Origin of the sequence: Mesorhizobium sp. C268A (assembly GCF_040324475.1) — a bacterium.
In the GTDB taxonomy this organism is placed as follows: Bacteria; Pseudomonadota; Alphaproteobacteria; order Rhizobiales; family Rhizobiaceae; genus Mesorhizobium.
In genome coordinates this window covers 4,700,748-4,816,090 of the sequence record NZ_JAMYVX010000001.1, presented here as the reverse complement: position 1 = coordinate 4,816,090, position 115,343 = coordinate 4,700,748, and the positions used below count along the sequence as shown (strand labels likewise).

Genomic DNA, 115,343 nt, shown 5'->3' with positions numbered 1-115,343 from the left:
CCTTGCCGATCGCCGCCATCCTTATCTTCCAACGCTCTTTTCTGACGGTATCGCTCGGCTCGAGCCTCGCCGTGCTGATTGCCGGCATCGTGGCGTGCGTTGTGGCATCCGGGCGCGTTATTGGCGGCCCGCCGCGCTTCACCCACAAGGAGTTTTTTGCCCTCGGCGTGCCCCTCGTCATCATGGCGCTGGTCGGTTTCGGTCTCAACAGCGCTGAACGCGTCTTCCTCAAGCTCTACTACGATGCCGGCGCGGTGGCTGTCTTCGCAGCCGCCTACGCATTGGCTCGGCAGCCGATCGATATGGTCGCCAACGCAATCAACATGGGCGCATTTCCAGAAGTGGTCAGCCGCTTCGACGAAGAGGGATCCGAGGCGTCCGGGCGGTTGTTGTCGCAACTCATGGCCTTGATGATACGCCTTTGCCTGCCGGTCGCAGCAATGCTTATCGCGCTCAGCGGCGACATCACGCGACTCCTGCTGCCCGCGGAATATCATGGTCGCTTCGGTCTGCTGTTTCCGATCATCGCCTTCAGCGTTCTTTGTGCCAATCTCACAAGCTTCGTTTATGGCGTCGTGGTGCACGCACATAAGCGGCCGTGGTTGCTGATCATCGCCAATTCCTTCGGCTCGGTGGCAACGATTTCACTGTCTTTTCTGTTGATTCCCACCATGGCGGAGGTTGGCGCGGCGTTGGCGTTGGCGGGCGGATCGCTGGCAGGTCTTGCAGCCTGCATCGTCATCGCCGAGAGGCTCACGCCGGTGCCGGTGCCCTGGCGCGACATCGCTGTCTCGGTCATCATTTCTATCTGCACCGGATTGGCCGCCAGCCTTGCCGGCACTGCGCTGGGCTATATGCCGGCGATCTTTCCGCTCGCGGCGGGCGGCGTCGCCGGCGCTGCGGCTTTCCTGGGACTGACCTGGTTGTTTCACCCCGCGGCCGTGACGCATTTCATCGGCAAGCTAAGGGCACGGCTCCGGATCGCATAAATCCCGCGCTATGAGGCATGGTTGTCTGAAAGTCGCGAGCTTACGGATTGACGTTTCGGCGTCCCCGGCGAGACCAGAACTCACGCCACAGCAGCAGTGCATAGGCGGTGTTGGTATCGTAATAGCGGCGCCACAAGCGTCGCGGCTCCTGCGCCACGCGGAACAGCCACTCCAGGCCGGCCGCCTGAACCAGTTTCGGTGCCCGGGCGACCTTTCCACCATAGACGTCGAAGCTGCCGCCCACGCCCATGACGAAACTCGGAGCGAGTACGTCGCGATAGCGCTTGAGAAAGCGCTCCTTGCTCGGCGTCGGCATCGCCACAAACAGGCAGTCGGCACCTGAAGCGTTGATGGCCTCGACGATCGCGGCCTCTTCCTCCGCCTTGAAATACCCATTGCGCCGGCCGGCAATGGCCAGGCTCGGATGATCTCTGGCAAGTCGGCTTTCAACTGCGTCGAGAATGTGCTGTTCAGCGCCCAAAAGGTAGGGGCGATAGCCACGCTTGGCGCACAGCGCAAGCAGGTTGATCATGACGTCGACGCCGGTCACACGCTCCGGCAACTCGACGCCGCAGAGCCGCGCGCCCCAAAGCACGCCTTTGCCGTCGACATTGACCATATCCGCCCCGACGACATCCTCGCGCAGTTCGGCATTCTTGCGCATGTTCACAAGCTTGGCGACGTTCACGACAACATGATGAAGCGGTCGCCGCGTCGCCATCGCCTCGTCTGCGATGGCCAGCGTCTCGGCCATGGTCAGCGCATGGATGGTCGCACCGAGAAACTCGCGGCGGCGTGATGCCAATAGAGAGTGTTGCGCCCATGCCGGGTCATGCGAGTTCATGCCGCTTCTCCGGTGCGAGCGAGAGACTGCGAGCGTTCCATTTCGGATTTCTTGCCTTCGATGCGGGCGTCGGGCTTGCGCGCCTTGCGCCAGGTCCACAGGCCCCGTGTGTCGACGAGCTTCTTGTCCTTGAGCGCTTCGGGATCGATCAGATTGAATTGTCGATGGTCGACCAGCAGGACGACGATATCGGATTGGTCAATAGCGGAAAGTGCATCGGTGAACATGACGCCGCTGCCCTCGAGCTCGTGTGGCAACTGACGCGCATTGGGCTCGGCAGCGACGATCTTGATATTGGGAATCTTGGACAGAAGCTTAACAACCTCGACAGCCGGGCTCTCGCGCATATCGTCGATATTGGGTTTGAAGCTGAGGCCAAGACAGGCGATCGTCTGCTTGCGGGTCGGGTCGAGCAATGCCTCGATGTCCCTGACCACCGACAAGGGTCGCTCGGAATTGATGCGCCGTGCCGAACTGATCAGCCGCGTATTGTTCGGTGCGGCGTCGATGATAAAATACGGATCGATCGCAATGCAGTGGCCGCCCACGCCCGGGCTCGGCTGCAGGATGTTCACGCGAGGATGCCGGTTGGCGAGATCGATTACCTCCCAGACGTTGAGCGACAGATCCTGGCACACCGCCGCAAGCTCATTGGCGAAGGCGATATTGACATCGCGGAACGCATTTTCAGTCAGCTTAACCAGTTCCGCGCTTTCGGCCTGGGTTATGAACAGGTCGCCGGCGACGAAGCTTGAATAGAGTGCCGCTGTCCGCTCCGAAGACTTTCGGGACAGTCCGCCGATCGAGCGATCATTGTTGATCAGCTCGGTCAGCACCTTTCCCGGCAGCACGCGCTCGGGAGAGTAGGCGACCAGGACGTCAGCTTCCTCGCCATGCGCAACGGGAAATTTGAGATCGGGTCGCAGTTCCGCGAGCAGCGCTGTCATGACACGCGTCGTACCGACCGGCGATGTTGATTCCAGCACCACCAGGTCGTCCCGTTTTAGCACCGGAGCGATGCTTCGCGCTGCCGCAAGCACGTAGCTGACATCCGGCTTGCGGTCCGGGGTGATCGGAGTTGGAACGGCGATAATATAGGCATCGGCCGGCTGAGGCGTGCTGAATGCCTTGAGCTTGCCATTGGCGACGACTTTCTGGATCAAACCATCCAGGTCCGGTTCGATGATGTGGATTTCGCCGCGGTTGACCTTCGCGACCACCGCCTCGTTGATATCGACACCGATGACATCGAGTCCGCGGCTGGCAAAAATGGCACAGGTCGGCAGGCCGATATAGCCCATGCCGATAACGGAAACGGTTTTGATTTCAGCCATGATTCAGCAATTCCTCAACGATCCGGCTCGCAGCTTGGCCATTGCCGTATGGATTGTGCCTCTCCGCCATGCCGCGATAGACGCTCTCATCATCGAGCAGGCTATTGGCATTGGCCAGAATTTTTTCGATATCGGTGCCGACCAGCCGGGCAGTACCAGCGGCGATCCCTTCGGGTCGCTCCGTGTTTTCCCGCATCACCAGCACCGGCTTGCCGAGTGAAGGCGCCTCTTCCTGCACGCCGCCGCTGTCGGTCAACACCAGGTAGCTCTGTTTCTGCAGGTACAGGAACGGCAAATAGTCCTGCGGGTCGATCAGGTGGATGTTCGGCACCGTCCCGATTTCGGCCTCGACCACGGAGCGCACATTCGGGTTGGGATGGACCGGGTAGATGATCTGCACATCCCTGCGCGCCGACAATGCCTTCAGCGCGGTGCAGATTCTCTGGATGCCGCCATCGAAATTCTCACGGCGATGACCGGTGACGAGGATCATTTTCTTGGTCGGATCGATGAAGGGGAAACGAGCGGCGAGCTTGGCGTTCATCAACTTGTCGGCATCGATCTCGCTGGAGAAATGCAGCAGCGTGTCGATCACGGTATTGCCGGTTACGAAGATGGTGTTCGCAGCCTTTCCTTCGGCGATGAGATTGTCGCGCGCCTCGGTGGTCGGCGCAAAATGCCAGGTGGCGATGTTGCCGGCAATCTTGCGGTTCAGTTCCTCCGGAAAGGGAGAGTTGATGTTGTGGCTGCGTAATCCCGCCTCGATATGGGCAACCGGAATCCGCTTGTAGAAGGCAGCTAGAGCCGCGGTCATCGCGGTGGTTGTGTCGCCCTGGACGACGACGATGTCCGGCTTCGCCTTCTCCAGCACCCCCGCCATTCCGAGGAGCACGCGCGAGGTCACGTCGAACAACGTCTGACCTGGCTGCATGATGTTGAGATCGTAGTGCACCGGCAGGCCCGTCAGTTCAATGACCTGATTGACCATCTCGCGATGCTGGCCCGTCACACATATTTCCGTGGTGAAGCCTGGATGGGCGAGCGCGGCCCGCGCCACCGGAAAACATTTGAGCGCCTCCGGCCTCGTGCCGAACACGATCAGCAGTTTTCGCCTTGAGGGCAAGTTCGGATGTGAAACGGCGTTCATGGTTGACCCTGGTCACCGAAAGCGTGGGCGCCCGGCTGACATGTGCTTTCAGCCTAACAATAGCGCCCTGAACCGCCTTCGTATTCAAAAAAATTAACGTATGATTAACGCTAGAGTCCGCAGCCCCCCTTGGGCAACCCTTGCCAGGAACTGTGGGGAAAGATACCAGAGCAAAGCCATTTTTTGCTTTAACGAGAATAACTTGGGTTGACTAATATTTTAATCATCGGCCACGCCGTCGCATCCCGGCGCTGGGAAAATGAGCTTTTTAAGCGGTTGGATGCGGCAGGTTACGTGGTCTCGAGTTGCAACGCGCCGGCGGCGGCGCCAACCGCTCGGGGGCTGGACACTGTCTTGGCGATCGAGAGCCGGCGTTTCGGTCCCTCGCTGGCGGGCCGGTCCGAGCCGTTGCCGCCCATCGATCGCGGCCCTCCGGACCTCGTCATAGATCTCACTGCCAGCGCAACGGGGCAAGACGCGCCAGTCCTGAGGCTCGAATTTTGCGGTCGCAACAGCTTTCCAGCCGGCGTTGCCGCAATGTTGGCGAGCGGACAATTGCCTGAACTTGGCGCTCGCCTCGATGGCGTTGTCGTGGCCCAGGCTAGACCGATGCTGGCAGACAGGCTCTGGCTATCCCGAAGCTGCAACGACCTGCTCGCCGGCGCCATGTCGCTGATCATGCAAACCGTCGCCCGCTTCTTTGCGGGCAAGCTTGTGCCGGTAAGCGACAACCCGGTGCCGATCCTGAAGAACGACAGTTTTGTTCGACACTATGTGCCCTTTTTTGGCAGGGCTTTGATCGATCGCGCCGTGCAAAAAATCAGGCGGGGACGACGCCCCTTCTATTGGCAGGTTGCCTATCGGGTGATCGACGGACCAGGCATCGCCGAAACCGGGCAACTCGACGGCAAACCGTTCACAGTCCTGCCGGACGATGGCCAACGCTTCTATGCCGACCCGTTCGTCTTCGAGGCCGACCGCCGCCATCATCTGTTTGTCGAGGAATTCCCCTACGCGACGAGTCGCGGCGTGATTTCCGTCGCCGAGCTCGGTGACGATGGCACTTTCGGTGTTCCAAGGGTTGTATTGGAGGAAGCGCACCACCTGTCGTATCCGCAGGTGTTCGCACACGATGGCGAGATTTTCATGATCCCCGAAAGTGGTTCGGCTCGCGAACTTGTGCTCTATCGCGCCGCGCAGTTTCCCGACCGCTGGGTCCGCGACACGGTGCTGATGGCGGACAGGGATTTCAACGACGCGACGCTGCTCGAATCCGACGGTCGCTTCTGGCTGGTTGGAACGGAGCGGTTCGGCTACGGCAGCGCGTCGGACACGATGGCGGTCTATTGCGCGCCCTCGCTGCGCGGGCCATGGGTCGCCCATCCGCTCAATCCCATTGCCGTCGATCATTCGGCCACCCGGCCGGGCGGCGCCTTTATCCGCCAGGACGATGCCCTGGTGCTGCCGGTGCAGAACGGATCGAGGGCCTATGGCGGTGGTCTGGGGCTGATGCAGCTTGAGCGACTCGACGCGTCCGATGTCCGCTTCGCCTCGCCCCGGCCGATCGGCGCGGGTCCGGCATGGGCACGCACGGGCATTCATACGCTTAACCGCGCCGGCAATGTCGAGGTCGTGGACAGCGCGGGCTGACTGAAGCGCTGAAAGCCGTGACCGTCCCGTTGCTTGGCCTGCTTATTTGTTCTCCGTGGCAATATGAGGAAGCGGTGTGTTTCTCGTCTTCCTTTTGCCGTTCAGGGTCTGAAGAATCGGCTTCTCGATCATCTGGTAAATCACCAGACTGACGAGGCAGGCTGCCACGATGCTGACCACCGACACCAACAATACCGTTGTCGGATGCTCGTATCCGACGGTGCGTCTGGCCAGGTACGCCACAGCGCCGATCACGAAGATATGCGACAGATAAAGCGCGTAGGAAGCGTCGCCCAACTGCTCGAGAAGGCTCCAGTGCTTGAGTTTCGGCTCCAGAATGAGGCTGAGATGAAGTAGGCCCGCCGCCCACATTGCTTGTCCCGCGAAGCTGATCTGACCCAAGAGCGGCGTACCGTCATCGACGAATGAAAGCACCCCGCCCGCAGCGGTCATTACGCCGAATATCCAGGCATGGCGTATGTCGGAAGTGAAATCACCGTCCAAATAGCGCCGCCCTATCCACATACCGATGACGAATGCCACCGGAGAAGGGTTGAGATAGAACTGGATAACAGGGTTGGTGGGAGCCAGCCACAGCCCGGCTATCCACATCGCAATGAAAAAGACCGTCAGCACAAATACGCGCGAGGTCACGGACAGGAATGCGAACACCGCAAAAGCGATATAGAAAAATACCTCGTAATTGAGCGTCCAGCCGAGTGAGAGGATTGGACTGGCGCTATCCCGTCCAGGCGCTTCGTGAACAATGAAGAGGAGCGACTGAAGATAGTGGGGCCACGTAAAGACGGTCTTCTGGAAGAGACTTGGCGCGAGCGCCGCCAGAACCGCGGCGAGGCTGGTGAAAAGCCAGTAAAGGGGGATGATCCGGATTGCTCGGCGTTTCAGGAAGGTGGCAGCGGAAAACGGACCATCTCCCGTAATATGGACCATTATGAAACCGCTGATGACAAAGAACAGAACGACGCCCAGGCGGCCCGCCGTCACAATAATCAGATTGTCCACGCCAATCTGATAGGAAAAGGCGTGTGCGAACAGAACCAGCAAGGCGGCGCAGGCGCGAAGATACTGAATCGAATAGAACTTCTTCACCTTGATCTCCTGCGCTTTGCCGGTGCCTGATGCCATTGTGCCGTCCACAGGCAGCGCGTCGGGCGCCGTGCAAAGCATCGCCATCAATACGACCGGCCAATTAAGTGTGGGTTACCGAGTTCACGAATAGCGTAAATCCGGCTGCCGATGCATGTCGCGCAAGTGCATTGCGTGCATTCGTTCCCACGCGGCGCACTTTGGTGAGATTTCAATGAGCGGTGTCCGGCTTTTCGGCAAAGCTGACATGTGGCGGCCCATGCCCGGCATCGCCACTGTTAAGATCGGGTTATCCATATTCCTTTACGTTCGTGCAGGAAAATGTACCCGGGGGCGCGTTCGTCCCCTGCCATCTCAATCGCAAGCCGCAACGCTGGTCGGATAATCGTGAGTGTCACCCCCACAGAGCAACAGTTCGTGACCGCGCAGGCCAGCCGCCAAGACGCCCTCACACTCCTGTTCTTTCTCCTCGCGGCCTTCGCTTTCCTGCTCCGCTCGACCATCTCTCCGCAGTTGATGAATATGGTGATGTCCTATTCGACGGAGGGGGGGTCGTTTCCCGAAAAGCTGCATATCGGGACCTATGCCATCTTTCTGCTGCTTGTCGTCATCGCCACGACCCGGCCAATTCGGCTCGAAGGCGATGAAGTCAGGCTGTTCAAGGCGACATTGTTATATTCGCTGCTGCTGTTGTGGCTGGTGCCTTATCTCTTCGTGATAGGCCGTGCCGGCTCGGCCGGCTTCATAATCGATTCCTATCTGGTCTCTTGTGCCGCGGCGATGATCATGCTTGCCTTGGGTGACCATGTGCGCAGGGCGCTTGGCAATGTCATCGTCGGCATGATCGTCCTCAGCGCCATCATCGGAACGATCGAGGCCGTCACCCAGCATCGATTCCTGCCCTATCCCCTCGTTGAGCTGGACTTTCGGCCGATCGGACTGTCGGCCCATCCGCTGGCGCTGGGCGCGCTTTGCACCACCGCCATAGGTTTCGTTGCATTGACGCGGTGGCGTATCTGGGTGTGCGCGCTTTGCATCTTCATTCTCTTCATCGGCACGGCCGCTTCGGGCGCGCGCACCGCCCTGCTGCTCGCTTGCGGCGAGATCCTGTTCCTGCTCGTGTTCCTGCCTTGGCCGGACTTGTCACCCAGACATCAACGCCAGGCCAAACTCCTGGTGCTGATGCTGACGCTGGCCGGTGGCGCCATACTGATTGCGATACTCTTTTCGGCGGGGCTGCTGAACCGCTTCAGCAACACGCTCTTTGATCAAAATTACGACGCGCGCGTCAAGATCTACGATGTGTTCAAGTTCGTTGAATGGAGGGACATCCTGCTTGGCATGAATCCCAACGAGTTGTTGAAGATCGTCAACGAAAAGCTCAACCTCCCCTTCATCGAAAGCACGCCGGTCGTTCTTACGCTTTTGTTCGGCCTGCCGATCGCCCTGCTCTTCGCGTTTGCTTTCTTCCGGTTCCTTTTCAAGCTCCTGCGCAATACGCCTCGGGCCGCCCATATCGCAGCGGCCGCGTCCATCCTCGCGGCATTGTCAAACAATGCCCTTTCTTCGAAGGCGCCGGATATCATGCTGCTCGTCATCTTGTTGCTCGCTTATCGAAAGCCGGATGGGCGCCAAACCGGCACGCCCCTTCAAGGCCAACCAGCATCAACAGCGACATGACGCCAAGCCCGCTCCTTGCGGGTGCCCTCGCGACGACCTCTTGTATTTCCATTTGAAACGCCTGCACGCTTTGCCAGGCTACGACGGGCGTGGCAGAATACCGACCAAGGGTGGATAGATCGCTGTTCCGGAACGCGCCTGACACGCCTGGAAAATGAAATGTTAACGATGTTTCCGTAAAGCAGGCTGTGCGTATTGAATATTAAAGGGTTAGCATGATGTCCGCCGCTTCCGGTCCTCCTCCAGCCGCGGCCGCCGCCGGCATTAGCCCCTATGAACGGATCGAAAATGCGCGGCGCGCCAGCAGGCCAAAGCCGCAACAAACCGCGCCGATCATGGCACATGCGGCGGCACCCGCTGTAACGTCGGCCCCTGTAACGTCGGCCCCTGTAACGTCGGCCCCTGTGTCGCCTGCACCCGTGGCGCCGCCTGTAGCCGAGCCCGTCACGACGGTGACGCTCAACAAGATCGGAACCTTTCTCGAACTCGATTTCGGGCGTCTGTTTGTCTGGCTGCGCGCCGGCCTCGCTCTGGTATGCCTGCTGGCAATAGCCGGCGGGATCATCGGCGGTGCCTACGCTCTGCTGAGCAAGCAGCGCTACACCGTGACCACGGACATCCTCATCAATCCCGCCAATCTTCAGGTTGTTCCGAACGATCTTTACCCGCAATCGGCCCAGGTCGATGGACAGCTGCTCAGCGCGCGCAGCAAAGAGCGCATCTTGACCTCGGGCAGCGTGCTTTCACGTGTTGTAGACGATCTTCACCTGGCCAGTGACCCGGAGTTCTTCGACGCGGACCGTAGCCGCACAGGGACGGACGGCGCCAAACCCGATCCAAAGCTTACCGCCCTGAAGAACCTGGCGGAACGGGTTGGCAGCATCGCGGATGAAAAGTCGTTTGTCACGACCTTGATGGTATCGGCGGAAACCCCCGCCAAGGCGATCCTGATTTCGCAGGATATCGTCAAGACTTTCCAGGAAGAGCTGGCCAGCGCCGAGGCTTCCGGCGCCAGCCGTGCCGCGGCGGCGCTGGACGGGCGGCTGGGCCAGCTCAAGAGCGATGTGCAGGCGGCCGAAGAGAAGGTCGAAGCCTATAGGCGCAGCCACAATCTGGCCACCAGCAATGGGCAGCTTGTTTCCTCGCAAACCATGACCCAGCTCAACGGCCAGATCGTGGAGACGCAATCGCGCGTCATCGCCGCGCAGGCAAGTTACGACGCCCTGCTTGCCGCCGGCGCAAACGGCACCAATTCCGGTCCCGCCACGTCGGAGGCGCTTGTGGCGCTGCGCGCAACGGCCAACGGCCTGCGCCAGCAGATCGATTCGCAGTCGATGACCTTTGGCCCCCGTCATCCGTCGATCGTCAGGCTGAAGACGGAGTACAACACGGTCAGCGCGCAACTCAGCGCCGAATACGCGCGCACCCTGCGCCTGGCGAAGGTCAATCTCGATGCCGCCAAAACCTCGTCGGCCTCCCTCAATGCCAAGATGAATGACTTGAAGGGCAACGTGTTCTCGGATAGCGATTCCGAGGTCGCCTTGCGTGAGCTTGAACGTGACGCCGCGTCGAAGACGGCTATCTATGAGAGCTTCCTGTCGCGGGCACGCCAGATAACCGAGCGCGAACAGATCGACAGCACCAATGTGCAGGTGATTTCCACCGCAGTGCCGCCAAAGGGCCGTTCATGGCCCCCGCGCACCGTCGTGATGATCGGCCTGGGGGCCATTGGCGGCATGATCCTCGGCATGTTGCTCGCCATTACCCTGGGTATCGTGCGCGACATGCGGCTTCCGCCGAACCGCCCGGATGTCATTGCCAGCCGCGCCTGAAATGGCGAAGCGGATTGTCTTTCACATTGCCAGCCTCAGGGGCGGCGGCGCCGAGCGTGTGTTCGTCCTGATAGCGAACGAGCTGGCATCGCGCGGCCACAACGTCACGCTTTTTACCTGGAACGCGCAGGGGCCCAATGCCGCCCTGCTTTCGCCTGCCGTGCATCTGGTCGATTTCGGCCTCCCCATTCGCGGCGAGGGTTATGGCAAGTGGGCGACATTGAAAGGCATCGTGCGAAGCGCGGGCCTGCTTGGCCGCCTTTCTCCCGACGCGATCTACAGCGCCCCGGAATTCGCCAATCTGGTCGTGGCGCTGGCGCTTTCCCTCGCGCGAAGCAGGGCGCGGTTCTTCCCGAGTTTCCACGCCGCCGCCTCACTGCCTTCCGGCAGCCTTGGCGCGAAAATGGCGGTCTGGCTTTCGGCCCTGGTTGCGGCCCGCGCCACCAGGGCCATCGCGGTTTCTGAGGGTGTCGGCGGCGATCTTGTGGCCCGAGGCTTCCCGAAATCCAAGGTCGTGGTCATCAACAACCCGCTGCCGCCGGCTGCGGCATCCCAGCAACGCGCCTACGCCTGGCAGGCAGAGCTCGCGGCGATGGGCGACGGCCCCATCATCATCACCGCCGGACGCCTGGTGCCCGTTAAGGATCATTGGACGTTGCTGCGGGCCTTCGCTGTGCTGCGCGCCGGGCGCCGGGCCCGGCTTGTCATCTTCGGCGAGGGTCCGCTGGCCGACGAGTTGCGCGCCTATGCCGAAGAATCCGGTATCGGCGCAGACGTTCTGTTTGCGGGCTATGTCAATGATCCGGCGGCCTGCTACGCCGTAGCTGACTTGTTCGTCCTATCATCGACCAGCGAGGGCTTCGGCAATGTTCTGGTCGAGGCCATGGCAGCGGGGATTCCGGTGGTCTCCACGGACGCGCCGCACGGCCCGCGCGAAATACTTGATGACGGCCGCTTCGGCGCCCTGGTGCCGGTCGGCGATGCCGCGGCCCTGGCAGTGGCGATGGCCGGAATGCTCGACCAGCCGACAACCGCCGCGATCCTGAAAAGCAGGGCGGCGGATTTCGAAATTGAAAAGATCGGAGACCGGTACGAGGCGTTGCTCTGAATTAGCGCATGGATCGGCTTGCGGCGGCACAGGAATTCGCCATTGATGGGACAGGACGCCGCCAACATAGGCCGGTTACTCCCAATCCAATCATGATCTTTAACATCAATTTACCCGGAGTTGGTAACAACAGGGAACCCGCGTTTTATCCTCAGGATAGGGATTTTCCTTGCCGCAGCATCACAGCCTTCCTGCCGGCCGTGCAAACGATCGCAATTGGCCGCGATTGCACCGCTTCATGCGGGTTGAGCTGGAACTCGCGCCTGACGTCCTGGTGCCGCGAGCCGAAACGGAACTGCTTGGCCGGACGGCCGCGGCCATTCTTGGCGAACAGGCGCACGAAACGATCCTGATCGACATGTGCTGCGGCAGCGGCAATCTTGCCGTGGGCATCGTCAGCGAATGTCCTCGGGCTCGGGCATGGGCGGCGGACCTGACCGACAGCACGGTTTCGCTTGCCCGCCGCAATGTTGTGCGCCTCGCCCTGCAGGACAGGATCAAGGTCCGGCAAGGCGACCTATTTGCCGCGATCGAGGGTGACGGCCTCCGCGGCGCTGCCGACATGGTTGTGTGCAACCCGCCCTATATTTCCTCATCCCGTCTCGATAGCGAAAGCGCGCATCTGTTGGAGAACGAACCTCGGGAAGCTTTCGACGGCGGCCCCTACGGTATTTCGATCCTCCAAAGGCTGGTCCGGGATGCCGCAGCTTTCCTCAAGCCAGGCGGATGGCTGCTGTTTGAGTTCGGCGAAGGTCAGGATCGGCAGATAGCAACCCTTTTATCGAGAACGAAATCCTACGAAACCCCAACCTTTGCCGTGACGGCCGACGGCCAGCCCCGTGTCGCCATGGCGCGCAAACATGGTGGCCGGGTTCCCGGAACAGGGAGCCCGGCGTGAGCGTCGTCCGCGCCCTCGATCAGGCCGACCTTGCGGCCGTCGCGGGCATGTTTCAACGCATGCTGCGCAAGAAGCGGGGGCCAGCGCCGGCCTCCCTCGTCGATTACATGAGGCGGTTTTATCTGGACGCACCCGACTGGGGCAGCGGGCTCCGTTCGCTTGTCCATGTCAATGACGCCGGCCAGGTTTCCGGCTTCGTCGGCGTTCATGCGCTGCCGATGAAATTCAACGGCCGGCAGCTCTACGCTGCCATCTGCAGCTCGCTGATGGTCGAGGATCACGAGACCGATCCGATGGCCGGTGCCCGCCTGTTGAAGGCCTTCCTCGATGGTCCGCAGGACATCTCCTTCAGCGAAACCGCCAATGATACGTCCGTGAAACTGTGGACGCGGCTTCGCGGCGTTGTGCTGCCGCAATACAGCCTTGACTGGGTTCGCGTGATGCGGCCGGCGACCTTCGTGCTCAGCCTTTTTGCCAGTCACATGAAGCTTGCCTGGATGTTGAACCCGCTCGCCCGGATGGTCGACCGGCTCTACCTTCGCAAAATGGAGGGCGGTCAACGACGCTGGACCGGCGTCGTCGCCAACGCATCGAGCCGGGGGGCATTTCGGACCTCCGAGATCGACAGCGGCAGCTTTGCGGGGCTGCTGGAGCCGCTTTGCGCCCAGTTTCCGCTACGTCCGCAGTGGGCGGAAGGTCAGCTCGACCATATTCTGGGCGATGCGGCGCAAAAGCCGGATTTCGGAGAGCTTGTCTGCGTGTCGGTGGCATCGCCGAACGGCGCCAATGTCGGCGCTTTCGCCTACTACGCTCGACCGGACGGGATCGGCCGCGTGCTGCAGGTCCTCGCTCTTCCCGGCCAGGCCGGGCCGGTGATCGATTGCCTGGTCGAGCATGCCGCCCGGCGCGGTGTCTCCGGCTTGCGCGGCCGCGTCCAGCCCGCGCTTCTGGACGCCATGCTTGTAAGACGCATAGCCTTCATACCGGTCGCCTCGACCGTCGTGCATTCACGCGATCCCGAGCTTCTCGATGCCATGAAGAACGCGCAGGTCTTTCTGAACGGGCTTGCGGGCGAGCAGTGGAGCCAGTTGATCGGCGGCCGCTTCACCTGAAGCGTTCCGCCTAGAGCAATTCCAGGAAAGGGTGCGCGGTTTCCGTCCGGAATGGCATAATGCATCAGGTCAGGAGCCGACTTCGTCCACGCCGTCAACGAGTTGCGGGCGCAGGTGCAGATAGCGCGTCGCCTTTCGCTTGGCGGCGATGTCGGCCCAGACGCGTTCGATCTGTGAGGCGGCCAATCCCGCCGCTTGCCCTACCACCTCGGCGGACACGCCGTTGTTGAGGCCGTAGAGACACAGATCCATCCGATCGTAAGGCAGGGAGAAGTAGAATTCTTCCTGCGTCTGCGCCAGCGAGTAGGTGTCGGTGGTCGGCGGCCGGTTGCGGACCTCTTCCGGAATGCCGAGATAGGCGGCTAGCGCATAGACCTGCGTCTTGTAGAGATGCGCGATCGGCTTGACGTCGGCGGCGCCGTCGCCGTTCTTGACGAAGAACCCCTGGTCGTATTCCAGCCGGTTCGGTGTGCCGAGCACGGCGAAGTTCAGCCGGTCGGCATGATAATATTCGAGCTGCTTGCGGGTGCGCTGCTTCATGTTGGTGGCGGCAACGATGCCGAGATAGACTGCCACCGGCATCCGCAGTTTCGTCTGCTTGCCTTGCGGGTCCTGCACCACCAGCGACGAGATGTTGTAGCCCTCGCCTTCGAGCACGTTCGCGATCACGATCTTCGAGGCCCAGCCCTTGCCATAGTCCGGGACCAATTCGCGGATGAAGGCGTCGCGGCGTTCATAGCAGCCCATTGCCCGCAGGGTCGGCCCGATATCCTCCACAACGGCCTCGACGCCGAAAGTGTCGGCGACCAGATGGCCGAGCCGCAGGCTTTCGGGGTCGGAATCGCTTTCCGGCATGAGGACGCACAGCACATTCTGGTGGCCGACGGCCCGCGCGGCCAATGCAGCCGAAACGCTGGAATCTATACCGCCCGAAAGACCAAGCACGAGGCCGCGCTTGCGAATGCCGCGCAACTGCTCGCGCAGCGCCGCCACGATCCTGTCCGTTTCGGCGGCGGGATCGATGGCCAGGGCTTGCGTGAAGGCCGGCGCATCCTGGGTTGAGCCGATGTTCATTGCTCGGCCTCCATCATCTCAGCCGCGAGCCGGCGGCTGACCTTGCCCGACTCCGTCTTCGGCAATTCGCTGCGGAACTCTATGATTTTGGGGACCATGAAATCCTCCAGGTGGCGCGCGCAGTGACGAATGATGTCCTTTCCGCCAAGCGCCGGGTCGGACCGCACGACGAGCGCGCCGATCGCATGCCCCAGCACCGGATCCGGCACGCCGACGACCACCGCTTCCGCGATACCTGGATGGGCGTGGAGCACGGCCTCCACTTCCTTGGGGGCGACCTTCTCGCCACGCGTCTTGATGATGTCGTCCTTACGCCCGACAAAATAGAGAAAGCCGTCCTCGTCGGTCTGGAACAGGTCGCCCGTATAGAGCACCTTTTCCCAAGGGTTAGGCCCCGGCCGGAGCGCTCGTTCCGTCGCGGCCTGGTTGCGCCAATAGCCCTGCATGACGTGCGGACCGCGGATGACGAGCTCACCCGCCACGCCCGCCGGCACGCGTTGTCCAAGGTCGTCGACGACAAAGGCTTCCGTGTTGGGGATGGCTATGCCGACCGACCCTGGCCGGCGGTCAAGTTCCTCGGGTGGCAAATAGGTGCAGCGCTTGCATTCGGTCAGCCCATACATCGAATAGATCCGGACGCCGGGCAGCAGCGAGCGCAGGCGTTCTATGTGGGCTGGCGGCAAGGCGGCCGCGGTGTTGGAAATATAGCGGAGGCTGGGCAAGAAACCCGGCGCCAGATCACGCATCTGCAGGATCATCGCCGCCATGGTAGGCACCAGCGGAAGGCCGGTGACGCCCTCTTTGCGGATGCGTTCGAAGATCTCGTGCGGGAAGGCGAAGGACTTCTCGAGCACCAGCGTGGCCCCGAGCCTGACTGCCATCAGCAACTGGTAGAGGCCATAGTCGAAGGCAAGCGGGAGGACGTTCAGGATGATGTCGTCCGGCGCGTTGCGCAGATAGGTGGCGATCGACCCCGCGGCAGCGTCGCAATTGCGATGCGTCATCATCACACCCTTGGGCCGGCCGGTCGAACCTGACGTGTAGATCAGCATCGCAAGGTCGACGTCGATGCCGCGATGGTCTACCTCCGCGCCATCGAACGTCAGGCAGTCAGTCAGGGACGCGGCCCCTGCCGGGCATTGCCCATCGGCCCCAGGAGTGGAAGCCACGAAGATGCCGGTCTTGCCTTGCGATGCGCAGGCTTCGGTGACCACGGGCATCAGCTTCGCCTGCGTCAGGACCGCCCTGGCGTCGCAATCGGCGATGATGTAACCGAGCTTGTCGGCCTTTGTGGAGGGGTTGATCGGACTGAAGGTCGCACCTGCCTTGAGTGCGGCAAAGATCGATACGGCGGCCTCCCAGCAATTGTCCATGAAGATCAGGACGCGGTCGTCGCGCCTGATCCCATTCATGAAGAGAGCGGTGGCCAGCCGGCTCGAAAGGTCGTCGAGTTCTTCGTAGCTCAGCCTTTTGCCCCTGGTGACCAATGCCGTCTTGGCCGGGTGGGCAGCAGCCTTCGCCACCAGAAAATGCTCGATCCGCACGGGACGTTCCTCGCCGTTGGCGCTTACGCTGCCAGCGTTTGTGCTCTCGCCTCGATGAAGGACGAGATGCGGTCAAGCGAGTCCAGGTTGGCCGGAACGATGTCGGCGTCCACCATCGCGATGCCGAAATTGTCCTCGATGAAGGCCACCAGCTCAAGCACCGCAGTCGAGTCGATAATGTCGTTCTCGATCAGCGAGGCTGAATCCGACAGTTTGTAGGAGGTGTCGCCGAACAGGAAGTTGTCGACGATAAAGCTTCTGACCCTGTCCTTGATTGCCGTCATCATGTATTTCCTTTTCCTCGCCGTCTCAGGCCGCTCTTGCCGCGCCGACCGCTTGGCCGGCGAAATTCTTCTGCCACAGCTGCGTCGATAGAATGCCGACGAAGGCGGCGTTGTCGCGAAATCCGGTCGCGGTCTCCATGCGGCATTTCTCGTGGAGCTTGGCCACCGCCTTGGCGTTGAACAGGCCGCCGGCGGTAATGCTCGCCTCGCCCAGGCAGTCACGAATATAGTCTAGTTCCTCCGCCCCGACGAAGGAGCGGGCCTCCGGGGCGCGGTAAGGTTGCTTGGTGCGTTTGCCGATCGCCGCCGGAAGGTGGTGCCTGGCCACCTTGCGCAATATGTGCTTCTCCATCAAGCCTTTCAGTTTCATCTCCGGCGGAAGTCTTGCCGCGAACTGTACCACGCGATGATCCAGGAAAGGAAACCGCCCTTCGATGCCGTGCGCCATGGCCATCCGATCGCCTTGGCTGGAGAGGATGTAGCCGGGCAGGAGGAAGCGGGTTTCGAGATACTGCGCCTGATGCAGTGGATGCCATAAGGAAAACGCCTCGGGCAGGCGGCTGGTCAGCTCTTCAGCCGCGTCATAGCCCTTCAACGTCGCACGCAGATCGCCGGAAAAGAAGATTTTCGCCGCCGCCGTGGTCTTGAAGCGTGGCCGATGCGAGAACAGCGGATCGTCGAGGGCAGCGTTGCTGGTGCCGAAGAAGGCAGCCAGATACTCCACCGATTGCTGTTGCAGGCCCGGCAGATACGGGTAAAGCCGGCGGAACAGCTGCGGCCTTATGCGCGATGTGGGCTGCCGCCCGCAGAACCGGCGGACACGCGCCTCCTTGAAGACGTCGTAGCCGGCGAAGACCTCGTCGGCGCCTTCACCCGTCAGCACCACCTTCAGGCCGGCCTGGCGAACCAGGGCGGATAATTTGTAGAGTGGCGCTGGCGCCGTGCGGATGATCGGCCGCTCGGCAAAGCGGACGACCTCAGGAAAGACCCCGGCGATATCGCGGGCGCCGCATTCTATGGCGTGGTGGCGCGTGCCGAGCGCCGAGGCCATTTCGATCTGAAAGGCGCTTTCGTCATGCTCGGCGCTGTCGAAGGTTACGGAAAATGTCTCCAGTCTCCGAGGAGTCATGCCGGCGGCAAGCGCCGAAACGAGCGACGAATCGAGCCCTCCGGAAAGATAGGAACCGACCGGCACGTCGGCCCGCATGCGAAGCCTCACCGCATCGGTCAGAAGGGCTTGCAACTCCTCTGCCGCGTGGTCCTCGTTCGTGATCTTCGACGGCTCATCACGATGCGGATAGTCCAGGTGCCAGTACCGCTTGACCGTGACCTGCCCCTGCGTCGCAATCATCACACTTGCCGGTTCCAACTCGTGGATATTGCGGAACGCCGTGCGCGGAGCGATCGGCGCCCACAGCGTAAAGATCTGGTCCAGCGCAATCGGATCAATTTCAGCGGAGACGCCCGGGACCTTCAGCAGGGCTTTGATCTCCGAGGCAAAGTAAAGCACCCCGTCCTTGCTTGTGTAGAACAGCGGCCGGACACCCATCCGGTCTCGTGCAAGCACCATTCGTCGCTGCCGATTGTCCCATATCGCCAAGGCGAAATCACCGTTCAGGAGAGACAAGCAGTCTTCGCCCATCTCCTCATAGAGCTGAAGGATGACCTCTGTGTCGCTCGACGTCCGAAAGTGCCGGCCCTTGGCGATCAGCCCTTCGCGCAGTTCTATGTAGTTGAAAATCTCGCCGTTGAACGCAATCGTCAAATTGCCGGCCTCGTCGGACATCGGTTGCTGGCCATCGCCGATGCCGATCACCGACAGCCGCGCATGCCCGAGCCCGGCATCGGGTGCTACGAATTTCCCTTGCTCATCCGGCCCACGATGGGCAATTGCGGCTACCATGTGCGTGAGCAAAGCTTCCGCATCCCGGATTGACCCGAAATAACCCCCGAATCCACACATCCCTTGAACTCATATTGAACGCTAAGGTGCGGAACATAACCTCGATAGTGGCATCTGGGGTTAATCCGATAATTTCACCGAGCATGTGGTTAACAAGAAGTTTGCCACGATGTGGTCTTCGTGGCTAGGACGCGATGGCTCTCCATCACCTCGCGCTTGCGGCCGTAATAGCCGGAACGATAGCCCAGGCGCTCCGACGTGGCGAACCGCCTGGATACAAACGGACCGCGCGCAACGTGCTGGCGATCTTAAGGCAAATTCAACCGCAGGCTGCCGAGCTGACTATTATTGCGGTAGGTTTTTCAACGGTTGCAATGGCTTAGCGTTTTCCGACACGCCCTAGGCGCGAACGGACCAGAGCGTTTCCAAAAAAGTGTGACACGGTTTTCTCTGCAGAAGCGCGCGGCGCTTCTCAAGCAATTTGCCTCGAAATCAGGAGATGACGGGGGTTTCAACGTGTCTGTGGAACGGTTGATCGCTCTAGGCCTTTTGTCCGGGTTGGCATGGCCGGACACGGGCGGCTAAGGCTGGAAATGTGATTGCACGTCTTCGCTGCCGGGGGGCTGGCCGGAGGACGAGGAGGATGGCGCTGAATTTCGAATATATTGCCGGCCATCCGGCGCTGCACCGTCATGTCGAGGCGCAGTCGAAGGCGCTGCTGCATATCTATGAAACGAGCCCACGCCTGGCCGCCGTGTTCGCCACGCAACAGCGCTGGTTGCTGGCTCACACCGGCCTAGCCCTGCATTTCGCCCGCGACCCGCGCGATCCCCGCACGGAACTGACACTGGCCCGCTTCATCGATGCCGTGCTTCACTATTCCGTCGCTAGCCGCAACACGGCCGAAGCCTTCATCAAGGAGATGCTGCACTATCACATCATCGAATACCTGCCGCACACCGGTGACGGACGAGCCCATCCCTTTCAGGTGACGGCAGCGACGCTGAAGGAATTCGATGGCTGGGTGGTTGCGCATCTGCGCACGCTCGACGGTCTCGACGGCGGCGACCGCCTCGCCGCGTTTCTCAAGCAGCACGGCATGATTGCCAGGCTGCAGCCGCTGGTGGCGGAAGGCCTGCTCTCCTCCAACCCTGTGCGTGAGCCCAAGCAGACGTTTTCGCTGTTCATCTGGCTCAACAATGGCGGCATCGTCATGGATTGGCTGATGTCTGGCATCGATCCCGACAATGCCGGCCTCGACCGGATCCCGACCAGCGTGGTTTCGATCGGCGAATTCGCCAGTTGGCTAAAACTCTCGCGCACCCATCTTGCGCGCAAATTGCGCGACGCCGAAAAGCTCGGCAGCGTCGGCTGGCTGGGCCGGCGCGGGCATTCGGTGATGTGGGTGTCGAACAGCTTCTACCAGGAATACATGACCGTCCAGGCCGCCAAGCTTGCCGTTATCGATGCCGCGTTCGAAGCCTGCCGACCGGCGTCGCCGCACGCTGGCTGAACGTTCGGCGCAGACGCTGTTGCGCAGCCGATCGTGCCGACCGCGAGGACCCGTCCGGGCGCATGGCCGAGGTGGCCTTTCCGCCGTCGGGATACGGACATCTGGACAGCGGGGGCGAAGCCTGAAAGCGGAACGATCCGCGCGAGCGGCAGCGATCCGCCCGACGGGTTCGGGTGGATCAACTGGTCAAAAGCCGGGCGCAGCATCTCAATCGATGTCGAATGACACGCCCTGCGCCAGCGGCAGCGCCTTGGAATAGTTCACCGTGTTGGTGGCGCGGCGCATATAGGCCTTCCAGGCATCGGAGCCGCTCTCGCGGCCGCCGCCGGTTTCCTTCTCGCCGCCGAACGCGCCGCCGATCTCGGCGCCCGACGTGCCGATGTTGACGTTGGCGATGCCGCAATCCGAACCATCGACGCCGAGGAAGCGCTCGGATTCCTGCAGGTCGCGGGTGAAGATCGACGACGACAGTCCGGCGCCGACCGCATTGTGCTCGTCGAGCACGGCATCGAAATCGGAGTACTTCATTACATAGAGGATCGGCGCGAAGGTTTCTTCGGTAACGGGAGCCACCTGCTTCGGCATTTCGACTAGCGCCGGATGCACGTAATAGGCATCGGGATGGCCATTCTCGACCCGCGAACCGCCGGTCAGCTTGCCGCCGTGAGCGGTGGCTTCCTTGAGCGCCTTTTGCATGGCGTCGAACGCCGCCTTGTCGATCAGCGGCCCGACGAGCGAAGACGTCTCCAGCGGGTTGCCGACCGAGACGCTCTCATAGGCCTTCTTCAGCCGCGGCAGCAGCGTGTCATAGACGCTGTCATGCACGAACAGGCGCCGCAGCGTCGTGCAGCGCTGGCCCGCGGTGCCCATGGCGCCAAAGGCGATGGCGCGCAGCGCCATGTCGAGATCGGCGGTCGGGCAGACGATGCCGGCATTGTTGCCGCCGAGCTCGAGCACGGCGCGGGCAAAGCGCTTGGCCAGCCGCGGGCCGACATCCCGGCCCATGCGGGTCGAGCCGGTGGCCGAAACCAGCGCCACCTTCGGGTGGTCGACCAGGATCTCGCCGACGGAGCGGTCGCCAATCAGCACCGGTGCCAGGCCATGCGGCGCATCTGCGCCGAAGCGCTTGACCGCGCCGGCAAAAATCGCCTCGCAGGCGAGCGCCGTCAGCGGCGTCTTTTCCGAGGGCTTCCACACCACGGCGTCGCCGCAGACCAGCGCGAGCGCCGCGTTCCACGACCACACCGCGACCGGGAAGTTGAAGGCCGAAATGACGCCGACGACGCCGAGCGGATGCCAGGTCTCCATCATGCGATGTCCCGGACGCTCGGTGGCGATGGTTAGACCGTAGAGCTGGCGGGAAAGGCCGACGGCGAAATCGCAGATGTCGATCATTTCCTGAACTTCGCCGAGGCCTTCCGACGGGATCTTGCCGACCTCGATCGACACCAGCCGGCCAAGCTCGGTTTTGTGCGCGCGCAACTCCTCGCCGAGCAGCCGCACCAGTTCGCCGCGTCGGGGACCCGGCACCATCCGCCAGGCCTGGAACGCCGTGTGCGCGGCATCGATGGTCTTGGCCGCATCGGCCGGCGAAATCGTCTTCAGCGCCGCGATCTGTTCACCCGTCACCGGGCTGCGCACGACGAGGTCGCCGCCGGTCAGCGCGTCCTTGGCCACACCCAGTTTCGCCAGAAGTTCGGCCGTTTCCTTCGCTATCGTCATTTTTATCCCTTTCAGATCCGCTCGCCATCATAGGGCGGCGGTCGAGCCTTGGCGCCATTATCGCCCGCATGCCGCAGGCGCTGTCATGGCGTGCCATTACTCGTTTCAGGGGAAAATCGCCACCCCGGCATGGTCCAAGCCGGGATTGCACGATTGAGCCAGAGGAGGAACAGGCTTAGTGCGCTGTCTTCGCCGGCGCCTTCACGGCTCCGTCCCGCATCAGCCGGTCGATATGCATGCGGATATGGGCGGCTTCCGCTGCCGTGTTGGCCAACGCAATGGCGCGATCGAAGGCGACACGCGCCTCTTCGCCACGGCCGAGCTGCATCAACAGACCGCCCTTGAGGCCGAAGAAGTGGAAATAGCCGGACAGCCTCTCGCCAAGCGGCTCGATCATGGCAAGGGCAGCTTCCGGCCCGCGCACCTTGGCGACCGCAACCGCGCGGTTCAGCGTCACCACCGGCGAAGGTTGCATCGCCTCCAGCAGGCTGTAGAGCAGGTCGATCTCGGTCCAGTCGGTCTCCTCGGGGGTTGCCGCCCGCGCATGAAGGGCGGCGATCGCCGCCTGCACCTGGTAGGGTCCGGGCTTCTGGTGGCGCAGGGCCTTGTCGACCAGCGCCAGGCCTTCGTCGATCATCTTGCGGCTCCACAGCGTGCGGTCCTGGTCGTCGAGCAGCACGATCTCGCCATTCTCGTCGAAGCGGGCCGGCGCGCGCGCATGCTGCAGCAAAAGCAATGCCGTCAGGCCCATGATCTCCGGCTCGGTCTGGAACAGCCGCAGCAACAGGCGCGCCAGCCGGATCGCTTCCTCGCAAAGCGGCGCACGCGCCGGCGCCTCTCCGCTGTTGGTGGAATAACCTTCGTTGAAGATCAGATAGACCATGGCGGCAACGGCGGCGAGCCGCTCCGAGCGCTCGACCGCTCCGGGCGTCTCGAACGGCACGCCGGCATCGGCAATGCGCGCCTTGGCGCGCGTGATGCGCTGTTCCATGGCGCTTTCGCCGACCAGGAACGCACGCGCGATCTGCTTGACGGTGAGACCGGAGACGATGCGCAGCGCCACCGCGATCTGCTGCGTAGGCGGCAGATCCGGATGGCAGCAGATGAACAAGAGCCGCAATATGTCATCGCGGTAGTGCGCGCCGTCCAGCCGTTCGGCGATATCGCTCTCGGCATCTTCCAGGTCCGAGATCTGGTCCTCTTCCGGCATCGGCGCCTGCTTGGCGCGCTTGCGCACCGCGTCGATGCCGGTGTTGCGGCCGACAAAGATCAGCCAGGCCGCAGGATCGCGCGGCGGCCCGTTCTGCGGCCAGTTCTTGAGTGCCCTCAGGCACGCGTCCTGGAAAGCTTCCTCCGCCGTATCGAGATTGCGGAAATAGCGCAGCAGCGCACCCATAGCCTGCGGGCGGGCAGCGCTGATCGCCGAGCTTATCCAGGCGAGGTCTGTCATGTGGCTACTCTGGTTGGGTTGAAGACGGAAACCGGTCGGATCTCATAGGATCCGCCGCTGGGATTGACCTCGGAAAGCTCGCGCGCGAAGTCGACGGCTTCGTCGAGATCGGCGCATTCCAGCGTGTAGAAGCCGAGGAACTGTTCCTTGGTCTCGGCAAACGGGCCGTCGATGACGACCGATTCGCCCTTGACCTTGCGCAGCGTCGTCGCGGCGGTGGTGGGCAAAAGCCGCGCCACCGGCCCAAGCCGGCCGGCTTGAGCATATTTTTCCTGCACATGCATGAGCTTTGCCATGACCTCGTCATCCTGTGCCTTGCTCCAGGAGGAGACGACATCTTCGGAGGCATAGCAGAGGATAGCGTAGAGCATGGGACGTCCTTTTCTGTCTCAAAGGACGAAACAGTAGGGCCTGTGCCGACATGGCGTCGACAAAAAAGTTACGCCATTTTTGTCAGCCTTCGCTTGCCTTCAACCATCTCAGCACAAGAGCCTCTTCATCATCGAGACCGTCGATCGCTCGCTTGCGCTTGTTGGCCTCGGTCATTTCGCTAAGCAGCCGCCCTTCCACCCAGGCTTCGAAAACCTGTGGATGGATGTAGCATTTGCGGCAGACGGCGCGTGTGTTGCCGAGCCGCTCGGCCACCTTGTCGATGACCGCGTTCATCACACGCTTGGTCTGCGCCTGGCTTTCGGGAAGCTCCGTCCGCGCAAACAGCGACGCGGCATGGATGGTGCCGCCCCAGGTGCGAAAATGCTTGGAGCTGAAATTGGCGCCGATCGCGTCGCGGATATAGCGGTTGACATCGTCGGAGCGCACTCCATGCCTCTCGCCGTCCTCGTCGAGATATTGGAACAGTTGCTGCCCCGGAATATCCTGAGCGCCGCGCACGACCCGGGCGATGCGGCGGTCGACCAGCTTCAACTTCCATTCCTTGCCGGACTTGCCCTTGAAGGCAAAGCGCAGGCTGGATCCCTTGATGTCGACGTGGCGGTCGCGTAGCGTCGTCAGCCCAAAGCTCTTGTTGTCGCGGGCATAGGCGGCATTGCCGACCCGGATCATCGTGTTGTCGAGCAGCCAGACAATTGCCGCCACGACGCGCTCGGCCGGCAGGCCACGGCGGCGCAGATCGGCATCGATCCGGCGGCGCAGCTCCGGCAGGCTTTCGGCAAAGGCGACAAGGCTGGAGTATTTGGCGCCGTCGCGCTCGGCGGCCCACAGCGGATGGTAGCGGTACTGTTTGCGCCCGCGCTGGTCGCGGCCGGTCGCCTGGATGTGGCCGGCGGGATCGGGCGAGATCCACACATCCGTCCATGCCGGCGGAATGGCCAGCGCCTTGATGCGGGCAATGGCTGCCGCGCCGACGGCCTGTCCTTTCGCGCCCTTGTAGGAAAAGCCTTCGCCCGCCTTCAGGCGCCGGATCCCCGGCTCGCTGTCGCTGATATAGGTGAGCGAGACCTGTTCGGCAGCGGTCTGCGCGCCGTTCTTCGACGCTCCATCGTCCCCCTGTCCGGCAGCCGACCGGCCGGATGGCGTCCCAGATTTGTCAAGCATGCCCGCTCCACGAAATTTTTCTCGTAGATAAGCGCCAAGCCGACTGCTGGTTCCACCCCGTTGCTATGGAATGTGGTCGGGTCCACCAATGGTGGCACCAGCCGGCACGGCCATCCAGAGGCCGCCATCGTCGACGTGAGGCGGATGGTAGTCGCGCCCGGGCGGAATCTGTTCGAACACGGCCCCTGCCTCATCGGCAAGGTAGTCATAGCCCACATCCTGCAGGAGCCCCTTTGGATCAAGGTGGTGGTAGAGATTGCGGCGGGCGATCCGCCGCTTCGGCTCCATCATCTTTAAATGATAGAGGTTGAGCCCGCTGTTGCGGGCCTTGAAACCAAGATCGGGAGGATACCAGAGCCCGTGCAGGTCCTCTGGTCGGTACTTCGCCGGATCGTAGGCTCTGAACAGACGATACTGGAACTTTTCGGCCCACAGCCCGTCGACCCGGTACTCGGTCGGCGAATACAATTCGCGGAGCCGGAACCCCCAGGCCATGCGCCTGTAATCCCCCGTCAGCTGTCCGATCCGCTCCGCGGTACCGCGTTCCAGCCGCTCATCGGGATCAATAGCCAGGATCCAGTCGGCGGCAGCTTCATGCGCTGCGTCGAGCAAGATCCGCCGCCGCTGCGGCTCGCTGCTGAACACGCCGGTCGCCCCCGCGATCGTCATAGGCAATCCAGCCGTCAACGACCGGATCGATATTGGTGATCAGATCGGCAACCAGATGCGCGTCATAACGATAGCTGAAAACTGCGACCGTTCTCTGGCGCGTCCAGAACAGTCGGCTCCGTCGCCAGCGTCGAGGCTTGATTTGGCTCGTGATCATTTTCTTGTTGCCGCTTTCACGCGATTTCGCACGCCAATATAGACACCCACGGATTTGACCAGCAGGGCAAGCCAGACAATTGGCATCGACATCATCGCGAAAGTTCGATCCCGATCGGAAAGCCCGATCTTCGCCAGCTTGCGGGCATTCCGCCAATCGCGAAACGTGTCGCGAAAACACCGAAACGGAGTGTTCAGGGCGGACGCTGCGAGGTAATCGCCGCGGCGACAGCCGCGCCTGTACTGATCGGCAAGCAATCTGGACAGCCGGGTTTCGTTGCGATGAACGGTTTGCACCTTAGGCTCCCACACCGGCTGCAGTTCCTGCGGCAGCCGCCCCAGGAATTCGGTGTCTTCGGCAGCAGGCATGGTTTCATCGAACAAGCCAAATTCAACGAACAGCCGCCGATCGAACGACACGCCGTAACGCAGCGCACGATCCGACGGCAGACCGGGAAGCCGTCGCATGAACATGATCAGATGAGCCGCACAGGCGATCAGATTGCGCGGATGGCTATTCACCATCGCGCTCGCCACGGCGCGGTCGCCAGCCAGATGCCGCTGCATCCGTGCCTCGGCCCAGCCCGAACAGGCGAGGCAATCATCGGCAAGAAAGGCAACGAAAGGCGCTTTGGTGGCCGCAATGCCGAGATTGCGGGCTGCGCCTACAAACAGCCTTCGACCGACCTCGATCACTGGCACCTTGACCCCGGCGCCGGTCAGCAGCGCCAGGACCTCGCCTCCGCCCGAGTTGACCACCATGATCTCGAGCGGCTCATCCTGATCCAGCAGGGATGTCACCGCCTCGACGATTTGAGCCGGCGCGCGATAGCCGATGACAATGACGGCAAGCTGCGGCGGGGCTGATTCAGGCACGTTGCAACTGGACGCGCGGAGAGGAAAACCAGCGCCACAGCGCCAGCTTCAGCTGGTAGCGCCTGCAACGCCAGGTGTTCGACCGCACCTTCGGCGCCGCCGCCGCGATCCTCAGGAACCGCGCCGCCGTCTCCAGATCGCCGCACGCATAGTGAACCCGGGCGATCTTGAGGGCGACCAGCCCCTCCCTGGTCTTTAGCGACGACAGTGGGACCACAGTCAGTCAGCTCGCGCAGCGCCAGCCGCCAGTCGAGAAAGCGGCGCACCGGCCTGGTGATGAAGCGATCATCAGAACGCACTGCCGAAACGTGGTAGATCATGACGGGATGCACGATCAGGGCAAGCGACGCCCTGCCCATCAGCCTGGACCAGAACAGCGTGTCCTCGTCATAGGCAAGCCCGGTCGGGAAGCGCGTGTCGCCGACGACGCGCCGGGAAACCAGCGCACTGCCCACGGCGATCGAGCGAATGTGACCTTCCAGATAGGCCGAGGCATTGGCTATACCGTCTTCTATGTAGCCGGCTGGAAGCTTGAGGTTCCGGTTCTCGCCATCGGTGCGCCGACGGTAGGCGCCGATCACCATGTCGGCGGCCGGTTGCTCCCCCGCCCGGACCAGCATCGACCGCAGCCCGCCCTCCAGATGCATGTCGTCGGCGTCGATCAGGTAGATCCAGGAGCATTGCGCCTGCGCCAGCGCCACATTGCGGGAGCCGCCCGCGTCCCGGCAGCTGCTCTTGAGCACGCGCAACGGCAACGAGAATTGCGTGGCGGCATTCAGCGCGGCTTCTGCCGTCCCGTCCGAGGAGGAATCGTCGACCAGCAGCACCTCGCCGATAACCTCGGCTTCAGAACGAAGCGAGGCCAGTGTGGCCGCAATGGTTGCCGCCGCATTGTGCGCCGGGATGATGACACTGATTGCCGTCAATACCGAACTCCGCATCAGCATGCCTGCCGACCGATCCTCCCCGAAGTTTCGACCGAGCATAACGGGCATGGCCGTTGTTGAGAAGCTGTGCTTCGAGGCTGTCAGGCCTTCTCGAGCGCGACCGGGATGACGTCGACGGCCTGGTCGCCGACCTGGCCGCCGGTGGTTTTCAGCACGCCGACGATCGGAGCCACGTCGGAATAGTCGCGGCCATAGCCAACGGTGATGTGGTCGTTGCTGGCCCGCATGCCATTGGTCGGGTCGAATTCCTGCCAGCCGGCATCGCGCCCACACCACACCTTGACCCAGGCATGCATGGCATCGGCGCCTTCGAGCCGCGGCTTCCCTTTCGGGGGAATGGTGCGCAGGAAGCCGCTGACATAACCCGCAGGAATACCTAGCCCGCGCAGGCCGGCGATCATGATGTGGGAGAAGTCCTGGCACACGCCCCGCTTCAAACGGAAGGCATCGCTGGCCCCGGTACGCACCGTGGTCGCTTCCCCGTCATAGGTGAAGTCGCGGTGGATGCGGTTGCACAGATCGATGGCCATGCCGACCGTCGAGCCGCCGGCGCTGTCGCGGGCATAGGCGGTGATCGCCGCATCGATGCCGGCATGATCGCTGGCGGCGAGAAAGTGATGCGGTGCATCCGGCGCCAGTGACCGTACGGCGCCGAGTTCTTCCCGCAGGCGCTGCAGATCGGGCGACACGTCGAGCCCAGGCTCCGGCCGTGACACCGACACGCGCGCGCTCATTCTGATGTCGAGCCCGTCATGGACGTCGCGAAAGGCGATCGCGGTGACATTGTTGCCGAAGAAATCGGCAAAATCCGTGCGCTCCGATGGGGTCGGCACAAACGAAAGCGAGGCCGCGATCACGCGCTGCACGCCGGCAATGGTCGGCGGCAATACACGCACCTGATGCCGGCTGCCACCGGCCGCGGCGTCATAATCGTAGCTGAGATGAAGCCTGATATCGTACAGCATGTTAACCGAAATACGCTTTAGCCAGGCTGCTATAGAGGTTGCCGATCTCAGTTGCGAGATCGTCCAGCACCTCCGCCGACATCTCCGATGGCTCCATGACGGCAATTGCCGTGTTGAGCTGCAGGATTTCCTTGGCCGCGACCGACATATGCCCCTCCGGCCCAACCGATGGCAACAGGCCGATCTCCGCCTTCAGCCGTTCGAGCTGGAACAGGATCGAGCGCGGGTTGAGTGGGTCGAGCGCCAAGAGGTCGATCACCGTGCGCCGTCCGGCCCGCACCGGATATTGCCGGCGGTGGGTCATGACGCTGTCGCCGATCTCCAGCATCATGTCGAGCGAGCCGTCCGGCGCACCGGACCTTGTCAGTCGGGCTAGCGTACGGGCGATCTGGATGCCGCGCTCGATCCGCCGGCCGATCTCGAGGAAACGCCAGCCGGTGAAACGGTACATATTCTCGTGCAACAGGCCAGAGAAACCGGCGAGCTTGCGCAGCATGACCGTCATCGCCCGTGTCGCGTCGTCACCCGGCGCCACCGTGGTGGCGAACTGATGAATGGTCTTCGACAGGTCCTTCAGCGCCAGCCAGCCATCGGGCGAAAAGCGGTCGCGGATCTGTCCGGCGCTGTAGACGGCGCTGTCCAGCGTGCCGATCAATCCGGGCGGAATGGCCGCTTCGAGATCGATGCCGAAGGGTTCGAGATAGTCCCTGATATCGGCGAGCAGCAGCATGTCAGGATCGGACGTCTCGGCCAGCCGCACATGATAGGCGCGCAGGATACGCACCGTATCTTCCGAACGCTCGATATAGCGGCCGAGCCAAGTCAGGTTTTCCGCCGCGCGGCTGGGCAGGCTGCCCGGCATGGTGCGGACGAAGCTGTCATGCTCCTGCGGCAGCAGCGTCTCGCGCTCGACCGACCGGTCGCTGACCACCCAGACGTCGGCCGCCTGGCCGCCGCGCTGCATGGCGATGGCCGTCGGGTCGAGCGAAAGGCCGACACGGGCGAAACCGCCGGGCATTACCGTCCAGCCATCGGGCGTGCGCGCGAGATAAACGCGCAGGCTTGCCGGCCGTGGCTCCAGCCAGCCGCCGACATAGACCGGCGTCGTCGACAGCGTCACCGCTTCCTGGCCGACGAAACCGCTGCCATCGCTCTCGATGCGCGCGATCAGCGCGATGCGTTCCTCCGGCGTCAGTGCCGAACCGAGCCTGGTCTGGCCGTCATCCTCAAAGGCCAGCCGCGTCGACAGCGCCGGACCGATCACCATGCGATCGATATTGGCAAGCACATGGGCCCGTTCGGTTGCTTGCCCGCACCACCAGGTGGCCACGCTTGGCAACAGAAGCTCTTCGCCGCGCAACGCGCGCGAAATCTTCGGCAGGAAGGCGAGCAGCGCCCGGGTTTCCATCAAGCCCGACCCCAGCGCATTGACCGTAGACACGGTGCCGCGGCGGATCGCCTCGACCAGCCCCGGCGTGCCGATATGCGAGTCCGACCTCAGTTCCAGCGGATCGGCAAAGGCGGCATCGAGCCGTCGCCACAGCACGCTGATCGGCATCAGCCCGGAAACCGTGCGCACCATCAGCTTGCCGCCGGAGACGGTCAGATCCTCGCCCTCGAGCAGCATGATGCCGAGATAGCGGGCGATATAGGCGTGCTCATAATAGGTCTCGTTGAGCGGCCCCGGCGTCAGAATGGCGACGCGGCCGTCATTCTCCTTCGCCATGCCGATCAGAGCATCGCGAAAGCGACGGAAGAAACCGGCCAGGCGATGCACATGCATCTCGCCATAGATGTCGGACAAAGCCCGCGTCGTGGCGACGCGGTTTTCCAGCGCAAAGCCGGCGCCCGACGGCGCCTGCGTGCGGTCGCCTAGCACCCACCAGCTTCCATCCGGCCCACGGCCGAGCTCGAAGGCGCAAAAATGCAGGAAATGACCGCTGGCCGGCATGGTGTCGACGACGGGGCGCAAATATTCGGGGCTCGCCGCAATCAGGCCTGCCGGCAGGATTCCCTTCTCGATCAGCCGGTTCGGCCCGTAAATATCAGCGACTATCTCCTCGAAAAGCTCGGCGCGCTGGACGAGACCGGCGCTGATCCCGGCCCATTCCTTGTCTTCGATCAGCAGCGGGATATGCGCCAGCGGCCATTCGCGCTCATTGGCGCCGGCCTTGTCATAGACGCGGTAATAAACCCCGGCGTCGCGCAGATACTGGTCGGCGCGGGCAAAGCGCTGGCCGAGCTTTTCCGGGCCCAGCTCCTCCAGCGCCTCGATGAAGGGCGCCCAGGCCGGACGCGGACGGCCCGAAGCATCGACCATCTCGTCGACGACGCCGTCAATCGGCTGATAGTGCTCCAGCAGACTGTGCCTCAGCGGCTTGCCGCGGACCTTTTTCTGATTCCCCTTTGCCATCGCTGATCAGAGTCTTGCTGGCCGCCTGAGGTCAAGGGTCATGGGGAAGTCTTCAGAGGCTTCTTCATTGCGCAGCACATAGGCCGACGGCGTATGGCCGCGCGGCTCGAAGCGGGCGAGACGCCGCGCCTCAGCCTCATTGCCGTTGACCGGGAAGGTGTCGTAGCTGCGCCCACCTGGATGCGCGACATGGTAGACGCAGCCGCCCACCGCCCGCCCCGACCAACGGTCGTAGATATCGAAGACGAGCGGCGTGTTGACCGGCAGCGCCGGGTGCAGGCCCGACGAAGGCTGCCAGGCCTTGAAGCGCACACCGGCTACCGCGACCTCGCGATTGTCGGTGACCTTCATCGGCACGATTCGGCCATTGCAGACAATGGCATGACGTTCCGGGTTGAGGCCTTCGGTCCTGACCTGCAGCCGTTCGACCGAGGAGTCGACGAAACGCACAGTGCCGCCGATTGCGCCTTGCTCGCCCATGACATGCCACGGCTCCAGCGCCTGCCGCAGTTCCAGCTTGATGCCGGCATGCTGGACTTCGCCGCAGAACGGAAAGCGGAACTCCAGCTGGGCATCGAACCATTCCGGCCGGAATTCGAAACCGTTGAGCTTGAGGTCGTCGAGCATGTCGAGGAAATCCGCCCAGACATAATGCGGCAGCATGAAACGGTCATGGAGCGAGGTGCCCCAGCGCACGAAGCGGCCATCAAGCGGGTTGTTCCACGCACGGGCGATGATGGCGCGCACCAGCAATTGCTGCGCCAGCGACATGCGCGCATTGGGCGGCATCTCGAAACCGCGGAACTCAACAAGCCCAAGCCGGCCGGTCGGGCCATCGGGCGAAAACAGCTTGTCGATGCAGATTTCCGAGCGGTGCGTATTACCGGTGACGTCAGTCAACAGATTTCGGAACAGTCGGTCGATCAGCCAAGGCAGCGGTGGGTTGCCCTGGCCCGGATGCGGCACCTGCGCCAACGCGATCTCGAGTTCGTAAAGCGAATCGTGCCGCGCCTCGTCGAAGCGCGGCGCCTGGCTGGTCGGGCCGATGAACAGGCCGGAGAATAGATAGGACAGCGACGGGCGCCGCTGCCATTGCAGCACCAGGCTCTTCAACAGATCGGGCCGGCGCAGGAACGGGCTGTCATTGGGCGTCGCGCCGCCGACGACGACATGGTTGCCCCCGCCGGTACCGGTGTGGCGGCCGTCGATCATGAACTTGTCGGCGCCAAGCCGCGTCTGCCGTGCTTCCTCGTAGATCGCCGTCGTCGTCGCCACGCAGTCCTGCCAGTTGGCAGCCGGATGGATGTTGACCTCGATGACGCCGGGATCGGGTGCCACCCTGATGACGTTGAGGCGCGGATCGTGCGGCGGTCCATAGCCTTCGATATGCACGGGAAGGCGGATCGCCTTGGCCGCGTTTTCTGCGGCTGCGACGAGCTCGAGATAGTCTTCCAGCGCCTCGACCGGCGGCATGAAGACGCACAGCCTGCCGTCGCGCGGCTCGACCGAAAGTGCTGTACGCACCGCGCCGCCGATCTCGGTGATCTCCTGCTCGACCCGGTCTTGCTGACCGGTCGTCGCAGTGAACGATACCGCCTGCTGGCGCCGCGCCATCTCGTCGGCGCCTTCCAGTTCGGCCGGAGCCGGTTCTGGCAGTATGGCTTCCCGCGCCGGCAGCGATCCACGCGGCAGCGACGGATCGACCGGCACGATATAGGGGAACTGCGCCGGCGGCACATAGGGCAGCGTGCCCAGCGGCAGGCGGTAACCGACAGGGGAATCGCCCGGCACCAGGAACAGCCGCCCGCGCCGTGTCTTCCACTTCTCCGAGCGCCAGCGCGGGTCCGAAGCCTGGCTGTTCCAGCGCTGCACCGGCAGCACGTAGCCGGACGGCTTGGTCAGCCCGCGCTCGAACACTTTCGCCATGCGGCTGCGCTCTTCGGGGTCTTCCAGTTTGGAGTTGGACGGATCGACATTGTCGGGCAGCTTACCTTCCTTCAGCAGCCATTCGGCCGGGTCCTCATAGGCCTCGCTGACCATCGCCTGGTCGATGCCGAGTTCGCCGGCGATTGCCGTCAGCAGGCTTTTCGCCTGCTGCGGCCCGACCTTCGCATCGCTCTTTTCGTGTGCGATCAGCGACGGATCGCTCCACACCGGCTGGCCGTCGGTGCGCCAATACAGCGAGAAGGTCCAACGCGGCAGGCTCTCGCCCGGATACCATTTGCCCTGGCCGTAATGGAGGAAACCGCCCGGCGCGAAGCGCTCGCGCAGTTTCCGGATCAACGCATCGGCCTTTTCGCGCTTGGTCGGGCCGACGGCGGCGGTGTTCCACTCGGCGGACTCGAAATCGTCGATCGACACAAAGGTCGGCTCGCCGCCCATGGTCAGCCTGACATCACCCGCTTGAAGTGCGGCGTCGACCTTGTTGCCCAGCGCATCCAGCGCCTGCCAACTCTCATCCGAGAACGGCTTGGTGATGCGCGGATGTTCGGCAATGCGGTCGACACGCATGTCGAAGCCGAACTCGACATTGGCAAAGCTCGCCATGCCGGAAATGGGCGCGGCGTTGCGGAAATGCGGCGTGGCCGCCAGCGGCACATGGCTTTCGCCGGTGAGCAGGCCGGACGTCGGATCGAAGCCGATCCAGCCGGCGCCCGGCAGATAGACCTCGCACCAGGCGTGCAGGTCGGTGAAGTCGACGGCGGTTCCGGCTGGGCCATCGAGCGCGACCAGATCGGGCTTCAGCTGGATCAGATAGCCTGAGACGAAACGCGCGGCGAGGCCGAGATTCCTGAGGATTTGCACCAGCAGCCAGCTCGAATCCCGGCACGATCCCTTTTTCGCGGCCAGCGTTTCCTCCGGCGAGAACACGCCGGTTTCCATCCGCACGATATAGGCGATCTCCCGCTGCAGCCGCGCATTGAGGTCGACGACGAAATTGACGGTGTTGGTGGCGCTACGGTCGATGGTTGCGAGGAAAGCAGACAGCAGCGGCCCCGCCGGCTCCGGCGTGCGGTAGATGGCGAGATCGTCCCTGATGTCTTCGGGGTACTCGAACGGGAGGGTCTCGGCCGATGGCTCGACGAAGAAATCGAACGGATTGTAGACCGTCATGTCGGCGACGAGGTCGACCTCGATCTTCAATTCCGTCACCGGCTCCGGGAAGACAAAGCGGGCCAGGAAATTGCCGTAGGGGTCCTGCTGCAGATTGACGAAGTGGTTCGCCGGCCCGACCTTCAGCGAATGGCTGAGCACCTTGGTGCGGGAATGCGGTGCCGGCTGCAGCCTGATGACCTGGGGCCCGAGAACCACCGGCCGGTCATATTTGTAATGGGTCAGGTGGTAGACGGCTGCCAGTATTGCCATGGGGCCCCGGAGATCGGCGTTTCTTCAGCCGAACCCTGACACATCTATTGGCCATTCTCCAAGCAGAGATGTTGCGCTGCACCTAAATTAAGCAGCCGAAGCCGGCTACGCTGTGTCGAGATTCAGGTCAGGCCGAGTCGAAAATGGCTGATACCGAGAACCGGCGCAGAGCGTACTTTTCGTACGCGAGCACCGGAAGCGCGGACATCGGCCATTTGCAGGCCGGCCTCACCTGAACATCGGCACAGCTTTAGAAAAACGCCTGTATCCCCGTCTGAGCCCTGCCAAGGATCAGCGCATGCACGTCATGCGTGCCTTCATAGGTGTTGACCGTCTCCAGGTTCTGCGCGTGGCGCATGACGTGGTAGCCGATCTGGATGCCGTTGCCGCCATGCATGTCGCGGGCCTGGCGGGCGATGTCGAGCGCCTTGCCGCAATTGTTGCGCTTGACGATCGAGATCATCTCCGGTGCCATCTTGCCCTCGTCCATCAGCCTTCCGACCCGCAAGCTGGCCTGCAGGCCCAGCGCGATCTCGGTCTGCATGTCGGCGAGCTTTTTCTGGAACAGCTGCGTGCCGGCGAGCGGCTTGCCGAACTGCTTGCGGTCGAGTCCATACTGCCGGGCCCGGTGCCAGCAATCCTCGGCGGCGCCCATCGCGCCCCAGGAAATGCCGTAGCGGGCCCGGTTGAGGCAGCCGAATGGGCCGCCGAGGCCCCTGGCGTTGGGCAGCAGCGCGTCTTCGCCGACTTCGACGCCTTCCATCACCACCTCGCCGGTGATCGAGGCCCTAAGGCTGAGCTTGCCGCCGATCTTCGGCGCCGACAGCCCCTTCATGCCCTTCTCCAGCACGAAACCGCGGATTTCGTCCTTGCCGTTGTCGCCCTTCAGCTTCGCCCAGACCACGAACACGTCGGCGATCGGCGCGTTGGATATCCACATTTTCGAGCCGGAAATCTTGTAGCCGTTCGCCGTCTTCTCGGCCCGCGTCTTCATGCCGCCCGGATCGGAACCGGCATCCGGCTCGGTCAGGCCGAAACAGCCGATCCATTCGCCCGAAGCCAGCTTCGGCAGGTATCTCTTGCGCTGCTCTTCCGTGCCATAGGCATGGATGGGATACATCACCAGCGACGACTGCACGGACATCATCGACCGGTAGCCGGAATCGACCCGCTCGACCTCGCGCGCCACCAACCCGTAGGTGACGTAATTGGCGCCGAGCCCGCCATATTCTTCGGGAATGGTGATGCCGAGCAGGCCGGCCTCGCCCATCTCGCGAAAAATGCCGGCGTCGGTCTTTTCCTCGAGATAGGCCTCCTCGATGCGCGGCGCGAGCTTGTCGGCGGCAAAGGCGGCCGCGCCATCGCGCACCATGCGCTCATCCTCGGAAAGCTGGTTCTCGATCAGGAAGGGGTCTTCCCAGACGAACGCGTTCTTGTCGGCGGCCATGGCTTCGCTCTCTCCCAAAATCTTGAAGTGCTCGGGCTTATCCACCTCCGCTTCGGAAAAATCAAACAAAATTGCATCACAGATCAATGAGGTTTAGTAATGGATCATGAACGTCCAACGCCGGCTTTTACCCAGCACCAGCGCCCTTGCCGCCTTCGAGGCCGTGGCCCGCCTTGGCTCCTTCACCGCTGCCGCCCAGGAACTCGATTTGACCCAAGGGGCCGTCAGCCGCCAGATAGCACTTCTGGAGGAACAGTTCGGCCGCCGGCTGTTCGAGCGCGACAGCCGCAATGTTCGGCTGTCCACGGCGGGCGAAATCTATGCCGAAGCCGTGCGGGCGGCACTCGGGCAATTGCGCGACGCCGCGCTCGGATTGATGAGCAATCGGCATAGCGGCATGCTGAACCTCGCCATACTGCCGACCTTCGGCACGCGCTGGCTGATGCCGCTGATCCCGGATTTCGTCGCAGAAAACCCTGACATCACCATCAACTTCGTCACCCGCATCGGCCGCTTCGACTTCGCCCGCGAACGCCTCGACGCCGCTATCCATCATGGCCAGCCGGACTGGCCGGACGCCGATTCCACATTGTTGATGCGCGAAACCGTGATGCCGGTGGTTTCGCCCGACTTCCTTGCCAGCCGCGATATCACCACGGCGGCCGACATCAGCCGCCTGCCGCTGCTGCACATGGCGACGCGCCCTGGCGCCTGGGGCGAATGGTTCGAGGAACAGGGCTTGAGCGCACCGATCGGACCCGGCATGCAGTTCGAGCAATTCGGCACCGTTGCCCAAGCCTGCATGGCGGGGCTTGGCGTCGCGCTCCTGCCGCAAGTTCTTATCGCCGGCGAATTGCAGCGCGGTCAGCTCGTGCCGGCGCCGGGACAGCCGATGCAAAGCCGCAGCGCCTACTACCTCGTCGTCCCGAACGACAAGCGCGGCCACCCGCCCGTCGTCAGCTTTCGCGACTGGCTGCTGGGCCAGGTTGAGAAGGAACCGGCCGTTCTGGCCTGGTAGCTACTTCCGCTTCATCGGCTCGGTTTCCGGCTGGAAGCGCAGCGTTTTTGCGACTTGCGTTCGGCAACTTTCGCATCGAGCTTGCTTTTGATCCGGGCGAAAGCCTGGTCTCCATCGACCGAACTGCCACTCGCCATGCCCTCGTCCCAAAGACGCCCCAACTCTTGGACACTCACTTTCTCGAAACTTGCCATATCGCGCGTATCTCCACACAAGGATGGTAGATAACGCTCTAGCGATTGCAAGGAACCATTCGAGGCTACTTCCGCTTCAAGGCATCGGCCAGTGCTGCGCCAAACGCGCCTTGCTGTGCCGGTCGTTCCGGCTGACGCCGCGGCATCGGCGAAGGTTGCGCCGGCTTGCCGCCGCCATTGTCGCGCGGCCCCTTCGGCGTCCCGCCCTCGCCGCCGTCCTTGCGCATGGACAGCGCGATGCGCTTGCGCTTGATGTCGACATCGACGACCCGCACCTTCACCACGTCGCCGGCCTTCACCACCTCATGCGCGTCCTTGATGAAACGATCGGCCAGTTGCGAGACATGCACCAGCCCGTCCTGGTGCACGCCGATATCGACGAAGGCGCCGAAGGCAGCGACATTGGTAACGGTGCCTTCCAGAAGCATGCCGGGCTTCAGATCCTTGATGTCGTCGATGCCGTCGGCAAAGGTCGCGGTCTTGAAGCCGGGGCGCGGGTCGCGGCCGGGCTTTTCCAGTTCGGCAATGATGTCGCGCACCGTCGGCAGGCCGAAGCGTTCGTCGACGAAGACTCGCGGATCGAGCGCCTTGAGCGCTGCGCTGTCGCCCATCAGCGAGCGCACATCGCGACCGCAGGCGGCGACGATCTTCTTGGCCACGCCATAGGCTTCCGGATGGACCGACGAGGCGTCGAGCGGCTCGCTGCCATTGGCAATGCGCAGGAAGCCTGCGGACTGTTCGAACGCGCGCGGTCCGAGCCGCGCTACCTTGAGCAGCTCCTTGCGGCTGGCGAACGGCCCGGTCGCATCGCGATGCGCGACAATGGCGTCGGCAAGCGAAGCGCCCAGGCCTGACACGCGGGCCAAGAGCGGCGCCGAGGCGGTGTTGAGATCGACACCGACGGCATTGACCGCGTCCTCCACCACCGCTTCCAGCGAACGGCCGAGCCGATACTGGTCGACATCGTGCTGGTATTGGCCGACGCCGATGGATTTCGGCTCGATCTTGACCAGTTCGGCGAGCGGGTCCTGCAGGCGCCTGGCGATCGACACCGCACCGCGCAGCGACACGTCGAGCCCGGGAAACTCAGCCGCCGCTGTCGCCGAGGCCGAATAGACCGAGGCGCCGGCCTCGCTGACGATCACCTTGAGCGGCTTTGGCCCACCATCCGAAGGCATGTCGGACAGCATGTCGGCGACCAGCTTTTCAGTCTCGCGGCTGCCGGTGCCGTTGCCAATCGAGATCAGCTCGACCTTGTGCAGGCGGATGAGCTTGGCGAGTTCCGCCTGTGTGCCGCGCACATCGTTCCGCGGCGGAAATGGATAGACCGTCGTCGTCGCCAGCACCTTGCCGGTGCCATCTACCACCGCGACCTTGACGCCGGTGCGGATGCCGGGATCGAGTCCCATGGTCGGCCGCGAGCCGGCGGGTGCTGCCAGAAGCAAATCCTTGAGGTTGCGTGCAAAGACATGGATCGCCTCTTCCTCCGCCCGCTCGCGCAGATCGCGCATCAAATCGAGCGTCAGGTGCAGCGAAAGCTTGATCCGCCAGGTCCAGCCGGCGACTTCCATCAGCCAGCGGTCGCCCGGCAGGCTGCCGCCGATGGCGTAGGCATTGGCGATCATCCGCTCGACCGGCTTCACCGGCGAGGCATGGTCGGCATCGACCTCGATGTCGAGCGACAACACCTCTTCGTTGCGGCCGCGCAGCATGGCCAGCGCACGGTGGCTCGGAACATTGGCCCAGCGCTCGACATGGTCGAAATAGTCGGAGAATTTCGCCCCGGCCTCCTGCTTGCCGTCGACGACACGGGCACGCATGAAAGCGCGCTCCTTCATGTAGGTGCGAAGCTTGCCGACCAGATCTGCATTTTCCGCGAACTGTTCCGACAGGATGTCGCGTGCGCCTTCCAGTGCGGCCTTGGCGTCGGTCACATCCTCGGTCACATAAGCCAGCGCCGCCTCGGCGGGCACCAACGACCGGTTGGCCAAAATAGCCTCCGCCAATGGCCCCAGCCCGCGCTCCCGGGCGATCTCGGCCTTGGTGCGCCGCTTGGGCTTGTAGGGCAGGTAGATGTCTTCCAGTTCAGCCTTGGTGGCGGCAGCCACAATTTTGGCCTCAAGTTCTTCGGTCAGCTTGCCCTGCTCGCGGATCGAACCGAGAATGGTATCGCGGCGCGCATCGAGTTCGCGCAGATAGGCCAATCGCTCGGCAAGGTCGCGCAATTGGGTGTCGTCGAGCCCGCCGGTGACCTCCTTGCGGTAGCGCGCCACGAACGGCACCGTCGCGCCCTCATCGAGCAGCCCTATAGCTGCCGATGCCTGCTCCGGCCGCGCCCCGATCTCTGCCGCGATGATGGATGCGATGCGTTTGCTGTCTGCTGCCATGCTGGTCCCTGTCGCAAAGAGCGGCGACCATAGGCGCTGATGTCCGTCACGCCAACCGCAGTGTTCTCAAGCGTCAAAGAGGTCCACAGGAAAGCGCCTTGCTTTGGCTCGTCCTCAGACCATCCCGCTCAGCGCCTCGAAAAAGGCAACGATCTCGCGTTCGAGCGGATAATCTTCAGGCACCGGCTGCGACCCCATTTTTGCAATCACCACTTCCATCTTCGGATCGACGTAGAGCCATTGGCCGTGGATGCCGATGCCGCAGAAGGCGCCGTTTGCCGCCCCCGTCTGGTACCATTTGTTACGGTAACGGCCCTTCGGGAACAGATGCACCATCGTGCCGCGCTGCCAAGTCTCCGCGCTGCCGCCGGCAACGGTCGTATCCCGCACCCAGCCTTCCGGCACGATGCCGCGGCCATTGGCCGTGCCGCCCTGCCGCATCATCTCGCCGATACGCGCCAGGTCGCGCGGCGTCACCGAAATGCCGCCGGCGGTGCGCGCCGTACCTTCCATGTCGACGCCGATCGAAGCCTCGCTGACAGCACCCAGCGGTAGCCACAGTTTCTCGCGCATCAGGTCCGGGAAGCGCTGGCCGGAAGCTCGTTCGAGCAACAGGCCGAGCAGATCGGAATTGGGCGAACGGTAGCGGAAGGTTTTGCCGTGCGGTTCTTCGAGCCGCTGCAAGGTCAGAATGAATTCGCGCAAGCTTTCAGTGCCGCCGCCCGGATTCCACAGCGTAGCGCGACGGTAACGGGCAAAGGCGCTTTCGGGATCGAGATAGGCCTCCTCGAAGTCGAGGCTGACGCTCATGTCGAGCACATGCCGGCAGCTTGCATCGGCATAGGCCGAACCGACGGCTTCCGGAATGTACTGGGTCACCGGCGCTTCTGGGTCGAACACGCCCTCGCCTTCCAGTATTCCGGCGATGATCGAGGTGACCGATTTGCTGATCGAAAAGATGATGTGACGGGCGCCGAAATCCATATTGGGCGCGAACCAGTCGCCGATGACCTTGCCAGCCTTCATCACCGTCAGCGCGTCGCTGGTCGAACGTGTGAGGAATTCGGCCACCGTTTCCGGGGCGCTGGCGATCGAAACCTTTTCGCCGAGCAGGCCGCTCAGGTCCCGCACCGGCGCTTCGACGCTTCCCGGCGTCGCCGCCACGGGAGCGGTCGGCACCAGCTCGCCAAGGTTCTGGAACGACCAGCGGTTGAACGGGCTTTCGCGCCAGTTGGAGAGCAGCACCTCATTGCGGGCAAAGCCGTAGCGGGTCTCGAACGCAGTCTTGCCGGTCATGAACGTTTCCTCAGAGGGATGGTTTGTTGTGGGTCAACCAAGCGCCTTGGCGATGGCGTGCACCGCCTTCAGCGTTGCCACCGAATAGGCGACATTGCTGAAATCCGGATAGCTTGAAAGCTTGACCACGACCATGCCGGTGTCCCAGTCGATATGGATCATCTGCCCGAACACGCCTCGGCACATCAAAGCGCGCGTGCGCGGATTCTCGATCCAGAACTGGTTGCGATAGCTGCCCTCCGGCAGGCTCGGATTGAAGTCCGGCCCATGCTTGCCGTTGCGCGTCGCCTCGATCCAGTCGGCCGGCACGATGCCGCGGCCCTTGTCGAGGATCAGCTGGCCGAAGCGGGCGTAATCGCGCAGCGTCGCGTTGAAGCCGCCATCGGCCAGCGCATAGCCGGCGCTGTCGACCGTGAAGCAAGCGCTTTCGTCGGCGCCGAGCTTCTGCCACAGCTCCTCGGACACCAGCTGCGCCAGACGTTTACCGGTGACCCGCTCCATGATGAAGGCAAGCACGTCGGTCTCGATCGAGCGGTACTCGAACGCGGCGCCATGCGGCCGCACCTTGTCCTTCAGCTGCAGGATCAACTCGAACAGATGCGGCGGCCATTGGAAATCCGGATCGCTGTCCGGCGGCACCGGCTTCCAGCCCGTGGCGACATCAACCTGGCCGATGTCGGAGTAACGGTCGGTGTATTCCTCGGAAAACCGCACGCCGGTGGTCATATCCAGCACATGCTGCACGCTGGCGCCGTCCCAGCCGGTCGCGCCGAGCTCCGGCAGATAGGCGCTCACCGGTTTGGCCGGGTCGATCAAGCCGCGCCCAACCAGAATACCGAACACGGTGCCTGTTACCGACTTCGCCATCGACTGCGACAGATGCAGCGTGCGCTCGGCCATGCCGTTGAAATAGCGCTCATAGGCGACCTTGCCGTCTTTGAGCACCAGGAAGCCGTCCGTGTAGGTCTCGTCGAGCAGGCCAACGAGCGTCGTCGGACGGCCCTTGCTGTCTTCCACCGGCAGCGCGTCGAGATCGGTCTCTGCGCGCTCAAGACGATGGCGATGGCCATTACCGCGCCAGACCTCGATGGTCGGCAGGAATTCGCGGATGTGTTGGAAGGCCCAGCGATTCCATGGCGGCCGGTCCCAGTCGAGCTTCGGCAGCACCATTTGAGGCGGCGAGCCCTGCATGATCGACGGCCGCGGATCGCTGTTGCGATAGGAGTCCATGAAAGCCATTCCGGAAAAGAAAAGACCCGGCGGCGCATGCCGCCGGGTCTGTCAGACTGCGGTTATTTCTGCAGTTCGGTCCAGATCTTGGTGTAGATGTCCTGGATCTCAGGCGCGCACATCTTCTGGAATTCGCCTTGTGCCTTCGCAGCCTCCGGAATGACGACTTCCGGGGCATCCTTCATATCGGCCGGCATGTACTTGTCCGAGCCGGTAATGGCGTTTGCGTAGCGATGGAAGGCCGAGAGGCCGGCCGCGTTTTCCGGATCCATGATGAAGTTCTGGAACAGCTTGGCGTTCTCGACATTTTTGGCTTCCTTGAGAACGACGACGTTATCGCTCCACAGGCCGTAGCCTTCCTTCGGATAATTGTAATGGATGGCCGGATTGGCCAGCCGCTGACGCAGCGCCGAACCGTTCCAGTCGCTGGTCGCCTTGAAGTCGCCGGCGCCCATCTTTTCGATGGTGTTGTATTCCATGGCGATCCAGTTCGGCTTGGCCGCGACAAGCGTGTCGCGCACCTTCTTCAGCACCGTCTTGTCGTCGGTGCACTGCTGGCCGCCGACATATTTGATCGCCGCGAAGATAACGTCATTCATCTCGGGAACGACATTGGTCTTGCCCTTCAGCTCGTCCGGGGTGTTGAAGATGATGCCCCAGCTGTCGGCTGGTCCCTTGTAGGCATCGGTGTTGACGACGACGCCGACGGTGCCCAGCGCCCACGGCACGGAATATTTGCGGCCGGGGTCGAAGTCTGGATTGGCCCATTCCGGCGCCACGTTCTTGAAGTTCTCCATCTTGCCCGGATCGGTCTCCTGCACGAGGCCCTCCTTGATCCAGATCGGCACGTAGGTTTGCGACGGAACGGCGATGTCGAAGCCGGTGCCGCCCTGGCGTACCTTGGCGAGCGCCGTATCGTTGGAATCGTAATCGGTGATGGTCACCTTGACGTTGTATTTGGCTTCGAACTTTTTGATCACGTCGGGGCTGGTATAGTTGCCCCAATTGTAGATGTTCAGCTCGCCATCGGCGCTGGCCAGGCTCGTCGTTGCGAGCAGCGCCAACCCCATGGCGGCTGTCGTTGTTTTCCAGTTCATGGTTTTAGCTCCCATTTGTCGGTTCAGTCTCTTTTCCTGCTGACGAAGAAAAACAACGTGACGATCGCGACCGAAAGCAGCAGGAAGGCGGTCGATATCGCGTTGATCTCAGGCGTGATGCCGCGGCGGATCTGGCCGAGCATGTAGGTGGGCAGCGTATCCTGGCCGCCCGATTTGACAAACTCGGTGATGACGACGTCATCGAGCGAGATGACGAAGGCCAGCATCAGTCCGGCCAGTATGCCGGGCCACAAAAGCGGCAGCGTGATGCGGCGGAAGGTCTTCCAAGGCGTCGCGTACAGATCGGCGGCCGCGCGCTCCAGCGTCAGGTCCATGTTTTCCAGCCGCGCCCGGATCGGCAGATAGGCGAACGGGATGCAGAACGCCGTGTGCGCGGCGATCAGATAGCCAATGCCGGAATAGCCGGTGAAGATCTTGATGCGCGAGAAGAAGATCAGCAGCGCCACGCCCGTGACGATCTCGGGCACCATCAGCGGCTGGTTGATCGCCGCATATTTGAAGGTGAGGCCCGGATAGGACGCGGTGCGCGTGGTGGCGAGCGCGGCCATGGTGGCAAAGATTGTCGACAGCACCGCAGCGACGGCGCCGATCTGGAACGAGCGTAGCGTCGCGTCGATAACTTGCACGTTCTGCCAAGCCGACTGGAACCAGCGCATCGAAAAGCCGCCCCATTCGGACGTCGAGTTCGCCGCGTTGAAGGCATAGGCGACCAGCACGATGATCGGCAGATAGAGCACGATAAAACAGGTCGCAGCGATCACCGTGAAGCCGGTCTGGTGCTTGATGGAAAAGTTCTTAGCCATGCCGCGCCCCCGACTTGCCGGCATTGCGCACATAGGCAAGCAGCGCCACCATGACGATGATCATCACCGTGATCGACAGCGCCGAGCCGAGCGGCCAGTTGCGGCCTTGGCCGAACTGCAATTCGATCAGGTTGGACAGCATCATATTCTTGCCGCCGCCAAGCACGCTCGGCGTCACATAGGCGCCAAGGGCTGGAATGAAGACCAGGATGGAGCCGGCAATGACGCCGGGTTTGACCAGCGGGAAAATGATCTTCCGCAATACCTTGAATCGGGTCGCGTAGAGGTCGTAGCCCGCCTCGACGAGGCGAAAATCAAGCTTCTCCATGCTGGCATAGATCGGCAGCACCATCAGCGGCAGATAGACATAGGCCATGCCGATCAGAATCGCCGTGTCGGTGAAGAGGATCTGCACCGGCGCTGAGACGATACCAAGCTTGATAAGGATGGTGTTGATGATGCCTTCGTTGCGGATGATCTGCAGCACGGCGAAGGTGCGGATCAGAAGGTTGGTCCAGAACGGAATGGTGATCAGGAACAGCCAGAGATCCCTGGTTTTCTCGCTGCGCGTCGCCATGAAATAGGCGGTTGGAAACCCCAATGCCAAAGTGGCGATCGTCGTTATCACCGCCAGCTTGATCGAGCGCCAGAAGATGGTGACATGCGCTGCCGCAAGCGAAAGCGTATCGTCGAAAATGTCGCGTTCCATGAACACCGACAGCCAGGCATCGGGCGAAAACTGCCACTTCACATCGCCATAGGGGCCAGGCGTCAGGAACGAGTAGATCAGCACGATCAGCAAGGGGCCGGTCGCGGCGAGGAAGATCACCAGCAAGGCTGGCGCTGACAGCAGCCACCGGTCGCGCACATCGCGTCGCTCCGCTGCCTTGGCGACTTGTTCCGCGGTCGCCATGATCAGTCCTTCAGCACTTGCGCGGCGTCGTTGCCGATCATGATGCCGATCTGGCCGCCCTGCACGAAGCCGTCACCGGCGCCGCGGCTGTTCTGACGCCGCACGATGAACGGCTCGCCACCGGCAAGGCGCAGATGGAAGTGCGTGTCGGTGCCGAGATAGACGATGTTTTCGACGGTGCCGGACAGCGAAGCGCTCGGGCTGGCCGTGCCCAACTGCGCATGCTCTGGACGCACGACGATGGTGACCTTGCCGCTGGGGCTGAAGCCTTCCGGCAGCGAGGCTGGGATTTCCACACCAGACGGCAGCTTCACCGTCGCCCGGCCACCAGTCGCGCTAACCACATCCGCCTTGAGGAAGTTCGACTCGCCGATGAAGTCGGCGACGAAACGCTCGGCCGGCCGGTCGTAGATGTCGCGCGGCGAGCCGACCTGCAGGATTTTGCCCGACGACATCACCGCGATGCGGTCCGACATGGTCAGCGCTTCCTCCTGGTCGTGGGTGACGAAGATGAAGGTAATTCCGGTCTCGTGCTGCAGCCGCTTCAATTCGATCTGCATTTCCTTGCGCAGCTTGTAGTCGAGCGCCGAGAGCGGTTCGTCGAGCAGGAGCACCTTGGGCTGCGGCGCCAGCGCCCGGGCGAGCGCCACGCGCTGCTGCTGGCCGCCGGAGATCTGGCTGGTTCGGCGACCCGCCAGCGCCTCCATCTTCACCAGTTTCAGCATCTCGGCGACGCGCGCCTTGATCTCGGCCTTCGGCTTGCCCAGCATTTCCAGGCCAAAGCCGATATTGTCGGCGACCGTCATATGCGGGAACAGCGCGTAGGATTGGAAGACGGTGTTGACCGGCCGCTTGAAGGGCGGCAACGGCGCGATGTCCTGACCGTAGAGAAGGATTTCGCCGGCGGTTGGAAAGTCGAAGCCGGCAATCAGCCGCAGCAACGTGGTCTTGCCGCAGCCGGATGGTCCCAGCAGGGTGAAGAACTCATTCTCGCGGATGGATACCGAGACCGTATCGAGGGCAGCAACCTGCCCCTCACCCGATCCGAAAATTTTACTGACGTTTACGACTTCAATTGCATTCCGATCCGGTTTTTCCGGCACGATACGCCTCACTGTTGACCCCGCTCTTGCTGGCGGAGTTTTTCCCCTGTTCGATGTGACCACACGGCCGGTTGGTTGGCAAGTCCGGCATTGAACCACAGTTCAGTCGGTCATTTCGTCTTGCAAGCGGCAAGCTGTGCAAGCCGCATGCCATTGTCAGGCCTGGTAGGTTACCTTGCCACCGCAGACCGTCGTCACCGGTCGCAGCTTGTGCAGATCGGCCGGCGCCGTCTTCTCGATATCGGCCGACAAAACCACCAGATCCGCCATGTAGCCGGGTTTCAGAACGCCTTTGCGATGCTCGGCGAATTCGGCATAGGCGCCCTCGACCGTGTAGGCGGCAATCGCTTCCTGCAGCGAGAAACTCTGGTCAGGATCGCCTTCTGCCCATGGTTTGCGCTGCACTGCCGCCTGAATGCTCAGGATCGGGTCGATCGCTGCCACCGGCCAGTCCGAGGCGAACACGACATGGGCGCCGGCGCTTTTCAGGGTGCGCCAGGCATAGCTCAGCGGCCAGCGGGCCGGCCCGATGCGTGACACCGTCGGCTCCAGCGGAAAATCCATGGCGCCGGGCGGATGCGACGGCTGCATCGAGGCGATGACGCCGAGTTCGGCAAAACGCGGCACGTCGGCTGCTGTGGTGACCTCGATGTGCTCAACCCTGTGCCGGCTGTCGCGCTTGCCATTGACCTTCTGCGCCGCCTCGTAACCGTCGAGCACTGCGCGCACGGCGCCGTCACCGATCGAGTGCACGGCGATCTGCAGCCCGCGTTTGTCGATAGCCACGGCGAGATCGATAAATTGCTGCGGCGTGAACAGCGGCTCGCCGACCCAGTCGGGACGATCCGCATAGGGTTCGACCATAACCGCGGTCCAGGAATCGAGCACGCCGTCATAGAACACCTTGACCATGCCCGATGACAGCCACTCGCTGTCGTAGCGCTCGGCCATGACGGACGCCTTCTCGAGCATGTCGAGCGTCATGAAATTCTTGTAGTGGAACGGGATCTTGACGCGGCAGGGCAGGCCTTCCTCGGCCTCGATCTCGGAAAGCAATTCGAGTTGGTAGAGATTGCCGTCCATGTTCTGGATCGAGGTGATGCCGTGGCGCGCGCACCAGGCAAGTCCGCGCCGCATGATGTCACGGTCAGCGGCCCGCTCGGCGGCCGACGGCATTGGGTCCGGCTCGCCGCCGGTCGACAGCCCCAACCGCACCCGGCTTTCGCCGGCAAGGTCGAGCACCGGACCGAAGGCCTCGCCCTCGCGCAATTCGCCCGCGGCCAGGCCGTCGTCACCCATCACGATCTCGTTGCCCGGACCGAGCGTGCGTCCCTTCAGGATGCCGGCCATCTCCAACGCCTTGGTGTTGGCCCACATCGTATGGTGGTCGGGCGCCGCCATGCAGAAGGGGCGGTCGGGCAGGATGGCGTCGAGATGATGGCGTGTCACCCGCTCGCCGCCGAGCACGGTGTAGTCGACGCCCTGGCCCACAAGCATTTTCGCCTCGGGCCGCGTCGTTGCGTAGTCGCGGATGGCGCTTTGAAGCGCCTCGAAGCCATGGATACCGCCGAGTTGAAGATGCGCGAGCTCGGCCCCTCCCGAGAACAGATGCATGTGGGCTTCGATGAAACCGGGCAGGACCGAACCGCCCTTGGCGTCGATCACCTCTGTGGTCGTTCCCTTGAGTTTTTCGATGGCGGCGTGGTTGCCTATGGCGATGATGGCGCCGTCCTTGACGGCAATCGCCTCGGCGGCGGGATTGTCATCGTCCATGGTCCGCACGCGACCATTGATGACGATCAGATCAGCATTTTGACCCGCACCCGTGACAGACATCGCGACTCCGCGCTTTTGACGACTGGCTGAGACCGACAACCCTCTTGTCCGACAAGCTGCCACTCCGCTGGAGCGGCGTTATCGGACGAAAACTGATGCCAGTGCGCTGTTTCGAAATTCCCCTTGTGATCTCTCAAAACAGCGTGGATAAAAGAATGCGACTAATTATTCGCGTTTGTCAACGTGCCGAATTTCGAATGTATTGTGGACAACACACCACGCCAATGTTGAGACCGGGACCTGTGTTGAAACCGGCGGGGAACGAAGGCATCAATCCGTGAAGCGCAGTCTCAGCCGCGAAACCAGGATGGCGCTCGAACCGCGCAAGCAGCCGCGGCAGGAACGGTCGAGCAAGGTGGTCGACAGGATACTCGACGCTGCGCTGATCCTGACGCGGGAGCAGGGAACCAAGACGCCGACGACGCTCGCCATTGCCCGGCGCGCGGGCCTGTCGGTCGGTTCGGTCTACCAGTACTTTCCCAACAAGGAAGCCATTCTCCTCGACCTCGCCCGGCGCTGGCTGTCGTCGTTTCCCGAGGTGATCGCCAGGCGCATCGAGGTCACCCCACCCACCAACCGCGACGAGTTTCGGCAGGAGGTGCGCAAGCTCTTCATCGATACCTCCAGAATATATCTCGAAAACGCCACCCTGATGCCGGTGATCGAGGCGATATCCGGCAATGCCGACCTCAGGCCGATCCAGGACGAATATGACGAGCAGATCATCGCGCTTTACGCCGCGTGGCTGCAGCATGTGAACCCGGCCCTTGAAGACAAGATCGCCAGCCGGCTCGGCGTGCTGATGATGGATGTCGGGCACGCCTGCCGGCTTGTGGGGCTGAAGCGGGATCGCAAGACATACGACCTCATCGAGGACGATGTGGAAAGAATGTGGCTCGCTCTGGTCAGCCCCTATCTCAACCTTGACTGATTTCGCTATTTCGAGAGGAAATTCATGAAGACTGTCTATTCGCCGCTTCATGCCGGCCATGCCGGCCAGATGGAACTGGTGACATCAGCCATCGTGCCGGGTTTCGAAAAGCCATCGCGGGCCGAGTTCATCAAGGCGCGGGTCGAGAGCGAGAAACTGGGGCCGATCATCGGACCGGTCGAGCACGATCTCACAGCCGCCAAGCGCATCCACAAGGCCGACTATATCGACTTCCTGCCGACCGTCTGGCCGGCGTGGAAGGCCGCCGGCTTCGAGGGCACGGCGATGCCCTTCACCTGGCCGACGCGGGGCCTGCGCGGCGACGTGCCACCCAAGCGCGTCGACGCCTTGCTCGGCTATTACTCCTTCGACGCCGGCGCCACCTTCGTCGAAGGCACATGGACCGCGATCAAATCGTCCTATGACGTGGCGCTGACGGCGGCGGCCTTGGTCAAGGGTGGCGAGCGGTCGGCCTTCGCGCTTTGCCGCCCGCCCGGCCATCACGCCGGTGCCGGGTTCATGGGCGGCTACTGCTACATCAACAATGCCGCGGTCGCCGCGCAGTGGTTCCTCGACCAGGGCGCCGAACGCGTCTCGATCCTCGACGTCGACTACCACCACGGCAATGGCACGCAGGAAGTATTCTATGAACGCGCCGACGTGCAGGTTCTCAACCTGCATGGCGATCCCATGGTCGAGTATCCGTTCTTCCTCGGCCATGCCGACGAACGCGGCGCCGGCGCCGGCGAAGGTTTCAACGTCAATTATCCCATGCCCTTCGGCACCAATTGGGACGCCTGGAACGCCTCGCTGGAGGACGCTTGCGCCAAGCTCGCCGCCTACGCCCCCGATATCGTCATCGTGTCGCTCGGCGTCGACACCTTCGAGAAGGACCCGATCAGCCAGTTCAAGCTGAAAAGCCCGGACTATCCGAAGATCGGCCATCGCATCGCCAAGCTCGGCCTGCCGACGCTGTTCGTGATGGAAGGCGGCTACGCCGTCGAGGAGATCGGCATCAACGCCGTCGGCGTGCTCACCGGCTTCGAGGACAAATAGGAAGCAATTCCAGGATAAGTGTGAGGCGGTTTTCCGGCCGGAATTGCGCCAAGGAGATATGGGGCGGCTCCGACCGCCCCGACCATCTAGGCGGCCGCAGCCGGGTTGGGTGCAACCACGGGAACGGCTGGCCTTCGCAACCGGCCGATGCGGTAGACAATCACCGCCGCAATCACGCCTGTCGCCAGGATGGCCACCGCCAGCAACGGCCGGTACCAGAACCAGGCAATCGCAATCGTCACCGTGCCGACCAGGATCGCCAGGACGAAGGCGATAATGCCGGTACCCATCCGCGCCATGCTGCCGAGGAAGGGTATGACGTCGAGGATCACCCCGATCGGGCTGAGGAACAGCGCAAAGCCTATGGTCAGCAAAGCAAGCCGGCGCCGCGCAGCAGCCAGGTGATCAGCGTGTTGGCGCTGACGGCTTCGGCGAACATCTTTTCGGCCGGGACGTTGCCGGTATCCACCATCAGCAGCGCATCGCCGGCTTGCGTCTGATAAGGCTCGAAGCGGCTGCCGGCCTGGCGCGCGACGATGCTGACCACGCCAAGCGGCGCCAGTTCGTAGCCGATGCGATAGTCCCCCAGAGCGGGCGTCGTATTGTCATTGCCGAGAAAAATCTTGCCATCGACGATGCTGAGCGGTTTCGTTCCGGTATAGGCAGCTTTTATCGCCGCCGACTGGTCGGCTGACAGCGAATAGTCCTTGTCACCCTCGATGCGGTTCAGCACCGGCGTATCGAGATCGAAGGCGACAAGCTTGCCCTCAGGAATCTGGAAGGTCCGGCCGTGGATTTCCATCGGCGGATTCTGGTGGCCGTCCGGCTTCTTGAAGTCCGACGAGTCGATCTGGCTGTCGTCCCACACCTTGGAATAGCTGTAGGTGGTCACCGTCTCTTCGCCACCGCCGAGCTTCTTGGTCGTCTCCGACTTGGACTCTTCCTTCCACTGATACATCTCGACACTGCGCGACAGCCGCAGCCCTTGCGTGGCGATGCCGAAATCCGGATCCGCCAGGCCGCTGTCCGCCGTCACCAGTCCGCTGACATGAACCAGCTTGCCGTCATTGGCGGTATCGACGCTGTCGCCGCCGACCGAAACCACCGCTCCAGAACCTTCGGCCAGCGAGCGCGCCGTCTGCACGGCGCGGCCTTCGTTCCAGAACAGCCCGATCACCATCAGCACGATCAGGATAAGGCCGAAGATGACCCCGCCGACCGCGCGCTTGATCCGCCCGAACCACGAGACGGATGTGACTTCCCGAAATGAATCGCTCATCGTTTCCCCCGAAACAAAGTTATCCCAAAATTACAACGCGGCCGGCGGCTGCGCGTTTAGCCCGTCAATCGGCGTGGATCTGCGCGCCGCAGTCCCTATCGCCTGTACAGGAATGCACCGCCCGTGTCGTGCCGCCATCGCCGACCCGCCATGGCGATGCGGAGAGCGGCGCCTGGCGATTGCCCCCGAGAAGATCGAGCGCCCGCATCGCCGTCTCTTCACCAGCCTCGTCACGCTTGACGATCTCGACGTCCTTGAAACCGAGAGCGGCAAGCTGCGGCATCACCACATCGGGGTCGCCCGCCACCACGATCAGCGACGGATCGAGCGACGCCAGGGCCAGCGCCTGTTTCTGAACCGCATCGAGCGTCAGCTTTGTGCGCGCCGCCATGCGGGTTTGCTGGTCCTCCAGCGTCGATCCGCTGCCGACCGCGCCAATCAGCGAGGAGAACAGACCAGCCGACGTCTCGGTCGATCCAGCCAGCGCCCGGCGATAGACAGTCACTGTGCGGTCGACCTCGTCCTGCGCCACCGGCAAGGTGGTCAGGCCGGCAAATCCTTTCAGGATTTCGGTAATCGCCGGCCCGGTGTTGGCGCGCTCGACGGTGGTTGCCACGACCAATCCCGAGCCGGCCTTCATCGGGCTCATCAGATAGCTCGACACGCCATAGGAGTAGCCCTTCTCCTCGCGGATCACCGAATTCAGCCGGCTGGAGAAATCGGCGCCAAGCAGGTTGGAGACCGCGGTCGATTCGGCGCGCTCGCTCTCGTCGGTGCCGGGCGCCGGCCGCGCCACGAACAGCGCCGACTGGCTGGCGCCGGGTTCGGGCACCAGCAGCACTTTCTGTCCCCCGTTGAAATGCGCCGCCGGCGACGGCTCGACGGCATAGCCGGCGGTGCCGCTTGTCCACGCGCCGAATGCTTTTTCAAGGCTGGCGGCGACGGTCGCGACCGGCATCGGGCCGACGCTGTAGAAGGTCACCGCCTTCGGCGTGAACTCCGCCTTGAATGCGTCCCTCGCCTCGTCGAGCGAGATCGAGGCCAGCGCCTTTGCCGACCAGTCCACCGCTGCCTTGCCCGGCACCTGCGGGATCAGCGTCGCCTTTGCCATGCGGCCGGCAACGCCGGGCAGATCCGCCTCGCGGCCGTTTAGCCAGTCGACTGTCTGCGCCATCAGCACCGTCCATTCGGTCTTGTCGAAACGAGGCTTCAGCACCGCGTCGGCGAGCAGGCCAATACCCTGGTCGAGCTTTTCCGGCGGCACGCCAAGCGTCATCATCGTGGTCAGCGTTCCGGCCTGGTGGCCGACGCCGGCGCCGATGTCGCTGGCCACCTTGGCGAAATCAGCCGAGCCGCGATCGGCGGCCCCGCGTGTCGCCATGCTTGCTGCAAGCTCCAGCAATCCCTCCTTGCCTTCCGGCACGCTGTTCCAGCCGCCGGCGGCACTGGCCGCGACATACACCATCGGCGCTTCCGGCATTGTGTAGTGGACGAGTTTGATGCCATTCGAGAGCGTCGCCGTTTCCATGGCGGGCAGTGTTGCCGAAGGCGCTTGCCCGGCCGCATGCTTCGGAATGTCGATCGCCGGTCGCTCCGGCGCGGTGAACGGCTGCGGTGTGCCGGACGAGCCGATCAGTGCATCGGGATAGCCGCCGCGCGGGCCGGGCTTCAGCATCAGCACGCTGGCATCTTCCGGTTTCAACAGCCGCTTCATCGTTGCCTCGACATCCGCCACGCTGGCGTTCTTCACCCGCGGGTCGTCGACCAGCGCGCTCTGCGCATCGCCGAGCACGTCGGCATTGTAGGAGACGACGCCGGCGCGATCCTTCAATGCTTCGCTGCCGAGCCGCGCTGCCTGCAAGATGCCGGTGCGCGCACGCTCGACATCGACCGGATCGAGCGGGGTCTTCAGGAAATCCGCAAACGCCGTTTTCATCGCGCTTTCCAGCGCTTCCGGCGCCACATCTTCGGCGGCACCCGCCTCGAAGGTAAAGCGGCCACCGAGCAGACCGCCGGTCCAGCTCGCGCTGGCATAGGTGGCAATGCCCAACTGCGAAACCAGCCGGTTGCGCAAAAAACCATATTCGCCGTTGCCGAGCAGTTCGGCGGCAATGCTGAGCGCACCATTGTCGGGCGACTGCGCCACCGGGCCACTGAAGCCGACCACGACGATGGGGCTTGGCACGCGATCCTCGAGCACCAGCTTGAGCCGGGCCTGCGTCGGTTCCGGCACGGCGGGCCGCGCCACATCGGCGCCGCGCGCCACGCGGCCGAACGTGTCGGCAATCAGCGCCTTGGTGTCGTCGATCTCCAAGTCGCCGACCAGCACCAACACCGCATTGTTGGGCAGATAGTAGCTGTTGAAGAAACCCCTGACATCGTCGAGCGTCGCCGCATCGAGATCGGCGACCGAGCCGATGACCATGCGGCTATAGGGATGCGGCTTCGGGAACAGCCCGGACCAGAAAGCTTCCCAGCCGGATGCGCCGGCCTTGTCGAGCACGTTCTGGCGCATCTCGTTCTTGACCACCGAGCGCTGCAGATCGAGCTTGGCCTGAGTCACCGAGCGGCCGAGATTGGCCATGCGGTCGGCCTCCAGCGACAAGATCATCGGCAGTGACGACGACAGCCCGTCGACGTAATAAACCGTGCCGTCTTCGGTGGTCCAGGCATTGATCTCGTTGCCGAGCGCGGCGTGCGCGCCGAACACGTTCGGCCAGGCCGGCGTGCCGGAAAACATCAGATGTTCGAACAGATGCGCAAAGCCCGAGCGTCCCGCGGGTTCATTCATCGACCCGACGCGGTAGCGCAGGTTCATCACCACCTTCGGCACGCGATGGTCGGGCACCAGCACCACCTGCAGCCCGTTGTCGAGCGCATAGGTAACGGTCGGCTCAGCCTTGGCGGGCGCTGCCATGCCGGCAAGAACCGCAAGCACCACCGTGAACGCCAGGAAAACCTGCTTCATCATGACCCCCGATGCTGATGGCCGCGAGCAAGCGCCGCCGTATGACCGAAGGGATGCCCACCCCTGCCGGCTGCCGAGACCCTATCGGAATCGATCGGCCCTCGATACGGCAGTATCGCAACACCCTCTGGCTTTTTCGTGTCGGCGTTTCAGGCCTTTTGCGGCGGAAAAGGCCGCGAAAGCCGCCCCTGAGTCGCTTGAGTCCAATAATATTGATTTTGTCAAATCGCGTTTGATGTCGGATTCATCTGCGGGTAGATTAGACCCGAATCAGCCGGTCCTTGGGGGGCGCGGCGACCACCCAAAGTCTCAAGTTCCGGCCAATGACCGGCACCAGACGCGGACGGCTTCGCGTTCCCTGAATGGATTCGGCGATCAGCGCGACCGCCGCGCCGTGTGAGTGCTTCGTAAACGTGATGCGTCTTCAAGTTCGGCCGCTGCTAACCCCAGCGTCCGGGCTCAAGAAAAGACTCCGGCCATGACATACAACCAAAGCATCCAATGAGCAGTTCCGCCGCGCTTCTCCAATCCGATACGTTAGGCTCGCGCCTCGAATCGCGCGGCGATCTCACCTCCTTTTTCATGCAGCTTGCCGCCGAGATCGGCGCCGACAGCTACATGCTCGTCGCCATCGTCCACGACCAGGATCGCAACGACGCCCGCATCGTCTCATCCAACTGGATCTTCGACGCCATTGAACTGATCGGCAAGCGGCTGATCGCCGGCCTTGCCCAGGGACCGCTGACCGTTGCACCTGGCATCCGCCCGAGGCCACTGGTCGCCGCCGCGGCACCCGACGCCGGCGGACTGCTCACAGGCGAAGAGGCGCGCCTGCTCGACGTGCTTGGACATGCCGAAGTCTATTCACTGCGGCTCAATGTCGGCCGCCAGCGGCTGTTTGCGCTTTTCTCGGCGGCCGAGGCCGGCAGTATCGACCAGCCGGCGCTGATGAAGGCTCAGTTGAAGTGCTGTTACGCGCTGTCCGCCATCCCGCAATTGATCGCCGCCGTCGCCATGCAGGACCCGCTGTCCGACCGCGAGCGCGAATGCCTGTTCTGGGTGTCTGAAGGCAAAACCACCGATGAGGTCGCAGTGATCCTCGGGGTCTCGTCCAACACCGTCAACAGCTACATCACCCACGCCATCCAGAAATTCGCGGCGTCGAACCGCGCGATGGCCATCGCCACGGCGATCAGGAGCGGCATCATTTGAAACATGCTGACATCAAGGCGGCGGCCGAAGCCCTTTTCAACGAGCAGCGCAATCCGTTCGGCGCCTTCTCCATCGGTTCCGAGACGCACCATGCCGTTACCATCCCGGACGCGGTGCGCCGCTGCCGCTGGATCGCCGTCGACATCAACGCGTCGGCGTTTGGCCTCTATTTCGTCAGCCCCTCGCCGGAACGGGCGCGCCTGGTGCCGAGCTTCGATTCCGACTATCCCGCCACCGCGGTGACAACCAAATTCATTGCCGGCGCCAACGGTGAGGAGATGGTTCGCCACAGCGGCGCCTCGACAGCGCCGCGCTGGTGGGCCGATGACGGCATCGCCGGCTCGGACGCCGTCTTCAAGAACCTCGCCTGGGCGGAGCGGACGGAGCCGCTGGCGCCGGGCACCAACGGCATTGGCTTTCCCGTCCATGCCGATCGCGGCCATTGCGGGCTGGTGGTGTTCCTCGGCTCGACGATCGCTTTGCCGGAGGACACGCTCTACGAAATCCACGCCCGCTGTTTTTCGCTGTTCGCCGCCGTCGCCCGCATTCGTCCGAACGATGCCGGCCGGATGCGGTCGATCTCCAAGCGTGAACTGGAGTGCCTGAAGCTGACCGCCAACGGCAACACCAGCGAAGAGATCGCCAGGCTGTTGAAGCTGTCGGTCCACACCGCCAACCAGTATCTCACCCAGTCGACGCAGAAGCTCAACGCGGTCAACCGCAACCAGGCGGTGGCCAAGGCGCTGCGGCTGGGGCTGATCGAGTGATCGCGTCTGGCAGTTGGAGTAAGACAAAAGATCAGCGATAGGCGAGCGGCTCGGTCCTGCGGATTCGCGCCTCTTCGATCACCGTCTCCAGCAAAGCGGTGTTGTGCTCGGGGTCTTCCCCGGGCTTTTCGAACGACACATAGTTGACCGCGACCGAAGACCTCTCCTCGCTCAGCGTCAGCTGGAAATAGACGGTGACGCCCGGCGGCCGAAGCTCGAGATCGAGCACGATGCGCGGGCTGCCGCTCCAGTCGACATGTGCCTCTCCGCCATGGCCGAGCCTGAGCGTGCCTGGGAGGAAAAAAAGCTCCACAGCCGAATCCACCAGATCCGACAGGCAAGCGAAATGCTCGAGCCGGATGAAGGCGATGTAGTCGGCGACGTCGATCAGCCGCAACTCGTCGACCACCTGCTCGATGGCCTTGGCGACGATGAGTTCGCGGGATTTTGCGTGCGGTTGGCGGTTCATGAAATTTGTCTCCGCTCAGCCTTTTTGGAGTAGACGATCCGCACCAGTTCGGCGACGGCCTGGTAGAATTGCGACGGGATCACGCTATCAACCGAAACTTGCTTGTACATGGAGCGGGCGAGCGCCACGTCCTCGAAAATCGGGATGTTGTGCTCCTTGGCAATCTCGCGAATCTTGAGCGCCACAAGGTCCTGGCCCTTGGCCAGCACCAGGGGCGCTGAATCCTCGTCGCGAACATATCTGAGCGCGATGGAAAAGTGCGTCGGATTGGCGATGATCAGCGTCGCGCGAGGCACGGCCGTCATCATCCGCTTGCGCGCCCGGTCGCGCGCCAGCGAGCGCAGCCGCGACTTGATGATCGGGTCGCCCTCGGACTGCTTGAACTCGTCCTTGACCTCCTGCTTGGTCATCCGCAGATCCTGCTTCCAGTGGAAGCGCGACCAGACGACGTCGATCGCCGCGATCAGCCCCATGACGAAGACGATCGCCACCAATATGTCGACGGTGATGCTTTTGATGACGAGGCCGAAAGCGACGGGGTTGGTGATCATGCCGGCCAGGAGCTGGCGGTAGTCCTGCGATAGCGTGAAGTAGAGCACGATGCTGGCGAAGCCGAGCTTGCCCAGCGATTTCAGGAACTCGACCCAGCCCTGAATGCCGAACATCCTGGTCCAGCCTTTGGCTATCGAGATGCGCGACAGTTGCGGCCGGATCCGCTCGCCGACGACTTGCGGCATGTTCTGCAGCACCGAGGCGCCGATGCCGGCCACCACCAGCAGCACAAGCAGGCTGACGACGGCGTTGCCTATTTCCATCATCACGGTCTTGTAGAGCGCGATGACGTCGGTTTCGGTGTCCATCGGCCACGCCTCGGGCTTCTCAAGGAACATCGACAGGAACATGCCGAGATTGACGACCGCGTCCTTGGCATAGAAGACGGTGAACACCAGTATAGCGATGAAGGACGCCAGAAGTGCGGCCTCCCTGGAATGGGGCAGCTTGCCCTGTTCGATGGTGTCGCGGATCTTCTTTTCGGTCGCGTCTTCGGTTTTGGAGTCTTTGTCCGCCGCTTCAGCCATTCAGCGCTCGGCGTTAAGCCGCTTCGCTCTGCTGCGATGAGGGCAGTTCGAAAGCCCCCTCGCGCGAAAGCCGGATTGTCGCCACCGCGATGTTCTTGCGCGCCGTCATGATGTCGGCAAGCTGAATGCCTTCCGAGCCCTGTCCGAGCTCGGACTCGATCATGCGCCGCGACCGTGCGCCGATCGCCGACAGCACCGACTCCGTCAATGCGGGCGCCGCACCGCGCAGCGCCAGCGTGATCAGTTCGGTCGACAGCCCGTCGAACAGAAGTACCCTCGCCTTCTGCGTCAAAAGCGGCAGATCGTCGAAGGCAAACAACCTGGAGCGGACACCGCCGAGGTCCGGCGTGCCGGCCTCTTCCAGATCCTGCATGACCTCTTCCAACTGAGGCTTGTCCATCTCGTTGAGCATACTGGCGACGCGCGCCTGTCCCGCCGAGATATCCTTGGTCGCGGTCTGCGCCAGCACGCTGGCGCGCAGCTGGTTCTCGATGATCCTGGTGGCCGCGTCCGGAATGGTCGCCATCGTCACCATGCGCTTGATGATCTCGCTGCGCATCGGCTTTTCCATGGTCAGCAAAATGTTGGCGGCGGCTTGCGGCGCAAGCTTCGACAGCACCATGGCCGCGGTCTGGGGATGCTCGGCGGCAAGGAATGTGCCCAGACGCGTCGGTTCGAGCTTTTCCAGCTCCGGCCAGATCGGCGGTGGCCCTTCCGGCGCAACCTCGAAGCGCTTGTCGCCCATGATGGCGCTCATCTCTTCGGGCGACAGCGATTCATTGAGGATCGTGTCCATCCGGTCGGCGGAATCGAGCAGGCCCGCACCTTCGGTGAACTCGGCCTCGAATTCGGCGACGATGCGTTCGAGGTCGCTTTGCGGAATGGTGCGCAGCAGCCGCGCCCCTTCGATCAGTGCCTTCAGTTCTTCTTGCTTGAAGAATTTCAGCAGCCGGCTGGCCGAAGGCTTGCCCATCGCCACCAGGATGGCGGCGGCCTTTTGCGGGCGCGTGAGCGTCACCGGCGTCGTCATGGCATAAGCTCCGATCGCTGCTGAGACCGCATGTCGTCTAATCCTCAGGCGCTCTTGGCGGCAGCGATGATTTCGGTCAACCTGATGCCAAAGCGCGACGGATCGCTTTCCAGCACGGTGATTTCGCCGCGCGCGATCTTGCGGCCGTTGACCACGACATCGACCGGTTCGCCGATGCGCCGGTTGAGCGCCACCGTCGAGCCCTTCTGCAGCGCCATCAGGTCCGACACCGGCATTTCCGTACTGCCGAGGATGATCTGCACATCGACCGGGATGCTCATGATGATGTTCGAATTGGCGCCGGACGTGGCAGCCCGCAAGGCGGCGTCGGGGCGCTTTTCCTCCTCCTGGAGGACACCGCGCAATTCCTCGATGGCGCGGTCGAGCTGTTCGTCCGGCTGGTCGATATTGGCTTCCACCTTGGTCTTGGCCATCAGTCGTCTCCAAATGCTTGAGCTTGCCCGGCGTCAGCCCGGCATGAGCCCGTCGATAAAATCCTGACCGGCATCGTAAGGATGCCTGATCCGGACGGTGTAGTTCTGCCCGAGTTTGCCGAACTCGCAGACAAACAGCGTCTTGTCGCGCGCGCTCAGCTTGGCGTGCGACTGCGCGGTTTCCTCGAACTCGATGACCTGGCCCGGCTCGAAACCGGCGAGATCGCCGAGCGTCAGGCGGGCCAGCGGCATGGTCGCTTCGAGCGTCACCGTCGAGCGCATGACCTCTTCGGAAAAACGTGCCCGCCAGTCGGAGGTCGTGCCTTCGCTGTCGTGGACATCGGCGATACCGCGTGTGGCCAGCAGGATGCGCTGCGGGATCATCACCGTGACCGTTCCGCTGTCGGTCGGCGTCGAGATGCCGAAGACGATGCGCACCGCCGCGCCATCGCGCAGCACGCGGCGCTTGGCTTCGCTGCCCGAAAGCGCCCGCGGCACCGGCAGCCGCAGCTCGAGCGAGCGCCGGCCTGATCCGTTCAACGCCTGCGCAACTTCCTGGAAGACCGTGGTCGCAACATCGGTCTCGATCTGCGACAGAGCGCGCTCGATCGGCGAAACCGGCTGATCCGGATCGCCGCCGAACAGCGCGCACACCATCACGGCGATGGCCGGCGCATCTGCCACCAGCGTCATCGCATCCGAAGACGTCGGCGATGCTATGATGGCCATGGCAAAGGCATCGCCGGCATTCGTGCGGGCATCGGGAACACGGCTGATCTCGACCGCGCGCAGGTCGACGGTGACCGGTGCGCCGAGTTCGCCGGCCAGGCTCTTCTGCAGCAGCGGCAGGGCGCGCTCGCCCATCGAGCGCCCGGTGCCGATGACATGAGCGGCCTCACCGCTGTCACCGACCAGACGCTCAATGATCAGCGAGCGGGCTTGCGAGGGGCTGCCAGGACTTGTCATGACGGCGTGCGGTCCTGTCTGTCGTCATGCATGGCTCAAGCCGCTTTCTTCTCGGCGGAAGCTGTGTTCATCGTGCTTTGCTCGACGGCATCGATCGTCGGCCGCTCATAGGACGAGATGGTCTTGCGACCGAACTCGATGGCCACCTGCGGCAGGGCGCCGTTCATGTAGGCAAGCAGCGTCTGCTTGACGATGATATAGAGGCGGTTCTTCTTCTCGCGCACCGTCTTGATCTTGGTGGCGACCGGCCCGACCACCGCATAGGACAGGAAGATGCCGAGGAAGGTTCCGACAAGGGCAGCGCCGATCAGGCCGCCGAGGATTTCGGGCGACTGGTCGAGCGCGCCCATCGCCTTGACCACGCCGAGCACGGCGGCGACGATGCCGAGCGCCGGCAGACCATCGCCCACCGCCACAAGCGCGTGGTAAGCCTTCATCTTGTCGGACTTGATGGTCTGGATTTCCTCGTCCATCAGCGCCTCGATCTCATGCGAGCGGGCATTGCCGATGATGATGATGCGGCAGTAGTCGCAGATGAAATTCGTCAGATCGTGATTCTTGAGCACGGTCGGGAATGCCTGGAAGATCGCCGATTCCTCCGGATTGTCGATATGTGCCTCGACCTCGCTGCGCGACTTCGAGCGCAGTTCGCGCATCAGGCTGTGCAGCACGCCCAACGTCTCCAGATAGTCGCGCTCCCTCGGCACCGCCTGCTTGAACGCTTCGAGGATACCCCTGCCGGTGTCCTTGACCGTCTTCATCGGGTTGGCGACGAGAAAGGTTCCAAGTGCGGCGCCACAGATGACCACCGCTTCCCAAGGCTGCATCAGCACATGCAGATGGCCGCCCATCGCCATGAAGCCGCCGAGAACACAGCCGAGCGTCACCACAAGTCCGATCAGAATGCCCACGCCAGATCCTTCCGCATCACGTCAGGCCTAACCGATAGCCCCCGTGCCTTGTGTGAGGCTTGAATCATGCAAGGTGAGGCGATTCAGCCTCGCGCAAGCAAGTCCGCATAGTCTTGCTTTTGAAGCTGCGACCGGAGGCATGTCGTGTTGAGCACTTTTACCAGCTACCAGCTCATCGCCAGGGACATCCCCAAGGCGATCGACCGCATCGAGGCGGAGCCGATCACCAAGCGCGACACCGACTACTATCTCGCCAACATCGGCAGCGTGAAATCGATCGACGATTTCGTCAAGAAAGACCGGCTGTTCAAATATGCCATGAAAGCCTTCGGTCTCGGCGACATGGCTTACGCCAAGGCCTTCATGGTCAAAGCGCTGAAGGAAGGGGTGTCGGATTCCGACAGCTTCGCCAACAAACTGAGCGACAAGCGTTATGCCGAGTTCGTGTCGGCCTTCAATTTCGCCGCACTTGGCGCTAATGCCACGAGCTACAATTCGGCACAGCAGGGCGTGACCAACAATTATGGTCTCCAGGTCTCGGTCGGCCCTTCGCAGAACGGCTTCACCTACTACAAGGGCGAAACCTCGTACTACCTGAGCAACATTTCCAACGTAAAATCGATCGACGACCTGATGGGCAACGATCGCCTGCTCACCTATGCGATGGCCGCCTTCGGCCTCGACGCCGACGCCGAGCCGGCTGCGACCGTGCGGGCCATGCTGGAAGGCGGCGTCACCGACCCGAACAGCCCCGCAAACACGTCGACAAACAAGGGCTATGCGGCTTTCGTCGCGGCTTTCGACTTTGCCCAATATGGCGCCCAGGCTACGGCGCGCGACGCCGTCCAGCAGGCGGTCCCAAAAGCTGTGGTCGGCGGGACCGGGCTGCTGCTGGTCAAGCCGACCGCGCAATACATCAAGGGCGAGGCCGACCACTACGCGGCAAACATCTCCAAGGTGAAGTCCATCGAAGACCTGCTGAAGGACAAGCGCTTGCTGACCTTCGCCATGGCAGCCTATGGGCTGGATGCATCGACCCAGACGACGAAGCAGATCCGCACCATGGTCAATGGCGGCGTCACCGATCCGTTGAGCCCCGCCAATTTGTTGACCGACAAAAGCTACGCCAACTTCGTCACGGCCTTCAATTTCGCCCAGTATGGTGATCAGACGACCACCCGCGACGCCGTGCTGAAGACGACGCTGAAGCTGTACACGACCGAGTCCAGCCTTGGATTGATCAAGCCGAATGCGGACGCTGTCCAGGCCGAGACCAGCTATTACCTCGCCAACATCACCAAGGTGAAATCCGTCGACGATCTGATGGCCGACAGCCGCCTCTACAACTATGCGCTGTCCGCAAGCGGGCTCGATCCGGCGACCACCAACAAGGATCTCGTCCGTGATGTCCTTGAGGGCGGTGTCCGCGATCCCGCCAGTGTCGCCAACAAGCTCTCCAACAAGGCCTATGCCAGGCTCGCCACCTCGTTGAATTTCGAGGCCTACGGCGAAGCGGCAACGACCCGCAGCCCGTCGCAGCAGCCGGTGGTCGACAAATACATGCGCCAGACCCTGGAAGAAGACGCCGGCAAGACCAATGAGGGCGTGCGGTTGGCGCTCTATTTCGAGCGCAAGGCCTCGACCATCACCAACTGGTACGACGTGCTGGCCGACACGGCCCTGGCCAGCGTGGTACGCACCGCACTCGGCCTGCCTGATTCCTTCGCCGTGGCCGACATCGACAAGCAGGCGCAGGCCTTCGAGGCAAAACTCGACCTCACCGATTTTACCGACCCGACCAAGCTCGAGAAATTCCTCACCCGCTTCACCAGCCTTTGGGAAATCAATCATCCGACCTCGACCGCTCAGACATCGGTCGGTGTGCTGTTTGCGCAGCCGACCACCGTCGGCATCTCGACCGATCTGATGATGGCCATGCAGAAACTGAGATTCTGAGAACACCATGCAGGACAGCCTTTACGTCGCCCTCTCCTCGCAGATCGCGCTTGAGCGCCGTCTCGACACCATCGCCGATAATGTCGCCAACGCCTCGACCATCGGCTTTCGCGCCACCGGCGTGAAGTTCGAGGATGTCGTCTCCGGCACAGGTCCCAAATCCGTGTCCTTCGCGTCCTCCGGCAAGACCTATTTGTCCGGCGCCCATGGCGCGATGACGCAGACCGGCAACCCGTTCGACTTCGCCGTCCAGGGCGATGCCTGGTTCGGCATCGACACTCCGGCCGGCACCGTGATGACGCGCGACGGACGCTTCTCGATGAACGAGAATGGCGAACTGATGTCGCTCGAGGGCCATCCGGTGCTGGATGCCGGCGGCGCGCCGATCCAGCTCGACCCGCGCGACGGTCCGCCCAAGGCGGGCGCCGACGGCTCGCTGCGCCAGGGCGACAAGCTTGTCGGCGCCATCGGCCTGTTCAATTTCGACCCCGGTCCGAACTTCGTCCGCTACGGCAATTCTGGCATCGTGCCCGCGCGTGCGCCCGAGCCGGTCACCGACCGTTCCGATCTTGGCGTCGCGCAAGGCTATGTCGAGGAATCCAACGTCAATCCGGTGCTGGAGATGACGCGCCTGATCATGGTCCAGCGCGCTTTCGAGAACACGGCGGCGCTGATGCGCCAGACCGATGCCTCGACCGATGACGCCATCAAGACGCTCGGCTCCAAGTCGTAGCAGCATGTCGAGCAGCAAATCATCGATACGCGCGCTTGAACGGCAACCCGAGACAGCACCGGAAAACCGGCTAGCTGCGCTGGAGCGTATCTGGCGCCGATTCGATGACACAGAGACGTTGCTGCGGCGCGGCGGCCGTGTTTCAGAGGTTTCACCGACGCATTACAAGGTGCGCGGCCTGTCCGAAGTCGCTAGGCTTGGCGACCTCGTCGAGCAGCGCGGCAATGCCGGAACGCGCCGCGGGGAGATCGTCAGGATCGGCCGCGACGAAGTCGTCATCGCTCCCTTCGAACGCAGCGCCGACGCAGGCATTGGCGACGCCGTGTTTCGCCGCGGCCCGCTGACGGTAACGCCGCATGCCTCGTGGCGCGGGCGTGCCATCGACGCGCTGACTCGCGTCATCGATGGCGGCCCGCCGCTGATCAGGGTCGGCGAGGCAGCAAGCGGCGACGGCACGACGCCCGGCGCGATGGCGCGGCAGCGCGTCGGCACCGCCTTCACGACCGGGGTCAAGGTCATCGACATCTTCACGCCGCTCTGCCTCGGCCAGCGCCTCGGTGTCTTTGCCGGTTCCGGCGTCGGCAAGTCGACGCTGCTCGCCATGCTGGCCGGCGCCGACGCCTTCGACACCGTGGTCGTGGCGCTGATCGGCGAGCGCAGCCGCGAGGTACGCGAATTCCTCGAAGACACGATCGGCGCAGAGAGCATGGCCAAGACGGTCGCCGTCGTCGCCACCAGCGACGAGAGCGCCATGATGCGCCGGCGCGCGCCGGATACCGCCATGCGCGTTGCCGAACATTTTCGCGACCAGGGCCATCGCGTGCTGCTGGTGCTGGATTCGATTACCCGCTTTGCCCATGCGCTGCGCGAGGTGGCGACCGGCACCGGCGAGCCGCCGGTCGCCCGCGGCTATCCCGCTTCGGTTTTCACCGACTTGCCCAAGCTGCTCGAACGCGCTGGCCCGGGCGCTGAAGGCCCCGGTATCAAAGGACAGGGATCGATCACTGCCATCATCTCGGTGCTGGTCGACGGCGACGACCACAACGACCCGGTCGCCGATTCGGTACGCGGCATCCTCGACGGCCATGTCGTGCTCGACCGCGCCATTGCCGAACAGGGCCGCTACCCCCCGGTCAATCCGCTGTCGTCGATCTCGCGCCTCGCCGACAAGGCATGGAGCCCCGAGCAACGCATGCTGGTGACCAGGCTGAAATCGATGATCTCGCGCTTCGAGGACACCCGCGACATCCGCCTGCTCGGTGCCTATCAGGGCGGCGCCGATGCCGAGCTCGATATTGCCGTGCGCCAGGTGCCGCTGATCTACGAGGCGCTGACGCAGTCGCCCAGGGATCGCGCCTCGAGCGACGCATTCTCCGACCTCGCCCGTCATCTGAAAGGCAAGCAAAGTGTCGATGCAGGAGACTGAGCTTCAGTACACCGAGCGGCTTTTGCGCGAGATGATCGCAGAGGCCAGTGCCGCCGAGGAAGCCCGGGCCAACGAAGCGAGAGCTGTCAGGGCAAAGGCCGATCTCGACAAGGCCGCCAAGGCTGAGGCCATTCTGGCCAGGGCCGCCAGGCCATTCTTGCCCAGGGTAGCCAGCGTAGTCGAGTCCACTGTGCCTCGCTTGGCCGAGCCTGCCTTGCCCAGCGTCGTCAAGCCTGAATTGCCAAGGACCCCTCGCGCCGGCCCCAAAGAAGCGATCGAGACCAGTCGTGACTCGCTTCTCGACGGGCTGTTCCCGGTCACCGAATGGCCGCAGCCGCCAAGGCCGCAATATCCCAGGCTCGACAAGAAATCCGACCGCCGCAGCGATATCGTCTTTGCCGCGCTCGGCATCACGCTTGGCCTGATCTGCGCGCTGTTTCCCTGGTATATCTTCTTCAATCAGGACCAGTTCGGCGTGCAGGCGATCAAGTTCGGCGGCAGCGGCACCAATGCCGGGCGGGTCAGCGGCGGCTCGCAGATGGAGAACAGCGGTCAGCCGCTGACGGCAAACGATGTTCCCGATGTCGACCTGTTCGCCACCGGCACGCTGCAGGACCCCGAGGACAAGACCCGGCCTCCCGGCGTCGACGAGCAGCCCTTCCCGGCGGATCCCAAATTTCGCATGGTTCATGTCGCCAATGGCCGCGCCATGATCGAGGACGATGCCGGCCTGTGGATTGTCCAGCGCGGCTCGAAGCTGCCCGACTCCAGCGTCGTCTCGTCGATCGAGCAACGCGGCGGCAAGTGGGTCATGGTCACCAGCACCGACCAGGTGATCGAACTCTCCAAATAGCGGCACACCGGCTTACGCCTGGCCCGCGCAAGGTCCGCGCAAGACTGGCAGCCTAGTCTTGTACGTACCAGCCTGGAGATCCCCATGGAGCCCATCAACCTTTTCGATCTCGCCGCCAAGCAGTCGCAATGGCTGTCGGTGCGCCAGTCCGCAATTGCCGGCAACATCGCCAACGTCAACACGCCCGGCTACACCGCCGGCGATGTCGAGCCGTTCGAGAAGGTGCTCGACCGCACGGCAGTGTCGCTGACCGCCACCCAGGCAGGCCACCTCGGCACTGCCGCCACTAATGCCGGCTTCACGGTCAAGCCAGAAGAGACGACCGGCGCCATCATGCCCTCGAAGAACACGGTGGTGGTCGAGAACGAACTGATGAAGGCCGGCGAGGTCCGCCGCTCCTTCGAGCTCAACACCGCGATCGTCAAGGCCTTCCATTCGATGATGATGATGGCGGTGAAGAGCTGACAATGGACGCCTTGACCTCAGCCCTCAAGATCGCCGCGTCCGGCCTCAGCGCCCAGTCTGACCGTTTGCGCGTCGTTTCGGAAAATCTCGCCAACGCGCAGTCGACCGGCAACACCCCGGGCGCTGACCCCTATCGCCGCAAGACCATCAGTTTCGTCTCGGAACTCGACCGTGCCTCGGGTGGCACGACAGTTGAGGTCAACTCCATCGACCGCGACCCCAGCGACTTTCCCGTCGAATTCCAGCCCGGCAACGAGGCCGCCGACGACAAGGGCTACGTCAAGATGCCCAATGTAAACGTGCTGGTCGAGATGGCCGACATGAGCGAGGCCAACCGCTCCTACGAAGCCAACCTTCAGGTCATCAAGCAGGCGCGTGATCTGATCTCCATGACCATCGACCTGATGAGGAACCAGTAATGATCAGCGGCATTGGCGGTATCGGATCGCTTCCCCTCAAGCCGGAGATCGGTGGCGCCGATACCACGACCGACCTGTTCCAGGGCACCAGGGCGCCGATGGCCGGCAGCGAAATCGGCACCACCTTCGCCGAAGCGCTGAGCCAGGCTGCTTCAAAGACCGTCAACACCTTGCAGAATGCCGAGCAGGTGTCGATCCAGGCGCTGAGGGGCGACGCCGACACCCGCCAGGTCGTCGACGCCGTCATGAGCGCCCAGCAGGCCCTGCAGACCACGATCGCCATTCGCGACAAGGTCGTCTCCGCCTATCTCGAAATCAGCCGTATGGGCATCTGAGGAGAACTTGCCGTGAAAGCACTCGCCATCGCAGCGACCGGCATGAATGCCCAGCAGACAAATCTGGAAGTCATCGCCAACAACATCGCCAACATCAACACCACCGGCTACAAGCGCGCGCGCGCCGAATTCTCCGACCTGCTCTACCAGGTCGACCGCACGCAGGGCGTGCCCAACCGCTCCAATTCATCGCTTGTGCCGGAAGGCGTGTCGATCGGCCTCGGCGTCAAGACGACGGCGGTGCGCAACGTCCATACGCAGGGCGAACTGACCTCGACCGGCAACAGTTTCGACATGGCGCTGACGGGCCGCGGCTGGTTCCAGATCGAGGGCGGCGACGGCGGCACGCTCTACAGCCGCGCCGGCGCCTTCAACACCAACGCCACCGGCCAGCTGGTGACCGTCGACGGCGCCAATGTCATCCCGGCCATCACCGTGCCGACCGATGCCATCGAAGTTGTCGTCAACAAGACCGGCCAGGTCTTTGCCCGCATCGACGGCCAGACCGACCTCCAGCTGCTGGGCCAGCTGCAGCTCGCCAACTTTGCCAATGAAGCCGGCCTGGCGCCGCTCGGCGACAATCTGTTCCAGGAGACGCCGGCCTCCGGCCCGGCCAATGTCGGCGTGCCCGGCGATCCCGGCTTCGCCTCGGTCGAGCAGGGTTATCTCGAGGCCTCCAACGTCGATCCGGTCAAGGAAATCACCGAGCTGATCTCGGCGCAGCGCGCCTATGAGATGAACTCCAAGGTCATCCAGGCCGCCGACGACATGGCGTCGGTCGTGTCCAAGAACATCAGGTAAGGTTTGATGGTCTCTCCGGCCTCCCGCTCCGCGCTTTGCCGCACCGCGCTGATGCTCGCGCTGGTAGCCGGCGGTGTCCCGGCGTTTGCGCAGGAAGCGGCAAATCAGGAGACCACCACCCAGGTCGCAAGCAGTCAGGCAACCGGCGAGATCGTGCTGATCCCCAACCGGGTCATCTATCCCGGCGAGATGATCGACACCGGCGCGCTGAAACCGGTGACGCTGCTCCCCGGCAAGCACAGGCCAGATGCGGTCGCCACGCGGGCCATGGAACTCCAGGGCAAGGTCGCCAAGCGCACGCTGCTGCCCGGCCGCTATATCCCGGTCGCCGCCATCCGCGACGCCTGGCTGGTCGAACAGGGCGCCGACGTGCAGGTCTATTTCATCGCCGGCGACCTCACCATTTCGGCCACGGCGGTGTCGCTGCAGGCGGGTGCCGCCGGCGATTTGATAAAGGTCCGCAACACCGACAGCGGCAAGATCTTTTCCGGCACGGTGATGGCTGACGGCACCATCCGGGTCAGCGCGTCATGAGACGCGGAGCTGCCCTTCTGCTCGCGGCCGTTGTCGGCCTGCAGCCGGCGCTGGCCGACGGTCTTACGCCGAAGCAAAAGCGCGATCTTGCCGGCCAGAATGGCGGCGCCTTTGTCGATCCCGAATACGATCCGGCCACCACCAACCGCATGTTCAGGGTCTCCAACGGCCCAAGCTCTCTGCCACCCGGCCAGGTCGCATCGCGCATCAAGGACATTGCGCAGCTGCAGGCTTCGCGCGACAACCAGCTCGTCGGCTACGGCCTCGTCATCGGCCTCGCCGGATCGGGCGACAGCCTGCGCAATTCGCCCTTCACCGAACAGTCGATCCGCGCCATGCTCGAAAATCTCGGCATCGCCACCGAAGGCGGCAGCGCGCGGGCCAAGAACGTCGCCGCCGTCATCGTCACCGCCAACATGCCGCCTTACGTGCAGTCGGGCGCCCGCATCGACATCGACGTCTCCTCCATGGGCGACGCCACATCGCTTGCCGGCGGCACGCTGATAATGACGCCACTGAAGGCGGCCGATGGCGAGATCTATGCTGTCGGGCAAGGCTCGGTCATCGTTTCCGGCTTCACTGCCCAAGGCGATGCCGAAAAGCTGACGCAGGGCGTGCCGACGGCCGGCCGCGTGCCCAACGGCGCCATCGTCGAGCGCACTGTGCGCGCCGAATTCGAGGACCAGGCGCTGCTCACCTTGCAATTGCGCAACCCCGATTTCTCCACTGCCGTCCGCATCGCCGACGCCATCAACGGCTACACCTCGCAACGCTTCGGCATGCGCGTGGCGGCGGAGCGCGATGCACGCACCGTGCAGATCAGGCGGCCGAAGAATGTTTCGGCGGCGCGCTTCTACGCCGAGATCGAGAATTTGGTGGTCGAGACAGACACGCCGGCACGCGTCGTCATAGACGAACGCACCGGCACCATCGTCATCGGCAACGAGGTCAAGATCTCGCGGGTGGCGATCAGCCACGGCACGCTCACCGTGCGGATCACCGAGCAGCCGAAGATCGTCCAGCCCGAACCGTTCTCCAAGGGCGTGACAGCGGAGGAACCGTTCACCACCATCGACGCCACGCGGCCTGACGCCCGCGTCAATGTGCTCGACGGACCGAACCTCGAAACGCTGGTGTCGGGCCTCAACCGTCTCGGCGTCAAGCCGGACGGCATCATTGCCATTTTGCAAGGCATCAAGTCGGCCGGCGCTTTGCAGGCCGATCTGGTTCTCCAATAGGCCATGCCGATGATCGATTTCTTTTCCCAAAAGCAGCACCGCCGCAGCGCAGCCTTGGCAGCTTGCGTCATCGCCGCCACCGTCCTTGCCGGCGGCACTGTCCGCGCGGAAGAAGCGGTGCGGCAGGTTCTGCCTGGCGGGCAACAGCCGGCGGCAGTGCAGCAGCTGGTCCGCGAGAAGGTGCCCGATGAAAGCGAGATCCAGCGCTTCTGCTCCAACATCGCCGACGCCGCCCGCGACCGCCGTTACGCGCTGCAGGCCGAAGAGCTGAAGCAGCTGCAGGCCGGCATCGACCTGCGCATGAAGGCGCTGGACGACAAGCGCGCCGAATACGAGCAATGGCTGAAACGGCGTGAAGTCTTCCTGGCCCGCGCCGAGGATGGCGTCGTCAAGATCTATGCCGGCATGAAACCGGATGCCGCGGCCGAGCGCCTGGCCATGGTCAACGCCGATCTCGCCGCCGCCATCCTGATGAAACTCGATTCGCGCAAGGCCGGCGTCATTCTCAACGAGATGGACCAGAAGGCAGCGGCCACACTCACCGGCATCATGGCCAGCGCGGCCCGAAGGGTAGATCCGTCATGAAGTCGCATATTCTCGCCCTGGTCGCCACGGCTTCACTTGCCGGCTGCGCCTCCGACCCCAGGGAGATCGGCAGGGAGCCGGCGCTGTCGCCGGTCGGCACCGGCATTACCGGCAGCGTCAATGCGCCCTACTCCTATCCCGAAACGCCAGCCGCGCCGGTGAAGAAATTCTCGCTGTGGGACGACCGCCAGAGCCGGCTGTTCACCGACCCGCGCGCGCTGCGCGACGGCGACATCCTGACCGTCAGGATCAAGCTCAACGACAAGGCCAACTTCAAGAACCAGAACGATCGCAGCCGCACCGCCGGGCGCAAGCTCGGCTATGACGTCAACCTCGGATGGGAAGGTGCCACCACCAGCGGCAAGGGCGACGCGGGGCTGAGCTCCACCACCGAAACCAATGCGGACGGCGAAATCAAGCGCTCGGAGAACCTCGAGCTCAACGTCGCCGCCGTCGTCACCGAAGTCCTGCCCAACGGCAATCTGATGATCCGGGGCTCACAGGAGGTGCGCGTCAATTACGAGCTCAGAGTGCTGACCATCGCCGGCATGGTGCGTCCATCCGATATCGGCGCTGAAAACACCATCTCTTATGAACGCATCGCCGAGGCGCGCATCTCCTATGGCGGCCGCGGCCGCGTCAGCGAAATCCAGCAGCCCGCTTACGGTCAGCAGATCCTCGACCAAGTCCTCCCCTTTTAGGACTGGAGAACGGCGCCGTGGCAAATGTCGAACAGGTTCAGCAAAAAAGGGCCCGTCGCTTGTCATCCAGCTTGCGATGCTGCTGGCGGTGACGGGCGCCGCGATCGGCATGGGCTGGATGTCCGGCGGCTATCTGAAGGGCGTCGGGGGACCGGTGCCTGTGCCGCCGCACCGGAGAACCAGTCCAATGCCGAGCAACCGAGCAAGGCGGCCGAACATGCTCCCGGCACCGGGCCGACGCTTGTCCAGCTGGCGCCGATCACCACCAATCTGGCTTCGCCTGCTGACACCTGGATAAGGCTGGAAGCGTCGGTGGTCTACGATGCGCCGCAGCCGCCGGAACTTACCGAAAGCATTCACCAGGACCTGCTTGCCATGGTCCGCACCCTGAAGATGCATCAGATCGAAGGCGCCAGCGGCTACCAGCATTTGAAAGCCGACCTCGAGGAGCGCGCCGCAATCCGCAGCGGTGGCCATGCCAAACAGGTTCTGATCAGGACATTGCTGCTCGAATGAGAAAACTCGTCCTCGCCGCCGCGATCGTCGTCGCCGCCACCTCTGTCGCCGCCGCCCAGCAGCTCGATCTCGGCGGCATCGGCAAGGCCGACGGCGCCACCGTCGGCTATATCATCCAGATGTTCGGTCTGATCACCGTGCTGTCGGTGGCGCCGGGCCTGTTGATCATGGTGACGAGCTTCACCCGCTTCGTCATCGCCTTCTCGATCCTGCGCGCCGGCATCGGCCTGCAGTCGACGCCGGCCAATCTGATCCTGATCTCGCTGTCGCTGTTCATGACCTTCTACGTCATGGCGCCGACCTTCGACCAGGCCTGGAACACCGGCGTCAAGCCGCTGATGGACAACCAGATCAGCCAGACCGAGGCGTTCGAAAAGATTTCGGACCCGTTCCGCACCTTCATGCTGCACAATGTCCGCGACAAGGACTTCGACCTGTTCGCCGATCTCGCCCGCGAACGCGGCCAGGTCGTTGCCAGGGACACCGTCGACCTGCGCATCCTGGTGCCGGCCTTCATGATCTCCGAAATCCGCCGCGGCTTCGAGATCGGCTTCCTGATCGTGCTGCCGTTCCTCGTCATCGACCTGATCGTCGCCACCATCACCATGGCCATGGGCATGATGATGCTGCCGCCGACCGTCGTTTCGCTGCCCTTCAAGATCCTGTTCTTCGTCCTCATCGACGGCTGGAACCTGCTTGTCGGCAGCCTGGTGCGCTCCTTCACCTGACCGTCCGCGCGCCCTTGGCGCCTTGCTAAAATTTTATGCAATATATTTCCGGTTAACCGTCCCGTTTAGCCCTTTGGTAGGGACTTGCCCGCATATTGCTCGCAGATGGCGGGTGATCGGGTCTCACGATCATTGGCATGATGCCGCTCCGTCATACCGGAAAAGCCGGTATGTCAAAAACACCCTGTAAAAATCAAGGTACGAGTAGCCATGTCCAGTATCATGACGAACGCCTCGGCGCTGACCGCGCTGCAGAGCCTGAACAACACCAACAAATCCCTCGAGCAGACGCAGGCCCGCATCTCGACCGGCTACCGCGTTGCCACCGCTTCCGACAACGCCGCTTACTGGTCGATCGCGACCTCGATGAAGTCCGACAACAAGGCCAACTCGGCCGTGCAGGACGCCCTCGGCCTCGGCGCCGGCAAGGTTGACACCGCCTACACCGCCATCAACGACGTCAAGGACCAGGTCGACCTGATCAAGACCAAGCTGGTCACTGCCCGCAGCGCCTCGAAGGAAGACCAGCAGAAGATCGCGACCGAAATCAACGCCATCCAGGCGCAGATCAAGTCCTCGGTCGCCAACGCCAACTTCGCCGGCTCGAACCTGCTGCAGAACGACGCTGCCGCTGCGTCCGACCTGAAGATCGTTGCCGCTTACAACCGTACCGGCGCGACCGTCACCATAGACACCATCGACGTCAAGGCTGCCGATACGCAGGTTCTCGATGTCGCCGGCACGGGCGGCATCGTCGGTGGCCTGCTCGCCGCGGCCTTCTTCGACCCCAGCACCACGGCGGTTACCCCCGCCGCCATCGACACCGCGCTCGGCACTGTTGAAACGGCGCTTGCCAAGCTGTCCACCGGCGCTGCCTCGCTCGGCGCTGCCAAGTCGCGCATCGACACCCAGAAGAGCTTCCTGTCGAACCTGTCGGACTCGATCGACAAGGGCGTCGGCGCTCTGGTCGACGCAGACATGAACAAGGAATCGACCCGTCTGCAGGCCCTCCAGGTCCAGCAGCAGCTCGGCATCCAGGCGCTGTCGATCGCCAACGGCAACTCGCAGTCGATCCTGTCGCTCTTCCGCGGCTGATCTCTCGACTTTACGACTGTCACCATCCGTCGGGCCGCGCCAACAGCGCGGCCCGATTTCTTTTTGCGGCTGTTGATTTTCTTCCTAAATGGCGGCCGATTTTTGCTTCTGGCCAGCGCCCTGAATGGCTTGGTTTAACAGGCCATTAACCATATCCCGGTAGTCATGGTTAACCATCCATGGCGGGCAGACCATACGGTCGATGGGCTTATGCCTACCCCCTTGATGAAGTTGATCCGGCGTGTGCGGGACACGCCAGTGTTTGAAAAGGGGTAAATATCTTGGCTAGCATCATGACGAACGCTTCGGCTCTGACCGCGCTGCAGAGCCTGAACAACACCAACAAGCAGCTTGAAACCACTCAGTCGCGCATTTCGACCGGCTACCGCGTCGCCACCGCCAGCGACAACGCCGCCTACTGGTCGATCGCCACCACGATGAAGTCCGACAACAAGGCGCTTTCGGCCGTTCAGGACGCGCTTGGCCTCGGCGCCGGCAAGGTCGACACCGCCTACACCGCCATCACCGACATCAAGGACCAGGTCGACCTGATCAAGGCCAAGCTGGTCACTGCGCGCAGCGCCAGCAAGGACGACCAGCAGAAGATCGCGACCGAAATCAAGGCCATCCAGGACCAGATCAAGTCGTCGGTCACCAACGCCTCCTATGCCGGCTCGAACCTGCTGCAGAACGACGCTGCCGCGACCTCCGACCTGAAGATCGTCGCGTCCTATAACCGCACCGGCACGACCGTCGCCATCGACACCATCGACGTCAAGGCGGCCGACACGCAGGTTCTCGATCTTCCTGGCACTGGCGGCATCGTCGGCGCTCTGCTGGCGACGACCTTCTTCGATCCCAGCACCACCCAGGTCCTCCCGGCGGCCATCGACACCGCACTCGGCGCTGTTGAAACGGCGCTTGCCAAGCTGTCCACGGGTGCCGCCTATCTCGGCGCCGCCAAGTCGCGCATCGACACCCAGAAGAGCTTCCTGTCGAACCTCTCGGACTCCATCGACAAGGGCGTCGGCGCGCTGGTCGACGCCGACATGAACAAGGAATCCACGCGGCTGCAGGCCCTCCAGGTCCAGCAGCAGCTCGGCATCCAGTCGCTGTCGATCGCCAACGGCAACTCGCAGTCGATCCTGGCGCTGTTCAAGCAGTAAGCCTGACCCGGCTTTCTCTTCCTTGAATAGGCCGCGCCAACAGCGCGGCCCTTTCCTGTATGGGTGTGTTTTGACGCATGTCGTTGACCCGGAACCGCTGCACACTTCCGGGCGACATGCTCTATCATCTTCGCACAAGCTTCGCGGTCTAGTGTTCCCACGGAATATCATGCTGGGAGCGCTTGAATCGTGCCGCAACAGATCCAGAGCATCATCTCGAATCTCAGGGCATTTGGCGTCAGGCGCCTTGCCATGCTGGCCGGCATTGCCGCATTGGTGATGGCCGTCATCGGCATCGGCTCGGTCTATCTCAACCGCCCGGCCTATGAGACGCTCTATGTCGGGCTCGATCGCTCCGACGTGAACCAGATCGGCCTGGTGCTCGGCGAAGCCGGCATCGGCTTCGACGTCGGCTCCGACGGCACCTCCGTGCTGGTGCCGGCCGGCACCACCGCGCAGGCGCGCATGCTGCTCGCCGAAAAGGGCCTGCCGACCAGCGCCAATGCCGGCTACGAACTGTTCGACAATGTCGGTTCTCTTGGCCTGACCTCCTTCATGCAGCAGATCACCCGCGTGCGCGCGCTGGAAGGCGAGATCGCCCGCACCATCCAGTCGATATCCGGCATCAAGGCCGCCCGCGTTCACATCGTCATGTCCGAGCGCGCCAATTTCCGCCGCGACGAACAGCAACCCTCCGCCTCGGTGGTCATCCGCTATTCCGGCATCGACGCCGAAAAGAGCGCCATGTCGATCCGCCATCTCGTCGCCGCCGCCGTGCCGGGCCTGTCGGCCGACAAGGTTACCGTGCTCGATTCCAACGGCAACCTTCTCGCCGCCGGCGACGATCCCTCCAACACAAGTGCTGCCCGCACGCTCGGCGTCGAGCAGACCGTCGAGGCGCAGATCGGCGACAACATCCGCCGCGCGCTGACGCCTTATCTCGGCCCCGACAATTTCCGCGCCAGCGTCAAGGCCGATGTCAACACCGACACCCGCCAGACCGAAGAGACGATCTTCGATCCGGAGTCACGCGTGGAGCGTTCCGTGCAGTCGGTGCGCGCCAACGAAAACAGCAATCAGAGGCAGGCCTCGACCCCGGCCACCGTCGAGCAGAACCTGCCCGAGACCCAGGCGACCAGCACCGATGGTCCGCAGACGTCATCGGAGAATGATCGCAAGGAGGAGATCACCAATTACGAGATCAACTCCAAGAAGATCGCCACAGTCTCGAACGGCTATTCCGTCACCAAGATGTCGATCGCCGTCGTCGTCAATCAGCAGCGGCTGATGACCATCCTCGGCAAGGACGCAACGCCCGAGCAGATCGCCAAGCGCGTTGCCGACATCCAGAAGATGGTGGCTTCGGCCACTGGCTTCGACGACAAGCGCGGCGACATCATCGATGTCTCGGCCGTCGAGTTCATCGACGGGCTCGACGGCGAGGCGGTCGAACAGCCGGGCATAATGGCGTCGATCGGAACCCATGCCGGTACGATGATCAACGCCGGCGCTTTCATCGTCGTGGTGTTCCTGGTCGCCTTCTTCGGCCTGAGGCCGATGGCCACCGCGCTGAGCGCGCGGCCGACGCCGGCACTTGCCGGTCCGAGCTTCGACGACGTCCAGCGTTCACTGCCGACACCCGAAGCCGCCAGCGCCGAACAGGCGCCGGCTGCCTTGCCCGGCAGCCGCCCAGGCCCGACTCCACTCGACGATCTTCGTCAGAAGATCAGGCCGGCGCCGCAGGAGCGGCTTGCCCGCATGGTCGACATCAATGAGGAGCGCACCGCGCAGATCCTGCGCAAATGGGCGGCCCAGGAAGCAGCGGTATAGACCATGGCCTCGGCAGCGCTTTTCGACCTTTTGCCGGATTTCGGCGCACGCAGCCAGCGTGCCGGCCAGCCCTCGCTCGCCGCCATGGCCGAGCCAAGGCCGGAGACGTCGGCGCCGCAGGCCGACATCGGCGCGCTGATCGCCGAAGCGGTCATCGATGCCGAAGCCGCCCTTGAAGCCCGCCTTGCCATCGCCCACCAGGCAGCGCTCGAGGCGCAGAGACAGGCCAACGCCGATGAAGCAAAGGCCTTTCTAGAAAGTTTCGGCGGCGATCTCGGCGCGGTCGTCACTGCCCGTATCGAGATCATGGAGGCCAAGGTCAGCGACCTCGTCGGCGCCACCATTGCGCGCATCATTGGCGGCCTTGTCAGCGACGATCTGCAGAAGCGTTCGCTGGAAACCCTTGCCGGCACGATCCGCGAAGCCGTCGGCGACAGCGAGGCGGTGCGCATCGCCGTGCGCGGACCGCTGTCATTGTTCGAGACGCTGAAGGCTTCGCTCGGCCCACGCGCGGCCAATCTCGATTTCGTCGAGGCGCCCGGCTTCGACCTTACCGTCGCCATTGACGAGGCGGTGTTCGAAACCCGCATTGCCGAATGGTCGGCCGCCTTGTCGGAGGCCCTGTCATGAGCGAGGGCCCTCTTACGAACGAGTGGACGTCATGAGCGTTGTCGAGGCCGCAGACGCCAGGCATGAGATCATCATCGTGCGGCGCAACCACGACGACCACGACGACGCCCACCATGGCGGCGTCTGGAAGATCGCCTTTGCCGATTTCATGACTGCCATGATGTGCTTCTTCCTCGTCATGTGGCTGATCAACGCCGCCAACGAGCAGACCAAGGCTGCCGTTGCCAGCTATTTCAACCCGGTCAAGCTGGTCGATCGCAACGCCAGCCGCAAGGGCCTTGAAGACCTCGGCGATGGCCCGAGCAAGGTCGGGCTGACGGCGGACGACCCGCGGGACAAGACCAGCAAGGCCGGACAGGACGGCATCGGCGGCGCCGGCACCTCGGACAAGAAGCAGCCGAAGGAATCGGCGCCAAAGACGGATCTTTCCGACGAGCATCTGTTTGCCGATCCCTATGCGGTGCTGTCGGAAATCGCCACCGACACCGGCGTCATGCAAAATGTCAGCGAGAAGGGCGATGGCGGCGCGCAGGCGTCCGGCCCGGCTACCGGCGCATCCGGCGGCCAATCCTACCGCGACCCGTTCGCGCCGGATTTCTGGTCGCAGCAGGTGGCTGCACCAGGCGCCGAAGCCACCGCCGAACGCACCAAGATCGAAGGCGATCCCCTGAAGCCGGGTGACAAGGCGGCACAGACGCAAGTGGCGGAGGTGAAGGCCGTGCCGGCCGCGCCGCCAGTGGCCGCGGCGCCGCTCGAGCCGCTGGCGAAATCCGTTTCCGATAAGCCGCTGACCAAGGCTGAATCCAAAGCAGAGGCCAAGGCTGAAGCAGCCAAGGCCGAAATTGCAAAGGCCGAAGCCGCCGAAGCACAACCCGCACCCAAACCCGAAGCCGCAGAAAAAGCGCCGACGGCCGCCACTGTTAGAGCCGCGGCGCAGGTCAAGCAGGAACTGGCCGAGGCCTTCAAGCCAGGCGACAAATTGCATAATGGCGTCTCCGTCGAAGCCACCGACAAGGGTGTCGTCATTTCGATCACGGACCAGTTCGATTTCGGCATGTTCGAGATCGGATCGGCGGTGCCTAGGCGTGAACTGGTGCTGGCGATGGAAAAGATCGGCCGCATCGTCAACGAGCAGAAAGGCACGATCAGCATCAACGGCCACACCGACGCGCGGCCGTTCCGCAGCGACACTTACGACAATTGGCGGCTGTCCACGGCGCGCGCCCATTCCGCCTATTACATGCTGGTGCGCGGCGGCGTCGACGAGCGCCGCATCACCGAGGTCGCCGGCTTCGCCGATCGCGAGCCGAAAATTGCAGCCGACCCGATGGCGGCCGCGAACCGCCGCATCGAAATCCTGATGGCGACCGACGGATGAGGCGCGCCGCGATCATCGGCCGCGCCGTCGGGCTGCTGCTGCTGAGCGCTGTCCATCCGCCATCGGCCTTCGCCGAGGACGGCTTGCAGCCCTATCAGCTGGTGCGCTCGCTGCAGCTTGTGCAGGACCGCATAGCCGCCGGCGATCACGCCGCGCTGCCGATGCAGGCCAAGCTGCTCGAAATGGCCGACACAAGGCTGCGCGCGGCCGACGCAGATGATTTCAGCGACCCGAAGAATTTTCGCGCCTTGCTGGTCTATGGCATGAGTGGCGGCAACCCCGTCACCGTCGAGGCGGCGGTGTCGCGCGCCAAGGCCGACCCGCAAAGCCTGGCCATCGCCAAGGGCATTGTCGATTATCTGAACGGCCGGCCGGCGGCTGCGATCGAGGCGCTGAAGCCGATCGATCCGATGACCCTGCCCCCCGATCTCGGTGCCTTTCTGGCGCTGGTCAAGGGCTCGCTTCTCGCCACCGAGCAACCGGTCAGCGCGCTTGCGCTGCTCGACGATGCTCGCCTGCTCAGCCCCGGCACGCTGGTCGAGGAAGCAGCGCTGCGCCGCTCGGTCGGCATCGCCGCCGCGCAAGGCGACGGTGCGCGTTTCGCGCTTGCCTCAACCCAATATGTCGAAGACTACCTCTATTCGCCCTATGCCAGCCAGTTCGCCGACGCATTCGTCTCCGGCGTCATCACGCTGCACATGGCAATCAGCCAGGACAAGCTCGCCGACATCACCGCAATGATGGATCCTGAGCGCGAGAAGGTGATCTATCTGCGCATCGCCCGCCGCGCCGCGATCGACGGCTTTGCCGATCTCTCCGCCTTCGCCTCGGCCAGGGCTGAACGGGGCCGCGACGGCATCCACAATCAGGACGATCCGCGCGCCCAGCTCTATTCCAGCCTGTCCACGGTGACGTCCGGCACCATCGGCGAGGTCCGCGCCAAGCTGGACAAGATCGATCGCAACCAGCTTTCGCAAAGCGACCGCGACCTGCTCGATGCCGCGCAGGCCGTGGCCGGTGAAGTCATCGCCCCGCCGGCGCCGTTGCCTGCCGAAAAGCCCGCACCTGCCGCGGCCAGGCAGGAGCCGGTCAAGACCGCGGCAGTGGAAAAACCCGACGAGCCAGAGCTGCCGCCGGTCGAAGGCGCGATGCCGGAACAGCCAGCCGCCACAACATCGAGTGAACCGGCAGCAACCGACCGACTGAAGGCGGCAAGTGAACCGGCCGCGCAGGCATCGAGCACGCCAGAGGCAAAGGCGGCGGAAACGCCTGCAGTCGCCTCGGCCAGCGATGCGGCTCCGGTCGTGCCGGCATCGGTGCCGGCCCCCGCCGCAGTAGAGCCTACCGATCCCACCGACGCCGCCGTGGCGAGGACGCGTCGCCAGCTCGATTTGATCGACCAGATGCTTGGAGCAGCCCCGAAATGACCACCAATGTTGGCCAGGCCCTGCCGGCTCCCGCGCACGCCGGATCGAAGCAGTCGGCCTCAAACGCCAAAGGTGGCGACAAAAGCTTCGGCGACATGGTGCGCGGCGACGACGATGCGCCGACACCGATAGGCCAGGGAGCAATTGAGGCCGCGTCGCACGAGCTGCGTTGGGCCAAACGCAGCCCTGCCGGTCCCGGCAAAAGCGAAATCCCACACACCCAGTCTGGCAAAACGGGGACGAAATCCGCTGCCGGCAAGGCCGCAAAAGAACATGCCGATAGTGGCCCGGACAAACCATCCAAGGACGCTGAGGTGGCCGGACGAGACGCGGATGCAGGATCGCTGCAGGATCATTTGCCACTGGTGCTGGCGCTGCACGATATCAGGCATTTCTCAACGGTCCGGACAAGCGGGAACGGCATCGCGACGAATGGACAGACTGGGCAACCGGCGCCCGCTGGCGAGGCCATTTCTGCACAGACGTCGCCTCTGAAGAGACACCGCGCAGCGTCCGGCATTGACAACAGACTCGACACGACGACGCGATCGGAACGGGCCAAGCCCGGTACCAGCGTTTCCGCACAGGATCAGGGGCAAAAGCTGCCCGCGATCGGGCTCCAGTCCGGCAAACTGCCGCACCAGGATGGTCCGACGCCTCCTCTACCGGCGGACCAGACGGCAAGCGACGTTTCGGCACCCGAGGCAAAACGGTCCGCGCCGTCGGCGAAGTCCGTCGATGGAGCCCATTCCGCGGCATCGGCCACACAGGGAAAACAGCCGCCATTCGCTGCGCGCGTCGACATTGTCGCCGAACAGAGCTTCCCGGCCCCGGCGCAAAACCCGATGAACCAGACGACTTCGGCGCTTATCGACGTGCTGGCTTCGGACAACGGACTGCGGCAAGCGGTTTCGACGCCGTCGACGAGCGCCCAGACGGCCGGTTCTGTTGCCGTTCCGACACATATATTGAAGATCGAGCTTCACCCGGCAGAGCTCGGCATGGTCACCGCCAGTCTCAGGCTTTCCGGAGAACAACTTTCGATAGAATTGAAGCCCGAAACCCATGAGGCTTACCGCCGTCTCGCCACCGATAGCGACGCCATCGTGAAGTCGTTGCGCGGGCTCGGCTTCGATGTCGACAAGGTCACCATCCTGCAACCTTCGATAGCAGTCCACGCAGGGGTTCGCAGCGATGCAGCGAACTCGCAGCCAATGCCGCAAGGCCGCGACCAGTCCGCTTTTCAGCCCGGAAACTCGAGCGGCAACAATACGGGTTCGGGCGGCCAGCAGTCGGGAAGAAACCGCAATGACGATGCCCAGGAATTCGGCCGCACTGGCGCGCCTGCTCGCGAGCGCGATGGCGAGGATATGTTTATCTAGCCTCATCGCCGGGCCTGCCAACGCCGCCACCAACCCTTGCGAGCCCGAGATCTTGCGTGCCGCCGACCGCTATGGCGTGCCCGCCGGCATCCTCTATGCGGTCGGGCTGACCGAGACCGGCAAGAAGGGTAGCTTGCAACCTAACGCATTGAATATAGAGGGAAAAGCGGTATTTCCAAGGAGCCGCACTGAGGCCCTGGCCGCCTTCGAAGCAGCCCGACGTGAGGGCAAGACGCTGATCGACCTCGGCTGCATGCAGATCAACCATCACTATCACGCCGCGCATTTCCGCAGCGTCGACGACATGCTCGACCCGCGCCAGAATGTCGACTATGCCGCGCGCTTCCTGGCCAGCCTGCATGCTCGTCATGTCAGCTGGTCGATGGCCGTCGCCCGCTACCACGCCGGCCCCGACAATGACCCCGCGCAGAAATTCTATGTCTGCCGCGTCATCGCCAATATGGTCGCCACCGGCTTCGGCAAATGGACCCCGAACGCCCGCAACTTTTGCAACCCTTAGGTGATTCATCTCTTGCGAACGGCTGCAAATCCACGCCCGGCGGGTGACGTGCCACGTCACCCGTTCGGCAACCAACGATACAACCTCCTGATTGCGGTTATTTCGAAACTCGAAATAACTCCCAAGAAAATAGCTACAAGAAATGATGGTTGTTCAGGATTCCCGGCACCGGTTACGGCTCTTCCCACGGGGCAGATGATCTGATTCGGAGGCGGGGCCGATGATTGTAATCGTTGACGAGCGTGAGCTCGTAACTGAAGGCTATAATTCACTTTTCGATCGTGAGGGCGTCGCCTGTGCAGGCTTCGCGTCCGGTGAATTCGGCGAGTGGGTGACATCGGCCGCCGACACGGATTTGCGATCGGTCCGAGCCTTCCTCATCGGCGACTGCCGCGAAGGCGCCATCTCGCCACGCCAGATCCGCGACCGCACCGGCGCTCCGGTTATCGCGCTCAGCGAACAGCACTCGCTTGAAAATACGCTGCGGCTGTTCGAGAGCGGTGTCGACGACGTCATCCGCAAGCCGGTCCATATCCGGGAGATCCTGGCCCGCATCACCGCCATCCGCCGCCGCGCCCATGAGGACGTCAGCTATACCGAGATCGGCGCCATGCGCATCTTCATGGACGGCCGCGATCCCGAGATCGATGGCCAGCCGTTGCCTCTGCCGCGCCGCGAACGCCGCATCCTCGAATATCTGGCGAGCAACCGCGGACGCCGCGTCACCAAGACCCAGGTCTTCAACGCCATCTACGGCATCTTCGACGAAGAGGTCGAGGAGAACGTCGTCGAGAGCCACATCTCCAAATTGCGCAAGAAGCTGCGCGAAAAGCTCGGCCAGGACCCGATAGATTCCAAGCGCTTCCTTGGCTACCGGCTGGTGTTCTGATGGCGGTCTGCGCCAGCCTCGCGCAAGACAGAAATTATATCCTCGCGACCACAGATGGGCCCAACGATGTTGGGCATTGAGGAGACGTTCGATGAGCCTTTACGGAATGATGCGGACCGGCGTTTCCGGCATGAACGCGCAGGCCAACCGCCTTTCGGCCACAGCCGACAACATCGCCAATTCCGACACCACCGGCTACAAGCGATCCTCGGCCGAGTTTTCGACGCTGATCATGCCGCAGGTCGGCGGCGCCTATAATTCCGGCGGCGTCAACACCACCATCCGCTCGGCCATCAGCGCCCAGGGCGTGCTGCAGTACACGACCTCGGTTTCCGACCTTGCGGTCAACGGCAACGGTTTCTTCGTCGTCCAGGACCCCAGCGGAACGCCTTTCCTCACCCGCGCCGGCGCATTCGTTCCCGACGCTCAGGGCAGACTGGTCAACGCAGCCGGCTACCAGCTGATGGCCTACAGCTACGCCAACGGCACACCGGCTGCCACCGCCAACGGTTTCGAAGGGCTGGTGCCGGTCCAGATCTCCGACCAGGAAATGACCGCGACGCCCAGCACCGCGGGCAACTTCAACGCCAATCTGCCGGCCGGCGCCACGCCGCCCGCCGGTCCGCTGCCGTCCACCAACAGCCCGACGGCGGAATACACGTCGAAATCCTCGATGGTCACCTACGACAATCTCGGCAACAAGAAGCTGCTCGACCTCTATTTCACCAACACCGGGACCGGCACCTGGTCGGTCTCTGTGTTCGACCAGTCCCAGGCGACGCCGGGCACATCCTTTCCCTATACGGGCGGCGCGCTGGCCACGGCCAACCTGACCTTCGACACCACCACCGGCAAACTCACCGGCGCCGTCGATTCGATTACCATCCCCGTACCGGGCGGTGCGTCGCTCGACCTCGATTTGTCCAAGCTGACTCAGCTCGGCACCGGCTTCACGGTCTCCGAAGCCAAGGTCAACGGCAACGCGCCCAGCACGATCGAAAAGATCCAGATCGGCGAGGACGGAGTCATTTACGCCCAGTATCAGGACGGCTCGACCAAGCCGCTGTTCAAGATCCCACTGGCCGACGTCCAGAGCGCCGACAACCTCACCGCACTGCCTGGCAATGTCTATGCGCAGTCCACCGACTCCGGCACCGTGCGCATCGGCTTCGCCAATGAAGGCAAGCTCGGCAGCATCATCTCCGGCGCGTTGGAAAATTCCAACGTCGATATCGCCGAGGAATTGACCAACATGATCGCGGCGCAGCGCAGCTACACCGCTAACTCGAAAGTGTTCCAGACCGGTTCCGACCTCATGGATGTCCTTGTCAACCTGAAGAGATAAACGACGGGCGCCAGGGGAATGAACCCAAACCAGAGCAGCGCGGTGCGCGGATTTCGAATTCAAGGCCACACCGGCAAACCGGCCGGGGTGGTCTGGAATTGCAGGTTTCCGAACGCCGACGCCGCCGACAGGGCAGAGACGTCATCCCCTCCCCACTGGCCTCGTGAAAGACCCGCATGTCGCTGACTTCCGCATTGACCATAGCCCAACAGTCGCTTCAGACCACATCGAAGCAGACCAGCGTCCTTTCCCGCAATATTGCCGACGCCAGCAACCCCGACTATGCCCGCCGCACGGCGGTCGTCGTCAGCAGCGCGCCCGGCGCCCGCTCGGTCGAGATCCAGCGCGCCACCAACGCCCTGCTGTTTCGCCAGAACCTTAGCGCGCAATCGGCATGGAGCGGCCAGAGCACGCTTTACAGCGGAATTGACCGCCTCGCCGTTGCCGTCAACGGCGTCGACAACGCCTCCTCTGCCTCGACCGCGATCGGCAAGCTGCAGAACGCGCTGCAGCTTTACGCCGCTACGCCATCCAACCAGAACCTCGGCTCCAGCGTCATCGACGCGGCCCAGCAGGTGGTGCGCGCTCTGAACGACGGCACCAACGCGATCCAGGATTTCCGCACCCAGGCCGATGGCGAGATATCAACGGCGGTTAACGATCTCAACTCGCTGCTTAGTCAGTTCCAGGACGCCAACAAGGCGGTCATCTCCGCAACCCGTTCGGGTACCGACGCATCCGACGCGCTCGACCAGCGCGACGCTTTGCTGAAGAAGATCGCGGACTATGTGCCGGTGTCGACCTTCACGCGTGGCGACAACGACATGGTCATCACCACCAAGGATGGCACGACACTGTTCGAGACCATTCCGCGCTCGGTAAGTTTCACCCCGTCGGCGGGCTACACGGCCGGCACACCAGGCAACACCATCTACATCGACAATGTGCCGGTCAGCGCCGGGGCTGGCGGCAACACCAGCGCCGACGGCAAGCTCGCCGGGCTCATCACCTTGCGCGACGGCGTCGCGGCGACGATGCAGAGCCAGCTCGACGAAGTGGCGCGCGGCCTCATCACCGCCTTTGCCGAAACAGCACCTTCGCAGCCCGACCGAACCGGCCTGTTCACCTGGTCGGGTGCGCCCGCCATTCCGGCCGCCGGCACGCTGATCGACGGGCTTGCCGGCTCGATCAAGGTCAACGCCGCAATGGACTCGAGCGTCGGCGGCAATCCGGTGCTGCTGCGCGACGGCGGCGCCAATGGTGCGGCCTATATCGCCAACACTGCCGGCAACGCCTCCTATTCGCAGCTCTTGATCGGCTATGGCGACAAGCTCGACAAGCCGATGCCTTTCGACGCTGCGGCCGGCATCACCGTCACGTCCAGCGTGTCCGACTACGCCGCCAATGCCATTGGCTGGTTCGAAGGCCAGCGCCAGCAGGCCTCGAGCAACGCCGACGCCAAGGAAGCGCTGGCATCGCGCACCGCCGAGGCGCTGTCCAACGACACCGGCGTCAATGTCGACCAGGAGATGTCGCTGCTGCTCGACCTCGAACACACCTATCAGGCCTCGGCGCGCATGATGAAAACCGTCGACGACATGCTGTCGGCCCTGCTCGATGCCGTAGGATAAGCCATGAAAGCCACATCCGTCTCATCAGCCGCCCTCTCCAACGCCGCGCGCTATCAGCAGATGCGCATGCAGGCCGAACTGGTCAAAGCCACCAAGGAATCGACGACCGGCACCGTCGCCGATGTCGGTCTGGCGCTCGGCGCGCGCACCTCGCAGGCGGTCACCTTCTCGCGCGACCTCGACCGGTTGAACGTCATCATCGATTCCAATTCGCTGGTCACCGCGCGGCTGTCCTCGACGCAGGCTGCGCTTGGCCAGCTTTCCGACACTGCGCAGAATTTGCTGACCGCGCTGACCGCCGCCGGCAATTCCTCGAGCACCATCACGCAGCAAGCCGGCAAGGCCGCCGTGCAGCAGATGACCTCTATCCTCAACGCCAGCGTCAACGGCGAATATCTGTTTGCCGGCACCAACACCGACGTCAAGCCGATCGACGATTTCACCGCCGCGGGCTCGCCGGCCAAGGCGGCGTTCGACGCTTCCTTCTCGTCGTATTTCGGCTTCACGCAGGCCGATCCGCTCGCTGCCAACATCACCGCCGCCCAGATGGACGGCTTCATCACCAGCAATGTCTTGCCGCAGTTCATGGGCTCCGGCTGGCAGGCCAACTGGTCGAACGCCACCGACCAGCAGATCGTCAGCCGCATTTCGCTGGGCGAAACCACCCAAACCTCGGCCAGCGCCAATGACGACAGCATCCGCAAGCTCGCCATGGCTTCCGCCCTGATCACCGGCCTGCTGTCCGGCAATATCAGCCAGGCGGCGAAGACCACCGTTGTCGGCCGCGCCCAGGCGATGGTCGGCGAGGCGCTGGGCGGGCTAGGGCAACTGCAGGCCGAGACCGGCCTTGCCGAGAAGCGGGTCTCCGACGCCAGCGACCGCATGAAGACGCAGGTCGACCTGTTCGAGCGCCATATCCTTGATCTGGAAGGCGTCGACCCCGCCGAGGCAGCCACCCGCGTCGCGGATCTGACGCAGCATATCGAGACGTCCTTCGCGCTGACCGCGCGCCTGCAGCAGATGAGCCTGCTGAACTACCTGACCTGACAATCTCAACCGCAACGGTAGAGCCAAACGATGTACCAATTCTCCTACGCCGACATCCAGACCGACTCCGTTGCCGATGCGAAAGATCGCGAGCGGCAGCTTTTGACCCGCTCGATCGAAATGCTGGCGGCGGCGGCGGCGGTCGGCCACACCTCGATGGAGGCGGTCGAAGCGCTGCACTTCACCAACCGGGTCTGGACCACCTTCGTCGAGGATCTCGGTTCCAGCGACAATGTCCTGCCCAAGGAACTGCGCGCCAACCTCATCTCCATCGGCCTGTGGCTGCTGCGCGAGGCCGAGGACATCCGCCAGGGCCGCACCGACAATTTCGAAGGGCTGATCGAAGTGTCCCAGATCATCCGGGACGGCATTCAATGACCAACACGCTGAAGATATCGCTGAAGCCGAACGAGAAGATCTACATCAACGGCGCCGTCATCCGCGTCGACCGCAAGGTCACCGTCGAGCTGATGAACGACGTACAGTTCCTGCTCGAGAACCATGTCATCCAGGCCGACGATGCCTTGACGCCGCTCAAGCAGCTCTATTTCATCCTGCAGGTGATGCTGATGAACCCGGCCGGCGCCATCGAGGCGCGCGCCATGTTCCGCCGCTCGCTGCCCTTGCTTTTGGCAAGCTTCGAGGATGAGCAGATCAGTGGCGCGCTGAAGCAGATCGACCGCATGGTCGGCGAAGACCATATCTATGAAGCGCTGAAGGCTATCCGTGCGCTTTATCCGCTCGAACGCCGCGCACTTGGCGGCAATGACGATGTTCAGGGTGCGAAGCGCCCGCTGGCCGTGGGAGCACAATACTGATGAATGTGGACATGACGACGACGATCCCCACGGGCGCCAACCAGGGCACCCAGCAGACGTCGAAGACAGCGGTCGACTACCAGTCGTTCCTGAAGCTGTTGATCGCCGAGATGAAGAACCAGGATCCGACGAAACCGATGGATTCGACGCAGTATGTCGCCCAGCTCGCCACCTTCTCGCAGGTAGAGCAATCGGTGCAGACCAACACCAAGCTCGACCAGATCATGCAGTCCTCGGCGCTGTCGCAGGCCGATGCCTTGATCGGCCGCTCGATCACCTCGGCCGACGGCAAGACGACCGGCGTCGTGGCCTCGGTCAAGCTTGCAAGCAACGGCGTGATCGCCGTGTTGCAGAACGGCACCGAAGTGCCGGTCGGCGCGGGCGTTTCGATAAAGCCGGCCAGCTAGACAGTTCCATAGAGGCGCGCTCACATGAACGAGGCCGACGCACTCGACATCGTCCAGTACGCGGTATGGACGGTGCTTGTTGCTTCCGCGCCGGTGGTGCTGGTCGCCATGGTGGTCGGCATCGGCATTGCCCTGATCCAGGCCCTGACCCAGATCCAGGAAATCACCCTGACCTTCGTGCCCAAGATCGTCGCCATCATGCTGGTCGTGGCGCTGACCGGTCCGTTCATCGGCAGCCAGATCTCGGCCTTCACCAACGTCATTTTCGAGCGCATTGAAAACGGGTTCTAGGCAGCGCTTGCAGGCGGCTGTGTTCCGGCTAGATTGCAGGCCATGACTCAGGCAGAACTCACCGGCAGGCCATGTGCGGAATAGCCGGCGTCTGGCGCAAACGAAACCCGATCGACGCCAACGACCTGTCGGATGTCGCCAGCATGATGCAGGCGTTGGTACATCGCGGCCCCGACGATCATGACAGCTGGCACAACAATCGGCTGGCGCTCGGTCACCGCCGACTTACCATCATCGATCCCTCGCCCGCCGCCCGTGAGCCGATGCTGACTTCTTCCGGCGATGGCGTTCTCGTCTACAATGGCGAGGTCTACAATTACCGCTCGCTGCGCGAAACGCTGCAGGCGCAAGGCGTCGTCTTTCGAACCATCTGCGATGCCGAAGTGGTTCTCGAAGCCTTGCATCACTGGGGCCCCGAAAAAGCCGTGCCGCTGTTCGACGGGATGTTTTCCTTCGCCTATTTCGACGCTCGCAGCAGTGCGCTGTGGCTTGCGCGTGACCGTCTTGGAATCAAGCCGATGTCGGTGGCCGACACGCCGGAGCGAATCCTGTTCGCCTCGGAGGACAAGGCGATCCTCGCCTGCGACGGTTTTCCGCGCGACATCGACAGCCGCGAGATCACCTTGCGGCTTGCCTGGCAGAGCCGCGATTCCAGCTACAGCCTGTTCGACCGCATCGAGCGCCTGCCGCCCGCCGGCCTGTGGAAGATCACCGATGGCGTTATCGAGAAGCGCCGCTTCTGGCATGTGCTGGACGTGCTGGAGACCGCGCGCATTACCGGCGATGCATCCGCTGATGCTGAACACATGGCGACGCTCGAGGCGTTGCTCAAGGACAGCGTCGGACTTCACTGCATCGCCGATACCAGCGTTGCCACCGCCTGCAGCAGCGGTGTCGATTCCGGCCTGATAACGGCGCTGGCAAAGCGGTTCAGGCCGGAAGTCCACGGTTATGTCGTCGACCCGCAGCTCGGCAACAGCGAGGCCGAAGACGCCGAACGCACCGGCCGCCATGTCGGCGTGCCCTTGCGCCGGGTGCCGGTCGACAGGAACCGGTTTTTCGAACTTTGGCCAAGGGTAATCTGGCATCTTGAAAGCGATGGCTGGCACGCCAGCCATGTCGCACTGCTGGCGCTTGCCGAACGATGCCGGGCCGATGGCGTCAAGGTGCTGCTCACCGGCGAAGGCGCAGACGAATTGTTTGGCGGCTACCCCTTGCAGGCCTTGAGCATGAAGAAGTGGCGTTCCTGGTCGTGGCCCCGGCGCCTGGTCCATTCGAAGCGCTCGCTCGACCGGAGATTCGAGCAACAGCGTCATGCCCCCTACAAGGTCTCGGCTGGAAGCCACTCACAAATGGATCGCAGCATGGTCCTGCGTGCTTTGTCGCCGGAGCTGAATTTTCTGCAAACCGAGATCTTCGACCGCCTGGAGCCGGTTATGCCGCCCGCGGATCGCGCCTTTCTCGGTAGTTGCCTCTACGACCTCTATTCGCATCTGCAGGACATCCTGCACCGGCACGACCGGCTGAGCATGGCGGCGTCCGTGGAACTGCGGGTCCCGTTCCTGGAAAACCGCCTGATCGACTTCGCCATCCATTTGCCGAGGCGGCAGAAATACCGCGACAAAACAGGAAAATGGCTTTTGCGAAAGGTCGCTGAAAAGCATATTCCGCGCCAGAACGTCCAGGCGCGCAAGATCGGCTTCGAGATGTCGTCGCAATTTTCGGCCGGCACGGAGACTTTGCTACGCGGCGGTTTCCTGCGCGATGCCTTGAAATGGCCCGCCGCGAATTTGGAGGACATGGTCCAGTTGGCGCGGCGCGAGCAACCGTCCAGGCTGCGGCTTGTCGGCATGGAGCTTTTCCTGCGCCTTCACGCCGGCGGCGAGACGACAGGCACGCTGACCGAAGCCTTGCATACCGCTGCCCGGGACAGAAGCTGACTTCGCGCGCGGCCGACAGCCCCGCGCAGTGGACCAATGAGAACATCGCTCTGGGTAGCGGACCATTCCCGGCTGACGTATTTTCGCCTTGCTATCCTGTTGTTGGACCATGATCTTTTCGAAGACGCGTTCGCCCTTTTGGATGTCGTGCTCTATTTCAAACGGATGCCATGATTGTCGTCCCCGCGGACGAAACCAGCACGTTAAGGTGGGACAGGTCTGATGATCGATGACGAGCCGGACAGCGAACGCGTTTCGGCGCTGGCGCCGTTCCGGCACGGCATCTTCCGCGCCGTCTGGTCGGCCAGCCTGGTGTCGAATTTCGGTGGCCTGATCCAGGGCGTCGGCGCCGCCTGGATGATGACCACCATCGCCACGTCGCCCTATCAGGTGGCGCTGGTCCAGGCCTCGGCCACTCTGCCGATCATGCTGTTTGCACTCGTCGCCGGCGCCATCGCCGACAGCTTCAACCGGCGCAAGGTGATGCTGATCGCCCAAATCTTCATGCTGGTCGTCTCTGCACTTCTAACGCTGTTCACCTGGAACGGCTGGATGACGCCGTGGACGCTGCTTGCCTTCACCTTCCTAATCGACAGCGGCACGGCGCTCAACAACCCGTCCTGGCAGGCATCGGTCGGCGACATGGTGCCGCGCAACAAGCTGCCGGCCGCGGTTGCACTCAATTCACTGGGCTTCAACCTGACACGCAGCGTCGGCCCGGCGATCGGCGGCATCATCGTTGCCGCCGCTGGTGCGGCTGCTGCGTTCGCCGCCAATGCGCTGAGCTATATAGGTCTCATCATCGTGCTCTTCCGCTGGAAGCCGGAGCTGCCGGTCTCGACGCTGCCGCGCGAGACGCTGGGCGCCGCCATGGGCGCCGGCCTGCGCTATGTCGCCATGTCGCCCAACATCGGCAAGGTGCTGGTCAGGGGCTCCGCCTTCGGCTTCAGCGCCGGCGCGGTTTTGGCGCTGCTGCCGCTGGTGGCGCGCGACGTCGTCAAGGGCGATGCCTTGACCTACGGCATCATGCTCGGCGCCTTCGGCATCGGCGCCGTCGGCGGCGCGCTGATAAGCGTGCGTCTCAGACAATTGCTGTCCAGCGAGACGATGGTGCGGATGGCCTTCGCCGGCTTTGCCGTCTGCGCCTTCAATGCCGCCATCAGCCTCAATGCCTGGCAGACTGCGGCGGGTTTGCTCATCGGCGGCGCCTGCTGGGTGATCGCGCTGTCGCATTTCAACGTCACGGTGCAGATGTCGACGCCGCGCTGGGTCGTCGGCCGGGTGCTGTCGGTCTACCAGACGGCGACCTTCGGCGGCATTGCGCTGGGCAGCTGGATCTGGGGCGTCGTTGCCGATGCGCATGGCGCCGAAACCGCGCTGATTGCGGCGGCCATCGCGATGCTTGTTGGCGGCGCCATCGGCCTGTTCCTGCCGCTGCCGCAGCAGACGACTCTCAACCTCGACCCGCTCAACCGCTTCAAGGAGCCGCATCTCGGCCTCGACCTGAAGCCGCGCAGCGGCCCCATCGCCATCATGATAGAGTACATTATCCGCGACGAAGATGTACCCGAATTCCTCGCCACCATGGCCGAGCGCGGGCGCATCCGCCGCCGCGACGGCGCCCGCAACTGGACGCTGGCTCGGGACCTAGAAAATCCCGCAGTCTGGATCGAACACTACCACACGCCGACCTGGCTGGAATACATCCGCCACAACCGGCGCGCCACCCATGCCGACGCCGTCGTCGGCGAGCGGGTGCGGGCGCTGCACAGCGGCGACGAACCGCCGCGCGTGCGCCGCCTGATCGAGCGCCCGACGACCGCCGGCACCGCGCTGGTCTCGCCGAAGGGGCCGATCGATCACTGAGCTCGCCATAGCCGTAGCGCCGGTCAGCCGGCGCTCTGGATCATGTAGAGCTTGCGCGTGGTCTCGCGTATCAGCCACTCGCCCTTCCAGCCCTGCGGCAGGACGAGGAGATCGCCCGGACCGAGTTCCCGCACCTCGCCATCGATGCGGCTCAGTTCCACGCGCCCCGAAATGATGTGGCAGATCTCCGACGAGTCCGAACGATCGGCGGTGAAGCGGCCGGGCGTGCATTCCCAGATGCCGACATCGACAGTCCCGTCAGGCGATTGAAAGAACGAGCGCACGGCCTCGACCTGATCGCCTTCAATCGAGCTTGGCTTAGGAGAGAACGCGCCGATCTCGGCCTTGGCGAGATCGTGGAAGGTCGAAAGATCGATCAAGTCTAGCTCCATGGATAAGAGCAATTCCAGGAAAGGGGTCTGCCCCGGAATTGCGTGAGAACAAATGGCTTTAGTGGCCGGTGATGCTGTCGGCCAACGCGGCCAGCTTCGAGGTGCGCGCAAGCCCTGCCGCCTCGCGGCCATCGGCAATGCGATAAAGCTGGTACATCGAATGCACGCCCAGCCAGCGGAAGGGCTCCGGTTCCCATGGCCTGACCTTGCGGTTGACCCAGGGCAGCTTCGTCAGCTCGGTGTTTGCCCCGAGAACAAGGTCAGCCAGCGTGCGCCCCGAAAGGTTGGAGCTGGACACGCCGAGGCCGACATAGCCGCCGGCCCAGCCGATGCGGGTCGCGGGATCGAGGCCGACCGTGGTGCACCAGTCGCGCGGCACGCCGAGCACGCCGCACCAGGCGTGATCGATGCGGCATCCCTTGGTCTGCGGCAAGAGCGTCGTCAGGATCGTGTGCAGCTGGTCGATCGTGGCCTGCTGCGTCTGGCCGTTGACGTCGGTGCGCGAGCCGTAGCGATAAGGCACGCCGCGTCCGCCCATCGTGATGCGTCCCTCACGCGTGCGCTGGGCATAGCAATAGGCATGCGCCGCATTGCCGAGCAGTTCGTGCCCTTCCCAACCGATGTCGCGCCACAGGTCGGCAGGCAGCGGCTCAGTCACGATCTGCGCGCTGTTGAGCGCCAGCCAGGTCCGCTCCTCGCCGGGGATGCCTGATGTAAAACCCTCGGTCGCGCGGATGATCGTCTCCGCCTGCACCGTACCGCGGTCTGTCGTCACGCTGACCTTGGCGATGCTTGTCACCGTCGTCTTCTCATAGATCGGCACGCCCAGCCGCTCGACGGCATCGGCAAGCCCGCGCACCAGCTTGGCCGGCTGCACCCGCGCCTGGCCATGGACGACGAAGCCGCCCATGACGTTACGGATGTTGATGCGCGTGCGCGTTGAGGCGGCGTCCAGCATCTCGACGCGGTTCGGGTCGACATCCCAGGAACGGATCGTCTCGCATTCTTCGCGCACGCGCTCCAACTGCGCTGCGTTGGTGGCCACCGTCAGATTGTCGACGCGGCGAATGTCGGCGTCGATGCCTTCCTCGGTCGCGACCCGGATCACTTCATCAACGCAGCCTGCCATCGCCGCCTGCATCGCCATCACGCCTTGGCGGCTCGATGTCTTGAGATATTTTTCGCGCGACCAGCTGAAGCCGCCCGACAGCCAGCCGCCATTGCGCCCCGAAGCGCCGAAGCCGGCAAATTCGCGCTCGACGATCACGACGCGCAGCGATGGCTTCGCCTTTTTCAGATAGTAGGCGGTCCACAGGCCGGTATAGCCGGCGCCGACAATGGCGACATCGGCCTCGATGTTTCCAGGCAAGGACGGGCGCGGAACGGGAACCGCCCCCAGATCCGCATACCAGAACGATATGTCGCCGTTGCGCTTGGCTTGCATGGAATGACTTTCAGATGGGATCAGGCCAGATGGGATCAGGCCAGATGGAATCAGGTGAGTGTGGTGTCGGCGCTTGCGTCGTCCGCGAGCAGCTTGGCATCGCTGCCGTCGAAGCAGAGCTCGACCTTGTCGCCGAGGCCAAAACTCTCGCCGGTCAGTGGTGAGCGCACGATCGCGGCCGAGCCGTCGGCGAGCTTGACTTCGTATTTCGATTCCGAGCCGAGATAGATGGCTTCCGCGATCGTCCCCGACAGGCGGTTGGCGCCATTGGCAGCACTTTGGCCGGCTCTTCGGATCGCGAGCTTTTCGGGACGCAGCAGCATCACCGGACTGGCTTCTCCCGACAGCTTACGCGGTACCGTCACCGTCTCGCCGGCGATGCTCAGCGCGGTGCTGTTGCCATCGCTGCGCGCCTTGCCGCGCAGCACGGTGGAATCGCCGATGAAGCGGCCGACGAACAGCGTTGCCGGCTCGTCATAGAGCTGGCGGCCGGTGCCGACCTGCTCGATGCGCCCGCGGTTGAACACGGCGATGCGGTCCGACAGCACCAGCGCCTCTTCCTGATCGTGCGTGACATAGACGAAGGTGGTGCCGAGTTCGCGATGGATGCGCTTGATCTCGAGCTGAAGCCATTCGCGCAGCTTCTTGTCGAGCGCGCCGAGCGGCTCGTCCATCAGGAGCAGCGGCGGGTCGAAGACGATGGCGCGTGCCAACGCCACGCGCTGCTGCTGGCCGCCCGACAATTCGCTGGGATAGCGATGCGCGAAATCGCCCATCTTGACCATGTCGAGCGCCCTTGCCACGCGTGTCTGCCTCGTCGCCTGGTCGACGCCGCGAAGCGTCAGCGGATAGGCGACGTTGCGGCCGACGCTCATATGCGGGAACAGCGCGTAATGCTGGAAGACGACGCCGATGTTGCGCTTGTGCGCCGGCACGCCGACGACGCTTTTTTCCCCGACCAGAAGCTTGCCGCTGGTGACATCGGTGAAACCGGCAATCACGTTGAGCGTCGTCGTCTTGCCCGAGCCGCTGGGGCCGAGCAGCGTCATGAACTCGCCGGGCTCGATGCGCAGCGACACGCCGTCCAGCGCCTTGAAGCCGCCATAGGCCTTGCTGATCGCTTCGAGATCGATCGCCGCGCCCTTGCTTGTCGGCTTCGGATTCATTGGCGTCCTTTCCGCTCGCGGCCAAGAAGGAGCATGCCGCCGCCGATCAGGATCGTGGTCGCGAAAAGCAGGATCGTGCCGACAGCCGCCACCGTCGGATCGGCGTCGCGCGTGATCGAGGCAAAAATCTGCACCGGCAATGTCTTGAGATAGGCGTTCGTGATGAACAGCGACACGACAATCTCGTCGAACGAGGTGGCGAAAGCGAACAGCAGGCCTGAGAGCACGCCCGGCGCGATCAGCGGCAGCGTCACCGTGCGAAACGTGGTCAGTGCGCCGGCGCCCAGGCTCGCGGCGGCTGTCTCCAGCCGGCGGTCGAACACTTCGAGACTGGCCGAGACCGCGATCAGCACGAAGGGCAGCGCAAGGATGGTGTGGGCCAGCACGAAGCCGAGCAGCGTGCCGACGAGCTGCGTGTCGAGATAGACGGCATAGATGCCGATCGCCAGCACCACGCCCGGCACCACCATCGGCGTCAGCATCAGCATACGCAAAAGGTTCGCCGGCCGCGCCTTCATGCGGTCGAGGCCGAAGGCGGCAAGCGTGCCGAGCACCGTTGCCAGGACGGCAACGATGGAGGCGACTTTCAGCGAGTTCAGGAAGCTGTTCGACCAGTCCGGATTGGTGGCGAAATTCTGGTACCACTGCCAGGAAAAGCCTTGCGGCGGAAACGCCAGCGATTTGTTTTCGTTGAACGACATCGGCACCACGACCAGCGTCGGCGCCACCAGCCATATCGCCACCAGCAGGCAGACGAGCCCGAGAAGAACGCGGGTGAGCGGCTTCATCTCCATCAGCGCCGCCCCGCTTCCCGATGACTGGACCGCATCACAGGTGCTGCCAGCGCCAGCAGCACGAAGGTGGTGACCAGCAGAACGACGCCCATGGCGCCGCCCCTGCCCCATTGCAGCAGGCTGAGCACCTGCGTCTGCACCAGCGTCGACAGCATGGTCGAGCGCGGGCCGCCGAGCAAAGCAGGCGTGATGTAGAAGCCGAGCGACAGGATGAAGACGATGATCGCGCCGGCATAGACGCCGGGCAGCGACAGCGGCAGATAGACGGTGAAGAACGCGCGCGACGGCCGCGCACCGAGGCTTTGCGCCGCACGCATCAGCCTGAGGTCGATGCCTTGCATCACGGAATAGAGCGGCAGGATCATGAACGGCAACAGCACCTGCGCCATGCCGATGACCACGCCGGTCTGGGTGCGGATCAGCTTGACGCCGCCGAACCCGACCGAGCGCAGCAACGAATTGATGACGCCCGAATCCTGCAGCAGGATCACCCATGACAGCGTTCGCACCACACCACTCACCCAGAACGGGATCAGCACGCAAAGCACAAGCACCAGCCGGACGCGCGGCCCGACCGCGGTCATCAGATAGGCATAGGGATAGGCCGCGATGACGCAGACCAGCGTCACCCAGGCCGAAATGACGAAAGTCCGCTGCAGCACTGTCAGGTTGACCGGCGCGCCGAAGAACCAGGCATAGTTCTGCAGCCCCCACTCAGGTTCCGACAGGCTGCGCAGCACGATGGTGAGCAGCGGATACCCGATCACCGCGACGAGCAGGATGAGCGCCGGCGCCGTGAGCGCGAACGGCCGCCATGCCCGACCCGGCCGCGCATGGGCGGCGGGTTGGGCGATGGGTTCGGACGCGCTCACGGCCTGGCTCTCACTTGGCTGTTCAGTTGCCTGCCATCAGCGCCGACCACTTCTCCTGCGCCACCGGGAAGTTCTCGACCCAGAACTTGATGTTCTGCTTGTAACCCTGCTTCTGGCGCTCGGGCGTGTTGGTCAGGAAGGCGGCGACCGACGCATCGACCTTGGGCTGCGCGTCATTGTTGATCGGCGTATAGGAGGTCTGCTGCGCCAGGATCTCCTGCGCCCCCTTGCCGAGATAGGCATTGAGCAGCGCATAAGCCGCATCCGGATCCTTGACGCCGACCGGAATGGTCATCTGGTCCATCACCACCAGCCAGTCCTGCCAGGCCGGCGCATATTTGGCGCCGTTCTTCACCGCCGTCATGGCACGTCCGGTCCACATCATCAGCATGTCGGCTTCGCCAGATTCGGCAAGCTGCTGCGACTCAGCGCCGGTCTTCCAGTAGATCGTGTCGGGACCGAGCTTGCGGATGACATCGATGGCCTTGTCGATGTCGGCCGCCGTCATCGCCTTCGGGTCGCCGCCAGACGCCTTCAACGCCTGCTCCAGCAGGCCGCCCGTCGGGTCGCCCGAACCGTCGAGCGCGCGCGTGCCGGGGAATTTTGCCGTGTCGAAGAAATCGGCCCAGTTCTTGGGCGGGTTATCCCCATACTTCTCCTTGTTGTACATCAGCACGACGCCGTAGTTCATGGCCGGCACCGAGCATTCGCCGACCTGGCCCTCGGGCACCTTGGAGACGTCAAGCTTGCTGAAATCAAGCTTCTGGAACAGCTTGCCGCAATAGACGTAAGGCGGCAGGTCGGCGGTGTCGACGACGTCCCAGGTGACGTTGCCGGATTCGACCTGCGCCTGCAGCTTGGCGATCTCTGTCGGCCCGTCATTGAGCAGCGTGGCGCCGGACTTTTCGACGAACTCCTTGAGCGCGGCGGCCTGGCCGTCCTGGTAGATGCCGCCATAGGAGACGAGCGTCAGCGTCTTGCCCTTGAGCGAGCCTTCCTTGACCTCACCCGCGACAGGCTTTTCCTGCGCGAACGCTGCGGTTGCCAGAACGCCGAGCGCCAGCACGGCGCCAAGGCCAAGATGTCTTGTTTTCAGCATGATTATTGTTCTCCCATTTGACCCGCATGGATTGAACCTACCTGGCTGCGAGCGGTTTCCAGGCCCTGTATTGATCGAGTTCGGCGCGCACCGAAGTCGGTGGCGCAATGATCCACATCACCTCGGCTCGGCCACTGCCGATGTTCTCTGAGCGATGTGCTGTCGATGTCGCGTATTCGATGCTGTCGCCCTCTTCCAGCACATGCCTGACATCGCCGAGCGAAACCTCGACGATGCCGCGCAGCACGACGAGCATCTCGTGCGCGTCGCCATGGGTGTAGAGCGCTGGGCCGGTCGAGCCGCCGATTTCGAACTCGCCGACATAGACTTCCATGTCGCTTAAAGGGGGACGCGAGAGCAGCATCTTGCGGCAGCCGTCGCTGGGCGGCAGGCTCGGCCGCTCGCTGCGCAGCAAGACCCCGCGCTGCCCGGCGGCACTATCCTCGAACAGCATCGCCACGCTCACCCCAAGCGCCGAGGCCATCTGGTTGAGCGAGGCGGTGCTGGCGCCGGTCAGGCCGCGCTCGAGCTGGCTGATGAAGCTGGCGCTGGTCCCGGTCAGCTCGGCGAGTTCGCGCAGCGAAAGCCGCCGGCCGAGACGCAGGCTCTTCAGCCGCTGGCCCAGCATCTGATGGGCATGCGTCGCTGTCGAAGCGACGCCGTTCTTGACCGGAGCCTGGTCGGTGCTCATCCCGTCTTTTTCTCCCACTGAACAATTTGTACAGTGACACTGTACACGTGGCAAGCGCCGGGACATTTTAAAATGCCGGCTGAGGCCTGTTCTTCGCCCGACAGGTGGCGCCGCGCCTTGTCGAGTTCCTCGGCGTAGCGTCGCATCAGATGGCCCTTGGTCAAAAGCCCGACAACGACCCGGTTGTCGAAATCCTCGACCACCGCCAGTTCCTCGGCGACGACGCGCTGGAAGGTTTCGGCGGCCGACTGGACGTTCATGGTCGGCACCAGCACCGCATCCCGGAATTTGGCCAGGGCCAGCACCGGCGTCTCACCATCGGACGGATCGCTGTGCAGTTCGGCGACGATCAGCACGCCGACATAATGCCGGCTGCTTGCGGCGCCATTCTGGCGCTGAGGCGCAGTCAGGCTTGCCGCCCCGCTTCAATTCCCCGCGAGCGTGTCGAGGTATATGAGCGATCGCTTACGCAATCGACGCAGCTGTGTTATTTTTGGCCGTCTCCATTTCCCTCAAGGAGGAGAAGATGAGTGCGCGGGGATTTTTTTCATTAGCTGTTGGCATGATTTTTTTGAGCTCGTCTGCGGTGAGCAATTCAAGCATGGATATGCCGGTTAGGTCTGTTGTGTCACACCCGATGTCTCTTTTTTTGGCGGGAGGCAATCCGGAAAACCAAAGCCGGCCGGCAAAGGAATTTATCCAGACTGCACAACAAGATGTTTGCTGTCCTGGCGGCTACCCTTGGTATCGCAATTCGACGAACACCTGCTACGGCAGCTATGAAGACTGCCACGATACCGATGGCGGCGGATGGTCCTGCAGACAGGTCAACGCCTGCTAGACTTTCTTGGGCCTACGCCTTCTTGACTGTGCCCGGTCCTCAGATCGGCTTCGGCTCGCCGGCCTCGTAGAGCATGAGGTTGCGCTCGCCTATGCCGAGCGATGCCCAGCTCGCCCGCCAATCGGCGATGTGAGGCGAGCGGAAATGCGCGTCGAGCGCGGCCCTGTCGCTCCACACCTCGATTACATGGATGAGCCCGGCGTCGAGCACGTCCTGCGCGTAGGAGTATTCGATGCAGCCGGGCTCCGCCCAGCTGCCCAGTATCATGCGCCGCATGGCCGGCCTTGCCTCGTCGAGCCGTTCCGCCGGCAAGCGAATGGTGCCGATGATCACCAGCATGATCTCTCTCCTCAAGGCCTCTGTCGTCCTGGCAACTAACCAGTCCTCCCACCCTCGCGCAAGCTTGACCGGTTAGGCTCGAAGGGCTGTCGCGTGCTCGGCAGGCTTGTGATTGGGGACGACATGGCAGTCAGCGAAAGCTTAGCGACAGGAACAGTGGCCAAGAACGGCCGCGATGTCTTCTTCGCCATCGGCATCGTCATCATCCTGGCCGTGCTGTTCCTCCCGATCCCGGCCTTCCTCATCGACATCGGCCTCGCCTTCTCGATCGCATTGTCGGTGCTGATCCTGATGGTGGCGCTGTGGATCCAGCGGCCGCTCGATTTCTCGTCCTTCCCGACCGTGCTGCTCATCGCCACCATGTTGCGGCTGTCGCTCAACATCGCCACCACGCGCATGATCCTGTCGCATGGCAATGAGGGCACGCACGCCGCCGGCTATGTCATCGCCGGCTTCTCCAAACTGGTGATGGCCAGCGATTTCGTCATCGGCCTGATCGTCTTCATGATCCTGATCGTAGTCAACTTCATCGTCATCACCAAGGGCGCCACCCGTATTGCCGAAGTCGGCGCCCGCTTTACCCTCGACGCTATCCCCGGCAAGCAGATGTCGATCGACGCCGACCTGTCCGCCGGCATGATCGACGACAAGACAGCGCAACTGCGCCGCAGAGAACTCGAGGAAGAATCGTCCTTCTTCGGCTCGATGGACGGCGCCTCGAAATTCGTGCGCGGCGATGCCATTGCCGGCCTCATCATCACCGCCATCAACATCGTCGGCGGCATCGCCATCGGCTACATCAGGCACGGCATGGGCATGGGCGAAGCCGCCGATGTCTTCATCAAGCTGTCGGTCGGCGACGGCCTGGTCACCCAGATCCCGGCGCTTATCGTTTCGCTCGCCGCCGGCCTGCTGGTGTCCAAGGGCGGCACGCGCGGCTCGACCAACCAGGCGGTGTTCGGCCAGCTCGGCGCGCATCCGCGCGCGCTCTATGTCGCGGCCTCGCTGCTCGTCCTGCTCGGCCTGATGCCCGGCCTGCCGTTCTTCCCGTTCTTCACGCTGGCTGCAGGCATGGCCGGTCTTGGCTACGTCATCCCGATGCGCGCCAACCGCGAGGCTGCCGCCGCCGAAGCGATCAAGGATCTGGAGAAGGCGAACAAGGTCGAGGAAGAGAAGAACTCGGTCAAGGCTTCGCTGACCACCGCCGAGATCGAGCTTCTGATCGGCAAGCAGCTGTCGACGCGGCTGCTGGTGTCGCATCAGGAACTGGTGTTCCGCATGGCCAAGATGCGCAAGAAATTTGCCACGCAATACGGCTTCGTCGTGCCGGAAGTGCGCGTCGCCGACGATTTCGGCATCCCGCCGAAAAGCTATCAGATCAAGGTCCACGGCACCGTCGTCGCCGAATACCAGATGCGCGTCGGCGAGATCATGGTGCTGCTGGGGAACCGGGATTTGCCCGACGTTCCCGGCGAGGAAATCCGCGAGCCGGCCTTCGGCATGCGCGCCTTCTCGGTGCTCGAAACCTTCGCCGAGGATCTGAAGCGCGAGAACTATACCTTTGCCGACAACATGTCGGTGCTGCTCACCCATTTGTCCGAGGTGATCCGCAACAACCTGCCGCAGCTTCTGTCCTACAAGGACATGAAGGCGCTGCTCGAGCGCCAGGATCCGGAATACCGCAAGCTCGCCGACGAGATCTGCACCTCGCACATCTCCTATCCCGGCCTGCAGGCGGTGCTGAAATTGCTGCTGGCCGAACGCGTATCGATCCGCAACCTGCATTTGATCATCGAGGCTATCGCCGAGATCGCGCCGCATGTGCGCCGCACCGAGCAGATCGTCGAGCATGTCCGCATCCGCATGGCCCAGCAGATCTGCGGCGATCTCTCCGAGGGCGGCATGCTCAAGGTGCTGCGCCTCGGCAACCGCTGGGACCTCGCCTTCCACCAGAGCCTCAAGCGCGACGCCAAGGGCGAGGTGCGCGAATTCGACATCGACCCGCGCCAGCTGGAGGAATTCGGCCAGGACGCGACCAAGGCGATCCGCAAGCATCTCGAGGCCGGCGAGCGTTTTGTCCTCGTCACCGCGCCCGATGCTCGCCCCTATGTGCGCATGATCATCGAGCGCCTGTTCACGACGCTTCCCGTTCTCTCCCATGTCGAAATCGCCAAGGGCGTCGAGATCAAGGTGCTCGGGACGATCTCGTGAACATACTGTCGCAAGGCGTCGTCATCGCCGCCTTCCTCGCCTTCTGTCGCATCGGCGCCTGCTTCATGCTGATGCCGGGCCTGTCCAGCGCCCGCGTGCCGGTCCAGGTCCGGCTGTTCGTGTCGATCGCCGCCACCGGTGGCCTGCTCGCCTTCCTGTGGGACAAGATCTTTCCCTTCGTCGATGCGCGTCCGCAGGTGCTGGCGCCGATGATCATCTCCGAACTTTTGGTCGGCGGGCTGATCGGCGCGATGACGAGGCTCTACATGGAGGCTCTGCGCTTCATGGGTTCGGCCATCGCCATGCTGATCGGCTATGGCGGCACCGGCGGCCCCGCCATCGAGGAGCCAGAACCGCAGGCGGCTCTCGCCGCCATCATCTCGTTTTCAGCGTTGCTGCTGCTCTTCGTCTTCGATTTCGACCACGAGATCATCCGCGCTCTGGTCGCCTCCTACACGGTGGCGCCGGTCAACGTCTTCTTCAATCCCCAGGCCGCCCTGGTCGATCTCACCGACACGGTGTCGGACGCCTTCTTCCTGGTCATCCGGCTCGGCAGCCCGTTCATCGCCTATGCCATTCTCGTCAATTTGACGATCGGCTTCGTCAACAAGCTGACGCCGCAGATCCCGGTCTATTTTATCTCGCTGCCTTTCGTCATCGCCGGCGGCATGATCATCTTCTACTTCGCCATCGGCACCATGCTGTCGCTGTTCGTCGACGGCTTTGTCGACCTGACGCTGGCGAGGTGAGATGAGCACGCGCAAGGAACGGCTGAAGAAACTGGTCAAGGTGCAGGAGCAGTTGAAGGCCCTGCACGAGACGCGCCATGCGGCCTTCCTGGCGGCAGCGGCAACCGCCGAAACCGAGGCCAGGGAACTTGTCCAGCATTTCGACGCCGACCAGTCGATGGCGGTGCTGTTCCCTGACCTCTACCATCGCCGCATCGCCAATGCGCTGGTCCGGCAGGAAGCGAGCCTGGAAGGCGCCAGGCAGGAGGTCACGCTCATCGCCACTGCGACGGCGCGCACCAACATGGTCGAGCGCGCCTACAAGGACGTGCGCCGACAGGACGAACGCGAACGCTCCGACCGCGACCGGCTCGATCTGATCGCGCAGAGGCGAGGGCAGGAATAATCGGAAGTTAGAGCCGGGTCACCTGCGGACGGCGTTCGGTTTCGTTCCGTGCGGCGGGCTGTGTTGGGTGTACGGCGCCGTGTTCGGCCTCTGCGCCTACGCCACCTACGATCTGACCATGGCGACGCCGGCAGCGCCCACCGCAAACGACCAGATCGCATCGACCCAGCCGGAGTTGCCGCTGCTGATAGCAATGGCCTAGCATCCGGCGAAGGATTTCGAGCCGGCAAGCCTGCCACAAGCTTGCTGCGGCATGGTCGCTCAGGAAACCCGGCAAAGAGGCGGACTTTCTTGGCGATTTCTCCACCCAGCGACATCGTTCTCGATGTTGCCCGAGCCGTCGACCCGGCGGATATCGAGGCTGCCCGTGCCGCGCTGGCCAAGCGGGCCAACGGCGTTGGCGGTAATTTTTCTGTCGACATGGCTGCTTCGGTCGATGCCGGCTCGATCCTGTCGCGCGCCACCGCCGACAAGGCCGCCGCAAATGCCGATCCCGCCAGCAAGTTCAAGAAGTTCGAGGCGATGGTCTTGCAGACCTTCATCCAGAACATGCTGCCCAAGGACACAGAGGGCGTCTACGGCAAGGGGCTGGCCGGCGACATGTGGAAATCGCAGCTTGCCGAGCGTGTCGCCGACGTCATGGCCGAGCGCGGAGGGATCGGCATCGCCAAATCGCTGCTCGCCGACCACTACAAGGACGGCAAGCGCACCGTGCCGATCGGCCCGGTGTCAACCGGGCCGCACAAGACCGAGATCGACCAGCAGACCCGGCTGTCCACCTCGCTGGTCGAGGAATTGCAGCGCAAGGCCGCACGGTCGATGACCGGCGACGAGACGACCATCAAAACCGAAATCAAGATCTAGACCAGGATTTTCAATGGCCGATTTTTCAAAATACTCTTCCAACCTGCCGGCGCGTACGTCCGAAGCGCCGATCCCGTTTGCACGGCCGGGCAACCTTGCCGCCATCATCGGCCGCATCGAGGAAGCGGTCGAGGAAGAGACGGCCGGTTTGAAGAACGACACCAGCTATGACCTCAAGGCCTCCAACGCCCGCAAGAGCCGCTACCTCTATGAGCTGACCCGCGCCATGAAGGGCGCCAACGAGATCGAATTCCTGGAACAGCATCGCGACAGTCTGGCGCGGCTGCGCCAGAAGCTCGCGAAAAACGAGGCTGCAATCCTCGCCCACCTCAACGCGGTCAACGAAGTCGCCACGCTGTTGAAGAACGCCATTCAGCGCGCCGAAGCCGACGGCACATACTCGGCCGGCGAATTCGGTTGGGCGAGCTGATGATCTCGGCAACAGGCGGGAACAACCGGTGATCAAATTCATCGCCGCCGCGATCTGGATCTGCGCCGCCACGCTTGGCGCGGTGTTCTATTCGTTCCAGGCGGCCGGTGAGCGCGGCGTCGGCGAGACGCCGAAACCGATGCTGGGTGGCCTCGACTACGTCAAGACCGACATCATCTCGGTGCCGCTGATCCGCGATTCCAAGATCGACGGCTATTTCCTCACCAAGCTCGTCTACACGGTCGAGCCGGCCGAGATAAAGAAGATGTCGATCCCGGCCGAAGCGCTGATGACCGATCAGGTGTATTCCTATCTCTACTCCAATCCTCAGATCGACTTCACCAAGAAGGAAACCATCGATCTCGATGCCTTCCGCAAGGCCATACGCGACACCGTCAACGCTCGCGTCGGCGCCGACCTGGTGCATGAAGTGCTGATCGACCAGGTCAACTTCCTGACCAAGGACGAAATCCGCGACAACGCCATGCGCCGCCGCAAGGATCCGGCCACGCCGACCGAACCGGCCCCGGCGGAATCGGCCCAGGCCGAGGCGGCGAAGCCCGCTGCTGAACACTAACCTTCGTCGCAGGGCGAATGTTCTCTGCCGCATTCCTTCCGACTGAAACGAGATGACGCATCGCGCGTTGACGTTTACGTCAACTCGAAGCTATATGCGCCAAGCGACCAGGATCGCGGTACGCGCGAGACAGTGACTTCGGCGGAGGCCGGTCACTGAAGCGCGGCAAAACGCAACGAGACCAGGAGAACAGTCATGAGCGTTCAGGATATTGCCGAGAAGATGAGGTCGCGCGTGGCGAGCGCCGGGTTCGAACATTCCGTGAAGTTCGATACCGGCAGCAACGGCGTCATCGTCATCGACGGCGCAACCGTCTCGACCACCGACGCGCCGACCGACTGCACCATAAAGCTGTCGCTCGACGATCTGGATTCGCTGATCGCCGGCGACCTCAACCCGACCATGGCGTTCATGTCCGGCAAGATAAAGGTCGAAGGCGATATGTCGGTCGCCATGGCGCTCAGCCAACTGATCGGCTGAGCCCTTCGCAAAAACAAAACGCCGCCCTCGCTGAAATGCAAAGGACCGGCGGCGTTTGTTTTTGGACAATCAGGCGGCCAGCGACAGCCTCTGTGCCTTGAGCTTGCGACCTGCAGCCTTCAGCGTGCCATGCGCGCCGTCGAGCGCACCATCGATCAGTTCCAGCGCCAGCAGGCGGTGCCGCTCGTACGGACCAGGCATGGCGAGCGCGCCGGTCTTCTCCGCCGAGAAGCCGAAGCGGCCATAGTAAGGCACATCGCCGACCAGCAGCACCGCGGCATGGCCGAGACGCGCGGCCTCGGCCAAAGCATGGCGCATCAGCGCCGAGCCGATGCCGGCGTTCTTCAGCGCCGGATCGACGGCGAGCGGTCCGAGCAGAAGTGCTCCTGGGCCACCCTCGCCCAGACGCACGTCCCACAGCCGCACCGTACCAGCAACCGCGCCGGCTGCATCGCGCACGATAAAAGCGAGGCCTTCGGAAGGCCGGCGGCCACGCCGCAGCTTCTCCGACGATTCCTTGCGCCGCATCGGCCCCATAGCGCGATCGAGCAACGCTTCACGCGATGCAATGTCTGCCGCAGTTTCGGCGACGATGGGAATGGCGCCGGCCATCTCCCCCTCGAGGGGGGAGAATCCAATGCCGTCAATGTAATTTACAATGTCCATTTCCGCGATCCTTCACGAGCGGAGCTTGTTCCACAGGCGAACCCGGGCGGACGCAAACGTCCGCCTGGGGTGATCTGAAGGCCGAAGCCGTCAGATCACGTAGGATCGGAGAGGCTCGAAGCCGTTGAAGGCGACCGCCGAGTAGGTGGTCGTGTAGGCGCCGGTGCCTTCGATCAGCACATCGTCGCCGATGGTCAGCGACAGAGGCAGCGGATACGGCATCTTCTCGTACATCACGTCGGCCGAATCGCAGGTCGGGCCGGCGAGCACGCAAGGTGCGGTCTCCGAACCGTCATGGCGGGTGACGATCGGATAGCGGATCGCCTCGTCCATCGTCTCGGCCAGACCGCCGAACTTGCCGATGTCGAGGAACACCCAGCGCACATTGTCGTTTTCGGCCTTCTTCGAGATCAGCACGACTTCCGACTTGATGACGCCGGCATTGCCGACCATGCCGCGGCCCGGCTCGATGATGGTCTCGGGGATCGCATTGCCGAAATGCTTGCGCAGCGCCGAGAAGATGGCCTGGCCATAGGCCTGGGCCGCCGGCACGTCACGCAGATAGCGCGTCGGGAAACCGCCGCCCATATTGACCATCTTCAGGACGATGCCTTCGTCGGCGAGCGTGGCGAACACCTTCTTGGCGTCGGCCAGCGCACGGTCCCACGCCGTCAGGTCGGTCTGCTGCGAGCCGACATGGAACGACACGCCATAGGCGTCGAGGCCGAGCGTCCTGGCATGGCGCAGCACGTCGACGGCCATCGCCGGCACGCAGCCGAACTTGCGCGACAGCGGCCACTCGGCGCCTTCGCCGTCGGTCAAAACGCGGCAGAACACGCGCGCGCCGGGAGCGACGCGGGCGATCTTGTCGACCTCCTCGACGCAGTCGACGGCAAACAACCGGATGCCGAGCTGGTAGGCGCGTGCAATGTCACGCTCCTTCTTGATGGTGTTGCCGAAGGAGATGCGGTCCGCCGGCGCACCGGCGTCCATCGCCATCTCGACCTCGGCAACGGAGGCGGTGTCGAAGGACGAGCCCATCGCAGCAAGCAGGCGCAGGATCTCCGGCGCAGGGTTTGCTTTCACCGCATAGTAGATTCTGGAATCGGGCAGCGCCTTCTCGAAGGCACGGAAATTGTCGCGCACGACATCGAGGTCGACGACGAGGCAGGGGCCGGACGGACGTCGGGTGGCGAGGAAGTCGAGGATGCGCTGGGTGGCCATCGGGGTCTCTCCATTAACGCCTTGCGGCGCGCAGTAAGGCTGCGGGACGCGGGCTTTCGGCCTCGCGAACACGCGGTCAAACAAAGGCGGGACGGAAATCCATGGAACCAGCCGGTGGAGACCCCGGAACCATGAAACGCCGTCTCGCGGCGGTGAACCTTGGCCTTGCCCGGCCTGGGTTCGCTTTGTCTGCCTTGGCTTGGATGGGAGACCCGTCCGCACTGCCGGCAATGAAGGTGTGCCTCTTCAGTAACCCCGGTCTTTGGACGACCGGCAGAACACCAGAAAGGCCCGCACCGTCGTTGCTTCAAGGTGTCCTCGGGCTGGCGGTTGGCCGCTAGACCGACTGGAGGGGTTAGCTCCAGTTACCTTACCGATTTCCCTCACCATTCGAGGATCGGCGGACACCCACAGGCACGTGCGACTTTGGGCAAGCGCGATATAAGATCGAAAGGTTTCACAATCAATAAAAATCGTACTCCAGGTTGTAAAATTTCCGGCATCGAACAATGCTGGGCCTACTGTATACGGATATCGAACGATGCCAGGCACGCACGGCCCGCTCAACGCCCTTCTCGACCTGCGTCGAATGCCGGTGGCCAATGCGGAACTGGGGCTACTGGCCGGGCTGCGCCTGGCTGTGAAGGACATTTACGACGTCGCCGGCTACCGCACCGGTTGCGGCAATCCGGTGAAGTTCGCCGAGTCCCACGCCGCGTCCAGCACGGCACCGGCCGTGCAGATGATTCTCGACGCCGGCGCGCGTTTCATCGGCAAGACGCAGACCGACGAGTTCGCTTTCTCGCTGATGGGCCAGAACGCGCATTTTCCGTTTCCGGTGAACCCGGCCGCTCCCGATCGCGTCACCGGCGGCTCGTCCTCCGGATCGGCGGCGGCGGTGGCCGGCAAGCTTGCCGATATCGCCACCGGCTCCGACACCGGCGGCTCGATCCGCGCCCCGGCGAGCTTTTGCGGGTTGATCGGGCTGCGCACCACGCATGGCCGCATTTCGCTCGAAGGCACGATGAAGCTGGCGCCGAGCTTCGACACATTCGGCTGGTTCGCCGACGACATCGAGACCTATGAGACGATCGGCAAGCTGTTGCTTGGCCGCGACCCGCATCAGCATCCGCTCAACCGGCCGCTTTCGATCCGCTGGCTGGACGCTTTCGTGGCCGGCCCCGCCGAGGCAGCCGAATATGCCAGGATGAGAGCGCTGGCCGCCAGTCTTGTCGGTGAGCCGGCGCCGGTAGAGTACAGCTTCGCCTCCTTCCCCGACGAGCTCTACTGGTGCTTTCGCCGCCTCCAGGCCGCCGAGGCCTGGCAGCAGCATGGCGCCTGGATCATTTCGGGCGAGCGCGATCTCGGGCCGGGCGTCGAGGAGCGCTTTGGTTTCGGCCGGACAATCGACGAAAAGACCGCGCGGGCCGAGGCGGTGCGCCGCTTGACGTTCCGCTCCGAGCTAGCCGCGCTGCTCGGCCAGGACGGGTTTCTTGTCCTGCCTACCGTTCCAGGCCCCGCACCTCTGGTCAAAAGCGAGCCGCAGCAGCTCCAGGCCTACCGCGAAAGGGCCTTGCATCTTTTGTGCCTTTCGGGTCTTTCAGGCTTTCCGCAAATCACCCTGCCGCTGGGCTCGGTTGACGGCGCCCCTTTCGGCCTCTCGCTGCTCGGTCCTCCCGGCAGCGACATTGCCCTGATACGGCTCGGCCGGCGAATTCTCGATGCGGCACGAAAGGCTTGATGATGGATACACTGACCCGCATGCGCGCCTTCATCGACGTCGTCGAGGCCGAAGGCTTTTCGGCGGCCGCGCGCAAGATCGGTCGCTCCAAGGCGCTGCTGTCGAAATATGTGCGCGAACTCGAGGACGAACTCGGCGCGCTGCTGCTCAACCGCACCACGCGGCAGTTCTCGTTGACCGAGGCCGGCCATACCTATTACAGCCGCGCTTCGGAAATCGTGCGCGAGGTCGACAGCCTAGCCGACGCCGTGCGCGAATCCTCCGGCGACGTGCGCGGCAGGATCAAGCTCTCCGCGGCGCGCACCTTCGCCGACGCGCCGATAGGCCAGTCGCTCATCGACTTCGCCAAACAGCATCCCGACATCGTGCTCGACATCCATCTCGACGACCGTTTTGTCGATCTGGTCGAGGAAGGTTTCGATCTTGCCGTGCGCATCTCGCGCCTGGAGAACTCATCGCTGATCGCCCGCCGCCTGGGGCCGTTTTCGATCAAGCTTTGCGCCTCGCCGGAGCTGATCGCCAAGCACGGCAAGCCGACGCGCCCGCAGGATCTCGCCAACTTGCCCTGCATCGTCGACACCAATGGCCGCTCGCTCGCCAACTGGCGCTTCAGGGGCGATGGCGAGGAGTCAGTCAGTGTCAACGTATCGGGTCCCATCGAGGTCAACAGCCCGATGGCCGCGCGAGCCGCCGCCGTGTCCGGTCTGGGCTTCACCATCCTGCCGGATTTCATCGCCGCGCCCGACCTCGCATCCGGGCTTCTGGTGTCGTTGCTCGACGACCGCATCCAGTCGGGCAGCGGCATTTTCGCCGTCTACCCGCACCGTCGCTATCTGCCGGCCAAGGTCCGTGTCTTCGTCGATTTCCTGGTGCAATGGTTCAAGAACCGCGAGAGCGCTTGAGCCGGTCCTGCCGTGCCGCGGTCCCAATTTCGCCCCGTTTCTGGTAACCTCTCGAAATCTCTCCGAGGCCGATGGAACAGCGACCGAGAATGCATCTGAAACGGCACGCAATCATGCTGGCTTCGGCCCTGGCGACGACTTTTGCCTCCGTCGGAGCGGCTGGCGCGCATCCTCATGTCTTCGCCGAGGCCCGCCTCGACGTGATCCTCTCTCCGGATCACCAAAGTGTGAAAGCGCTGCGTCACCTCTGGCGTTTCGATGATCTGTTTTCGAGTACGGTGATGATGGAGTTCGACAAGAACTCCGACCTGAAGCTTGACGACAAGGAGCTGAAGGATGTCGCCGACACCGTTCATGCCTCGCTGGCCGAGTTCAATTATTTCCAGCTCGTCACCGTCGACGGCAAGGACGTGCCGATGACGCCGCCACCGCATCTTATGGCCAATTTCGAAAACGACCAGCTGATCATCCTGTTCGAATCCGAACCCAAGGTGCCGATCAAGCTCGCCGGCAAGATCGATTTCGGCGTCTACGATCCAACCTTCTACACAGCGATCGACTTCACCGAGGATAGCAACATCACGGTGGAAGGCCTGCCCTCGAGCTGCACCAAGAGCGTCATCCGGCCTGATCCAGACGAGGCGATCAAGGAAAACCAGAAGACCCTGACGGACGCGTTCTTCAACGACCCGACAGGCACCGACATGAGCAAGATCTTCGCCACCAAGCTCGAACTGAATTGCCCGCCAGAAGGATAGATCCGGTGATGAAACCGTCCCTGCGTTTGGCATTCGGCCTCGTGGCCGCTGCCCTGCTGATGACGCACTTTCTCGGGCAGGCCCATGCCCAGAGCTCACTCGGCATCGGTGTCAATGACGGCATGGCGCCCACCACCGGCCCGTTCGCCCACATCCTGATGTGGATCAATCTGCGCCAGCAGGAATTCTACCGCGCATTGGCCACGGCGATGAAAGCAATGCGCGAGGACGGCAGCAAGATGTGGCTGCTGATCGGCCTGTCCTTCGCCTATGGCATTTTCCACGCCGCCGGCCCCGGCCACGGCAAGGCGGTGATCTCGTCCTACATGGTGGCCAATGAAGTGGCGCTCAGGCGCGGTATCCTGCTGTCCTTCGTCTCGGCGCTGCTGCAGGGCCTGACCGCGATCCTGGTGATGCTGCTTGCCTATTTCGTCCTGCGCGGCACCGCCATCTCGATGACCGACGCAGCCTGGTTCATGGAGATCATGAGCTATGTCTTCGTCACTTTGTTCGGCGCCTGGCTGCTGTGGCGCAAGCTTGGGCCCACGGTCCAGCGCTGGTTCGGCAGGGCGCCCGCCTACAGCCTGTCGGCAGCCCACGCCGGCCATGGCGGCCATTCGCATGCCGGTCACAGCCACGCGGCGCAGGCGCATGCCTTGCATGTGCATCACGACCATTCGCATGATCATCACGATCACGCCGCGCACGACCACGACACGCACGATCATTCCCATCACGACCACGCTCATCACAATCACGCCGCTCACGATCAACCGGCCGGCGAGGTCTGCGACACGTGCGGCCATTCGCATGCGCCTGATCCGGCGCTGCTGTCGGGCGACCGCTTCGACTGGCGCACGGCCTGGTCGGCTGTAGCCGCCGTCGGCATCCGCCCCTGCTCCGGCGCGCTGATTGTGCTCAGCTTCGCGCTGCTCAACGGCCTGTGGCTCGGCGGCCTGCTGTCGGTGCTGGCGATGTCTATCGGCACCGCCATCACAGTCTCGGCGTTGGCGACGATCGCTGCGACAGCCAAGAACTGGGCGGTCTATTTCGCCGGCGATGGCCGCATGGGCAACCGTATCCACACATTCGTCGAAATCGGCGGCGCCGCGTTCGTCTTCCTGTTCGGGCTGTTGCTGTTGTCGGCGAGCCTGTCCGGAACTGTATGACCTCGGCGGGTCAGGCCTGACCCGCGATCTTTCCGCCCAACTCATCCTCGATATGAGCGCGGATGATTTCATCGAAACTGTTTTCGGCGCTGAAGCCGAGGTCCCTTGCACGGCGCGCCTCGAAGCGCGTCGGCCAACCCTTGACGATCGCCCAGATGGTCTCATCCGGCTGTTCGCGGATCAGCTTCACGACGTCGGCGCCTGCAATGCGCTCCAGCGCCTCGATCTGCTCGCCGACGGTGACGGCAACGCCGGGCATTGTGAGGTTGCGGCGCGGCCCGACAGCGGCACCGTCGAGCCCGGCGGCATGGATCAGGAAGTTCACCGCCGAACGCGGGCTGGCATGGGTGTGCAGCACCGAGCGCGGCACCGGCAGGATCGCCTCGTGGCCGCTCAGCGGCTCGCGGATGATGCCGGAGAAGAAACCTGACGCCGCCTTGTTCGGCTTGCCGGGCCGCACGCAGATGGTCGGCAGCCTTATGCCGATGCCGTCGAAGACGCCGCGCCTGGAATAGTCGGCCAGCAGCGCCTCGCTCATCTGCTTCTGGGTGCCGTAGGAGGTCAGCGGCGTCGGATGAAAGTCGTCCGGGATCACATCGGGGAACGGCGCGCCAAACACCGCGATCGACGAGGTGAAGACGAGGCGCGGCGAAAAGCCCGCCAGCCGGACCGCATCGAACAGAGCCCGTGTGCCGTCGAGATTGACGCGGTAGCCGAGATCGAAATTGGCTTCCGCCTCACCCGACACGATGCCGGCGAGATGGAACATGACGTCGGGGCGTGACGCCACCAGGCTCTCGGCAGCACCGGCGTCGGCAAGGTCGCCGGTATGCGTGGCGATGCTGACGCCGTCCATCGCCGGCGCCTGCGGCGGCACGATGTCGTGCAGGTCGAGCCCGGTGATCTTGCGGCCGTTGAGCGTGCCGTCCTTGGCCAGCCGGTCGACAAGTTTGCGGCCGACCATGCCGGCGGCGCCAGTAATCAGGATGCGCATTTCAAAGCCTCTTATTTGCCCTTGTTCTGGCTGCGACCCCGCAACCAGAACACCAGAAAGAATGCCAGCACGAAGGCGATGCCGACGATGCCGGCAAGTACGGTCGAGATATTGCCGACAGCCAGCATCACCGTCGGCAGATAGAACGCCGCGATGCCGAACAGCAGCATGATCCAGGCTGCGGCAATCAGCGCGTTTCGCGTGTCGCGATCCATCATGCCGTCCCGCCACAGCGGGAACTCGTCAACTCGGATGCCAATGCCATGAAATTCCCTGTCAGTGATAATGGCCGTGATGCGGTGGCGCACCATGGTCGTGGTCATGATCGTGCTCGTCATGGCTGTCGGCGCACTGGCCGAATTCCGGTTCGACCGTCGCGTGGCTGATGCCGTGTTCGGCGGCGAGCCGCTTCTTGATGGCGCTGACCGCCTGGTGCGGATCGACGCCATCGTTGAGGCAGGCATGCAGCGTCGCCATGTTGCTGGAGCCGTCCAGCGACCAGACATGCATATGGTGCACTTCGCGCACGCCCTTGACGGTGCCGGCAATGTCCTTGGCGATGATGTCGCGGTCGAGGCTTGCCGGTACGCCTTCGAGAAGGACGTGGGCGGCTTCGCGCATCAGCGACCATGCGGTGGACAGGATCAACACCGAGACCAGCACCGACAGAATCGGGTCGATCGGCGTCCAGCCGGTGGCCAGGATGACCAGCGCCGCCACGATCGCCGCCGCCGAACCGAGCAGGTCGCCCAGCACATGCAGGATGGCGCCGCGCATGTTGAGGCTGTCGTGGTCGCCGCCATGCAGCACGAAGAACGAGGCGAAGTTTACCAGAAGGCCGGCGATCGCCACCACCAGCATCGGCCCGCCCAGCACCGGCGCCGGCGTCATCAGCCGGCCCCAGGCTTCGTAGACGATCCACAAAGCAATGGCGAAGATGGCGATGCCGTTGGTGTAGGCGACCAGCGTCTTGACCCGGCCGAAACCATAGGTCAGGCGCACTGTCGCCGGCCGTCCGCCAAGATGGAAGGCGTACCAGGCAAGGCCAAGCGCGATCGAGTCGGCGAGCATGTGGCCGGCGTCGGCCAGCAGCGCCAGTGATCCCGTCAAAAGGCCGCCAAGCACTTCGGCCACCATGAAGCCGGCGGTCAGGCAGGCTGCGATCAGCACACGCTTCTTGTCGGTCGAGCCATGCAGGTGGCTGGCGCCATGCCCAGCAAGCGAACCATGATCATGGCTGTGCGCCATCGGAAAAAACTCCTGTTACGCGCCGAACTCGGCGCGGAAATCCTCGAGCCGCCGCTTCTGCCGGCCTTCGCCATCGAAATTGGCGGGATCGAGCCATGCCTCATAGGCTTTGCGCAGCGCCGGCCATTGCTTGTCGATGATCGAGTACCATGCGGTATCGCGGTTTTCACCCTTGACCACAAGATGCTGGCGGAAAATGCCCTCGAACTTGAAGCCGAACCGTTCCGCCGCGCGCTTTGACGGCTCGTTGCGGTTGTTGCATTTCCACTCGTAGCGGCGATAGCCGAGCCCGTCGAAAATATACTTCATGAACAGGAACTGCGCCTCGGTCGCTGGCGGCTTGCGCGAGATCAGCGGCCCCCAATAGATGTTGCCGATCTCGATGACGCCATAGGTGGGATCGATGCGCATCAGCGTCTGTCGCCCCGCGACCCTGCCGCTGGCCTTGTCGATGACGGTGAAGAACAGCGGATCCTCGCTCGCCTCGACCTTATCCAGCCATGGCTGGAAATCGGCGCGGGTTTGCGGCGGATAGTCGGGCAGCCAAGCAAAGCGTCCATCGATGTCAGGCACCGACGACGCCTCGTAAAGGCCGTCGCCATGCTTTTCGGCGCTCAGCGGTTCGAGCCGGACATAGCGGCCGTCAATGGGCTTGCGCTCGGGCCGCGGACGCGCTTGCCAATCTTTGAGATTTTCCGACACGCAAAACTCCAATCCGTTTGACTTTTGTGAGCAGACGCTCACAAAAATGCGACCTAACAGCAAGAACCACACGGACGGGAAAAATGCTCCACACGATTTCGGCCTTCGACCGTCTCGGCGAGGAAAACGCCTTTGCCGTGTTGGCGCGCGCGACTGCACTGGCTCAACAGGGCCGCGACATCGTCAATCTCGGCATCGGCCAGCCCGACTTCAAAACGCCGCAGCACATTGTCGAGGCCGCGATCAAGGCGCTGCGCGACGGCCACCATGGCTACACCCCGGCCAATGGCCTGCTGGCGACGCGCGAAGCGGTGGTGCGGCGCACGCTGACCACTACCGGCCTCGAAGTCTCGCCCGAGAATGTAATGATCCTGCCCGGCGGCAAGCCGACCATGTTCGCGGCCATCTTGATGTTCGGCGAACCGGGCGCCGAGATCCTCTATCCAGACCCAGGCTTTCCGATCTACCGCTCGATGATCGAGTTCACCGGCGCCGCGCCCATTCCGGTGCCGATCCGCGAGGAGAACGGCTTTGCCTTCTCGGCAGAAGAGACGCTGGCGCTGATCACGTCGAAGACCAGACTGCTAATCCTCAACTCACCGGCCAACCCGACCGGCGGCGTCACGCCGCGCGCCGAGATCGAGAAGCTGGTGAAGGGACTGCAAGCGCATCCGCAGGTCGCTATCCTCTCCGACGAAATCTACGACGTCATGACCTATGACGGCGAGACGCATTTTTCGCTGCTCAATTTTCCGGAAATTCGCGACCGGCTGATCGTGCTCAACGGCTGGTCGAAGACATGGGCGATGACCGGCTGGCGCATGGGCTGGTCGATCTGGCCGAATGGCGACAAGGGCGGGCATCTCTACGACAAGGTCCGCAAGCTGGCGGTCAATTGCTGGTCCTGCGTCAACGCGCCGAGCCAGTTCGCCGGCATCGCCGCCATCGACGGCCCGCAGGACGATGTCGACAAGATGATGCGCGCCTTCGACAACCGCAGGAAGATCGTGGTCGAGGGGCTGAACGCGCTGCCCGGCGTCTCCTGCATTACGCCCAAGGGCGCATTCTA

110 protein-coding genes and 1 pseudogene (2 of these 111 cut by a window edge) are annotated in these 115,343 nt (G+C 63.3%); 59 read left to right on the top strand and 52 right to left on the bottom strand.

What is annotated here, in order from left to right; genetic code table 11:
* Positions 1-989, top strand: partial view of a lipopolysaccharide biosynthesis protein gene (locus NKL06_RS23505; protein ID WP_023691690.1) — the 3' portion only. It extends 451 nt beyond the left edge of the window; the window shows 989 of its 1,440 coding nt (coding positions 452-1,440); its start codon lies beyond the left edge, outside the window; its stop codon occupies positions 987-989.
* Between the two features lie 40 nt (positions 990-1,029).
* Here NKL06_RS23505 and NKL06_RS23500 read toward each other — a convergent pair whose 3' ends face one another.
* The 3 genes from NKL06_RS23500 to wecB are packed head-to-tail and all read right to left on the bottom strand — an operon-like array spanning position 1,030 to position 4,314.
* Positions 1,030-1,833, bottom strand: a complete 804-nt coding sequence (locus tag NKL06_RS23500) for a WecB/TagA/CpsF family glycosyltransferase (RefSeq protein WP_023725122.1) — start codon at positions 1,831-1,833, stop codon at positions 1,030-1,032.
* Positions 1,830-3,167 carry a UDP-N-acetyl-D-mannosamine dehydrogenase gene (wecC, locus tag NKL06_RS23495; protein WP_023686301.1) on the bottom strand — a complete coding sequence of 446 codons (1,338 nt, stop codon included), beginning with the start codon at positions 3,165-3,167 and terminating at the stop codon, positions 1,830-1,832. Before wecC ends, NKL06_RS23500 begins: the two co-directional genes overlap by 4 nt.
* A complete protein-coding gene (wecB, locus tag NKL06_RS23490; RefSeq protein ID WP_023686302.1) occupies positions 3,160-4,314 on the bottom strand; it encodes a non-hydrolyzing UDP-N-acetylglucosamine 2-epimerase in 1,155 nt (384 codons plus the stop codon). Before wecB ends, wecC begins: the two co-directional genes overlap by 8 nt.
* 609 nt (positions 4,315-4,923) lie before the next feature.
* On the opposite strand from wecB, the gene NKL06_RS23485 reads away from it, so the two are divergent.
* Positions 4,924-5,964: a glucosamine inositolphosphorylceramide transferase family protein gene (locus NKL06_RS23485; RefSeq protein WP_023691692.1), complete on the top strand. Its 1,041-nt coding sequence runs from the start codon at positions 4,924-4,926 to the stop codon at positions 5,962-5,964.
* A gap of 42 nt (positions 5,965-6,006) precedes the next feature.
* Here the strand turns inward: NKL06_RS23485 and NKL06_RS23480 are convergent, their stop codons facing one another.
* Positions 6,007-7,110 carry an acyltransferase family protein gene (locus NKL06_RS23480; protein ID WP_196814062.1) on the bottom strand — a complete coding sequence of 368 codons (1,104 nt, stop codon included), beginning with the start codon at positions 7,108-7,110 and terminating at the stop codon, positions 6,007-6,009.
* A gap of 282 nt (positions 7,111-7,392) precedes the next feature.
* On the opposite strand from NKL06_RS23480, the gene NKL06_RS23475 reads away from it, so the two are divergent.
* From NKL06_RS23475 to NKL06_RS23455, 5 genes are all read left to right on the top strand, one after another.
* Positions 7,393-8,751, top strand: a complete 1,359-nt coding sequence (locus tag NKL06_RS23475) for a VpsF family polysaccharide biosynthesis protein (protein ID WP_210164060.1) — start codon at positions 7,393-7,395, stop codon at positions 8,749-8,751.
* A gap of 218 nt (positions 8,752-8,969) precedes the next feature.
* The gene (locus tag NKL06_RS23470; RefSeq protein ID WP_031207855.1) at positions 8,970-10,583 is read left to right on the top strand and encodes a GumC family protein; all 1,614 of its coding nucleotides are present in this window, start codon (positions 8,970-8,972) and stop codon (positions 10,581-10,583) included.
* Position 10,584: 1 nt separating this feature from the next.
* Positions 10,585-11,691 (top strand): glycosyltransferase, encoded by a 1,107-nt coding sequence (locus NKL06_RS23465; protein ID WP_023691695.1) that lies wholly within the window; start codon positions 10,585-10,587, stop codon positions 11,689-11,691.
* 169 nt (positions 11,692-11,860) lie between these two features.
* Positions 11,861-12,589: a N5-glutamine methyltransferase family protein gene (locus tag NKL06_RS23460; RefSeq protein WP_023671791.1), complete on the top strand. Its 729-nt coding sequence runs from the start codon at positions 11,861-11,863 to the stop codon at positions 12,587-12,589.
* The gene (locus NKL06_RS23455; protein WP_023683445.1) at positions 12,586-13,701 is read left to right on the top strand and encodes a hypothetical protein; all 1,116 of its coding nucleotides are present in this window, start codon (positions 12,586-12,588) and stop codon (positions 13,699-13,701) included. The genes NKL06_RS23460 and NKL06_RS23455 overlap by 4 nt, the downstream gene beginning before the upstream one ends.
* A 69-nt stretch (positions 13,702-13,770) precedes the next feature.
* Here the strand turns inward: NKL06_RS23455 and nadE are convergent, their stop codons facing one another.
* The 4 genes from nadE to asnB (NKL06_RS23435) are packed head-to-tail and all read right to left on the bottom strand — an operon-like array spanning position 13,771 to position 18,566.
* Positions 13,771-14,775 carry an NAD(+) synthase gene (gene nadE / locus NKL06_RS23450; RefSeq protein WP_023691696.1) on the bottom strand — a complete coding sequence of 335 codons (1,005 nt, stop codon included), beginning with the start codon at positions 14,773-14,775 and terminating at the stop codon, positions 13,771-13,773.
* Positions 14,772-16,319: a class I adenylate-forming enzyme family protein gene (locus NKL06_RS23445; RefSeq protein WP_023691697.1), complete on the bottom strand. Its 1,548-nt coding sequence runs from the start codon at positions 16,317-16,319 to the stop codon at positions 14,772-14,774. Before NKL06_RS23445 ends, nadE begins: the two co-directional genes overlap by 4 nt.
* A 23-nt stretch (positions 16,320-16,342) precedes the next feature.
* Complete coding sequence (locus NKL06_RS23440) at positions 16,343-16,606, bottom strand: acyl carrier protein (protein WP_023671787.1); 264 nt, start codon at positions 16,604-16,606, stop codon at positions 16,343-16,345.
* A gap of 22 nt (positions 16,607-16,628) precedes the next feature.
* A complete protein-coding gene (asnB, locus tag NKL06_RS23435; protein WP_023691698.1) occupies positions 16,629-18,566 on the bottom strand; it encodes an asparagine synthase (glutamine-hydrolyzing) in 1,938 nt (645 codons plus the stop codon).
* 583 nt (positions 18,567-19,149) lie between these two features.
* Here asnB (NKL06_RS23435) and NKL06_RS23430 point away from each other — a divergent pair.
* Positions 19,150-20,019, top strand: coding sequence for a hypothetical protein (locus tag NKL06_RS23430; protein ID WP_023691700.1), 870 nt, complete (start codon positions 19,150-19,152; stop codon positions 20,017-20,019).
* Between the two features lie 207 nt (positions 20,020-20,226).
* Here NKL06_RS23430 and amaB read toward each other — a convergent pair whose 3' ends face one another.
* The 12 genes from amaB to NKL06_RS23370 form a co-directional block, all read right to left on the bottom strand.
* Positions 20,227-21,741, bottom strand: coding sequence for an L-piperidine-6-carboxylate dehydrogenase (gene amaB, locus NKL06_RS23425; protein ID WP_023691701.1), 1,515 nt, complete (start codon positions 21,739-21,741; stop codon positions 20,227-20,229).
* A gap of 175 nt (positions 21,742-21,916) precedes the next feature.
* A complete protein-coding gene (locus NKL06_RS23420) occupies positions 21,917-23,191 on the bottom strand; it encodes an RNA polymerase sigma factor (RefSeq protein ID WP_352580983.1) in 1,275 nt (424 codons plus the stop codon).
* Positions 23,188-23,562 (bottom strand): YciI family protein, encoded by a 375-nt coding sequence (locus NKL06_RS23415; protein WP_023671781.1) that lies wholly within the window; start codon positions 23,560-23,562, stop codon positions 23,188-23,190. The genes NKL06_RS23420 and NKL06_RS23415 overlap by 4 nt, the downstream gene beginning before the upstream one ends.
* An 82-nt stretch (positions 23,563-23,644) precedes the next feature.
* Positions 23,645-24,745 carry a DNA topoisomerase IB gene (locus tag NKL06_RS23410; protein WP_023691703.1) on the bottom strand — a complete coding sequence of 367 codons (1,101 nt, stop codon included), beginning with the start codon at positions 24,743-24,745 and terminating at the stop codon, positions 23,645-23,647.
* Positions 24,746-24,808: 63 nt separating this feature from the next.
* Positions 24,809-25,357 (bottom strand): glycosyltransferase family protein, encoded by a 549-nt coding sequence (locus NKL06_RS23405; RefSeq protein ID WP_352580981.1) that lies wholly within the window; start codon positions 25,355-25,357, stop codon positions 24,809-24,811.
* A complete protein-coding gene (locus NKL06_RS23400) occupies positions 25,338-25,571 on the bottom strand; it encodes a hypothetical protein (RefSeq protein ID WP_352580979.1) in 234 nt (77 codons plus the stop codon). The genes NKL06_RS23405 and NKL06_RS23400 overlap by 20 nt, the downstream gene beginning before the upstream one ends.
* The gene (locus NKL06_RS23395; RefSeq protein ID WP_352580977.1) at positions 25,568-26,446 is read right to left on the bottom strand and encodes a glycosyltransferase family 2 protein; all 879 of its coding nucleotides are present in this window, start codon (positions 26,444-26,446) and stop codon (positions 25,568-25,570) included. The genes NKL06_RS23400 and NKL06_RS23395 overlap by 4 nt, the downstream gene beginning before the upstream one ends.
* On the bottom strand, positions 26,368-27,372 hold the full coding sequence (locus tag NKL06_RS23390) for a glycosyltransferase family 2 protein (protein WP_245267083.1): 1,005 nt from the start codon (positions 27,370-27,372) through the stop codon (positions 26,368-26,370). The genes NKL06_RS23395 and NKL06_RS23390 overlap by 79 nt, the downstream gene beginning before the upstream one ends.
* A gap of 101 nt (positions 27,373-27,473) precedes the next feature.
* On the bottom strand, positions 27,474-28,358 hold the full coding sequence (locus NKL06_RS23385) for a transglutaminase family protein (protein WP_023683456.1): 885 nt from the start codon (positions 28,356-28,358) through the stop codon (positions 27,474-27,476).
* 1 nt (position 28,359) lies between these two features.
* Positions 28,360-30,771 carry a circularly permuted type 2 ATP-grasp protein gene (locus tag NKL06_RS23380; RefSeq protein WP_023691706.1) on the bottom strand — a complete coding sequence of 804 codons (2,412 nt, stop codon included), beginning with the start codon at positions 30,769-30,771 and terminating at the stop codon, positions 28,360-28,362.
* Positions 30,772-30,777: 6 nt separating this feature from the next.
* Positions 30,778-34,137, bottom strand: a complete 3,360-nt coding sequence (locus tag NKL06_RS23375) for a transglutaminase family protein (RefSeq protein WP_023691707.1) — start codon at positions 34,135-34,137, stop codon at positions 30,778-30,780.
* 250 nt (positions 34,138-34,387) lie between these two features.
* A complete protein-coding gene (locus NKL06_RS23370) occupies positions 34,388-35,584 on the bottom strand; it encodes an acyl-CoA dehydrogenase (protein WP_023691708.1) in 1,197 nt (398 codons plus the stop codon).
* Between the two features lie 106 nt (positions 35,585-35,690).
* On the opposite strand from NKL06_RS23370, the gene NKL06_RS23365 reads away from it, so the two are divergent.
* Positions 35,691-36,602, top strand: a complete 912-nt coding sequence (locus NKL06_RS23365) for a LysR family transcriptional regulator (protein ID WP_023686321.1) — start codon at positions 35,691-35,693, stop codon at positions 36,600-36,602.
* Positions 36,603-36,613: 11 nt separating this feature from the next.
* Here NKL06_RS23365 and NKL06_RS23360 read toward each other — a convergent pair whose 3' ends face one another.
* The 9 genes from NKL06_RS23360 to NKL06_RS23320 form a co-directional block, all read right to left on the bottom strand.
* Positions 36,614-36,796: a hypothetical protein gene (locus NKL06_RS23360; RefSeq protein ID WP_023671771.1), complete on the bottom strand. Its 183-nt coding sequence runs from the start codon at positions 36,794-36,796 to the stop codon at positions 36,614-36,616.
* 65 nt (positions 36,797-36,861) lie between these two features.
* Positions 36,862-39,183 (bottom strand): Tex family protein, encoded by a 2,322-nt coding sequence (locus tag NKL06_RS23355; RefSeq protein ID WP_023691709.1) that lies wholly within the window; start codon positions 39,181-39,183, stop codon positions 36,862-36,864.
* A gap of 114 nt (positions 39,184-39,297) precedes the next feature.
* Positions 39,298-40,479: a serine hydrolase domain-containing protein gene (locus NKL06_RS23350; RefSeq protein ID WP_023691710.1), complete on the bottom strand. Its 1,182-nt coding sequence runs from the start codon at positions 40,477-40,479 to the stop codon at positions 39,298-39,300.
* Between the two features lie 33 nt (positions 40,480-40,512).
* A complete protein-coding gene (locus NKL06_RS23345; RefSeq protein ID WP_023691711.1) occupies positions 40,513-41,709 on the bottom strand; it encodes a serine hydrolase domain-containing protein in 1,197 nt (398 codons plus the stop codon).
* 62 nt (positions 41,710-41,771) lie between these two features.
* The gene (locus NKL06_RS23340) at positions 41,772-42,806 is read right to left on the bottom strand and encodes an ABC transporter substrate-binding protein (protein ID WP_023683465.1); all 1,035 of its coding nucleotides are present in this window, start codon (positions 42,804-42,806) and stop codon (positions 41,772-41,774) included.
* A gap of 23 nt (positions 42,807-42,829) precedes the next feature.
* A complete protein-coding gene (locus tag NKL06_RS23335) occupies positions 42,830-43,630 on the bottom strand; it encodes an ABC transporter permease (protein WP_023671766.1) in 801 nt (266 codons plus the stop codon).
* Complete coding sequence (locus NKL06_RS23330; RefSeq protein ID WP_023691712.1) at positions 43,623-44,543, bottom strand: ABC transporter permease; 921 nt, start codon at positions 44,541-44,543, stop codon at positions 43,623-43,625. The genes NKL06_RS23335 and NKL06_RS23330 overlap by 8 nt, the downstream gene beginning before the upstream one ends.
* A 2-nt stretch (positions 44,544-44,545) precedes the next feature.
* Entirely contained in the window at positions 44,546-45,646 is a 1,101-nt protein-coding gene (locus NKL06_RS23325) for an ABC transporter ATP-binding protein (protein WP_023691713.1), read from the bottom strand.
* Positions 45,647-45,802: 156 nt separating this feature from the next.
* The gene (locus NKL06_RS23320; RefSeq protein WP_023691714.1) at positions 45,803-47,482 is read right to left on the bottom strand and encodes an amidohydrolase; all 1,680 of its coding nucleotides are present in this window, start codon (positions 47,480-47,482) and stop codon (positions 45,803-45,805) included.
* 277 nt (positions 47,483-47,759) lie between these two features.
* On the opposite strand from NKL06_RS23320, the gene NKL06_RS23315 reads away from it, so the two are divergent.
* Both NKL06_RS23315 and NKL06_RS23310 read left to right on the top strand, forming a co-directional pair.
* Positions 47,760-48,413: a TetR/AcrR family transcriptional regulator gene (locus NKL06_RS23315; protein ID WP_023691715.1), complete on the top strand. Its 654-nt coding sequence runs from the start codon at positions 47,760-47,762 to the stop codon at positions 48,411-48,413.
* Positions 48,414-48,437: 24 nt separating this feature from the next.
* Positions 48,438-49,469: a histone deacetylase family protein gene (locus NKL06_RS23310; protein ID WP_023691716.1), complete on the top strand. Its 1,032-nt coding sequence runs from the start codon at positions 48,438-48,440 to the stop codon at positions 49,467-49,469.
* A gap of 86 nt (positions 49,470-49,555) precedes the next feature.
* Here NKL06_RS23310 and NKL06_RS23305 read toward each other — a convergent pair.
* Positions 49,556-50,427 (bottom strand): annotated as a pseudogene (locus NKL06_RS23305) (TMEM43 family protein).
* A gap of 385 nt (positions 50,428-50,812) precedes the next feature.
* Positions 50,813-53,716 carry a M16 family metallopeptidase gene (locus NKL06_RS23300; protein ID WP_352580971.1) on the bottom strand — a complete coding sequence of 968 codons (2,904 nt, stop codon included), beginning with the start codon at positions 53,714-53,716 and terminating at the stop codon, positions 50,813-50,815.
* A 501-nt stretch (positions 53,717-54,217) separates the two neighbouring features.
* On the opposite strand from NKL06_RS23300, the gene NKL06_RS23295 reads away from it, so the two are divergent.
* Complete coding sequence (locus NKL06_RS23295) at positions 54,218-54,928, top strand: helix-turn-helix transcriptional regulator (RefSeq protein ID WP_023683473.1); 711 nt, start codon at positions 54,218-54,220, stop codon at positions 54,926-54,928.
* Positions 54,925-55,695, top strand: coding sequence for a helix-turn-helix transcriptional regulator (locus NKL06_RS23290; RefSeq protein ID WP_023683474.1), 771 nt, complete (start codon positions 54,925-54,927; stop codon positions 55,693-55,695). Before NKL06_RS23295 ends, NKL06_RS23290 begins: the two co-directional genes overlap by 4 nt.
* Before the next feature lie 31 nt (positions 55,696-55,726).
* Here the strand turns inward: NKL06_RS23290 and NKL06_RS23285 are convergent, their stop codons facing one another.
* Genes NKL06_RS23285 through motA form a run of 6 tightly spaced genes read right to left on the bottom strand, consistent with a single transcriptional unit; the run spans position 55,727 to position 60,584 of the window.
* Complete coding sequence (locus NKL06_RS23285; protein ID WP_023671756.1) at positions 55,727-56,164, bottom strand: BspJ family T4SS effector nucleomodulin; 438 nt, start codon at positions 56,162-56,164, stop codon at positions 55,727-55,729.
* A complete protein-coding gene (gene flhB / locus NKL06_RS23280) occupies positions 56,161-57,243 on the bottom strand; it encodes a flagellar biosynthesis protein FlhB (protein WP_023691718.1) in 1,083 nt (360 codons plus the stop codon). The genes NKL06_RS23285 and flhB overlap by 4 nt, the downstream gene beginning before the upstream one ends.
* A 13-nt stretch (positions 57,244-57,256) precedes the next feature.
* Entirely contained in the window at positions 57,257-58,273 is a 1,017-nt protein-coding gene (locus NKL06_RS23275) for a flagellar motor switch protein FliG (protein WP_023683476.1), read from the bottom strand.
* Between the two features lie 44 nt (positions 58,274-58,317).
* The gene (fliN, locus tag NKL06_RS23270; protein WP_023671753.1) at positions 58,318-58,707 is read right to left on the bottom strand and encodes a flagellar motor switch protein FliN; all 390 of its coding nucleotides are present in this window, start codon (positions 58,705-58,707) and stop codon (positions 58,318-58,320) included.
* Positions 58,708-58,740: 33 nt separating this feature from the next.
* The gene (locus NKL06_RS23265; RefSeq protein ID WP_023671752.1) at positions 58,741-59,673 is read right to left on the bottom strand and encodes a FliM/FliN family flagellar motor switch protein; all 933 of its coding nucleotides are present in this window, start codon (positions 59,671-59,673) and stop codon (positions 58,741-58,743) included.
* A 35-nt stretch (positions 59,674-59,708) separates the two neighbouring features.
* Positions 59,709-60,584: a flagellar motor stator protein MotA gene (gene motA / locus NKL06_RS23260; RefSeq protein WP_023691719.1), complete on the bottom strand. Its 876-nt coding sequence runs from the start codon at positions 60,582-60,584 to the stop codon at positions 59,709-59,711.
* Positions 60,585-60,728: 144 nt separating this feature from the next.
* Here motA and NKL06_RS23255 point away from each other — a divergent pair, with 144 nt between their 5' ends.
* From NKL06_RS23255 to NKL06_RS23100, 32 genes are all read left to right on the top strand, one after another.
* On the top strand, positions 60,729-62,540 hold the full coding sequence (locus NKL06_RS23255; protein ID WP_023691720.1) for a DUF1217 domain-containing protein: 1,812 nt from the start codon (positions 60,729-60,731) through the stop codon (positions 62,538-62,540).
* 7 nt (positions 62,541-62,547) lie between these two features.
* Positions 62,548-63,273 (top strand): flagellar basal-body rod protein FlgF, encoded by a 726-nt coding sequence (flgF, locus tag NKL06_RS23250; RefSeq protein WP_023691721.1) that lies wholly within the window; start codon positions 62,548-62,550, stop codon positions 63,271-63,273.
* A gap of 4 nt (positions 63,274-63,277) precedes the next feature.
* Positions 63,278-64,699, top strand: a complete 1,422-nt coding sequence (gene fliI, locus NKL06_RS23245) for a flagellar protein export ATPase FliI (protein ID WP_023691722.1) — start codon at positions 63,278-63,280, stop codon at positions 64,697-64,699.
* The gene (locus tag NKL06_RS23240) at positions 64,686-65,552 is read left to right on the top strand and encodes a hypothetical protein (protein WP_031192940.1); all 867 of its coding nucleotides are present in this window, start codon (positions 64,686-64,688) and stop codon (positions 65,550-65,552) included. Before fliI ends, NKL06_RS23240 begins: the two co-directional genes overlap by 14 nt.
* A gap of 84 nt (positions 65,553-65,636) precedes the next feature.
* Entirely contained in the window at positions 65,637-66,017 is a 381-nt protein-coding gene (gene flgB / locus NKL06_RS23235) for a flagellar basal body rod protein FlgB (protein ID WP_023691724.1), read from the top strand.
* A gap of 2 nt (positions 66,018-66,019) precedes the next feature.
* Positions 66,020-66,436 carry a flagellar basal body rod protein FlgC gene (gene flgC / locus NKL06_RS23230; protein WP_023686341.1) on the top strand — a complete coding sequence of 139 codons (417 nt, stop codon included), beginning with the start codon at positions 66,020-66,022 and terminating at the stop codon, positions 66,434-66,436.
* Positions 66,436-66,771, top strand: a complete 336-nt coding sequence (gene fliE, locus NKL06_RS23225) for a flagellar hook-basal body complex protein FliE (RefSeq protein WP_023673649.1) — start codon at positions 66,436-66,438, stop codon at positions 66,769-66,771. Before flgC ends, fliE begins: the two co-directional genes overlap by 1 nt.
* 12 nt (positions 66,772-66,783) lie before the next feature.
* On the top strand, positions 66,784-67,572 hold the full coding sequence (gene flgG, locus NKL06_RS23220; protein ID WP_023673650.1) for a flagellar basal-body rod protein FlgG: 789 nt from the start codon (positions 66,784-66,786) through the stop codon (positions 67,570-67,572).
* Between the two features lie 6 nt (positions 67,573-67,578).
* On the top strand, positions 67,579-68,106 hold the full coding sequence (gene flgA / locus NKL06_RS23215; RefSeq protein WP_023691725.1) for a flagellar basal body P-ring formation chaperone FlgA: 528 nt from the start codon (positions 67,579-67,581) through the stop codon (positions 68,104-68,106).
* A complete protein-coding gene (locus tag NKL06_RS23210; RefSeq protein ID WP_023673652.1) occupies positions 68,103-69,344 on the top strand; it encodes a flagellar basal body P-ring protein FlgI in 1,242 nt (413 codons plus the stop codon). Before flgA ends, NKL06_RS23210 begins: the two co-directional genes overlap by 4 nt.
* Before the next feature lie 3 nt (positions 69,345-69,347).
* Positions 69,348-69,929, top strand: a complete 582-nt coding sequence (locus NKL06_RS23205; protein WP_027049841.1) for a MotE family protein — start codon at positions 69,348-69,350, stop codon at positions 69,927-69,929.
* Positions 69,926-70,630 (top strand): flagellar basal body L-ring protein FlgH, encoded by a 705-nt coding sequence (gene flgH, locus NKL06_RS23200; RefSeq protein WP_023691727.1) that lies wholly within the window; start codon positions 69,926-69,928, stop codon positions 70,628-70,630. Before NKL06_RS23205 ends, flgH begins: the two co-directional genes overlap by 4 nt.
* Before the next feature lie 24 nt (positions 70,631-70,654).
* On the top strand, positions 70,655-71,146 hold the full coding sequence (locus tag NKL06_RS23195) for a flagellar basal body-associated FliL family protein (protein WP_352580963.1): 492 nt from the start codon (positions 70,655-70,657) through the stop codon (positions 71,144-71,146).
* Entirely contained in the window at positions 71,143-71,874 is a 732-nt protein-coding gene (gene fliP / locus NKL06_RS23190; RefSeq protein WP_023686348.1) for a flagellar type III secretion system pore protein FliP, read from the top strand. The genes NKL06_RS23195 and fliP overlap by 4 nt, the downstream gene beginning before the upstream one ends.
* A gap of 210 nt (positions 71,875-72,084) precedes the next feature.
* A complete protein-coding gene (locus tag NKL06_RS23185) occupies positions 72,085-72,969 on the top strand; it encodes a flagellin N-terminal helical domain-containing protein (RefSeq protein WP_023683303.1) in 885 nt (294 codons plus the stop codon).
* Between the two features lie 281 nt (positions 72,970-73,250).
* Positions 73,251-74,135, top strand: coding sequence for a flagellin N-terminal helical domain-containing protein (locus tag NKL06_RS23180; RefSeq protein ID WP_023683302.1), 885 nt, complete (start codon positions 73,251-73,253; stop codon positions 74,133-74,135).
* A gap of 189 nt (positions 74,136-74,324) precedes the next feature.
* A complete protein-coding gene (fliF, locus tag NKL06_RS23175; RefSeq protein WP_023686350.1) occupies positions 74,325-75,965 on the top strand; it encodes a flagellar basal-body MS-ring/collar protein FliF in 1,641 nt (546 codons plus the stop codon).
* A gap of 3 nt (positions 75,966-75,968) precedes the next feature.
* On the top strand, positions 75,969-76,595 hold the full coding sequence (locus tag NKL06_RS23170) for a hypothetical protein (protein WP_023686351.1): 627 nt from the start codon (positions 75,969-75,971) through the stop codon (positions 76,593-76,595).
* Positions 76,596-76,626: 31 nt separating this feature from the next.
* Entirely contained in the window at positions 76,627-77,973 is a 1,347-nt protein-coding gene (locus NKL06_RS23165; protein WP_023691728.1) for a MotB family protein, read from the top strand.
* On the top strand, positions 77,970-79,400 hold the full coding sequence (locus NKL06_RS23160; RefSeq protein ID WP_023691729.1) for a MotC family chemotaxis protein: 1,431 nt from the start codon (positions 77,970-77,972) through the stop codon (positions 79,398-79,400). Before NKL06_RS23165 ends, NKL06_RS23160 begins: the two co-directional genes overlap by 4 nt.
* Positions 79,397-80,782, top strand: a complete 1,386-nt coding sequence (fliK, locus tag NKL06_RS23155) for a flagellar hook-length control protein FliK (RefSeq protein WP_023691730.1) — start codon at positions 79,397-79,399, stop codon at positions 80,780-80,782. Before NKL06_RS23160 ends, fliK begins: the two co-directional genes overlap by 4 nt.
* A complete protein-coding gene (locus tag NKL06_RS23150) occupies positions 80,760-81,302 on the top strand; it encodes a transglycosylase SLT domain-containing protein (protein ID WP_023683296.1) in 543 nt (180 codons plus the stop codon). Before fliK ends, NKL06_RS23150 begins: the two co-directional genes overlap by 23 nt.
* A 220-nt stretch (positions 81,303-81,522) precedes the next feature.
* Positions 81,523-82,191: a response regulator transcription factor gene (locus NKL06_RS23145; RefSeq protein ID WP_023683295.1), complete on the top strand. Its 669-nt coding sequence runs from the start codon at positions 81,523-81,525 to the stop codon at positions 82,189-82,191.
* Between the two features lie 91 nt (positions 82,192-82,282).
* Positions 82,283-83,536: a flagellar hook protein FlgE gene (locus NKL06_RS23140; RefSeq protein ID WP_023691731.1), complete on the top strand. Its 1,254-nt coding sequence runs from the start codon at positions 82,283-82,285 to the stop codon at positions 83,534-83,536.
* Positions 83,537-83,712: 176 nt separating this feature from the next.
* Positions 83,713-85,167, top strand: a complete 1,455-nt coding sequence (gene flgK / locus NKL06_RS23135) for a flagellar hook-associated protein FlgK (RefSeq protein WP_023686357.1) — start codon at positions 83,713-83,715, stop codon at positions 85,165-85,167.
* A gap of 3 nt (positions 85,168-85,170) precedes the next feature.
* Entirely contained in the window at positions 85,171-86,214 is a 1,044-nt protein-coding gene (locus NKL06_RS23130) for a flagellar hook-associated family protein (protein WP_023671892.1), read from the top strand.
* Positions 86,215-86,244: 30 nt separating this feature from the next.
* Positions 86,245-86,592 (top strand): flagellar biosynthesis regulator FlaF, encoded by a 348-nt coding sequence (gene flaF / locus NKL06_RS23125; protein ID WP_023671893.1) that lies wholly within the window; start codon positions 86,245-86,247, stop codon positions 86,590-86,592.
* Positions 86,589-87,032 carry a flagellar biosynthesis repressor FlbT gene (gene flbT, locus NKL06_RS23120; protein ID WP_023671894.1) on the top strand — a complete coding sequence of 148 codons (444 nt, stop codon included), beginning with the start codon at positions 86,589-86,591 and terminating at the stop codon, positions 87,030-87,032. The genes flaF and flbT overlap by 4 nt, the downstream gene beginning before the upstream one ends.
* Positions 87,032-87,439, top strand: a complete 408-nt coding sequence (gene flgD / locus NKL06_RS23115) for a flagellar hook assembly protein FlgD (RefSeq protein ID WP_023671895.1) — start codon at positions 87,032-87,034, stop codon at positions 87,437-87,439. Before flbT ends, flgD begins: the two co-directional genes overlap by 1 nt.
* A gap of 24 nt (positions 87,440-87,463) precedes the next feature.
* Positions 87,464-87,730, top strand: coding sequence for a flagellar biosynthesis protein FliQ (gene fliQ, locus NKL06_RS23110; protein WP_023671896.1), 267 nt, complete (start codon positions 87,464-87,466; stop codon positions 87,728-87,730).
* A 71-nt stretch (positions 87,731-87,801) separates the two neighbouring features.
* A complete protein-coding gene (asnB, locus tag NKL06_RS23105) occupies positions 87,802-89,670 on the top strand; it encodes an asparagine synthase (glutamine-hydrolyzing) (RefSeq protein WP_023691732.1) in 1,869 nt (622 codons plus the stop codon).
* A 222-nt stretch (positions 89,671-89,892) separates the two neighbouring features.
* Positions 89,893-91,536: an MFS transporter gene (locus NKL06_RS23100; protein WP_023671898.1), complete on the top strand. Its 1,644-nt coding sequence runs from the start codon at positions 89,893-89,895 to the stop codon at positions 91,534-91,536.
* A 23-nt stretch (positions 91,537-91,559) separates the two neighbouring features.
* Here NKL06_RS23100 and NKL06_RS23095 read toward each other — a convergent pair whose 3' ends face one another.
* From NKL06_RS23095 to NKL06_RS23060, 8 genes are read right to left on the bottom strand one after another with little or no spacing between them, the layout of a single operon-like run.
* The gene (locus NKL06_RS23095) at positions 91,560-91,928 is read right to left on the bottom strand and encodes a cupin domain-containing protein (protein ID WP_081725355.1); all 369 of its coding nucleotides are present in this window, start codon (positions 91,926-91,928) and stop codon (positions 91,560-91,562) included.
* 58 nt (positions 91,929-91,986) lie between these two features.
* Positions 91,987-93,372 carry an NAD(P)/FAD-dependent oxidoreductase gene (locus NKL06_RS23090; RefSeq protein WP_023691733.1) on the bottom strand — a complete coding sequence of 462 codons (1,386 nt, stop codon included), beginning with the start codon at positions 93,370-93,372 and terminating at the stop codon, positions 91,987-91,989.
* A gap of 50 nt (positions 93,373-93,422) precedes the next feature.
* Complete coding sequence (locus tag NKL06_RS23085) at positions 93,423-94,538, bottom strand: ABC transporter ATP-binding protein (RefSeq protein ID WP_023686365.1); 1,116 nt, start codon at positions 94,536-94,538, stop codon at positions 93,423-93,425.
* Positions 94,535-95,332 (bottom strand): ABC transporter permease, encoded by a 798-nt coding sequence (locus tag NKL06_RS23080; protein ID WP_023691734.1) that lies wholly within the window; start codon positions 95,330-95,332, stop codon positions 94,535-94,537. The genes NKL06_RS23085 and NKL06_RS23080 overlap by 4 nt, the downstream gene beginning before the upstream one ends.
* A complete protein-coding gene (locus NKL06_RS23075) occupies positions 95,332-96,204 on the bottom strand; it encodes an ABC transporter permease (protein ID WP_023691735.1) in 873 nt (290 codons plus the stop codon). Before NKL06_RS23075 ends, NKL06_RS23080 begins: the two co-directional genes overlap by 1 nt.
* 22 nt (positions 96,205-96,226) lie before the next feature.
* A complete protein-coding gene (locus tag NKL06_RS23070) occupies positions 96,227-97,303 on the bottom strand; it encodes an extracellular solute-binding protein (protein ID WP_023691736.1) in 1,077 nt (358 codons plus the stop codon).
* A gap of 37 nt (positions 97,304-97,340) precedes the next feature.
* Positions 97,341-97,994, bottom strand: a complete 654-nt coding sequence (locus tag NKL06_RS23065) for a helix-turn-helix domain-containing protein (RefSeq protein WP_027049833.1) — start codon at positions 97,992-97,994, stop codon at positions 97,341-97,343.
* A complete protein-coding gene (locus NKL06_RS23060; RefSeq protein ID WP_023691737.1) occupies positions 97,991-98,350 on the bottom strand; it encodes a hypothetical protein in 360 nt (119 codons plus the stop codon). The genes NKL06_RS23065 and NKL06_RS23060 overlap by 4 nt, the downstream gene beginning before the upstream one ends.
* Before the next feature lie 170 nt (positions 98,351-98,520).
* Here NKL06_RS23060 and NKL06_RS23055 point away from each other — a divergent pair, with 170 nt between their 5' ends.
* Positions 98,521-98,835, top strand: coding sequence for a hypothetical protein (locus NKL06_RS23055; RefSeq protein ID WP_155921527.1), 315 nt, complete (start codon positions 98,521-98,523; stop codon positions 98,833-98,835).
* A gap of 39 nt (positions 98,836-98,874) precedes the next feature.
* Here NKL06_RS23055 and NKL06_RS23050 read toward each other — a convergent pair whose 3' ends face one another.
* Positions 98,875-99,174, bottom strand: coding sequence for a putative quinol monooxygenase (locus NKL06_RS23050; protein WP_023691739.1), 300 nt, complete (start codon positions 99,172-99,174; stop codon positions 98,875-98,877).
* A 123-nt stretch (positions 99,175-99,297) separates the two neighbouring features.
* On the opposite strand from NKL06_RS23050, the gene flhA reads away from it, so the two are divergent.
* The 8 genes from flhA (at position 99,298) to NKL06_RS23010 (ending at position 104,870) form a co-directional block, all read left to right on the top strand.
* On the top strand, positions 99,298-101,385 hold the full coding sequence (gene flhA / locus NKL06_RS23045; protein WP_023671908.1) for a flagellar biosynthesis protein FlhA: 2,088 nt from the start codon (positions 99,298-99,300) through the stop codon (positions 101,383-101,385).
* Positions 101,382-102,134, top strand: a complete 753-nt coding sequence (fliR, locus tag NKL06_RS23040; RefSeq protein ID WP_023691740.1) for a flagellar biosynthetic protein FliR — start codon at positions 101,382-101,384, stop codon at positions 102,132-102,134. The genes flhA and fliR overlap by 4 nt, the downstream gene beginning before the upstream one ends.
* A 1-nt stretch (position 102,135) precedes the next feature.
* Positions 102,136-102,519 (top strand): hypothetical protein, encoded by a 384-nt coding sequence (locus tag NKL06_RS23035; RefSeq protein ID WP_023691741.1) that lies wholly within the window; start codon positions 102,136-102,138, stop codon positions 102,517-102,519.
* 67 nt (positions 102,520-102,586) lie between these two features.
* Complete coding sequence (locus tag NKL06_RS23030) at positions 102,587-102,721, top strand: hypothetical protein (protein WP_023691742.1); 135 nt, start codon at positions 102,587-102,589, stop codon at positions 102,719-102,721.
* Positions 102,722-102,810: 89 nt separating this feature from the next.
* Positions 102,811-103,383 (top strand): rod-binding protein, encoded by a 573-nt coding sequence (locus NKL06_RS23025; protein WP_023671918.1) that lies wholly within the window; start codon positions 102,811-102,813, stop codon positions 103,381-103,383.
* 13 nt (positions 103,384-103,396) lie between these two features.
* Positions 103,397-103,813, top strand: coding sequence for a hypothetical protein (locus tag NKL06_RS23020; RefSeq protein ID WP_023671919.1), 417 nt, complete (start codon positions 103,397-103,399; stop codon positions 103,811-103,813).
* A gap of 28 nt (positions 103,814-103,841) precedes the next feature.
* Positions 103,842-104,390, top strand: coding sequence for a hypothetical protein (locus NKL06_RS23015; protein ID WP_023683275.1), 549 nt, complete (start codon positions 103,842-103,844; stop codon positions 104,388-104,390).
* Between the two features lie 195 nt (positions 104,391-104,585).
* Positions 104,586-104,870 carry an SCP2 sterol-binding domain-containing protein gene (locus NKL06_RS23010; protein WP_023683274.1) on the top strand — a complete coding sequence of 95 codons (285 nt, stop codon included), beginning with the start codon at positions 104,586-104,588 and terminating at the stop codon, positions 104,868-104,870.
* A gap of 69 nt (positions 104,871-104,939) precedes the next feature.
* Here NKL06_RS23010 and NKL06_RS23005 read toward each other — a convergent pair whose 3' ends face one another.
* Together NKL06_RS23005 and odc2 are read right to left on the bottom strand one after the other, a co-directional pair.
* Entirely contained in the window at positions 104,940-105,482 is a 543-nt protein-coding gene (locus NKL06_RS23005; protein WP_023691743.1) for a GNAT family N-acetyltransferase, read from the bottom strand.
* Positions 105,483-105,626: 144 nt separating this feature from the next.
* Positions 105,627-106,760, bottom strand: a complete 1,134-nt coding sequence (gene odc2 / locus NKL06_RS23000) for an ornithine/lysine decarboxylase (protein WP_023691744.1) — start codon at positions 106,758-106,760, stop codon at positions 105,627-105,629.
* A gap of 541 nt (positions 106,761-107,301) precedes the next feature.
* On the opposite strand from odc2, the gene NKL06_RS22995 reads away from it, so the two are divergent.
* The 4 genes from NKL06_RS22995 (at position 107,302) to NKL06_RS22980 (ending at position 111,330) form a co-directional block, all read left to right on the top strand.
* A complete protein-coding gene (locus tag NKL06_RS22995; RefSeq protein WP_023691745.1) occupies positions 107,302-108,501 on the top strand; it encodes an amidase in 1,200 nt (399 codons plus the stop codon).
* A 2-nt stretch (positions 108,502-108,503) separates the two neighbouring features.
* Positions 108,504-109,403, top strand: coding sequence for a LysR family transcriptional regulator (locus NKL06_RS22990; RefSeq protein ID WP_023671925.1), 900 nt, complete (start codon positions 108,504-108,506; stop codon positions 109,401-109,403).
* Between the two features lie 89 nt (positions 109,404-109,492).
* Positions 109,493-110,161 (top strand): DUF1007 family protein, encoded by a 669-nt coding sequence (locus NKL06_RS22985; protein ID WP_023683271.1) that lies wholly within the window; start codon positions 109,493-109,495, stop codon positions 110,159-110,161.
* Positions 110,162-110,169: 8 nt separating this feature from the next.
* Positions 110,170-111,330, top strand: a complete 1,161-nt coding sequence (locus NKL06_RS22980; protein ID WP_196814085.1) for a nickel/cobalt transporter — start codon at positions 110,170-110,172, stop codon at positions 111,328-111,330.
* 10 nt (positions 111,331-111,340) lie between these two features.
* Here the strand turns inward: NKL06_RS22980 and denD are convergent, their stop codons facing one another.
* From denD to NKL06_RS22960, 4 genes are read right to left on the bottom strand one after another with little or no spacing between them, the layout of a single operon-like run.
* A complete protein-coding gene (gene denD / locus NKL06_RS22975) occupies positions 111,341-112,324 on the bottom strand; it encodes a D-erythronate dehydrogenase (protein WP_023691747.1) in 984 nt (327 codons plus the stop codon).
* Positions 112,325-112,335: 11 nt separating this feature from the next.
* Positions 112,336-112,542: a hypothetical protein gene (locus NKL06_RS22970; protein ID WP_023683268.1), complete on the bottom strand. Its 207-nt coding sequence runs from the start codon at positions 112,540-112,542 to the stop codon at positions 112,336-112,338.
* Between the two features lie 58 nt (positions 112,543-112,600).
* Positions 112,601-113,572 (bottom strand): cation diffusion facilitator family transporter, encoded by a 972-nt coding sequence (locus NKL06_RS22965; RefSeq protein ID WP_023683267.1) that lies wholly within the window; start codon positions 113,570-113,572, stop codon positions 112,601-112,603.
* 15 nt (positions 113,573-113,587) lie between these two features.
* Positions 113,588-114,274: a GNAT family N-acetyltransferase gene (locus tag NKL06_RS22960; protein ID WP_023691748.1), complete on the bottom strand. Its 687-nt coding sequence runs from the start codon at positions 114,272-114,274 to the stop codon at positions 113,588-113,590.
* Between the two features lie 83 nt (positions 114,275-114,357).
* On the opposite strand from NKL06_RS22960, the gene NKL06_RS22955 reads away from it, so the two are divergent.
* On the top strand, positions 114,358-115,343 hold the 5' portion of the coding sequence (locus NKL06_RS22955) for a pyridoxal phosphate-dependent aminotransferase (RefSeq protein ID WP_023691749.1). Its footprint extends 199 nt past the window's final position; the window shows 986 of its 1,185 coding nt (coding positions 1-986); the start codon lies at positions 114,358-114,360; its stop codon lies off the right edge, out of view.

Coding starts and splice junctions, on each gene's coding strand:
- NKL06_RS23160 (WP_023691729.1), top strand. CDS start 77,970: ATGAGGCGCGCCGCGATCATCGGCCGCGCCGTCGGGCTGCTGCTGCTG.
- wecB (WP_023686302.1), bottom strand. CDS start 4,314: ATGAACGCCGTTTCACATCCGAACTTGCCCTCAAGGCGAAAACTGCTG.
- NKL06_RS23480 (WP_196814062.1), bottom strand. CDS start 7,110: ATGGCATCAGGCACCGGCAAAGCGCAGGAGATCAAGGTGAAGAAGTTC.
- NKL06_RS22980 (WP_196814085.1), top strand. CDS start 110,170: ATGAAACCGTCCCTGCGTTTGGCATTCGGCCTCGTGGCCGCTGCCCTG.
- asnB (WP_023691732.1), top strand. CDS start 87,802: ATGTGCGGAATAGCCGGCGTCTGGCGCAAACGAAACCCGATCGACGCC.
- NKL06_RS23330 (WP_023691712.1), bottom strand. CDS start 44,543: ATGGCGACCGCGGAACAAGTCGCCAAGGCAGCGGAGCGACGCGATGTG.
- NKL06_RS22990 (WP_023671925.1), top strand. CDS start 108,504: ATGGATACACTGACCCGCATGCGCGCCTTCATCGACGTCGTCGAGGCC.
- NKL06_RS23210 (WP_023673652.1), top strand. CDS start 68,103: ATGAGACGCGGAGCTGCCCTTCTGCTCGCGGCCGTTGTCGGCCTGCAG.
- amaB (WP_023691701.1), bottom strand. CDS start 21,741: ATGACGATAGCGAAGGAAACGGCCGAACTTCTGGCGAAACTGGGTGTG.
- NKL06_RS23400 (WP_352580979.1), bottom strand. CDS start 25,571: ATGATCACGAGCCAAATCAAGCCTCGACGCTGGCGACGGAGCCGACTG.
- fliK (WP_023691730.1), top strand. CDS start 79,397: ATGACCACCAATGTTGGCCAGGCCCTGCCGGCTCCCGCGCACGCCGGA.
- NKL06_RS23355 (WP_023691709.1), bottom strand. CDS start 39,183: ATGGCAGCAGACAGCAAACGCATCGCATCCATCATCGCGGCAGAGATC.
- NKL06_RS23320 (WP_023691714.1), bottom strand. CDS start 47,482: ATGTCTGTCACGGGTGCGGGTCAAAATGCTGATCTGATCGTCATCAAT.
- NKL06_RS23005 (WP_023691743.1), bottom strand. CDS start 105,482: ATGGCCGGCGCCATTCCCATCGTCGCCGAAACTGCGGCAGACATTGCA.
- NKL06_RS23145 (WP_023683295.1), top strand. CDS start 81,523: ATGATTGTAATCGTTGACGAGCGTGAGCTCGTAACTGAAGGCTATAAT.
- NKL06_RS23420 (WP_352580983.1), bottom strand. CDS start 23,191: ATGACAGACCTCGCCTGGATAAGCTCGGCGATCAGCGCTGCCCGCCCG.
- NKL06_RS23035 (WP_023691741.1), top strand. CDS start 102,136: ATGAGCACGCGCAAGGAACGGCTGAAGAAACTGGTCAAGGTGCAGGAG.
- NKL06_RS23275 (WP_023683476.1), bottom strand. CDS start 58,273: ATGACGACGCCGGTGACGCTCACGCGCCCGCAAAAGGCCGCCGCCATC.
- NKL06_RS23385 (WP_023683456.1), bottom strand. CDS start 28,358: ATGCTGTACGATATCAGGCTTCATCTCAGCTACGATTATGACGCCGCG.
- flgK (WP_023686357.1), top strand. CDS start 83,713: ATGTCGCTGACTTCCGCATTGACCATAGCCCAACAGTCGCTTCAGACC.
- NKL06_RS23375 (WP_023691707.1), bottom strand. CDS start 34,137: ATGGCAATACTGGCAGCCGTCTACCACCTGACCCATTACAAATATGAC.
- NKL06_RS23500 (WP_023725122.1), bottom strand. CDS start 1,833: ATGAACTCGCATGACCCGGCATGGGCGCAACACTCTCTATTGGCATCA.
- NKL06_RS23090 (WP_023691733.1), bottom strand. CDS start 93,372: ATGCAAGCCAAGCGCAACGGCGACATATCGTTCTGGTATGCGGATCTG.
- NKL06_RS23055 (WP_155921527.1), top strand. CDS start 98,521: ATGAGTGCGCGGGGATTTTTTTCATTAGCTGTTGGCATGATTTTTTTG.
- NKL06_RS23065 (WP_027049833.1), bottom strand. CDS start 97,994: ATGAGCACCGACCAGGCTCCGGTCAAGAACGGCGTCGCTTCGACAGCG.
- NKL06_RS23020 (WP_023671919.1), top strand. CDS start 103,397: ATGGCCGATTTTTCAAAATACTCTTCCAACCTGCCGGCGCGTACGTCC.
- NKL06_RS23130 (WP_023671892.1), top strand. CDS start 85,171: ATGAAAGCCACATCCGTCTCATCAGCCGCCCTCTCCAACGCCGCGCGC.
- NKL06_RS23205 (WP_027049841.1), top strand. CDS start 69,348: ATGCCGATGATCGATTTCTTTTCCCAAAAGCAGCACCGCCGCAGCGCA.
- NKL06_RS23165 (WP_023691728.1), top strand. CDS start 76,627: ATGAGCGTTGTCGAGGCCGCAGACGCCAGGCATGAGATCATCATCGTG.
- NKL06_RS23300 (WP_352580971.1), bottom strand. CDS start 53,716: ATGAAGCAGGTTTTCCTGGCGTTCACGGTGGTGCTTGCGGTTCTTGCC.
- NKL06_RS23095 (WP_081725355.1), bottom strand. CDS start 91,928: ATGGAGCTAGACTTGATCGATCTTTCGACCTTCCACGATCTCGCCAAG.
- fliQ (WP_023671896.1), top strand. CDS start 87,464: ATGAACGAGGCCGACGCACTCGACATCGTCCAGTACGCGGTATGGACG.
- NKL06_RS23475 (WP_210164060.1), top strand. CDS start 7,393: ATGTACCCGGGGGCGCGTTCGTCCCCTGCCATCTCAATCGCAAGCCGC.
- asnB (WP_023691698.1), bottom strand. CDS start 18,566: ATGTGTGGATTCGGGGGTTATTTCGGGTCAATCCGGGATGCGGAAGCT.
- NKL06_RS23345 (WP_023691711.1), bottom strand. CDS start 41,709: ATGGACTCCTATCGCAACAGCGATCCGCGGCCGTCGATCATGCAGGGC.
- fliI (WP_023691722.1), top strand. CDS start 63,278: ATGTCGAGCAGCAAATCATCGATACGCGCGCTTGAACGGCAACCCGAG.
- NKL06_RS23010 (WP_023683274.1), top strand. CDS start 104,586: ATGAGCGTTCAGGATATTGCCGAGAAGATGAGGTCGCGCGTGGCGAGC.
- flgA (WP_023691725.1), top strand. CDS start 67,579: ATGGTCTCTCCGGCCTCCCGCTCCGCGCTTTGCCGCACCGCGCTGATG.
- NKL06_RS22985 (WP_023683271.1), top strand. CDS start 109,493: ATGCATCTGAAACGGCACGCAATCATGCTGGCTTCGGCCCTGGCGACG.
- fliP (WP_023686348.1), top strand. CDS start 71,143: ATGAGAAAACTCGTCCTCGCCGCCGCGATCGTCGTCGCCGCCACCTCT.
- flaF (WP_023671893.1), top strand. CDS start 86,245: ATGTACCAATTCTCCTACGCCGACATCCAGACCGACTCCGTTGCCGAT.
- nadE (WP_023691696.1), bottom strand. CDS start 14,775: ATGAACATCGGCTCAACCCAGGATGCGCCGGCCTTCACGCAAGCCCTG.
- NKL06_RS23470 (WP_031207855.1), top strand. CDS start 8,970: ATGTCCGCCGCTTCCGGTCCTCCTCCAGCCGCGGCCGCCGCCGGCATT.
- fliN (WP_023671753.1), bottom strand. CDS start 58,707: ATGGCCAAGACCAAGGTGGAAGCCAATATCGACCAGCCGGACGAACAG.
- NKL06_RS23100 (WP_023671898.1), top strand. CDS start 89,893: ATGATCGATGACGAGCCGGACAGCGAACGCGTTTCGGCGCTGGCGCCG.
- flhB (WP_023691718.1), bottom strand. CDS start 57,243: ATGGCTGAAGCGGCGGACAAAGACTCCAAAACCGAAGACGCGACCGAA.
- NKL06_RS22970 (WP_023683268.1), bottom strand. CDS start 112,542: ATGATGGATCGCGACACGCGAAACGCGCTGATTGCCGCAGCCTGGATC.
- NKL06_RS23265 (WP_023671752.1), bottom strand. CDS start 59,673: ATGACAAGTCCTGGCAGCCCCTCGCAAGCCCGCTCGCTGATCATTGAG.
- flgB (WP_023691724.1), top strand. CDS start 65,637: ATGGAGCCCATCAACCTTTTCGATCTCGCCGCCAAGCAGTCGCAATGG.
- flhA (WP_023671908.1), top strand. CDS start 99,298: ATGGCAGTCAGCGAAAGCTTAGCGACAGGAACAGTGGCCAAGAACGGC.
- NKL06_RS23085 (WP_023686365.1), bottom strand. CDS start 94,538: ATGAATCCGAAGCCGACAAGCAAGGGCGCGGCGATCGATCTCGAAGCG.
- NKL06_RS23080 (WP_023691734.1), bottom strand. CDS start 95,332: ATGGAGATGAAGCCGCTCACCCGCGTTCTTCTCGGGCTCGTCTGCCTG.
- NKL06_RS23440 (WP_023671787.1), bottom strand. CDS start 16,606: ATGATGACGGCAATCAAGGACAGGGTCAGAAGCTTTATCGTCGACAAC.
- NKL06_RS23360 (WP_023671771.1), bottom strand. CDS start 36,796: ATGGCAAGTTTCGAGAAAGTGAGTGTCCAAGAGTTGGGGCGTCTTTGG.
- flgC (WP_023686341.1), top strand. CDS start 66,020: ATGGACGCCTTGACCTCAGCCCTCAAGATCGCCGCGTCCGGCCTCAGC.
- denD (WP_023691747.1), bottom strand. CDS start 112,324: ATGCGCATCCTGATTACTGGCGCCGCCGGCATGGTCGGCCGCAAACTT.
- flgH (WP_023691727.1), top strand. CDS start 69,926: ATGAAGTCGCATATTCTCGCCCTGGTCGCCACGGCTTCACTTGCCGGC.
- NKL06_RS23415 (WP_023671781.1), bottom strand. CDS start 23,562: ATGCTCTACGCTATCCTCTGCTATGCCTCCGAAGATGTCGTCTCCTCC.
- NKL06_RS23365 (WP_023686321.1), top strand. CDS start 35,691: ATGAACGTCCAACGCCGGCTTTTACCCAGCACCAGCGCCCTTGCCGCC.
- wecC (WP_023686301.1), bottom strand. CDS start 3,167: ATGGCTGAAATCAAAACCGTTTCCGTTATCGGCATGGGCTATATCGGC.
- NKL06_RS23050 (WP_023691739.1), bottom strand. CDS start 99,174: ATGCTGGTGATCATCGGCACCATTCGCTTGCCGGCGGAACGGCTCGAC.
- NKL06_RS23195 (WP_352580963.1), top strand. CDS start 70,655: ATGTCGAACAGGTTCAGCAAAAAAGGGCCCGTCGCTTGTCATCCAGCT.
- NKL06_RS23370 (WP_023691708.1), bottom strand. CDS start 35,584: ATGGCCGCCGACAAGAACGCGTTCGTCTGGGAAGACCCCTTCCTGATC.
- NKL06_RS23295 (WP_023683473.1), top strand. CDS start 54,218: ATGAGCAGTTCCGCCGCGCTTCTCCAATCCGATACGTTAGGCTCGCGC.
- NKL06_RS23140 (WP_023691731.1), top strand. CDS start 82,283: ATGAGCCTTTACGGAATGATGCGGACCGGCGTTTCCGGCATGAACGCG.
- NKL06_RS23070 (WP_023691736.1), bottom strand. CDS start 97,303: ATGCTGAAAACAAGACATCTTGGCCTTGGCGCCGTGCTGGCGCTCGGC.
- NKL06_RS23285 (WP_023671756.1), bottom strand. CDS start 56,164: ATGAACCGCCAACCGCACGCAAAATCCCGCGAACTCATCGTCGCCAAG.
- NKL06_RS23465 (WP_023691695.1), top strand. CDS start 10,585: ATGGCGAAGCGGATTGTCTTTCACATTGCCAGCCTCAGGGGCGGCGGC.
- NKL06_RS22965 (WP_023683267.1), bottom strand. CDS start 113,572: ATGGCGCACAGCCATGATCATGGTTCGCTTGCTGGGCATGGCGCCAGC.
- NKL06_RS23485 (WP_023691692.1), top strand. CDS start 4,924: ATGCTGGCAGACAGGCTCTGGCTATCCCGAAGCTGCAACGACCTGCTC.
- NKL06_RS23335 (WP_023671766.1), bottom strand. CDS start 43,630: ATGGCTAAGAACTTTTCCATCAAGCACCAGACCGGCTTCACGGTGATC.
- NKL06_RS23340 (WP_023683465.1), bottom strand. CDS start 42,806: ATGAACTGGAAAACAACGACAGCCGCCATGGGGTTGGCGCTGCTCGCA.
- NKL06_RS23240 (WP_031192940.1), top strand. CDS start 64,686: ATGCAGGAGACTGAGCTTCAGTACACCGAGCGGCTTTTGCGCGAGATG.
- fliE (WP_023673649.1), top strand. CDS start 66,436: ATGATCAGCGGCATTGGCGGTATCGGATCGCTTCCCCTCAAGCCGGAG.
- NKL06_RS23410 (WP_023691703.1), bottom strand. CDS start 24,745: ATGCTTGACAAATCTGGGACGCCATCCGGCCGGTCGGCTGCCGGACAG.
- flgF (WP_023691721.1), top strand. CDS start 62,548: ATGCAGGACAGCCTTTACGTCGCCCTCTCCTCGCAGATCGCGCTTGAG.
- NKL06_RS23185 (WP_023683303.1), top strand. CDS start 72,085: ATGTCCAGTATCATGACGAACGCCTCGGCGCTGACCGCGCTGCAGAGC.
- NKL06_RS23310 (WP_023691716.1), top strand. CDS start 48,438: ATGAAGACTGTCTATTCGCCGCTTCATGCCGGCCATGCCGGCCAGATG.
- NKL06_RS23430 (WP_023691700.1), top strand. CDS start 19,150: ATGGCGCTGAATTTCGAATATATTGCCGGCCATCCGGCGCTGCACCGT.
- NKL06_RS23380 (WP_023691706.1), bottom strand. CDS start 30,771: ATGGCAAAGGGGAATCAGAAAAAGGTCCGCGGCAAGCCGCTGAGGCAC.
- flbT (WP_023671894.1), top strand. CDS start 86,589: ATGACCAACACGCTGAAGATATCGCTGAAGCCGAACGAGAAGATCTAC.
- odc2 (WP_023691744.1), bottom strand. CDS start 106,760: ATGGCCACCCAGCGCATCCTCGACTTCCTCGCCACCCGACGTCCGTCC.
- NKL06_RS23350 (WP_023691710.1), bottom strand. CDS start 40,479: ATGACCGGCAAGACTGCGTTCGAGACCCGCTACGGCTTTGCCCGCAAT.
- NKL06_RS23170 (WP_023686351.1), top strand. CDS start 75,969: ATGGCCTCGGCAGCGCTTTTCGACCTTTTGCCGGATTTCGGCGCACGC.
- NKL06_RS22995 (WP_023691745.1), top strand. CDS start 107,302: ATGCCAGGCACGCACGGCCCGCTCAACGCCCTTCTCGACCTGCGTCGA.
- NKL06_RS23150 (WP_023683296.1), top strand. CDS start 80,760: ATGGCGAGGATATGTTTATCTAGCCTCATCGCCGGGCCTGCCAACGCC.
- flgD (WP_023671895.1), top strand. CDS start 87,032: ATGAATGTGGACATGACGACGACGATCCCCACGGGCGCCAACCAGGGC.